The sequence below is a fragment of the Lacipirellula parvula genome (genome assembly GCF_009177095.1).
Lineage (GTDB): Bacteria > Planctomycetota > Planctomycetia > Pirellulales > Lacipirellulaceae > Lacipirellula > Lacipirellula parvula.
Map to the genome: position 1 here is coordinate 4550469 of NZ_AP021861.1, position 112963 is coordinate 4663431.

A 112963-nucleotide genomic window follows, 5' to 3' on the forward strand; every position below is an offset into this window, starting at 1 on the left:
TTGTGAATCGCAATACTTACGAGAACGCCATCGATCTCGTCTACTGACCGCAGAAAAGGAACGACTGCCTTTTGTTTGCTTTGATCGTTGAGGTTCTTGAAAGCGAATCGGCGTCCATCCTTCAGAAACTGCTCGCGAATCGATCGACGAATAGGATTCCAAGTCTTAAAAATGCTCTCATTCGTTGCGAGCAAATATGTGATGACTTGGAAAGGCGATTCTGAATGTTCGCCTGAGTAATCAGATGCAAACACGAGTTCGGAAGCGGCACGCAGATTGGGCAGTAAGTCAGGGTGTCGCTGCTCGTGAGGAACGATGAGGTTAGTCATCGCCCTCATGAGCGGATCGGAAAAGCTCTCTTCACACGGACGCCAGTTCATTCAATTCCCTTACGACACATTCCCACGCCGTAAAACGCCAGTCCTACTAAATATCTAGACAAATTGGCATGCAGTACTGTCGATCGGCATCCCTCTGACGACGCTTCATTGACTGTTCCATTTCTGTCCGCGCCTCCTCAGACATGTAAAAGGCATCTCCTGGCAATCCAGGCAACACCAACTCGCGATTGTAATTCACTTCACTGTCGTGAATGCCTTCTACCGCCGGATACACAACGGTGTCGTCTTCCGCGAGCACTTCTTTCAAATCTTCGTATGCGAATATCTGCGTGCCAACTCTGGCCAAATCATCGTCGTTGATAATTGCGACTGCGACAACGCTTCCCCGAAAATTCCGTCGTGATGATACTCTACAGTTCCGAGTACCAAGTATGTCGGTGTTTCTACCCGTCGATTGTTTTATATTCAGCAGTCGCTGCACATCTAACGGGAAGTTCACATCGACGCGCGAGATTCTGAGGTCACGAAAATCGTTCCCAAATAGAAAACAGTAGGCATTTGTGAACGGATCGGACGGAACCAGGCCGCATACTTCGGAATGCCTTAGTTTCAAGCCAACAGCTCGCCCGTTGAGGATTTGACTCCGGGAACCAAACGTAAAAGGGTTACGTTGAAACTCTTCTGCAACAAGCATTGACCTGTAGTCGTCGCAAATCAAATGTGCCAGCTTTGCAAACTGATTATGAACGTCGGTATCGAAAGTCAGGATAGGGACTTCGCGACCAAGCATGATTGCCGTAAGGGTCGCAGTTACCACAAACTCCTCATCGACAAACCGATTGGGGCTTGCACGTTCGTCCCAGCCTTTGCGGGCCAGCTCAGCGCCGCGCGCTCCAAATCGACGTTGCAACTCGGCGTCGATTTGAGCGTCTGTAGGTTCCTTTTTTGATTTGTGTTCCAGTAACCGAACTGCTAACTCGCCGACTTGCTTACGATACTTGAGTAGGGCCAAATAGTGCTGGTAAGCGGGCAAAGACTGGACGTATGCGGGAGCAAGTAGCTCAACCATGCCCGGTGCGGACTCTCGCCGTACAGCAGCCCACAATAGCTCGCGGAATGGAGTGTCGGCGACCCATGGCTTCAGCTCCGCGAGCATTGACGGTGTGATGCAAATGCCAGAAGCCAAGCAGGCTTCAACTAAGTACCACGGTGGTTTGCGAGAAAAGAAGCAAGTATCTGGAAAGAACTTAGTCCCAGGCCAAGCGAAATCGAACTGCTGTTTCAACAACAGAGGATGGGTAAAGAGCTTGGGGGTGCTGGATATGACTAGAGGTCGAGTTGGTTTGCGGAAGCGTGGAATGTTCGAAGGAGCGTCATATAGAGTATCTCCAAGCAATGCTGCGCTCTGCAGCTTGCGGGCAGTGTTCGTGTATTTACGCTTCGGTGCAACCATCGTTCGAAAGGACACTCAGGCTAGTGCGTGGTTCGCTCATTGTAGCGTCAAAGGCGCCATCGGCGCCTCCACCCATACAAATAGGCGCCCGAAGTCTGCCTATTTTAACAAGCGTCACTTGGCGCCGACGCGGGCGCGTCCATGATTGCAATAGACATCCGCCCTCTGGAGTCCACACCATGAAATCACCAGTTCTCATTTTGTTCGCCCTGTTTACCATCCCGCTCGGCTCGTATCTGGCCGATTGTGCCAACCATGTCGTTCACGAACACCGCAATAAAGAACTGAGAGCGCTCGAAGCAAAAAACGCAGCACTGTATGCGTCGCGTTACACCCAACTACACACGCCTGAATAAACTACCATGATCCGCGCTCTTCTTATCCTCGTCGTTTTTGCCTCGACCGCCCACGCTCAGCGGCCAATGATGCGTCAGGTGCCGGCTGTCAAGCAGCATTACTGTGCCCCGACGACTGTCGTCGTGATCGTCGTAAAGCAACGTCGGCCAATCATCTACTACGGAGGCGGGTGGTACCCACCTAACTGACTTTCCTTGCCTTTTCGCTTCTCATCTAAGGAACAACATCATGAAGACCGCTCAACAAATCCTCGACTCGATTGACACTCTGTTCGGCAACGTCGCCACCGATCGCCAAGGCACCGTCGAAGCCATGAAGCTGATCGCTCGCCGTGCCAATGCCTACGCCTCGCTGGAGACGGAAGACTGGAGCGACGATCTCGAATCCCTTTCCGACAACCAGCTTGTCGCCGAATGGCGGTCTGGAACCGCTGCGGCGGAAACTGAGCTGAGCAATCGCCACCGTGCGGCGTTGGTGAAGTCGATCGCCACCCGCACTGGTGATGCGGAGGCGGCAGAACTGATTGCCGACGCCGCGTTCGCCAGCGCACGCGAGCGGTTCAATCCAGTGACTGAAAACTTCTTCTGCCATCTTTTGGCCGCCTCTGTCGCGGCATAAATAAAAAAGGGCCGGTAGCGAAATTCGCTACCGGCCCTTTGCGTTTACTGAATTCGATTGATGCCTTGACGTTGCGCCCGGTTGATTCGCCGAACGATTTCATTTCCGGTCAGCCCGGGATCGCCTGCGCCGTTCACATTGATCGACACGTTCGTGTCTCCGATGCTAGTCACGCTGCCGCCGTTTTCACGATAGGCTGGTGATTGTCCGGCGTTCATCGCGTGAAGTTGCGAGTAGAACTGACGGCTCGACCGCGCGTTCATCACAAACTCACCGGGCGACAGCATCGCCGGAATGGTATCGATGCCGCGTGCCGCGCCACCCGATGCAAGGTGCATCATTCCGCCGAAGGCTTGATTAGTCACAGAGCCGCCACCACCAGCGGCAGCCGTCGCGGTGGCCCTCGCTGCTGCGGCAGCACGTTCCCAAGCGGCTGCGATCGCTTGCGCGGGCGAGACGGCGGCATTCATCGCTTGTGTTGCACCGCCGAACTGGCCGGCGGGGTTCTGTGCTAGAACCTGTTCCAACTTCGTGAGCTGAGCTTGTAGACCGGGGTCCACCGTCGAAGTCGCCTGTAGCTGCTTGAGTTGCTGAAGCTTCACGAGCGCCTGGTCGAGCTGGATGATATCCTGCGCGAATCCAAGCTTGCCGACGATCGGGTTCTCACCATTCAATGCGGCTTCGCCGAATTCGTTACGTTTAGCTATCACCGCCGAGAGTTCTTGCTCAGTGATGTTGCTCGATTGGGCGAGTGCCGAAAGATCGGCCTTCAACGTCGCGAGCTGTGCCCGCAAGCCATCCGCAAATTCACCCGTCGTGCCGTTACCGGTGCCGCGAACGGATGCCAGAGCCGTATCCACTTCGGTGCTGATCGTGTTGAGTTGCTGGCTTGCCGTCGCGGCGTTCGCAATCGCCTGATTCAGCTCGCCGATTTTATTGACAACGCTTTCGGTCGCCGCCGCAAGCTTGCCCATTGTGTCAATCTCGCGACCGCCGACGACGCTTTCGAGCGCTGACACGCCGCTACTGCTGTTGAGGGCGTTGGCAATCTGATCTGCCGAGAACGCTCGATTCATCGCGTCGGCAACTTGGCGGGTGTTCGCCAGAATCTTCTGGTTAGCCAAGTTTGCCGCTTCGACTTTCTGCTGCTGAGCGTCGCGATACGATTGCACTTCCTTGGCGTTCGACTCTTCAAGGGCCCGTAGCCCCTGGTTGCGATTCGCGTCGATGGTTTTGCTCAGCTTGTCGCCGAGCAACTCGCCGGCACCTTGAGCGATTGGCACTAGTGCCAACGCCCCGAGCGCCTTGCTGAGTCCAGCCGCACCTAGCTTGGCTGCTGCCAACTGGCTAATCAGGAGGCCAATCACCGCGACGATGTTATCGACAGCGGGCACGCTGGCATTGATCGCAGCCGTGAGATGCTGCGTCGCGTTCGTCGTCTCAAGGAAACGCTTAGTCGCGACAATCAACGCGCCGCCGACTTCCGTCACGAATACGTTTTTGATCTCGTTGAATTCCTTGCGAACGCGCTCGCCGTCATTGGCCGTCGCTTCAAGGAATTTGTTGTGCGCAAAGTCCCGGCCGGCGGCGTCCATCTCGCGGATGTTCGCCGAGAGGGACGCAAGGTTGTCGCTCGTCAACGATGCAGCACCAGCCAGACCGCGGACGTTCGGAAACAGCGCGACCATTGCCGACGCACTTCCGCCGGTGGACTGACGTAACTTTTCGAGCACGCCGACGAACCCGAGACTCTTCAAGGCCGCTTCGCCACTCTCGAATCCCATGTCGGCGAGCGCCTTCGCCATCGCCTCGCTGGGCTTCAGCAAGGCAGAGACGATCGCGCGGAGCTGAGTGATTGACTCGGAAGTTCCCGAGCCGCGGACGCTGATCGCTGACAAACCGCCGAGAACTTCCTCAAGACGGAGGCCAGTTTCTTTGCTGATCGTGCCGAGCCGACCGAAGGCGTTCGACAATTCGTTCGCTTCGATGCGGCCCAAGTCGATCGTCTTGAACATCAACGACGCGATTCTGTCGGTATCACTAGCATTCAGATTGAACGACTTCAACGCACCGGACAGAAGATCAACAGACGACTTGGCATCGCTATTGGTCGCCTTTGCGAACTCAAGCGCCTGTGATAGGAACTGAGTGGACTCCGCTGCGTTGCCAATCTGGTTGCTGATCGTCTGATAGAGGGCAGCGCTAGTCTCAAGCAACGGGACGTTGAACTGGTTGCTGAGGTCCAGCACTGACTTGGATAGCGCGTCGGTCGATTGTTTGGAATCGTCGATCGTTCTGATGAGACTAATGCTTGCGGAGAAGTCAGCCGCCTCGTTCGCAGTCGCCTTGAAGCTGTTCCGCAACGTGCTGAGCGCGCGGACGATGGCTTGCGTGTAGACGACCCGCGACAGCAGCGCGATCGACGTGGTCATTCGCTGGCTACTTGCCGCAACTTGCGCCGCCGTCGTGTTCGACTGCTTACCGAGCCGCACCATCGCGTTACCGATCTTCACGCTTGCCGACTGTCCCGTGACGCCGGCTTGCTGAAGACTCACCGCCAATTGCGCGGCAGCGGAAGACGCTGCGTTGAGATTAGCGGCGGGGTTGTTCTGGTTTGCAGAGACAGCGGCGAGAGCCGAAGCGGCCGCGTTACCGTGCTTGCCGAGTTGGATGAAGGCGCTGATGGTTTTACCAGCGCTTTTGTTGAAAACACTCAGCGTCGATGCCGTGGAACCGAGTCGGTTCTGGAAAGTGACCAGCGCCCCGTCGAGCTTGGTAAGTTCTGCGAAGCATTGCGAGGCATCGAATCCGAGTACCTGCTTAATTTCTGTAGTCATTGGTTCCTAAAACGTTGTGATGACGACGCAGATGCCCGGGGCACCTGAACCGCCTTCATTGAAATTGGATTGGCCGTTCAGCTTCGCTGCGCCACCGCCACCGCCGCCGCCATAGAGGCCGCCGTTCCGTCCCTCAGTGTTAGCGATGCCGCCGGTACTTCCCGTGGTGGTAGGACCGCCGTTCGCTCCCGCGCCACCGAACTCGGCGAGCGTGGTTCCAGCGATGAAAGCTGGCCCGTTGCCGCCGGGTTCCGCGCGGACAGTAAGGATGCCGGTGCCGGCAATGCTCGACGACGCACCGCGATTGCCTTTAAGACCGCCAGAGTTGCCCCCAAGACCACCAAACGTATCTTCTACATTGCTCGCGTTCGCGCCGGCACCACCACCGCCACCGCCGCCAGCCATGTGGTTTGAGTTGTTGGAGGCGTCGCCACTAACTGGGATCGTCGAACCACCAACACCGCCGATGCCGCCGGCAGTGCCGTTGGCTGTCGAGCCTGTACCAGTGGCAACTGATCCAGTGCCAGCCGCTCCGGCCGTGCCCGCCGACGTTGTTCCGCCGCCGCCCGCGCCGCCGCCACCGGCGGTGACGTGGCTACCAAAAGTAGTCGCGCCACCATTCCCGCCTGCGTTGCCATTGGAGTTGGACGTGTGAACGGATGCGGCGGCAGTACCACCAGCGCCTACCGAGACGGAAACGGTGCTAGCGAGACTACTCGCAGAGATGACCGACGTTGCGTAGCAGCCACCACCGCCGCCGCCACCAGCGCCACGAACAGTTGCCGAACCGGAAATCCGGCCCGAACCGCCGCCCCCACCACCGCCGATGCAGTGAACAGTGACGGTGACCGCGCCAGATGGCTTAGTCCATGTTGCACCTGCCGTGAATATTTCGATCTTCGGCAAAGTCGCAGCGGAGCCAGGCGCACCGTCCGCACCCGGCGGCCCTGGATCGCCTTGAAGTCCGGGCGCACCCGTCAAACCTTGGGGGCCCTGTTCACCTTGAATACCCTGCTCGCCTTGCGGTCCGGTTTCGCCGGGCTCACCTTGCGGGCCAGTCTCGCCGGGTTCACCTTGTGGACCTTGCTCACCATCAGCACCGGGTTCGCCTTGCGGGCCGGTGTCACCGGGCGGACCTTGCTCACCCTGTTCGCCTTGCGGCCCGGGCTCACCTTGTGGCCCCTGTTCGCCGGGCGGCCCCTGCGGTCCGGGTTCTCCGCTACCACCGCCTTCGCCGCTATGGAAGACGCGCGAAGATGAAAAGCCGTCGCGGCCATCCTTGCCCGCAGCAACCAAGAGGGACCAACCGTCACCGTCCGGTGGTTCCATCATCGTGGGCGCGGTGCAGACGTATGCGCTGCCGTCGTACTCGACAACACTGTTGACTTCATATTGCCGACCGGGCGTCCACTCGCCAGCGAAGTTGAATCCTTTGCCGGACTCACCATCTTTGCCATCGCTGCCGTCACGGCCGTCTTTTCCATCGGCACCGTCGCGGCCGTCTTCGGGAATGTCTGCCGGATCGACGGGAGCGGCGGTGGGGCGCGCTGATCCTGATCGATCGACGATGTAAAACTTGCCCGATTTTGTTGAGTAGATGTCGCCGGGTTTGTATTCGTGGTACGGATCGAATGGACCCGTGAAATTGAAACGCTTCATTTCAGCATGGCCGCCACTTCCGGCGGCAGAACCTCATTTGCTTTGTATCGCGCAACCAAACGACGAACCTTTATTACCTGAGTGCCAGTTTTGGCGAAATCTGCTTCTGTCAGGTCAACCGTACCATCAGAGTTGCGGACGGCGCGAAGGTCGCGTCGCTTGCGCTGCTCTTCAGCGGCGCGAGCTTGCTGTTGCTCGGCAAGCAATCGTTGCTTCGACGCGATGGCTTCGCGTTCCTTCGCCTGTCGCTGATCGGCGGCGAGCTTGTCGGCTGCGAGCTTATTGGCTTCGGCGGCGAGGCGATTGGCTTCGGTCTGCTGAGCGTGAATCTCGGCGAGCATTTCACCTAACGTCGTGATTCTCGCCGCGAGCTTTTCGGCACGCTCACGATCGGCGAGCGTTTCGACTTCATCGCTGAGCGATTCGAGATCGGCGGCGACGGCTGCGGAGAATGTAGCTCGCCACTCTGCCGGCGATGCCGGGTTGTCGAGCAATCGATTCGCTTCAGTCAGGTTGACGCCAAGCGCATCGCAGATCGCGGCGGCCGCGGCGGCTCGCGGTAGCTGATAACAAACGACACCGCCGCCAGCGACGGCGGCGGAGTATCGATTGTCTTGTTGATAGGTGACTATCACCGGCTGTTGCCCCGCTGGTACAATTGCTTTCGCTCAGCAATGCTGAGCGACTCTTCCGCGCCCTGCGACTGGTAGATCGCGAGCGTGTGGTGATATTGATCACGTTCGCACGTCTCGCCCCAAAATGATTGCCCACTGAGGGGACAGCGCATTCCTGTTAAGTCGCCGTTTTGGTTGCGGATAACATATCCGGGGATCGTGTATCGGTTCATTCGTCTTCTTGCTCTGATGGTTTGGGAAAGTGAACCGGGTTAGGACCCGGCACGGATACGGGACCGTGAATAGGTCCGGGAACGCTGTAGCTGCTCATTAGGTCATGTACTGCCCAAACAAGTGGACAAAACGCTTGGCGACGAGATGGTCTGCGCCGAACTTCGTATTGAGGGCTCGGCTGACATACGAATGCTCGCTATTCCCGGGTCCACGACTGAAGCCGCTGGAATAGGCGTCGGCCATGAGGGTCAAAATGCAGACGAGCGCCGCGCCCTCAAAATTCTGGTGCGCGGGAATGTTCGATAGAACGTAGGCGTAGGGGTTCATTGGTTGCCTTTCTTAAGCAAGTAGTACTGACGACGAAAGTCGGTTTCGTCGTAGTTCGAGAAGAGGGTTTCGAGTTGTTCGGGCGTGAGATGCTGTGAGAGCTTCTCGCGCGCTTCAGACTCGACGACGCCGGTGAAGAGAATCATGGTGTCGCTGACACCGGAGAAGAGATCGCCGTCACGGGCGATGCGAAATGGATGGTCAAACATCAGTTGCCTTGTGAAAAGAAAACTGCGACCGGCAACGTTGCCGATCGCAGCGAGGCTAGCTCCCTCAGATAGCGGCCGGAGTCGGCACGCTGTACTTAGTGCGGCGCTCACTCAGAGTGAGGTCTGCGCCTTGTTGTTCAATAAGTGCGGCTGTAAATTCCGCTTGCTCCCGTTCGGTCGCAAAGATGCGGAGGCTGATAGGGCAGCGCCAAGAACTGCTGCCGTCATGCCGTGTGAGTTTGTCGCCGGTCATTGCGGGCACCTCTCCATCATCGCCTCAGCCTTTGCGATTAAGGCGTCTGCTCGACTGGGCAGTAAACAGCGTGCGCTAACGACTGCCCACGCGGTGCGAATTGCCTCAGATGTACGAAGATTCTGCTTCTGCCTCGCGGCCTCCTGTGATTCTTCATTGCCCGGCTCAAATGCGAATCTTTCCGAGGTGATAGGGCAGTAAAAGAAATCATCCGCCTCAAAACTTAGATCGGCTTTCATTGAGCGGCCTCGACGATCTCAGCAGGGGCATCGGCTTCGGCCCATTGTTGTTTGACTTCGTTGCCGTTCACCACTCGATAGCTGACGTTACCGTCAAGGTCACGCATCCGCAGAATGCGGTCGCCGACATCGGGGTCCGCAGCGTGCGCCTTCGCAGCGCTGAACGGGGCGATAGTTGGTAGAGTGCTAAGACGTTGTTCGACGCGCTGGCGTTCGGCGGCGACGCCGAGTTGAACTTCAGCGTTTCGGATTTGGGTGAGAGCGGAGAACTGTTCCGACATTTCGCGGAAGACAGTCAAGTCACCAGCGGCCTGTTCTCGGATGCGATTGGCGAACGCCAAATGACTCTGCGGTGCATCGCTGAACGCAATACGCTCCCACAGGTCGAGTGCATAGGTCTGTGCGGCTTCACGCTCGGCGTCGGGTGCTGCTGGGTTCTCCCGCGACATGCGCGCGTCGTAGTCGGCTTTGGCTCGACGCTCCAAGTCCTTCGGCGTTTCGCGTCTCTCACCGCGCAGAGCGGTGAGATAACTGCGATCATCCATTGTGTGCGGTGGCTTCTGATTCGACGGCGTCGGCGTCATTCGCCAAGCGTTCTCATCGATGCGCGTGAGCAAGTCACGATCATCTTTAGAACGCTTCAGTCCGTGGACCAATTCGTAGTCGCTCAGCTCGCGGCCGGCGTACGCTTCACGCCGCGCGATGGTGGCGTCGCGCCACTTTTCTGCCGCTTCGTAGGTGCTGAAGATTTGTCCGAGCACCGAGTAGTGAGTGCCTTTGTGATTGTTCGTTTGACTGATGGCAGCGCTAGCCATAGTGACCTTTCAAAATTATGATTGCCGCGCGAATCTCGTTGCGATCAAGGCTGGCGCGGCGTGGAATGAATGCGGTTCGGTCCCCATAGCGGAGAACGAATTCGTCGGCGTATGTCTCGACCACGACGGAGTTAGGAAGCGGTGGGCAGCCGAGGTGCCAGAGCATTTGGCGTGGGGTGAGCATCGCGTAGAAGAATCTCGCACACGGTTCGTAAATAGAATTCGCTGTAGTTTTCAAGACTCAACGCGAAGCTGAGCTTGCCGTGCGCGAGGGTGAGCTTGCCGCCGTCCATACTCGCTTTAACGCGGCTGTCGTACCTAAGCCCGAACTTCGCGCAGAGCTTGACGAGATGTCGATTGGCGTCGTCATCGAAGCCGCGACGCTTACCATCTTCGGCCTTAAGTCGCTGCCGCTCTTGCCCACTTTTGTGTGACCACCAGGGTCTTGGAGGTTTCATTTGATGCCTCTGAGTAAACGGATTCGGCGAGCTAGACAACGAGTCGCCCGCCGATCGTCCGCGCCATCTTTGCGCGGTCGCCGCGGAACCCCGCGGTATCAGCGGCGGGCTACTTGTGGGCCTGCCGCTGTTAAGGAATTGAAGAGCGGCGGGCGTCGTCGTTGTGGGTCGACGCCCGCCGGTGCTACGACGCGATCGAAGGCAATCGCGGAGCAACGAAGAGTGGCGAGCGCGAGGATGCCTTCGCGCTCGCCGAACCCGACGACGTGCAACCGCCGTCGAGCAATGATAATGGCCGCCGTCGCGCGCTGGCGACGTTTACGACGGCGGCCCGCTGCACCCCGGCCGTTCGAGTGGGGTGCTTGCGTTTACTGATGAACGAGAACTCTTGCTCGCCCGTGTGACTTCTTACCTGGGACGGCGATGAGTGGCGGGCCGGGCGTCATCGGTTCCCAACTCAGGTTGGCGACGAACTTCTGATTAGCCGTGCCGCAACCGCTTGGATGCTTAGGCGGCAACGCATGAGAGACTCGATAACGTGACCAGAAGTAGCGGTCGTCTTTGGGGAGGGAAGCCAAGAATCGGCCGTAGAATTCGCGGAACGGAATCATCGCGCCGTCAACAACGTGGCAGTTGGCGTCGATGAACTGCTTCAGCGCCGCCGCTCTGGCCACCGCGACCGCAATGCCTTCCGACTTCGCGAGCTTGATCGCTTCGCGAATTTTCTTGTGCCGGAATCCGCGGCCCCGAAGATACTCGACGACCTTTTCGCGCGAGAGATGTTGCACGAGAGCGCCGTCGAGTTCGATGCCGAAACGTAAGCGCGCAGAGGGATCGTAAGTGATCCTCATGAGCTGACCCTTTCAGATGCTGACCCTTGAAGATGAAGACAGCCGCCGCGTGACCGCCGGCCGGGTCAGTGGCGGGCGGACAGGAAGGCGCGACGGCGTGTTCGAGCTAAGCAGCCGGCGCGGCGGCGAGCTTGGTGGCTGCGATCTCGATCGCAGATTGGCGGATTGATCGCCCGCTGCCCATTAAAATGGCGGCGACGGTCGCCTGCGCGACATTCCGCAGAACGCTGCCATCGTCTTTAACAACGGTCCATTGCTGGCCGCGCGGAGCGGCGCTATCGTAACTAATCGTCATGGGAATCCTGAAGTGGGCCAGCGTGGCCAAGAGTGCGCAGCAGGGCGCTTACCTATGTAGTTCTCTACATAGATAGAATACGGGCATTTCCTGAAATTTTTCAGGATCGCTCAGGATTTTCACGAAAAAGACGCCCGACTCCTAGATGACTCCAGGAGGGGCGATTGCAAATCGGCGTCTCAGAAGACGCATTAGCAAAGAGATGCTGCGTACGGGCCTCGTAGCGGCTCAGGCGGGGCGTTTGGCCAAGTCTTTGACCACGCGGACGTTTCGATTGCCAGCGACGCTTGGATGGTCGGTTACGTTCAGCGCTTGAGCCACTCGCTTACGCGACCAGTTCGGTCGGAGTGCCGGCGACAGCCAGGCGAGAAACGCTTCGTAGAACGCGGCGAACAGCGTCGAGCAGTCGCGCCGCGGGATGTAGTGCTCGGCAATGAAGGCGGTGATGATTTCGCGGTCGGTCTCGACCGTGGTGGTTTGAGGGCGAGGGACGCGAATGACTGGGCTAACACCGGCCGAGCCAGCTTCAGCCCAACCACGGTCGATAATCTTTTCGGCGTCGACCTCGCTGTAGCCATCGCGGAGCAAGGCGGCAAGCAGATGATTGCGGCCACAGGTGACCGTGTACTGCTTTCCGAGCGATTCGTAGCGGCGATATTGGAACGAAATACCCAAAATAGTTACTAACTTAAACAGGACTAGGAGCAATGGTTATTCATTTGCAGCCTTACGCTGCAACGACTTAGTGACGAAAGTTATCCAGTGATTCGGGTTTTGGCCCGCATCACTATATAGAGCGCAGCAATATCACTTCCCTATACAGTGAAGTGGGCAAATACCGAGTCACTAGATAACTAATAATGATTCTTCTTGTCTTCTTCTTCTTCTTCTCTTCAAATTTATAGGGTTTTATGCCTGCGCGTTAAAGTGACCGACGTGATACTGGTCGCTCGCGGTTCTGTTTAAGTTTTTTAACGATCGCTTCCGCTTTCTGGTATCCACCACCCGACTGAGACGGTTCCGCAGGCGACCGGCTGGTCAGCCACCCGCCACCGAAGGCCATGATGCCTCGCTCTGCGGCCGCGTACGCACTCAGAGATGCATCGCTGATTGAACCCAGCTCGTGCGGCCAGCGCTTGACTCTCGAACTGGTGAATAACGGTGCCGGCGTCGTCGATCGCTACAATTGCTGTGCTCACACACCTAATACGCTCGACCATGCCCCGTGGCGGCGCTATTCACGATACTTTCGGCGCATTTCTGCGCCGAGTCGCGCCGCGGTGGCCATTCCCTTCGGAGTAATCGCCTAGCAAAGAGCACCACGGTTGTCGTAGAAAGTCGAGCTTGGTTTGAGCGCCACCGCCGATCCGATTATGCCGGCGCTACAATCGTTAGAATCCTCAAAACCCGCATAATCGTTACAATCGGCTCGCATTGGCCAGCGGCCGTCGATGAGCTACGGCCAATCAGTCCGTTGCTCATTCGTTGAAAACACCGAGAAAACAAGAGATCAAGCGCGGTTGTGCGCGGCTGTTGTCCGCGATTGTCCGTGATCCACGCCGCCGAGCGGGGCGAGCGGGCAGGCCGACCCCACCCACCGGTCAAATTCGCAGATTACGACGGGCCGGAATAACCGGGCCAACCCGCTGCCCTTTCTCGGCGCTGCGCGCAAGCTCGCGGAGGCCTGCCGCGTCAAACGCCAAGGGGTGCGGTGAATCGGGCACCTAATCGCCGCTCCGCCAAAGATTCGCGCCGCCAGCGACTGCCGTCGAGCGTATTAACGGGCGACAGCCGCTGCGTCCGCCCGCTCGTGCTCAGTGTCCAAGCGTGCCGGGCGACGCAGCACTTCTATCTGACGAAGTCACCAGATGATCGAAGATCGCTTCCACCACTTCCTGAAGGTCACCGGCGAGCCCACCGCGGCCGCCGTCCTGGTCCTCGCCGAAGCCAACCAAGCTGCCGCCCTCAACGAGATGCTGACGGTCGAGCAAGCCGCCGCACGGCTCGGCGTCCATGTCAGCACGATCCGCAAGCGAGTTCGCGAGCGGAGCCTTCCTCATCAAAGGGTAGGGCGGTCAATCAGGATCAAGGCTGCTGACCTTGATCGGCCGGAGGCTCCGAAGCGGGCTTATCGGTGTCTGAAGCTGACGGGGTAGTCTCGTCTCGCGGCGGACAATAGCGGCGGGTCAATTGCTCGTGAACTTCGGTGAGGCTCCATTCCTGAAGCTTGGTGGAATCGGAGCTGACGCCATCTCTGCGAAGGTGGACGTTGAATAGTTGAACGCAAAGGCGATTGTTCAGCACCTGGATTTGAGGAATGACGCTCGCGAGCCGCTCTGCGTCGTTGTCTTTCTTATTTCGCGTCGACCACGCTGCGTGCGCTCCGACCTTATTACGGAACGTCACCACTTCTGGAATGATAGCTTCCGTGTACTTCTGCGGAAGCGGTCGCGTCTCATCCTGTTCGTAGGCAATCGCTCCGACTGTCCAAGCAAATTTGCAGGCTGAAACTGCGTACCAGTCGAATGAACACGACAGCAAGCCGTACGGTAGGCCGGGGATCAAGTTTCCGCCACCGATGAACACTGCGTTGACTTCAGCCTCTTCCCCTCCAAAGTTCACCTTGTTGAACTGCGGGAGAGCTGTTTGCTCGCATCGGAGCACCTGCCGGTACAAATATTCCATACCTTGCCACAGGGCAGTGAGAGTCCAATACTCGTTGGCCGGCTCGTGGTAGACGTTTCCCGGAACGACGATGTTGTCGATGTAGTCGAGCGTTGTCGTTTCTTCTTCGGACATAAAAAATCCTCCCACTGGTCAAAGCCTAGTGAGAGGACAAAGAAATTGCCAGGATGTTCGCGCTAGCCGACCGCCCGGCGCATCTCCGCCCGCAGGTGGTCGTTGTCCTGGTACAGGTGGCTGTAGACGCGGGAGATCATCTCCACGCTGCTGCCGACCAGCGTTGCGACAGTGGACGGGTTCACGCCCCGCTTCAGGGCGTCAGTGATGAATGAATGGCGAAAAGCGTAGGCAAACACCGGGAACTGGTCTTTCTTGTCTAGCTTCTTGGCGAGCTTCTTTCGAAGCTGAGTGAACCGGCAATTCAGGGCGTAGGAAGTCCACTGGTTGCCATCGTGGTTCGTGAAGATGAAGCCGTTGCCCGCGCGGCGCTTCACTATCTCTAGCGCCTTGCCTTCCAGCAGAATCACACGCCGCTTGCGTTTGCTCTTGCTGTTCACCCGCTCCAGGACGAGCGAGTCGCCATCGAAGTGGGCGTCGGTCACGATCCGCGCCTCGTGCGGCCGACAGCCCGTCAGCCTCAAAAAGTTCATGAGGTCAATGAAGGGGCCGTCTGCCTTCAGGACGCTCAAGACGGTCTTCCACTGAGCTTCACTCAGGTAGCATTCGCGTGGCGTGTATGACGGTCGCTTGAAGTGGGCGATTGGATTCGCAGTAATCAGCTCGTTCTCAATCGACCAATTGAACAACCGTGAGACGGTCCGAACGGCCCCGTTCAGGTAGTTGTTGCCCGCGTCTGGGTAGTCAGTTTCCAGCCACTTCTTCAGGTGCGTCTTCTTGAACGCGCTGAGCTTTGTCTCGCCAAGGTACGCCGCGAACTTGGACAGATGGTAGTAGTACCAATCGTAGGTCCGCGGCGCGAGCTTCTCGCGCTTCACGTCTTGCTGAACTGAGAACAGGAAGTCGTCAATCAGAGTGGCGACAATCGGATCGTCGCCTGCAACGACTGGGTCCGCGGGTTTCTCGTCAGGGCTGGCGGCGAGAATCTGGTGGTAGAGGCGCTTCGCCTCATCATCCATCACCGGCCCGAGCCGATGTTGCTTGCCGTCCTTCTGGACGTACCAAGCCTTGTGACTGGCCTTGTAGAATGGTTTGGGTTCGCGTGGTTGTCGTTTCATCGTGTTCTCCCGGTAATACGCCCGAGGGGGCGTGGTGGCGGAAGGAAAACACGAAACTCGGACAAAACTCACGGACAAAGCCAAAAATAGGGTTTTGGCAGTTGACGCAAACCCTTGCCAGATAAGAAGTACCCGCGACTGGATTCGAACCAGTAACCTTCGGCTTCGGAGGCCGACGCGCTATCCAATTGCGCCACGCGGGCTGAGTTCTATCGCTCACTCTTCAGCCGCTGCGCATCGCCGCGAGCGACGAACGCATGGCGTCCAGGCAAGGGCAATAGCTCTGGGACGCCAGCGGCTTAAGAATCCACTAGCGTACCGCTTCCCGCCCCAGCTGACAACGCCCGCTGGCGCCAGCCGAATCGCATTCGCAGGCGCAGCCCAAAACTCATCTGCTGCCGTCTTTAACCGCTACTGCAGAATGCCTACTGCCCGCTCGCCGTTACCCCGGGGGCCAATCAAGCTGCCGGCCGCCGAGCAGGTGGAAATGAAGATGGTCGACCGACTGCCCGCCGAGTTTGCCGCAGTTGGTCACCACGCGGTACCCACCGTCGGCAACGCCAAGCTCGCGGGCCAACTTGCCGATCACCAACCAAATATGTCCCAACAGCGCGGCGTCTTCATCGCCGATCGCATCGACCGACGCGATCTCCTTCTTGGGAATCACCAGCACATGCACCGGCGCCTGGGGCGAGACGTCGCGAAAGGCGAGGCATTGGTCGTCTTCGTAGACGACGTCGGCGGGAATCTCGCGATCGATGATCCGCTTGAAGATCGTACTCATATGGGCCGGGAGCCTTTTTCCACTAGCCGCGTTACTTCAGTAGAGAGCCCCCAGTGGCAACAGGCTCTCGCCCCCTTCACGCACAACTTAAGCAAACGCCCGCAAATCCACCGCCTCGTCGGGCAGCATCACCGGGATCTCGTCGATGATCGGGTAGAGCAAGTCCCCCGCCTCGCGAATCAGCCCGCCGTCGAGCGGCTTCTCGAACGCTTCGCCCGCCGTGTTCTTCAACTGGCCGGCCGCCACCGCGCGGTTCAGCCGCATCACCAAATCGGCGTCGGCCAGATGCAGTCGTGAGCGGTCTTGGGGGCAGCGAAGAATTTCAATCAGGTGGTCGGCGATCATGCGGCACTCGCTAGCGGGGCAGGGAGCCGCGCGGAACCACATCCTGGCGGCCGCTCCTCAGCAACAAAACGACGTACTTCTCAGGCGAACGGAGGAAAAGCCGGCGGCTCAACCTCGCCCGCATTCTAAACTTCGCGCCCCGTCGCTGCTAGCGTCGCCCTCCGGCCTCTCCTACTGAAGCCTGACAAGCTTCCCGACCGATACCATTAGATAACTGCGCGGCGATGGACCGCTGCGCACCGAGCAGCCCGCCAAAAAACGGGCTCGCCAGCGACTTGGCCAAGGATGGCCGAGGGGGGATTCCGTGATTCGTTTGCGCCGTCGCTTTATCGCTGCTGCCGCTCTCGCCGCCACGGCGAGCTTCTCGCCGCTGCACGCCCAGCAGACGACCACAACGTACGAAGTTCGAGACGGCGTGCAATACGCCGTCACGAAGCAGCAAGTCGCCGTCCAAGTGCCGGTCTACGAAAACCGGTCTCAGGAACAAACGACTTACCGGCAGCAAATCACGACGGAGAACGTCCAGCATCAGCAGGTTTACCACGTCCCTGTAACGCAGTACCAAGTGGTAACGACGATCCACAATCGTTGGAACCCGTTCGCCGAAGCCTACGCCACGCATCACTACGAACCGGTGACGACTTGGCAGCAGCAGGTGGGCACGGTGCAGATCCCCGTGCAACGCGTTTCGGTCGTTCCGGAGACGCGGACCGTGCAGCAACAGGTCCCCACCTCGTACAAGACGGTTTACAACACTGTCACTTCTGAGCGAGTTGTCGGCATGGCTCCGACCGGAACGGGCCAGAATACGATGATGGCTGCGTCGCAACCAACTTCGTCGTCGTGGACCGCGGCTTCACCGCAAGCGACTGCCGCCACGAACCCGAGCGCGTCGCTGCAACAAGTGACGTCGCCCGCCGTCCAACAACCGGCGGCCCGCGTCGCCGCCAACCCCTACGGCGGCCAACAGCTTACCAGCGACCCGCCGCGTTCTGGATACACGCAGCCTGCGGCGGCGTCGCCCTACCAGCCAGCCGCGACTGTACCGCCAACTCAAACGGCAACACAACCTTCGCCGGCTCCGGCGGCGTCGCAGCCCTACTCGCGATACTAGCCCCGGGCTCCGCCCGGGGGTGGCGCACCATTTAGTGGAACGTTGTCCCTACTCGATGCCGACCCCCGGGCGGAGCCCGGGGCTAAGAGCTACCTCCTCCCCACTCTTCCCCCATCGAGTAAACTGGTCGCTGGCACTCCAGTCAGTCCCCAGGCGCTCCGATGACCTCTCCCCTCGCGCACGCCGCCGCACGCACCGCCGTCGCGCTGCTGGCCACCCTCGCGCCGTTCATTCACTCGCGCGCCGCCGAACCGAAAGTCCCCGCCGTGGATATCCGCTACGAATACGGTCCCGACTCCGTCCGCAAAGAGGGCGTTCCCCAAGGGACGATCACCGAGCACGAATGGAGCGATAGCAAGATCTTCCCCGGCACCCTCCGCCGTTACTGGATCTACGTCCCTGCGCAATACGACCCCGCCAAACCGGCGGCCTTGATGGTGTTCCAAGACGGCCACGCCTACATCCGCGAGCGGGGCGAATTCCGCACGCCAATCGTTCTGGACAACCTCATCCACGAAGGATCGATGCCGGTCACGATCGGCGTCTTCGTCGATCCCGGCACGACGCAGCCGGAACTTCCCCCGAAGCCAGGATGGGAACCAAAACCCGAAAACCGCGCCATCGAATACGACACGATGAACTCCGACTACGCCGACTTCCTCCTCACCGAGATCCTGCCGGAGGTGAAGAAAGAGTACAACATCACCGACGATCCCGAAGGGCACGCGATCGGCGGCATCAGCAGCGGCGGCATCGCGGCGTTCACCGCCGCGTGGGAACGCCCCGACGCCTTCCGCAAAGTCCTGAGCCACGTCGGCAGCTTCACGAACATCCGCGGCGGCGATCGCTACCCCGGCATGATCCGCAAAGGCCACGGCAAGCGCCCGCTTCGCATCTTCCTGCAAGACAGCAGCCACGACCTCGACAACGAGCATGGCAGCTGGTGGCTCGGCAACCTGCAGATGGACGCCGCGCTGAAGTTCGCGGAGTACGACTACAAGTTCGTCGCCGGCGAAGGCGCGCACAACGGTAACCATGGGGGCGCGATCATGCCTGATTCGCTCCGCTGGCTATGGCGCGACTACAAGCTGCCGGAGTAGAGGTCAAACTTTCAGCCTGACGCGTGCCACTGCTGAACGAGCCCGCAGTGGCACGCAGTCATCGTCGACGCCGCTCACTCCACCGCGCCGCCTCCGCCTGCTCCGCGCATGGCAGGCACTGGCGAGAGCCCCCAAATGCTCCCGCCCGCCGCCGCCACCTTTGGCATCAGGCTCATCGCCACGACGAAGAACCCAAGCGCCAGCGCCGTCAGCAAGATTCCTTGCATCTGCGGCCAAATCGCCGCGGCAAGCGCCACCGCCATGATCGCCGCCCCTGGCGCCACGATGCCGACCATCGCCCGCCAGAATCCCATCAGCGTCACCGTACGCACGCCGATAATCACCAACGCCGCCACGCCGGAAGCGAAGATCGCCTGCTGCAGCGTGACATACTCCTGAGCGAAGTACATCAGCGGATACGCTCCGGCGAACGTGCCGATCGTCAGCAGCAATATCCAACGATCAAACCGCGGCACCGGCGACGATTGCACGACGAGCCCAACGAGCAGCCCAAACGCCACGACGCTCACCGGACCAAGCCACGTCAGTTCGCCCAAGCGATCGATCGGCGCGATTCCCAGCACGTCGATGCGCACCGGCCGACCGAACAACAGGCGTGCGTAGTCCCAACGATACATACTGCTGCCGCCAGAACGCTCGAGGCTCGTCGGCTGCAACGAGAGTTCCAACAGCCGCACGTCCGAGCCCTTCGCAGTCAGGGCGACTTCGTACTTGTCGAGCAAACCGCCGGGCGCCGACGACAACTCATACAACCCTTTGCCGACGGCCGTGTAAGTCACGTCAAGTTGCGTCGGTTCCGCCGGCAACTCGCCGCGCCAGACGAGCTTGCCCTCCTGTAACGTGACCTTCTCATTCGCTTGTTCGCCAATCTTGATCGACAAATCGGCAAGCGAAATGATCTGCGGCGGCAGCGGCAACACGATTTCACAGGCTCCCTCGCGATCCGTCGGGCGCGCCGCCTCGATCGTGCCGACAAATTTTGCCTCGTAGATTGATTCAGGCGTGGACGTCCCCACGCTCAACTTCGGCGTTAGCGTCACATCGGCGACGAACGACGCTAGCCGCGCCTGCGGCAAGGCTTCCGCAACGGTCGGCGATTCGACTAACGATTCGGCGGCAGCCGCCTCTGCGTAATAGTCCTCCGACATGCCCCCTTTGAGCGACGAGCGCCTGGCCGCACTTCGCGCCGACTGCACGGCTGGCAGCAACAACCCGATGAGAGTCGCGATGATCACGATCACCACCAGCAACTCGACCAGCGTGAACGCATGACCTGACCGACCGCGACCAACAAGCGACGAGTGAGCAGACATGGCAGCGCTCCGCAGCTAGAGAAGAGAGGAGAATACCGCAAGAAGAGTTCCGCCTGCGGATTCATTCTACGCATGTCCGGAAACGATCCAAGCAAATTGTGGACGCTGAATGCTCAATTTTTCTCGCCAATTTTTGGCAAGTGCTTGAGCCGTTCGGGCGCAGCGCCAACCAACTTCCGCTCATTCTGCAAGACGCCGCTCGCTTCGTTTCTTGTGCAAAATTCTCCGCTGTTTCACGACTCCAAGCTACGACGCTCGCGGTACGCCGCGAGTTCCCGAATATTCTCTGCATTTTCTGCCCGGCGGATGAACCGCGCCCAGCCCGCGCGCGACTATCCTACCGAATCAGCAGGAGGAACTTCCCATCGAACGCTCAGCCCAACAAATTCACGACGAATTGCTCGCTCTGCGCTGCCGGCGTCGCGACTTGGCCGCGTGGGACGAGCTCGTCGCCAGCTGGAACGATCGGCTTCACTATTTCCTCCACCGACTAATCGACCACGAACACGACGTCGCCAACGTCCTGCAGGAGGTCTGGCTAAACGCCTTCCGCAACATCGGCGGCCTGCAGCAAGGCGCCCGGCTCGCCCCCTGGCTCTACACGATCGCCCGCCGCTCGGCGATGAATCACTACCGCGGCGCCTACGCCCGGCGAGCAATCGACGCCGATGCTCCTGCCCCTAACGCAAACCTCGAACCAATCGAACCAACCGACGACGCATTTCATTTAGAGAATGCCGAACTCGTCCACTTCGGCCTCGGTCGACTGGAAGTCCCGCAGCGAGAGTTGCTCACCCTCTACTTTCTCGATGATCTCTCCATCGCCGAGATCGCGACCGTCCTCGAAATTCCTCCAGGAACCGTGAAATCACGACTCTCCGCCGCTCGCCGCGAGCTACGCCGCATTCTCGACGAGGAGGCGTCACGCCATGAATAGCACAAACAGCAACAACAACGACCGCCCATTCAGCCAGCGTTTGCTGGCAGTCGAACCGCTGCCGCCCGCCTCACGCCAACAACTCGAACAGGAGCTCTCCGCCATGTTCCAACGCGAACTCTCCACTCCCCGCCGCCTGTTCTTCGGCGCCGTCGCTATCGGCGGCGTCATCAGCGGCCTCGTCTGTGCAGCGCTCGCCCTCACGGAGCCCGACCTGCCGCCGCTCCCGCGCACCGCGCTCGCCGTTGGTTCGCTGTTCGGCGTCGCCTGGGCCGTCGTCGCCGCCCGCATCGGTTGGCGCGGCGCCCTCGATCTCAAGGCCGACGCCCGCCGCATCGCCGTGATGGCCTGGACCTTCACGGTGTTGATGATGACGTTCTTTCTCATCGCCGGCATGTCGGCCCGTGATCCCGCTCAAGGCATGCGAATGATCGTCGGCGGCCTGCCGCTGCTCATCGGCGCCGGCGTCTACTGGCTCAACTACCGCATCGAAAACGCAGAGCTGAACGCTCAAGAAAAACTGCTGGAAGTGGAACTCCGCCTTGCGACGCTCAGCGAGCAAACGAAGTAGCCAGCGCTGCAAAACGCTACGGCCGCAACGCGCTCCACGCATACACGATGGTAAAAAGCGTGAACAACACCGTGAGCGTCCGCTCGCCCCACCGCAGCCACCATGCGGTGAGGTGCTCCTCGACGTCGAACACCCACTGCAGCGACAGCCGAATTCCCCAGAACACGGCGACATAACCGCAAAAGGCCCGCGCCAAGCCGCCGCCGGCGGCAAGCTCCGCGGCGTTGAACGTGCTGATGAGCCCGAAGGCGATGATCGACAGCACCACATAGCCGCCGTAGACCCAATACATTTGCCGCTGTAGTCGCGGCAACGCCTGCAGTTCCTGCCGCCAGTTCAAGCGAATCGGCACGAGCGCCGATGCCGTCAAGATTCCAAATTGAGCGATGCCCGCCACGAAGATCGCCAGCGTGAGAGTTTCAGTGTTCATTAGAGTGCTCCTACGGCATGCATGAAGGGCAAGATCACGCGCAACACGAACGGCGGATGAAAGAGCAGGGGCGCCGTCACGAGCAGCAACGTCGCCGCAAACAACCAGCCGCGCCATCCGCGGCCCAGCCCCCATCGCCGCCCCGCGCGACTGCGCTCAACAAGCATCCCCGCCGCTTGAATGAGAAAGAACAACGTCGGCCCGCCGTAGCCTCCGCGCGCCGGCCACGAGATCACGACGTCGTGCACCACGCCGCTGAATGCGAATCCAGCGAGCATTGCCCAAGCGGCACCGAGTCGCAACGTCAGCGGTCGAAACAGAAACCGATGGGCCAGATCGCGAAACGCGCGGTTCCAACGCCGCCCCCAAAAATCGCTCACGCTGGTCGCCGCGATCGGCCAATCCATTAGCGGCTTCGCCGCGACGCCCGCTCGCCGCCACGCGCACGAGAGGATGTGAAACAGCCCGAAGTGCAGCATCAGCACGAGACCGATCATGCCGACCCATCCCGTGAGGTACGGTAGTTCATCGACCGGCGTCAGCCGAGCCAGACCTAAGAAGATCGTCGCGCCGAGCGCGAGCTTGAATGCTGCGAACAACCATTCGCCGCGCGACGGCGCCGCAACTTGCTCGCAACTCTCGGCGCCGTGCGGCTTAAGAAAAGCAACCGCATCTAGCCCCGGCCAAGCGACCAAATAGCCAAGCGAACGTGCCGCGCTTACCCGCGGCGTCAACGTCCGCCGCCACGTGAGCCATTTCGCACCGCCATAAATCGCTAGCGCGAGCCCCCACATCGCCGCCCACCGCGGCCACGCTTCCGGCGCTACCGCGACGAACGCGATGGGCGCCGCAACCAGCGGCGCCCATCCACGCCAAGATGCTGCCCCGCCGCGCGTGCGCGTACCGCACCGCGCGCCTTCACTTCCGCCAAAAACGCATTACCTGCCATTCTCATCGCGCCTCTCCCGCTAGCCGGACCGCCACGCGGTCCGGACGGCAGCACGTCAGGCTCGCCACGACCGTGCCGCCCGACGACAAACGCCGCAATCCGGAGGGCGTGGCCCTCCGGCTAAGCAGGTAACCGCAATTAACCCGCGGGATTAACGCGAACGAACAAGCGAAAACAGCGAAATATCTACGGCCCTACGACGCCCAACTGCATCATCAATCCCAGCATGTCCATGATGATGCGGGTCTCCTTGATCTTTCCCTCGTGCAGCCGATCGATCACCATCCCCCACACGCTTGCCGGGCGATCGGTCGCCGGAACCCCGAGAAATATCCCGCGATGGGTCCCCTTCCACACGAATCGCGTCAACACGCGATCGCCGTCGGCCAATTGTTCTTCGACGGTCCAGTGAATATCAGGGAACGCGACGCGCAGCTGCCGCAACACGTCCTGCAAACCCGCCAGCCCCGGCCCCTGGCCAGGAAAGGGCGCCAGTTCGACCATGTCTTCACAGAAGTAATCGCCCGCGGCATCGATTCGATTCTTGTTCAAGACTTCATCGATGAACTCGCGAACGATCTCGGCATTGTTTCGCATGCGTTATTTTCTTCGCTCTGAACCGTGTGAGACGGAGCGACTCTCGTCGCCCCCCGTACGGGTGATGATCGAGTCGCGTCGTTCTGCGATGGGTATGCAGTGGGCGCCAGATTGACCTACGCGGCTTCAGGCTCAGGCTCGACCGCCTCGGAATAGACCTTCCATTCCCACAGCGACAACAGAACCCCCGCGATAATGAACCCGCGCGCCACCCGTCGTACGGAGATCGGCTGATCGAACAACGAAATCGTAAACAGCACGGCGACGAGCACGAAAAAGGCAAACATGATCCATCTCGCCCACGACTGTTTGAGCCATAGCCCGATGCTGATCGGCAGAAAGAAGGGGCAAACGTAGTGGGTGTAAACCGAGTCGCCGCCGCGGATCATGTAATACAGCGATCCAATGAAGAACAGCACCGCAATCCACGCCACGCCTCCGCGCGGCGGACGCCAGTCGAATGGCTTATCCATAGAAATTCCTCAACGCAAGGATGCGACGTAGGACAACAAGAAGGCGATCTGCCTCGCCCAGCCCTTGACTGCTCGAATACTCCAGCCACCATCCACACGGCGCACAACACAAAGACGACGTCGAACGTGACGCCCACCGCCGCGTCCACCGTCCGCTCCAGCCCTAGCCATGGAAATCTTCGAAGTTCGACATCCGCACAAGATAGATGCCACATCGGCGGAATAGAAGATCAGCTGATGGCTGCAGTGCGCATGGCTAAAGCTTACTCGGTCGAGGGTTGCTTAGGTTGTCGGTTCGCCACTCGCTGCACCCAAAACAGCGTCGCAGTGAATTGCACCGCATTGAGTACCCAAACAAAGAATATCGCGCCAATAAAACTAGACTCAGGCCAGTCAACTGCGGCGATCAGGCAAACGCCGACCCAATAAGCGGTGATTGCTAACATATCAAAGGTTCGCAGCCGCCACTCTTGCCGCCATAGCATGTAAATGAATCCGGCTAACGCGATCGCCGCGTAGATCCCAGTCGACAGTGCTCGCTCCATCGTCGTCAGCGTTAGGTCGCTGAACGGCCGCGCCGGCACAGCGTGGAAAAAGGAGGCAAGGCCGAACGCGACGAACACGGAGCAGGTCAACGTCACCCAAGCAACCGCAAAATCGACGATCGCTCGTCGCAGCGACCTCCCACTCCGATCGGTAATCGCTCTCGTCGGCATCAGTACTCCCCAGTCGTGAACAGCAGGCTGCCGCTCGGAAAAATACGCCACAATCGACTAGCCCCTAAATCTCGTGCTCCAGCCCGCGCCACGACTTCACGGGAACAAGCTCGCCAGTTCCTCAGCAGCGCCGCCAATTTCTGCCGCCATCGTCAACTTCGCGAGCCAAGTTTCGGGAATCCCTTCCTCTCCGTAAAACGCTCCCGCCAGTTGCCCGCACACGGCGGCCGTCGTGTCAGCGTCGTCGCCGAGATTGGCCGCCGCGAGAATCGCCTCTCGATAGGTCGTCGTGTTTCCCAAGCACCAAGCCGCTGCTTCGAGGCTCGCGATCACGTACCCTGATCCTACAATCTCCTCGCTCGGTTTTGTGCGATACTCGCCGCGAGCAATGGCGCGAACCTTTGGCGACCCAAACTCCCAATCCGCCCCGGCGAGCAGAACCGCTTCCTTTGATTGGCCTGCAAACGCCGCCAGAATCATTTGCGTCAGCAGCTGGCATGCCTCGACGCACTCCGCGGCGCTGTGCGTCGTACGCGAGCTCTCGCCGGCGATTCGCACCGCCTCCTCCGACTGGCGCTGGTACGCGATGGGGATCGGCGCCAACCGCATGATGCTGCCATTGCCCGCGGTCGTTAGCGACGTACTGCCGCTGAACGGATCGCCGGTCCGTCGAAATCGGTCGAGCGCCGCTCGAACCGTCAATCCAATATCAAAGCAACGTCCCGTGCTGCTGAGATATCCCTCATCCTGCCAACGACAGTAACGTTTCATTTGATCGACGGGATCGAACGCACCGGTCTCGATCAAACTCTTCGCCAAGCAAAGCGCCATCGACGTGTCGTCGGTCCACGCGCCAACCGGCAAAGCAAACGGGCCGCCGCCCGTCATGTCCGTGACCGGCGCAAACGTGCCGGGAGCGCTGAACTCGACGGTAGTTCCCACCGCATCGCCGCACGCTAATCCCAACAAACACCCGCGCTGTCGAGTCAGTAGTTCCATGCTCAGTTCCGTACGTCAGGCTAGAAAGCCTAAGCTACGTTGACTCCGCCTCGTGGCGCCAGTCGCCCGCCGATTACCGCTCCCACGATGCTTCCGATCGCGATCGTCGCCCACCACGCAGCGAGGCCCCAACCTTCCGTTAGCCAGAATTCGATATCCAGCCCACGCGCCTGCCGCGCGGCCTGCCAACCGATCTCCGCGAGCGCGAACGCCAGCACTGCCGCATACGCGCCATACAGCGCAGCCACGGCGCCGATGAACGTTCCCCAGCGATTCGCCGTCACTCGGGCGCCAATCGCTCCGCCGACAGCACCAATCCCCAAGCAAACGGCGAATGCGTCGCTAGACATCGTCTGCTGTTTCACCGCCACGAGGCACGTCGCTACGAGCGCCATCGCCCCCAGCAATTCGCGAATGGTAAATCCCCATCCTCGCCGCGACGACGCCGCCAGCCTCTGCGATCTCCCGCGTCCCCAGAGCACCGCGCCCCAAGTCAACAGTGGAACCGCCACGAGCGGCGTTCCCAAATAGATTGGCCACGGCGACCAGTGCGACGTCATGCCCCCCGTCGCGATGTCAAACTGAAACCACTCGCCGGAATCAGTCGTTAGTTCAAACCGCCCGTTCGCGTCATCCAGCCCCGCGCGAGCGTGCGGAAAACCAAACCCCAAACAACGGGCGGCGATCATCTTGGAAAAGATACCGCTAATCAGCGTCTCTTCGTTGTAGATCGCTAGCGATTGCCCGCGTGAAAAGAATTCAAGCGCATCGCCACGGCTCGAAATGTTCATCAAATCCCAATCGAGAAATGCGACCACTACCTGCTCGCCGTCGTTGGATAGATAGATGTCCTTGCAGATCGTGAGATACGGCATCGGCCAAAGCAACTCCGTCGACCCGTCGTTCCGATAGATGCCGCTCTGCGAATAGATCGCCTCCAACCGTTCCTGCCTGTCGATGCTTTCGTTCCAAATTCGAATCTCTTCCTCATCTCGCGGGCCGTCTTGCTTAGGATCGTAGCGATAGCGATTGACTCGTTCCGTCATCGGAGTGAGCAGCACCAACACATATTCCTGATTTGCAGAAACAACAGTCCGCGTCTTAAAACCATCCAAGTAGGCAAGCGCCGTCGAAGGTGCGCTCAAAATCGCCAGTGCGACGGTCGCCACGAACAGAATCGGATGCCGCGAGCAGTCATTCATGATTGCACCGAATGCGTAGGTCAGGCTTTCAGCCTGACAGCCCCGTCAAACGATTTTCCATCGCGCGCGTCCTGCAAGTCACGCCAGAAACCCTAACCTACGCCGTCACTCCATCGAATTGCAATCTCCCGCGCGTTTGCTACCTTAACAATCATCCCGCCCGTGCGAGCGTTCCTGCGCTTGCCAATCTGCACCTCCACGGAGAGTCATCATGTCGGTCGTCGATGCCTGGGTGGTTCCGCGTGCGAAGCAACCGATCGTTCGCCAGCAAATCGATCTCGGCCCAATCGGCCCCGAAGAAGTCGAAGTTCAGGTCGAATATTGCGGCCTGTGTCACTCCGATCTTTCGATGCTCCACAACGAATGGGGCGTCGCCACTTACCCCGCGGTTCTCGGCCACGAAGCGATCGGCACGGTCGTCGCCGTCGGCGAGTTTGCGAAGGGCGTGCAAGTCGGCGAGCGCGTCGGCGTCGGCTGGACGGCTAGCTCGTGCATGCACTGCCGGCCCTGTTTGTCGGGCGATCAACATCTTTGCGCGCAAGCCCTCCCCACGATCGTGAAACATCGCGGCGGCTTCGCCAGTCGCGTCCGCTCGCACTGGGCCTGGGCGATTCCGCTGCCGGAAGGTCTTCCCGCCGGCGAAGCAGGTCCGCTCCTCTGCGGCGGCATCACGGTCTTCAATCCGCTCGCCATGCACGCGAAGCCGACTCACCGCGTCGGCATCGTCGGCATCGGCGGCCTCGGCCACATGGGCGTCAAGTTCGCCGCCGCCTACGGTTGCGAAGTCACCGCGTTCACCTCGAGCGAAAGCAAGTTCGAAGAAGCCCGCAGCTTCGGCGCTCACCACGTCGTCGCCACGCGCGATCCGGCCGGGCTTCGCAAAATCGCCGGCTCGCTCGACATGCTGATCACCACGACCAACGTGCCGCTCGACTGGAACCTGATGATCGGCACGCTCGCCCCGAAGGGCCGCTTGCACGTCCTCGGCGCCGTACTCGAACCGATCCCCGTCGTCGCGATGTCGCTCATCATGCAGCAGCGCAGCATCTCGGCCTCGCCAACCGGTTCGCCCGTCGACATCGCAACGATGCTAGATTTCGCCGCCCGCCACAACGTGACGCCGACGACCGAGCACATGCCGATGAGCCAGATTAACGAGGCGTTCGAACGCCTCGAAGCCGGCAAAGCCCGCTACCGCATCGTGCTCGACGCCGATTTCTAATCGTAGGGTGGATGCTCGCACCCACCTTGCCCGTCGAGAATCGCGACGCTTCGTGCCACCCCGGCAAGCTCCGCACAATCGACAACCGCCGACGGCGCGCCGCCTGTAGACATCTATGCGTCACAGGTGGGTGCAAGCACCGCACCCTACGAGGAACTCCCATGCCCGCCATCGAAGAGGTCGATCTGCTTGTTCTCGGCAGCGGCGAAGCCGGCAAGTACCTCGCCTGGACGCTCGGGTCGCAAGGACAGCGGTGCGCCGTCATCGAACGCCGCTACATCGGCGGCTCGTGCCCGACGATCGCCTGCCTCCCCAGCAAGAACGTCATCCACAGCGCCAAGGTCGCCTCGCTCCTTCGCCGCGGCGCCGAGTTCGGCCTGCCGACTAGCGCACAACCCGTCGACATGGCGGCGGTCCGCGACCGCAAGCGGCGGATGGTCGACGGCCTGATCGACATGCACCAGCAAAAGTTCGCCGCCAGCGGCGCGGAACTCGTCATGGGGAGCGGCAAGTTCATCACTCCGCGCACCATCGAGGTCGAACTCAACGCCGGCGGCATGCGCACATTTCATGGGAAGCGCGTCGTTATTTGCACCGGCTCGCGCGCTCGCCTCGACGAGACGCCCGGCCTGCGCGAATCGCACCCGCTCACCCACATCGAAGCGCTCGAACTCGACCAGGTCCCGCCGCAGCTCATCATCCTCGGCGGCGGCTACATCGGCCTCGAATTCGCCCAAGCCTTCCGTCGCCTCGGCAGCGAGGTGACGATCATCGAACGCAACGCGACCGTCATCCATCGCGAAGACGAGGACGTAACGGCCGCCGTCACCGAGCTACTCCACGACGAAGGCATCGAGGTTCTGACGAACGCCAGCGTCGAGCGCATTTCAGGAACATCCGGCGCACAAGTTTCGATCGAGACAAGCGGCAACGGCGCCCCCCGCACTATCGTCGGCACGCACCTCCTCGTTGCCGGCGGTCGCACGCCCAATACCGACGGCATCGGCCTCGAGCTAGCCGGCGTCAAACTCGAACCACACGGCCACGTCCGCGTCGACGAGCGCCTGCAAACCACGGCCGAGAGCGTCTACGCAGTCGGCGATTGCGCCGGCAGTCCCCACTTCACGCACGTCGCGTTCGACGACTTCCGCATCCTGCGCGACAACTTCGCTGGCGGCAGCCGCGTCACCACCGGCCGGCAAGTTCCCTTCTGCCTCTTCCTCGATCCCGAACTCGCCCGCGTTGGCCTCAGCGAACGCGAGGCCCGCGAGCAAGGCATCGCCTACCGCCTCGCCAAGCTCCCAATGGTCGCGGTGCTGCGCACGCGCACGCTCTCCGAAACGCGCGGCTTCATGAAGGCGCTCATCGAGCCGCAAGGGCAGGGCGACAAGATTCTCGGCTTCACCGCCTTCGGTCCCGACGCCGGCGAACTTCTCCCCGCCGTGCAAGTCGCCATGTCAGCCGGCTTACCCTACACCGCGCTCCGCGAGGCGATCTTCACGCACCCCACAATGGGCGAAGGCTTCGGCCCGCTCTTCTCCTCAATCAAGTAGGGTAGGCGCTCGCCAGCTCTACCTCTGCCGCGACGATTGCTCCGCCAGCATGTTGCAAAACAACGCTCCCTGCCCAATCGCATCGTCGAGCGCCACATGCGTGTGCGGCAGATTGTCGAACCATCGCTTCGGCATATTTCGCTTCGTCGACTGGCGATACTCAGTCCCCAACGCCGCCATCGCGTAGCTCTTGATGTCGAGCGCAGAATGTGAAAAGGGGCTCTCGCCGGCAAATCGGATCAAGTACCAGTAGACGAACATAAAATCGTACGCCGCGGGATACGCGACGAAGACCGGTTTCCCCGGCAGCAATTTAAGCCACGCCACGTACGCCGACATCGCCTCCGTCGGATCGCGGAGGTTGGTTCGACAAGCCGCCCAAGCCTCCGGCTGAGTCGCCCACCACGCCATCGTTTGCGGATTTCCCTCGGCGCCAGGCAGCAATGTCAGATTTGCTTCGAACGAACCGAGCAGCGTCTTGTCTGCGCGAAACGCCGCCGAAGCGAAACTCAACATCGAGTGCGGCCCCGGGATCGGCCCGTCGGCTTCGATGTCCGTGCTGACGTAAATTTCCTCAGCCATCCCAGCTTGCTCCTTACACAATCTTCACCGCCGCACCACGCCTCGCCGCCTCGTAAATCGCGGTGATAATCTTCACATCCTGCAGCCCCTCGGCGCCCGGCGTCTTCGGCGTTTTATCGTCCAGCACGCATTGGGCCATGTGATCCATCTCCAGCGCGAAGTGGTTTCCCGGCGTGATCTCCAGCCCATTCCCTTCGCGGTCGTTCCCCTGCCACAGCCGATTCCCTTGGTACGACAGGTACGGCTCCGACTGAATCTGCCCCTTCGTCCCGTAGACGCGGAAGCGATTACACCCATAACCATACGACGAGACGCACGAGCCGATGGCGCCCGACTTGAATTTGAGATCAAACGCCACGGTCTCTTCGACTTCCTTGAATCGCGGATCGTTCGGCGTCGAGTAGCTAATCGCCGTCACTTCTACTGGCTCCTCGCCCGAGAGGTACCGCGCCGCCTGCAGCGCGTAGATGCCGATGTCCATCATCGACCCGCCGCCCGCCAGCTTGCGGTTGAGCCGCCACTGCGTCGGATCGCCAATATTGAAACCGCCCTCGGCCGTCACCTGCTTGATGACGCCCACCGCTTCCGGCGAGCGGGCTAGTTCAATCGCCTTTTGCGTCACCGGCTCGTACTGCAGCCGGTAGGCAATCATCAGCTTCCGGGCCGCCTTCTCGCAGGCGTCAATCATCGCCGCGCATTCGGCCGGCGTGTTCGCCATCGGCTTCTCGCACAGCACATGCTTGCCAGCCTGGGCGCCGCGGATCGTGTACTCGGCATGCATGCCGTTGGGCAGCACGATGTACACGACGTCGATCGCCGGATTGTCCTTGATCGTGTCGTAATTCTCGTAGTTGTAAATGTTCTTCGGATCAATGCCGTACTTCGCCGCCTGCTCCTTCGCCTTCTCGGGGTGACCGCTCACCAGGGCGACCGGCCGCGCGTATTCGCACTTGGCAAACGCGGGGAGCAGCTGCTCCATCGACAGCTTCCCAATGCCCACCAGTGCGAAGCCGACTGTCTTCTTCGGCTCCGCCGCGAACGCCTGAGCTCGAATGGCGGTGCTCCCAAGCGCGATGGCCGAACTGGCCAGAAACGTCCGCCGCGATACCGATCCAAATTCAAATGCCATGGGAGTGCTCCTGCGTGGTGAATGAGAAGGCTCTATTAAACCAACCGTAGTCACGCGTGACCACGACTCTCTCTAGCCCCGGGCTCCGCCCAGGGGTCGCCCTCCATTCCGGTAGACGCCGCGGCGCACAACGTCACCCCCGAGCGAAGCCCAGGGCTAAACGTGCAACGACGATCGGTGTCCATTCAATGACGGACGCCGCCGCAGCAGCGGCACGGAGCGAACCTAAAGAACGAGCGCCACCGCAGATTGGTGGTCACTACTCAACCAACTCAATCCATGCAGATTCGGCTTCCGGCAGCGTTTATATCCGGTAAACTCATGCACTGCAGAATCGGCGCAGGAATTGCTCTGCCAATCGCACATCCGCTGCGAACTCTTCGGATCAGACATGACGACACCAGATCTCGACCCGCCCCCGCTCACCACCGGCATCGCCGGCTTGAACGACATCCTACGCGGCGGCTTTCCCGCCGATTGCGTTTACATGGTCGCCGGTACTCCTGGCACCGGCAAAACGACGCTCGCGCTTCAGTTTCTGCTCGAAGGTGTGAAGGAGGGCGAATCGTGCCTCTATATCACCCTCTCCGAAACGCGCCGCGAGATTGAAAAAGTCGCCCGTAGCCACGGATGGGATCTCAGCGGTCTCAATATCTGCGAGTTGATCCCCACCGAGGGCAATCTCTCCGCCGACGCGCAGCTCACCGTCTTCAACCCCTCTGAATTCGAGCTTGGCGAAACGACCGAGGCGATGATCGCTGAAGTCAAGCGCTGCTCCCCCAAGCGGGTCGTCCTCGACTCGCTTTCGGAGCTCCGTCTCGTCGCGCAAAATTCACTCCGCTATCGGCGGCAGATCCTCGCGCTCAAACAATACTTCGCCGGCCGCGACTGCACGGTGCTTATGCTCGACGACTGCACCGGCTCCGTCGCCGACGATCAGCTCGAGAGCATCGCGCACGGCGTCGTTAACCTTGAGCATCTGGCCAATCAGTATGGCGCTGAACGGCGCCGGCTGCGGGTCGTCAAGCTGCGCGGCGTCGCGTTCCGCGGCGGGTACCACGACTTCACGATTCGCAAGGGCGGCCTAGACGTCTTTCCGCGACTCGTCGCGGCGGAGCATCACAACGAATTCGCCGACCGCGACCTGCCGAGCGAAATTACCGCTCTCGATTCGCTCCTCTGCGGCGGCCTCCCCGCCGGCACCAGTACGCTGATGCTCGGCCCCGCCGGCACCGGCAAATCGACTATCGCCACCAAGTTCGCTATGGCGGCCGTGGAACGCAACGAGCGCGCGGTGATGTTCGTCTTCGACGAAAACATCGGCACCTTCCGTTCGCGCTCGCGCAAGCTTGGCATCGGCATCGAACCATACATGACGAACGGCATGCTCAGCGTGCAACAAGTCGACCCGGCGGAACTGTCGTCAGGCGAATTTTGCACGATCGTCCGCCGCGCCGTGGAAGGCCATGGCGGCAGCATCCCGGCGAAGGTCGTCATCATCGACAGCCTCAACGGCTACCTCAACGCGATGCCCGAGGAAAAGTTCCTCACGGCTCAGTTGCACGAGTTGCTCGCCTTCCTTGGCCAGAACGGCGTCGTCACAATTATGACCGTCACGCAAGCCGGCATGGTCGGGGCAATGCAGTCCCCCGTCGACACGACTTATCTGGCCGACAACGTCATTCTGTTTCGCTTCTTCGAGGCCCGCGGCGAAGTGCGACGCGCAATCTCGGTGGTTAAAAAACGAAGCGGCAAACACGAACTCACCATTCGAGAACTCGAAATCAACGACCGCGGCATTCAAATCGGTGAACCGCTCATCGACTTCCAAGGCGTCCTCACTGGCGTGCCGACATTCGTTGGCAAGCCTTCTGATCTGATCAAGCAGGACCGCCATGGAGTCTAGCCAACCTGCTTGCGAATCTCGGTTGCTTCTCCTCCCGCCAACGCGGCGCGACGCCGACGCGATTGGCAAACTGTTAACAAACGCCAACATCGAGTACGCAACGTGCACCTCGGTCGCTGAACTCTGTCACGAACTCTCGGCAGGCGCCGCCGCGATCGTCGTCTCCGAAGAATCGCTCATTAGCGACGACCGCGTCCTCGCCGACTGTTTAGCATCGCAGCCGGTGTGGAGCGACCTCCCGATCATCGTCCTCTCGCGCACCGGCGCCGAGTTGGCCTCGTTGGGCCGCATCGTCAAGTCCCTTGGCAACGTCAGCGTGCTCGAACGTCCCGTGCGCGTTTCAACGTTCCTCAGCGTCGTCAACTCGGCTCTTCGCGCCCGCGACCGTCAGTACCAGGTCCGCGACCACCTGATCAGCCTCGATCGCATTGCCGCCGAGCTCCGCGAAAGTCGCGTTCAGCACGAAATGATCGTCCGCGGCGCCAACATCGGCATTTGGAGTTGCCCCCTTCCGCTCGCGCGGCTCTTCTGGGACGACGCGGTGAAGGCCCACTTTCATCTCGCGCCCGACGCCGAAGTAACGATCGAGTTGTTTTTCGAACGGCTCCACCCCGACGATCGCGAACGCACGGAGAATGCGATCGCCGCCAGCATCGACGGGCAAACGGCGTACGACATCGACTTCCGCACCGTCTCGCCCGACCGCCGACGGACCAAGTGGATCCGCGCGATGGGCCGCGGCTTTTACGCCGAAGACGGCACGCCGACGCGGTTCGACGGCATCACGATTGACGTCACCGATCGCAAGCTCGTTGAACTCGATCGCGAACGACTGCTCGATTCCGAACGCGCCGCCCGCAGCGAGCTCGAACGCGCGAACCAGATGAAGGACGAGTTCCTCGCCACCCTCTCGCACGAACTCCGCAACCCGCTCAACGCGATCCTCGGCTGGGCGCAAATCCTTCGCAGCGGACAGCTCCCGCCCGCCGAAACCGCCGAGGGAATCGAAATCATCGAGCGCAACGCCCGCTCCCAAGCGCAGATCATCGAAGATCTGCTCGACATGAGCCGCATCATCTCGGGCAAGATTCGGCTCGACGTCCAGCGGGTCGATCTCGCCGCCGTCGTTCGCGCGGCAATTGAAACAATCAAACCCGCCGCAGACGCGAAGGGGATCCGCCTCCGCGCCGCCCTCGATCCGCTCGCCGGCCCCATCTCCGGCGATCCGAACCGCTTGCAGCAAGTCTTTTGGAACTTGCTCAGCAACGCCGTGAAATTCACGCCGCGCGAAGGCAACGTCCAGATTTTACTCGAGCGCGTCAATTCACACCTGGAAGTGAGCGTCATCGACAGCGGCGAAGGCATCGAGCCGCAGTTCCTGCCGCATGTCTTTGATCGCTTCCGCCAAGCCGACGCGACGACGACCCGCATGCACGGCGGCCTCGGCCTGGGACTCGCCATCGTCCGGCAACTCGTTGAACTTCACGGCGGCTCCGTCCGCGCGAAAAGCGCCGGCCACGGCGCTGGCGCGACGTTCATCGTCCACTTACCGCTCACCGCCATCGTTTCGCACCGCGAGACTCCGGTCGAGCGTCGCCATCCCGCAGCGAGCTCGTTGCCGACGCCGATCGAGGCGTGCGCCGAAATGGCCGGGGTCACCGTCGTGGTCGTCGACGACGAACCCGACGCCCGCGCGCTGTTGCGCCGTCTACTCGAAGATTGCGATGCGCTCGTCTTCGACGCCGCCAGCGCCGCCGATGCGCTGGTGCTCGTGCAAGAAAAGCGGCCGCACGTGCTAGTGAGCGACATCGGCATGCCGGCCGAAGATGGTTACTCGCTCATTCGCCGCTTGCGCGAACTCCCGGCAGAGCAGGGGGGCGCCACGCCCGCCGTCGCCCTCACCGCCTACGCCCGCGCCGACGACCGCGTGAACGTGGTGCTCGCGGGCTTCCAGCATCACCTCTCAAAGCCCGTCGAACCGGCGGAACTCATTGCGATCGTCGCCAGCTTAGCGCGGAGAATCTAACGCGTCGCGGCTCGCAATCACGATGAATGTTGTGACTCCCTCCCCCTTGAGGGGAGGGCAGGGGAGGGGGTGGAACGCTGGTACACGCTTCTTTCACCCCTCCCTAACCCTCCCCCTCAAGGGGAGGGAACCTCAGGATTTAGTTTTCTCTAAAAACCATCGCATCCTCAATCCAAAAACAACTCCGCAATCTCCGCCCAACCCTGCACGCGACGGAACCGCGTCTCTTTCCGATTGTGCGGCGCCGAAAACAAAATCCCCTCGCCGCCGAACCGCTCCAAGTTTCTCGGGATATCGTCGATCAAATAGTCGGCCGCGATGATGCTCTTATCGCCGCAGAAGACAACGTTCTCCCACGAGAAGAACGGAAAATACTCTCGCAGCCATTCGAACTTCGGCACGAACGACGTCGGAAATTCCATCGCCGCGCTCGCGATGAAGACGTCGTGCCGCTCGTACAGTCGAGCGAGCACGTCCTGCGAGTCGGGAATCACCGACAGGCTGCTGAAGAAGTCGAGCTCGTGGGCGTACTGCTTGACCGCCAATCGATGATCCTCGTGCACTGCTTCCGAAAATCGCCTCCCCAGCAGTTGCTCCTCCGCCAAGTGGACGCCAAAGTCGCGGCGATAAAGCTCCACGTGTCGACCATGCGAGTCGGCGATCACCTCGTCCATATCAACGGCAATGCGAACTCGCTCACCCGCTTTCACCAAGCGTCCCATCATGCTCCTCGATTGATTATTGCTGTCTTGCCGCCTCTCGGTTTGCACGAACCTATTCTATCCACGCCGCCTCCTGCAGTCGGCCCCCTGCTACAACCCGCGATGACTGCGTTCAATAGAAGCCACCGGCTCCGCCGGTGGACGAACTGCCTAATAGCGCAACTCCAACTGCGTCCACCGGCAAAGCCGATGACTTTCATGATTCCTTCACACAACACGCTAGCCGCAGCGCCATTGCGGCCAATCGCAGTCGATCAAACTTCCCGACTCTGCTAAGATCGACGGTCCCGCCGTTCTCTCTCCTGAGAACCCACCTCCCGCCAGAGAATCAGATGTCCACGGACCACGTGGCCGCCAAACCCGCTTCACGGTTCCAATTCGGCGCCGTGTCGGCCGTCTTCAGCGCCTTTCTGATCGATGGCGCCGGCTTCGGCGCCTGGGCCGCGCTGCTTCCCGTCTTCAAGTCGCAACTCAGCATCAGCGACGGCCAGCTCAGCGTCGCGCTGTTCTCGATGGTCATCGGCAGCGTCGCCGCGATGCCGATTGCCGGCCGCTTCATTGCTCACCTCGGCAGCCGCCGCGTCATCATCGCCGCCGCCGTCGCGTACTCGATTCTGCTGCCGCTCGTCGCGTTCGCCGCTTCGCCCGCCAGCACGCTCGCGATCTTCGCGATCGGCGCCCTCATCACCGGGGCCGCGAAAGGTTCGCTCGACGTTTCGGTGAACGCTCAAGCGATCGCCATTGAAAACCACGAAGGCCGCCCCATCGTCGCCCGCTGCCACGGCGGGTGGAGCATGGGCGCTCTCACCGGATCGCTCTTCGTCGCCGGCGGCTTGAAGCTCTCGCTCGGCGCACCGCTGATCATGACGCTGCTCGGCCTGCTCCTCCTCGGCCTCGCCGCATTCTCCGGCCGTCGCCTCACGGAGCACGACCGTCCCGACGAGCACGCGCATCACCGCCACTCGCTCTGGCCCCGCGGTCGACTCGCGCCGCTTGCCGCGCTCGCATTCATCGCCCTCTTCTGCGAAGGATCGATGGCCGACTGGAGCGCCGTCTTCCTCGCCGACGTCGTCGGCGCCGAGCCCGCCTCCGCCGCACTCGGCTTCGCCACCTACGCCACCGCGATGACGGCCAGCCGCTTCTGCGGCGATCAACTGAGTCACCGGCTCGGTCCCGTCGTGCTGATGCGGTTCAGCGGCGCCGTCGCAGCGCTCGGCCTCGCGCTGTCGCTCGCATCGCAAACCTACTGGCTTGGCCTGCTCGGCTTCGCAATGGCGGGCTTCGGGTTGGCGAACATCATTCCCGCACTCTTCCGCGCCGCTGCCCGCCATGGCCACGCCGGCCCCGCGATCGCGTCGGTCTCCACCGTCGGCTACGTCGGCCTGCTGATCGGCCCGCCCATCATCGGCGCCCTCAGCCGCACGCTTGGCCTGCCGCTCTCACTGGGCCTGCTCGTCCTCTTCAGCGGCGTGTTAGGCGCGAGCGCAAACCTCGCCAAACCACGCGGCACGCACTAGCGCTTCACATCGATGCGCGCTCTCCACTAGCCCCGGGCTCCGCCCGGGGGTTGGCATCCACACCGCCAAACGTCGCGGCACGCAGCTGTAGTGAATGCTCCTGCTCCCTCCCCCTTGAGGGGAGGGCCGGGGAGGGGGTGGAACTCTGGTACCCGCTGCGATCACCCCTCCCTAACCCTCCCCATCAAGGGTAGGGGACCTCAAGGTTGGGTTTTCTGGCCGCCTGCGCTGCTTCTCTGCAACTTTCTCGCCATTTCCTCACGCGCGGTAACAACCGCGCGACGCAAACGCTTTTGGTCATACCTCCGAACATCATCGGAGAGACGCCAACTCAAAGCGAATAGAGAAAGAAGTCCGATGTGCATTAACTTGAACCGTAAGTCCTGGAAGCTCGCCGCGGCCCTGTCCGCCGTTCTCGCCGCCGGCTCCGCTGTCCCAGCTCAAGCCGAAGTCGTCTCGCCAAACCTGCGTGACAACCTCACCTTCATGCCGCCGCACGTTGCCGGCGACGCCGAGTTCGACGGCAACGGTCCCGCCGTCACCGTCAAGGTGAAGTTCACCGTCAGCAACAACACGCTGCTCTACAGCGTCTACTACAAAGCGAAGGAAACGAAGAGCGACTGGACCGAAGCCTCAGGCTGGTCGCCCACGCGCACCGTCTACACCGCCCCTCCCGGCATGCGGATCGTCTCGATTCCGAAGTCGGAACACGAGCTCGTCATCGACACGATGAGCGGCCACAACTCGAAGACCTACCCCACCGCCCTCGGCCGCGTCACCCTCTACGGCGACACCAAAGGCAAAGACGCCGGCGTCTACACGCGGGTCGAACTCAACCTCGATGCAGCGATCCCGATCAACGTCGACATGAACGCCCCGCGCTCGGAGCAAGAAGCCTACCTCCCCCGCACCTACACCTACACGCCGCCTCACACCCGCGGCGATAAAGACTTCGATGGCAACGGCCCCCGCGTCGTCGTCGATGCTCGGGTCGAACATGACAGTCAACAGGTCTACTTCGTGATCAAGATGATCGCCGAGGAAACGAAGCCCGACAACACCACCGCCAGCGGCGAAACTCGCACGCTGATTTACTCGGCCCCCGCCGGCCAGCGTATCACCTCGCTCGGCGGTCAAACGAGCTGGCCGAACCTCGTGAGCTACTACGACTCGAACCACAACGTCGACAAGTTCGACACGCCGCTCGGCCCCGTGAGCGTCTTCGGCGACCACAAGGGCGACGACGCCGGAGACTACACGAGAGTCGTGTTCGGCAACGTCGACAAGTTCGTCGTGGTCCGCACCGCTCCCTCCGGTTCGCTAGCCGACGGCGGCGATGAAGGGGGCGGCGAGTCGGCCTCGTTCACCCGCAGCGGCGGCAAGAACGGAAACGCGAAAAACGGCAACTCCGGCAAGCAACGCAACTTCAAGCATCGCAAATAACGGGTGAACGGAATCGCCGCCAAAAGGCTTCTCACGCGGGTGGCATCCTCTCGGCCCCAAGCCGTGAGCATGCAGAACTGTACCGAAACGATCAGTCCAAATAAAACGCCGCCCCCGGCTTACCAGCTTGGGGCGGCGTTGCTGTTTGCATCGCGTAACGACGCGAAAGCATCGCAGCTGCAGGACGCCAAACTCATCAACGAGTCGCCGCCAGTTGCCGATCCAGCAACTCAATCACCTCGTAAACAAACCGCCGCTTCTCTGCGTTTAACATCACGCGCGTGCCGACCGTCTTGTCAGCCCAGCCCCGCGCACTGCCGCCATCCTGTCCAAACTCTTGCGCCATCGCTGTCCAATCGCAAACCATTTCGATGAGATCGACCTCCGTCATCTCATTCGGATCGGCGTGGAACTCCGGATGATGGCGGTTCACGCTCAGGTGATGCTGAACCGCCCGCTCAACTTGCTCGGCGACGCCCGGCGGATACTGCAGCGGATCCTCCGTACGACGTCGTCGATGATATTCAGTTAGCCAAATGTACGGGACGCGTTCCTCCGGCCCAAACTTTGACGCGTCATGGTTTCGCGCACGTTCGCACAGTTCATCGCCGTAGGCAGTCGCCGCAGCAAGCAGCGTCAGGCATCGACCAACGCGTTCGATATGCTCGCGCGTGCGACGCTCGTAAAACGCAACCATATTCGGCGTCGGCTCGTGGCTGACATTTTGCATAAGGCATCCAAGCATCGATTTGGAAGAGGCGAAACCAGCTCAATGGCTCATCCCAAGGGCGATGAAGCTCGGCGTAACGTTTCATTCGCGGCCACTGCCTCGCGAACGCGCTGGCCATACAGCGAGCGCAGCATCACGCCAATCGTCATGCCGGCAAACGCCAGTTGCATAACAACTGCAATGCACACAATGATCACGAACAAATTGAAACCATCGGGGTCTTCACGCACCTCTTGGAAGATCGTCCAGAGACAATAAGGTAGGCCGACGAAGGTCGCCGCCAGCATGAGCCACAAGCCGGCGGCAACAATCCGCCATCCCCAAACTCGCAGCCTCAACAGTCCCACGCCGCCGACAACCGCCACGGTCGAGAGCAGCGTGAAAACTAGAAACTCCAATGGGGAGCCGCCGATAAGAGCGCTGGCAGCGTCGAGCACGGCGTCAACAGCGGGGTCGTTCACTGCCTCCGGCCGCGCTGCAGCAAACTTTCGCGCCTTAAAGAAGTCCTGCCACGACGATAGGAAAGTCGCAACGCCGCCGACAATCCACAACCATCCGACCACGGTCGCGGACAAAGGGCGAGCAACGTGACCAGCTGAGTTTACCGATGCAGACAAAGTCCACGGCTCCTTGAAAATTTGGCTCGCATTTTACGAGTTCTGGCTCTGAACAAATATAGCCGCCACCTCAGAACTCCCAACCCTGCAAAAGTTTCATCTCGCAAGCGACCGAATTCTAGCCGCCTCGCCCACTGCTGTTCATCTAGCCTGCCAAGTAGAATCACGCCCAAACGCGACACGCTCGTCCTGCGCTGTTAAGTTAAGCGACTGGCCAGTGGAGAATGCCGAGCAAGCAATTCGCTGCCGGGGCAACCGTTGAACACGCAACGCTTTCAATTTCGAATCGCGGACCTATTGTTGGTCACCGTCGTCGTCGCACTCATCGTGTCGGTGTCCCAAGATGGTTTGCTCTACGGCTCGTCAAATTCCCCGATTCTGCTCGTCGCGCTCGCCTGTGCTCTCGGCGCCGCCACCGGCCATTACGTGTCAGGGGCATTTCGCTTGGGATTAGTCGGCGGCCTGTTATTCGGCGTGTTCGGCTTTCACCTGGCCATCTCCGCATCATCGCTAGGCGCCAAAGTTGCCGAAGAAACTCTCTGCTTCCTCTGCGTCAGTGCGGGCGGCGTCATCGGCGGCCTGACTCCCGCGATGCTGCAGCAATGGCGCCGTGCCTCCGCTCGAACTCGCCGCAGCCTCCTACTAGCGGGAGTCGCCTTGCTGCTCCTCGCGGCCTGGAGATGGCGCGCGGTCAGCATTCAAACCGAATTTATTATGGATCTACAGGCAGCGGGCGGCTTTGTTTATTACTCGGATATCAACCCACTACCACTGATTCTCGACGAAGACCGGATGGATTCGCGCACCGAGTGGCTGCGAACATTCCTGGGAATGAGAGTTGTCCAGCGAGTGGACTTGCAACCCAAGGTCGACCACCGTCGGTACATTCAACTCATGGTCGAAAACCTGCCTAACGTCGAGGACTTGCGCCTACGCGCGGAACACATCGACGACGACGTTTTTGTAGTTCTGAATTCCGGCAAACTGCCGAAGCTCAACTCGCTCCGTTTCACAAGCCGCGCATTCGACGACGCCGCGCTCGCACGCCTTCATTCGCTCCCCAACCTTCTACTACTCAGCTTGAATGAGACGTCGATCACCGACGTATCGATTGAGCACCTAGCAACGTTCCCTCGATTACGGATTTTGTCCGTCTACAAAACGAAGGTGACTGCAGACGGCGTCAAACGACTGAGACTAAAAATCCCACGCGTCGTGGACAAATATTAATTTGCCCGGCCGCCGCCCCCTGCAACTGCCGCTCCAACTGTTCCCGCGAAAAATCATTCAACCGCGGCAGCGTCAGCAACTCGTCGCGTCCCGCGTCGCTAGTCGACGTCCCATACGCCGACAGCCACTCCACGTCGTCGCGCTCAAAAATCGACGGCGCGTTCTCCCCACCTTGCGAACTCGTCACCCTCTCACACCTACTCGGTCCAGCACAACCGGGTTGGGGCGAACCACCCCGCCGCATACAATGACTCGACGACAGCGTCGTGAGCTACTCTCGCAAAATCGCCGCTTCCACCCTCGGAGAGCGATCAATGATCGGCAACTTGCTGCGTCCTGAGTTGGAAGAGTTGATCGCCGCCAAGGAATGGGACGTCCTTCGCGAGGCGTTCTCCCAATTCCATCCGGCCGAAATCGCGGAAATCCTCGAAGACATTCCCGACGCCGACGACGTGCCGATCTTTCGCGTGTTGCCCCGCACGCTCGCCGCCGAGGTCTTCGCGCATCTTCCGCAGCAGCATCAAGAGATGCTCATTCGCTCCGTCTCCAGCGATCAGATGCGCTCGCTGCTGAGCGACATGTCGCCCGACGATCAAACGCGACTCTTGGAAGAACTGCCGCCGGAAGTCACCAAGCGGCTACTCGCCTCGCTCTCACCCGAAGAGTTGCAAGCGGCTCGCGACCTGCTCGGCTATCCGCTCCACAGCGCCGGCCGCTACATGACGCCCGAGTACGTCGCAATCCACGCCGGCCTCACCGCTCGCGAAGCCCTCGACTACATTCGCACCCATGGCCGCGACAAGGAAACCGTCAACGTCGTCTTCATCCTCGACGAAAAAGGAAAACTGCTGGCGGACATCTCGCTCGGCGCCCTCGTGATGGCCAACCCCGACGACCGCGTCCACGACATCCACCGCGGCCTGACGATTTCGCTCACCGCCAATTCCGATCGCGAAGAGGCGCTCCGCACCTTCGAGAAGTACGGCCGCATCGCCCTCCCGGTGACCGACTGCGACGGCCACATGCTCGGCATCATCACGATCGACGACATCTTGGACGTCGCCTCGCGCGAAGCGACCGAAGACATGCAAAAGATCGGCGGCATGGAAGCCCTCGACGCCCCCTATCTCGACGTCTCGTACCTCAAGATGATCCGCAAACGGGGCGGCTGGCTGTCGGTGCTGTTCCTCGGCGAAATGCTCACCGCGACCGCGATGGGCTTCTTCGAAGAAGAAATCGCCCACGCCGTCGTGCTGGCGATGTTCGTGCCGCTGATCATCAGCAGCGGCGGCAATTCGGGCTCTCAAGCGGCGACGCTCATCGTCCGCGCCTTGGCCCTCGGCGAAGTGAAGCTAAAAGATTGGTGGAAGGTGCTGCGGCGCGAACTGCGCACCAGCGCCACGCTCGGCATGTGGCTCGGCATGGTCGGCTTCGCACGGATCATGCTCTGGCAAAAGCTCGGCTGGTTCGACTACGGCGACCACTATTACTTGGTCGCCGCCACCGTTTGGCTATCGCTGATCGGCGTCGTCTGCTTCGGCTCCGTCGCCGGCAGCATGCTCCCCTTCGCCCTCCGCAAAGCCGGCTTCGACCCCGCCACAAGCTCGGCCCCGTTCGTCGCGACGCTCGTCGACGTCACCGGGCTCGTCATTTACTTCACAGTAGCGCTCGCCGTACTGCAGGGCACGCTGCTGTAGCTAGATCATCCCGGCGTCGTCCGCTTCAGCGGTCGAGTCCACCTCGCAGGTTAGCCCCGATCCTACAAGGGCGGCGTAGCCGCAACAGCCACGCGACCGAACACAACTCCGTCGCCAACTCCTCAACGCCGATTCAGTTAGCCCTCACAAAACCTCGCCTTACTTCTCAAGAGGAGGATTAAGGAACCACCAATAAATCCCAGAAGCAGGTTTCTCATTAAGCATTAGAGTGCCTTTTCTTCCATCAATATCTAAGTAGTGCCCGCGAAATGGACTCTCGGCGAGATTCTGAATCACGTACGCCTTGTACCCGCGGTAGTTACCGACCGACCTAACGATCCAGTTCGCACCCGCCGCACGTTCCTTATTCAACATCAATGCGCCTGTCTTGCCATCAATGTCTAAGTAGTAGTTAAAGTAGTCGCTCTTCCCTCTATTACGTATTGTGTAAGCAGGGAACCCATTGTGCTTCCCATCTCGTCTAACTTCCCACCATGTGCCGCTGGCGTCCTTTCCGTCCTTGGCGTTAAGAATTAGAGTTCCGGTCTTGCCATCGATGTCGAGTGACCAGCCGAAGAATTTGCTCTTCCCTAAGTTCCGCAGTTTGGTCGTGGCTTGGACAGTCTCCGTATAACCGTGAAATCTCGTGTCGTTGTCGAGGGCATCTCCGATGCCCGGACCTGGGTCGATCTGTCGCAACCCCTCCCTGACTTCACTGTCCTTATCAAAAGGATTCCAATTCTCCCCAGATACAGGCCGAGCAGCCATCTGAGCACAGCCACACGCAATCACGAGCAGGAGGCATCTAATTTCAACAAACATTGAAACCTTCCCTAATACTACGAGAGGTTTGCGTTCAGCAACGCTAAGCGGTCCCAACTTCGACGACGCACCGGCAATATAGCTCTGATCAAACAATTTTAAAGTAGATTGCATTAATAATATTTTCCTTCATCGCGAATTATCAGCCCACACTCTACCCACTCCGCCTAAACCCCGAATTCACCAAAGCCTTGCCCGAAAACCTTCGTGACGCGTAATACAAGTTACTGCGAACTGTAGTCGCAAGAATGTGAGATCGTTGGCGACATTCTTTTCCCAGCAAACGAGCGATCAGCGTGCGCGATTGGTCCAAAAGTGCGTGCACCCAAAGACCAACCGTCGGACTTTGGCTCCCGACCGTCGAGCCGCAGGGTGGCGTGTTCTCAACCGCAAGCGCTGAGCATGCGCCCCACACCCCAGCCACTCGCCCCTGGCCGAAACTCGTAGCTAGAATTCCGCAGCCTAGCCTGCTATTGTGATCACATGTACACATACTACGAGTACGCTGTCGGCAACCGCCCCAAGGGAGCACTCTTCGCTCCCCGCGCAGCCTTCTCGCCCCCAGCCATAACGATCCCCCCGAGATCATCTGCAACACACGCCTGGGTGGCATACTCTCGACCCCAAGTCGTGAGCATGCGGAGCTGCCAACCAGGGCCCGCCCCACGCGTCGCCACTTCTGTCGCATTCCACTGGCCACACGACCCCTCAGCGATACGCTAACCCACTAACTCACAACAACTTACGAATTATGTCGCCAAAAACGCGTTTCGCGACAAGATGCCCCGGCGACACAATTCACCCGCCAGCCGCCGCCAGCGAGTGTCGCCAAAACCGACATTCACCGTGCTGGCCACTCAATATCCCTTGGTCAACACGGCCAAGACGGGCAACACGAGCGACATGCAAAACCAGCCTTTTCTCACTCCCAGTGCGCCGTATCCGTCATTTCGAGGGCGTCCGCGGAATCTGGCCGGCCCCTTCGGAATACCTCAGGATGACTGCTTCCGACCTCAGGGCACCTGGTTCAGATCTCAGCGCGACTGGTTCAGAGTCGACCGTTCCCGCGCCGCTCGCCAGCAAGCTCTTGTTCCGCCGCCCTCCGGCCGATAAAATCCTTGATTCGACCCATTTCAGGAATCATCGCTATGAAAGCCGACATCCATCCCGCCTACTACGAAACCCAGGTCACCTGCGGTTGCGGCAACGCCTTCACGACGCGCAGCACCCGCAAGGAGCTGAAGCTCGATATCTGCAGCGCTTGCCATCCCTTCTATACCGGCAAGTTGAAGTTCGTCGACGCGGCCGGCCGCATCGAGAAGTTCAAGACCAAGTTCGCTGGCGCTGGCTACGCAAGCCTCGGCAAGAAGACTGCCGACAAGAAGGTTGCGGCCGAGAAGTAGCGACCGGAACTCTATACGCCGCCTGCTCTTACGCAGCGGCGCACCCTGATTTCCTCTCCCTCGCAGGAAGAGGGCAGGGTGAGGGATTACCGCGGATTCACCCGCGCACGACTCCCTTTGCCAGTTCCTTTCGCCCGCTTCCTCCAGCCTGCCACCATCCCATGCGCGATCTCCTCGAAAAAACCCTTAGCCGTTTCGAGGAACTCGAAGGCCAGCTCGTCGACCCCGTCATCCTCGGCGACTCCGCCAAGCTGACCGCGGCGATCCGCGAGCATGGCTCGCTCAACCGTCTCGCCACCAAGTACCGGCGGTTCAAAGAGCTCAACGTCGAGATCGCTGAAGCCCGCGAAATGGTCGAGGGCGACGACCTCGACATGCGCGAACTGGCTGAGGGCGAATTGCCCGGCTTGGTCGAAGCTCGCGAAGAGCTCTGGAACGAGCTGCTCACCCTCACGCTCGGCGGCGCCGATGCGAACCGCACCCGCTGCGTGATGGAAATCCGCGGCGGCACCGGCGGCGACGAAGCGGCCCTCTTCGCTCGCGACCTGTACGAAATGTACAAGCGCCACGCGGAAGTGAAGCGTTGGAAGATCGAGATCCTCGATCACAGCGCCACGGAACTCGGCGGTTTCAAGGAAATCTCCCTGTCGATCGAAGGGGAAGGGGTCTACCGCGAGTTGCAGTACGAGTCGGGCGGCCATCGCGTGCAGCGCGTCCCCGCGACCGAAACGCAGGGCCGCATCCACACCTCCGCGGCCACCGTCGCCGTGATGCCCGAGCCGGAAGACGTTGAAGTGAACATCAAGCCGGACGATTACCGGCTCGACAAATTCTGCGCGAGCGGCCCGGGCGGTCAGCACGTCAACAAGACTGAATCGGCGGTGCGGCTCACCCACTACGAGACCGGCATCGTCGTCCAGTGCCAGGACGAAAAGAGCCAGCACAAAAACATCGCCAAGGCCCTCCGCGTGCTCAAGGCCCGCGTGTACGAGGTGAAGCGCGAAGCCGAAGAGAAAAAGCGTTCCGAAGAGCGGAAGACGCTCGTCGGCTCCGGCGATCGCAGTCAACGGATCCGCACGTACAATTTCCCCGACAACCGCGTGACCGACCACCGCATTGGGCTCACGCTCTACAAGCTCGACCAAATCATCGCCGGCAACCTGCAACCGGTGACCGACGCGCTCGTCGATTACGACCGCCAACAACTCCGCGACGCCTTCGCCGTGACCGAATAAGGGAGGGGCGATGTCTGCTAACGACCAGCCCTGGACCATCGGCCGGCTCCTTAACTGGACGACCGACTTCCTGAAGGAAAAGGGCGCCGAGTCGCCGCGGCTCGACGCCGAGGTGCTGCTCGCCCACGTCCGCGGTTGCAAGCGGATCGAGCTCTACACCTCGTTTGAGCAGCCGGCGAGCGACGAGCTGCGAGCCAAGTTCCGCGAGTTGGTGAAGGAACGCGCCGCCGGCAAGCCGGTCGCCTACCTCGTCGGCCACCGCGAGTTCTTCTCGCTGCCGTTCACCGTAACGCCCGACGTGCTGATCCCACGCCCGGAAACGGAACTCCTCATCGTCCGCGCGCTGGACATCGCCAAACCACAGCCGCGGGTCAACGACCCGCCGGAGCGAGATTCGAACGACGTCGCCCCTAATCCTCCGGCCCCTAATCCTCCGGCCCCCAAGCCAACGCCCCCACCAGCCAAACCAATCGCCGTCGCCGACGTCGGCACAGGCAGCGGCATCATCGCCGTCACGCTCGCGAAACATCTCCCGAGCGCCACGCTGACGATGATCGACGTCAGCCCCGCCGCGCTTGCCGTCGCGCAGAAAAACGCCGAACGCAACGGCGTCAGCGACCGCATCACCGCGGTCGAGAGCGACCTGTTTGCAGCCCTGCCCGCCGAGCAAAAGTTCGACCTCATCGCGAGCAACCCGCCGTACATCACCAGCGCCGAGATGCAGGAGCTGGCCGTCGACGTCCGCCGCTACGAGCCGACGCTCGCGCTCGACGGCGGCCCCGAAGGGACCACGGTGATCGAACGGTTGATCGGCCAAGCGGCCGAGCGACTCCGCCCCGGCGGTTGGTTGTTAATGGAAATCAGTCCCACGATCGTGGAGCGAGTTGAGCAACTCTTGGAAGCCGACTCCCGCTTGCAACGCGAACCGACGCAAAAGGATATCGCCGGTCTCGCCCGGGTCGTTCAGGCCCGACGAAAGGGAGAGTGATGAACCATCCACTCCGCTGGTTGGCGCTGGTCGCACTCGAACAGGCCGAGACGCCGACGTTCGAACACTTCGCCGCTTGGCATGCCGAGCAATTTCCCGACGCACCGCAGCCGGTCCTCGCTGCGTCGACCGACAAGCTGACGACGTTCACTGTCGGCGACCTCACCGCGGCGATCACGCTTATTCCGCGACCGATTCCGTGGTCGCAGCTCGAAGGCCCGTGCGCGACGGCGTGGTACTGGCCCGAGGCGACCGCCGAGATGCGCGACCATGCCGCCCACCTGCTGATCGCGGTAGTCGACGAAGGAGGCAAGGCGATCGAGAAGGCGATGACGCTCACGCGACTCACCGCGGCGACCGTCGCGTCGTCGAGCAGCGTCGGCGTCTTCTGGGGCCCCGGCCGCTTGATCCATTCGCCCGGGGCGTTCGTCGAGCAAGCGGTGCAAATGAAGCCCGACAACTTGCCGCTGTTCCTCTGGATCGACTTCCGCATCGAGCAAATCGACGACGGCGTCTACCGCCTCTACTCGACGGGTCTTGAAGCCCTCGGCGACAACGAGATCGAGGTCGAACGTTTCGACGGCGAACCGCAAGCGCTGCTCGACTTCGTCTACAACTTCGCCCACTATCTGATCGATCAGAAGAAACTTATTCGCGACGGCGATACGATCGGCCTCACCGACGAGGTACAAGTGACCGCTCACCGCGGCCCGTCGATGCTCGGCGGTGACATAGAAGTCATTCAACTCCAATTCGAGATCGGCCCCGGCGGCTAGTTGAGTAGGCTTAGCTGAACAGCGTCGGCGCTTCCCCCGCTAAGCGAGCCGGGGCGTCCCCGCCCCCGGCCGTTTCCGCAGAGTCTTCCCCAGCCGCTTCCGCCCCAATACCCCCGCCATCCTCCCCCGGCCCGCGTTCAGCAATCACCAGCGGCCCGCGATAAATCCGCTGCCGCAGCGGATTCTTGCTACTCGTCAGCGGCCCGCTATGAGGCTCCGTGGCAAGCGTGGCCATCATCATCTGCAGCTTCGCATCCATATCATCGGCATAGTGGACTAATAAGGCTTCTGGAGTCATCGGCGGCTTCGGCGCGCCCCACTCCGGCAATCGCTGGTGAGCGATGATGATGTGCTCCAGCCGCAGCAGCTTCTCGGGATCGATCGGATGCTTCTCCGCCATCTCGCGGAGAATATCCCGCCCCTGCAGCATGTGCCCGATGAGCACGCCAGCCGGCGAGTACTCGGCGCCCATCGGCGTCACTTGCAACTCGCGCAGCTTGCCGATGTCATGCAGCACCCCGCCGGCGATCACCTGATCCTTATCAAGCGGCGGCTGCATCTCAGGACACATCTCGGCGTACTTGTCGGCGATGTAGACGCAGGTCTTCGTCACGCTCAGCACATGTTCGAGGAACCCGCCCGCGTAGGCATGGTGATTGTGCGTCGCCGCCGGCAAGCGCAGCAACTCTTCCCGATACTCGTCGAGGATCGCCGCCACCAACGCCGACACCGCTTCGTCCTGGATGGTCTCGACCACAAGCTTCCGCAGCTCGTCGAACATGATGTCCGCATCAACGCGAGCCTTAGGCAGGCACATCGACGAATCGAACCCTGCCGCCACATCCTCGTCGGTTACTGCGCGAATGCGGCGGATATCGAGTTGCGGCCCAAAGTTCGTTTCACGATACGCGGCGCGCAGCTTGTAAAACTCGCCGACCTTCCACTCATCCTTGCATGCGGCAGCCAGCGGCGCATCGCCCCAAATTGGGAAGCTCACCTCGCGCTTCGCATCGCGGAACGTCACGCGGAAGTACGGCTTCCCGTCGCGGGTGGTCATCGTTTCCTTCGCAGCGAGCAGCGCGAAGAAATCAGCCTCTTGGCTGTTGGTGAGTTCGGAAAGCAAGAGCGTCGGAGCAGCGGCAGGAGCCATGGCAAGCAGCCCATGGGGCGAGAGGATTGGGGAAGGGTTGCTACACAATAGCAGGGGCGCTTCCCATTCGCCATCGCTCGGCACGCCCTAAGACGACCTCCATGGCCGCTTCACGCTACATTCGCGGCGATTCGTCGGAAAGCTTCTTCAGCATCCCGCCCAATTGCATGCGCAGCTCCTCCATCACCGGATCGACCGTCGCCTCGCGATCGCGCCGGCTGCCGACGGGGATTGGATCGCCCACCTGCACCACCGCATGGAGCGGCCGGTGGACGCGAATCTCATCGGTAAAATCTTCCTCGAACCGCTCGACCGTTTCGAGGATATGCTCGCGGATGTTTCGCTGCGATAGCCGCACGTAGTTCCGCGGGTAGTGCGACATTTGCTGGACGTAGTAGCAAGCGGCTAGTTGCTTGCGGTACTCTTGGCGATCAGTTTCGTTCGTCTCCTTAGCCAGCAGCGGCGGAATGATCGCCACCCGCAGGTTCTTCACGCGGGCGACGACTCCCTCGGCGCGATCCTTGATATTCCAGCGAGCCTCAAGCTTCGTCAGCACGTCTTCGATGAGATTGTCGACCCGCTCGTAGAAGTCCCCCGTGCGGGCGGCGCCAAAGTACTCGATCTCTTTGAGCGAGAGCAGTGCCTGGCCAATCTGCCGGATCCGCTGCACCAGCGGCTTGTCTTGCTGCGGGAACCAGGAAAAGTGCCCTTCGATTTCCTCAAGCACAGGGTTCACGGCCGCTTCCAGATCGCCCTGATAGAAGTAGCGAATCGCGACCGGGTGGATCACCACGCCGCCGGCGCCAGGAATCTTCTCGCGACGCTTCGCCGCGGTGCGGGCAATGAACGCCGTGCCATCCATCAGCGGCATCAGCTCGTCATTGTGCCGCGAGATGGCGCCCTCGGCGAAGATCACGAGCGGCCGTTTGCCGTCAACCAAAATATCAACCGCCGTGTTAATCGCCTGCCTATCGACCCCTTCGCGGTAAACGCTGAACGCCCCAACCCGCCGCAGCATGAAACGACTCAGCCGGCTTTCCATGAACAGATGCCACGACGCCATCGCGTGGAGATCGCATTTGGCGATCCGCGATAGCTGCACGAACGTCAGCGGGTCGGAAAGGCGGCAGTGGTTCGGCGCCAAGATCACGCTGTTGCCTGCGGCCAGCGAGGCCTTCAGCTTCTCTCCATCACGCGTTTCGACGGAATGAATGCCGTAGGTCTTCTTGATCCAATGAGGAATGTAGTAGCGCAGCAGTTCGGGCCAGATCTTGGAATAGATCGGGGGGATGAACTTGTACGGCTCTTCGATGACGACGTTTTGCATCCGTGACTGCTGTCGAGAATCGCTGTGCGAGTGTAATCCGGGGCGAGCAACCGAGTAGTTGTCGCTCCGCAAAGTTTACCTAATCCGTGCGTTCGCGGGAGCGATTGAAAAGATACCGCAGTTTCCGGCCTGCTGCCCAGTCCAGACGCGCCGTTGTCGATAGTTTCTACAGTCAGCTGCGGTGCCGAGGAGCAAGAACAGCCGTGAAGCCGCTGAAGAAGGTCATCAAACCGCGCCGCGAGGCCGCCCAGAACGACGCCGTCCGTTGGCAGGAGTCGTTTGAGCGTTACTTGCGCACCGAGTGCCATCTCTCGGAGAACACGGTGGCCGCGTATGGTCGCGACCTGAAGCGGATGTTCAAGTGGCTCGGCAACCGCCGGTTCGGGCAGCTGAAAGTCAGCGACCTCGCACGCTACCCCGCTTGGCTCGCTGAACAGCAACTAGCGCCCAAAAGCGTCGTGCGGCACGTCGCCTCGCTGAAAGTTTTCTTCCGCTACCTGCAGTTGGAGGGAGTGCTGGCGGAAAACGAGGCGGAGCTACTCGGCTCGCCCAAGCTGTGGCAGCGCGTGCCGCAAGTGATGTCGACCGCCCAGGTCGAAGAGCTGCTTAACGCTCCCCGCAAGTCGGACGGGTGGTGTCTCCGCGACCGGGCGCTGTTGGAACTCCTCTACGCAACCGGTTGCCGCGTGTCGGAACTTTCGAACCTTCCCATGCGCGACCTGCACCTCAACGAACGGTATTGCATCTGCCGCGGCAAGGGCGACAAGCAGCGGATCGTGCCGCTGGGACGCCGGGCGATTGAAGCGGTCGAACGCTACTTGCGCGACGAGCGCGGCCGATTGGCCGGCAAGCGGTCGCCGGCGCCGGAGTGGGTACTACTTTCGCCACGAGGAGATCGACTGCGACGTGAGCGGATTTGGGAATTGCTCAAACGATACGCAGCCCGCGTCGGCGCGTCGCCGGAAGTAAGCCCGCACTCAATGCGGCACAGCTTCGCCACGCATCTGCTGGCGGGCGGGGCCGACTTGCGGCAGGTGCAGGAGTTGCTCGGCCATGCGAGCATCGCAACGACGCAAATTTACACGCACGTCGATCACTCGCGCTTAAAGCGGGTGCATCAGAGCTTTCATCCGCGTGCGTAGCCGCTTTTAGCCCCGGGCTCCGCCCGGAGGTCGGCATGAAGTAAGGGCGGCGTTCCATCGACTTGGTGCGCGACCCCCGGGGCTGGGGGATAACGCTACTGCTTCGCCCAGCGGCTGCCTGGATACTCGGCCGCCAGCTTCTGCTGGGCCTCTTGGGCGCGGGCGTCGCGGCCAACGGTCTTCCAGAGCTTCGTCAGTTCGTGGAGTGCCTTGGCGTGCGCCTCCGCATCCTGGCTGTAGAGCAAGTCGACGTGCAGGAAAGCGAAGAGCGCCGCTCGCGGATCGTTGCTCTTGAGGTAGCAATCGCCCAGGGCGTTGTACGCGCGAGCGAGCAGCGTGGCGTCCTCGGGCTTGGCGCTGGCGATGATCTTGCCAATGGCGGCGGTCGCTTCCTTTACCTGCCCGGCAGCCGCCTGGCTGACCGATCGGTCGAGCGTCGCGGCCAGTTTCAGCGGGGCAATAAGCGCGCCGTCTTCCGGAGACGAGGCAACCTTGTCAAACTCGACCTGCGCCTGAGCATCTTGGCCTTCCGCTTGGTAGGTGCGGCCCACGAGCAAGGCGCTCTTCAATTCGAAGTAGGGCGACTTCGCCTTCGCAAGCTTGGCGTATTCGGCGCGGGCGTTAGACGTTTCACCGGCGGCCATCAGCAGATCGCCGAGCGTCTCGATCGCTTGCGGGACGTGGTAGCTCTTGTTTTGCTTCGCCATGAACGTCCGAATTTCGCCCGCGGCGGCCGAGGGTTCGCCTTTGCCGGCAAGCGCGAGCTTCGCGGCGGCGAGCGCCCGGTAGAACTCCACGTCAGCGAGGACTTCATCACGCTGGATCTCGGCAACGTCGATCTTTGCCAAGATGTCGAACGCCTCCTGCACCTTGCCGGCATTCAATGCGTTGCGGGCTGAGTTCAACTCGCTCGGCTCTCCGGCGAACGTGACGACTTCGATCTCCTCGGCGGGAATCGTTGATTCAACGCCCCCTTTGGAGATCGTCACGCCGAGCGGCGTTGTGGAGACAACCTTGCCGCTGTCGACGCCGTTCTGACGACGGACGCGATCGATCGTGCTTTGGGCGTTGGCGGCGACGGGCAGCGTGAGCAGTGCAACGGCCAGCAAGACCGCGCGAATCGCGAGGCGATGAGGCGGGCGACGGTTCATTGTTGGATATTGGTCGCTGGGCATAGTGGCAACCTTCGATTTCGCTCGATCTATTCTGTTCAGTGATTTGGCAGGTGCGCTGCAACGGCAATTCAAACCGCTCACGACTTCTCGGTGGGCTTTTCAGTTAATTCTTGATTGACTTGCTTCAGCAGTTCATCGAACAGCGGCTTCCACGCCGGACCGCCGAGCCCCGGATAGAGCTTGGCCATCTGTTCGATGTTCGTCTTCGCCGCTTCGAGTTGCTCGCGGCGTTTGGCTGGCTCGGCGATCTTGCCCGCTAGGTACCGTGACTTCGCGACGTTGTAGCGAGCTTCATAAAACAGGTTCTCGAAGCGAAGCGTCCGCTGCCGCGATTCTTCGGTGACCGGCGAAACCTTCGCTTGCTGCATGCGGGCGGCGTTCGCGACGCTACTGATCCGCTGCCAACCCCAGATGAGATTGCGGCCATCCTTCTGCGGCAGGTCGCCTTGGATCGAGCGATTGAAGGCTGCCAAATCTTGCTTCTGGACGCCGAGTTGCTGCAGCGCCACGGCGGCGCTCTTCTGGAGGTCCAGCACGTTTGGATTCTCTTTCAAGATCGCCCCAAACTGCTCGACGGCGGCCGTCTGTTCCCCCGCGGCGAGCAGGCACTGGGCCAACTGCATCCGCACGCTCAAGACCGCAGCGGGACTTGGAGCGTACTTGGGATCCTCGGCCGCCGCTTTTAGCATTGCTTCGAACGCCGAGCGAGCGCGATCGAGGTACGGCTTCGCCTCATCGCGCGTAAGCTCCTGGCCCAGTTGCAAGTTCGTTTGTGCGATCCAGCCTCGAACCCGCCAATCGTTGGCGTCGGGACGCGCGGAGATTCGTTGGAGCACGTCGCCGAACGCGGTGGCGATTTGCGCGGCCTTGTCGGGCTGGCCCATCGTGGTCAGCTCTTTCATCTGCCGTTGCAGTTGCACGCCGAGGCCCAGATAGACGTCGGTGAGCTTGCCAGCGTCGTCGGCGCCGACCGCTTTGTCGAGCGCCTCCATCATCTGCTTCGCCTTGTCGCGGTCAGGCTGATTGGCGGAGAGGTACGCGCGGAGGGCGGCCTTGTAAGTTTCCAGCACGAATTGGGGGTTCTTCGCTGCTTCGGCGCCTTTGCCGAGAAGCGTGAGCGGACCCACGTTCGCATCTTCCAGCACCGCGATCGCTTGCTCGGCGTCGCCGTTGGCGAGGAGGAACTGTGCCAAGTACAGGATGCCGGCGGCTGACGAAGCGCTCGGCGCCCCCTTGGTCTTCGCGGCCGCGTAGCCATCGCCGAGTAGCTTGCCGGCTTTCTCGCGGATGGCGAGAACTTCTGCGGCGGGGGCTTCGCGGTTGGCGGAGGTCGCGCGGAGATATTGGGTCCACAAGCCGGCGCCAAGGCTCAGCTGTGCGGGGCCGCGACTCTCCGCCGGCAGCCGTTCGAGCAACGCCTCGGCCTCGGCGAGTCGATTCTCACGCAGCGCCGTTTGAATGAGGGCGTTCGTCGCGGACGAGGCTTCGGTCGACTCGGGCCAGCGGGTGGCGACGACCTCGGCCAATTGAATGAGCTTCAGCGCTTCGTACGACACCGCGTCGGCCTGACTGCCGGCGGCCGATTTCGCTTCCATGGCGAGCGCTTCGTACGCGGCCAAGGCGACCTTCGCGGCGCTGGCGGCGTAGTCGCTCTCCGGATACCGCATCACCAGGAACTCCGCCAACACGGCGGCCTCCTGATACTGTTTTTCTTCCCAGTAGAGGACGCTGAGAAAGTAGCGGACCGTGTTGAGTTGATCGATCGGCGTTTCAGCGTCGGCGAGCGAGACTGCCTTCTCGAGCATCCGCCGCGCTTCGTTGCGATTGGTCGCGGCTTGTTCCAGCAGACCGCCGGCGGCGTCGGGGTTGCTCTCGCGGGCTTGCTTCGCGGCGAGGTTGGCGGAGTTCCAGAGATCGATCGCCGCCTTGCCGGCTGTGAACGCCTCTTCGAAGGTCTTCGCATCCCCGCCGCTCGCGCCGCCCGCCGATCCGGTCGCCATCGCGACTTGCGCCTGTTGGCGAAATTCGTTCGGTCGCAATGCCGCCTCGCGGACGAGGCTGCGGGCGTGGGCCTCCATCTTCTTCGCGTCGCCGTCGCTGAGCTTGCCTTCGGCAATCTTCGCCTGCAGGGCGTCGGCCAGACGGTAGCCGGCTTCGATCCACTCGGGCTGCTGGCGTTCCGCGGGAGGTGATTGGCGGAGCCACTCGTCGCTACGCTTGATCGCTTCGTCAGTCTTGCCGAGTTCAAGCAGCGTTTCGGTGCGGTAGCGGTGGGCGCGAGCAGTAAGTCGACGGGCCTCGGCGCTCGTTGCATCGCCGCGAGTGATGTCTTCGTAGCAGCTGAGTGCCTTCTCGTACTCGCCGAGTTCCTGTGCACAACGCCCCTGGAAGAAGCGGCTGGACATGCCGACAAGCGACTTGCGGTACTCCTCAATCAGCTCGCCGAACTGTTTCGAAGCGGCGTTGAGCTGCTTGGCAAAGTCGGCGGAATCGCGATCGAGCGTCGCGGCGCCCTCGAAGGCAAGCCGTGCCCGGAGGAAGCGGGCTTCAACTTGTCGGTCGCGAAGTTGGTCGCGTTTGGCTTTGGCCGCGGGGTCGGATTGAATCTCGGCCGCTTTCGGCAGCGCGGCGATCTCTTTCGTCGTGACGTCGACGACCTGCGTCACGTCGTCTGTAGCTTTGCCGAAAAGCGTGCCAGCCTTCGCCACCAGCGCGTCGCGTTCGGCATTGGCGTCGGGGCCGAGTTGCCGCGACTCGGCAATCGCGACGAGCGCTTGTTCGGCGTAAATATTGGCGGCTTGACGAAGGGCGTCAATCGCCAGCGGCGGGTCTTCCTGCTTAGCGGCGAACGCTTCGAAGTCAGCCGCGGCTTGGTTGAGTAGCCGTTCGCGCTCGCTGCGGTCGCGCGATTGCCGCGCCTGAGAGACGAGGCTCGACGCCCGTTGGAAGGCGAGGTTACCGGTAAATTCGGGAGTCGCCAGCGGCGAGGCTTCGACCCATTCGAGATACTCAACCGCCGTGTCATCCCAGCCGCGGTCGCGGAGCGCTTTCAAAAACGCCGCGTTCGAATCGGCCCCGTACGCCGCGCGATCCGCAGCATGCAGCGCCGCTACGCCGAGGCAGGTCCAGAGCGAGACGCGCATGAAACGACGCCTCAGCCTGACGGCAGGCGCTGCGTTGCTTCGTGTGAGTTGGCGGGATCGCTGTTGAGTCACAGACGTTGTCAGCCGAAAGGCGCCCAGGACGGCATCTCGAACGGTACGCATCCAGACAGCGACATTGCCGACCGGTTGCGATGGCGGCAGAGGAGTCGTCGCTGCAGTTCTAGCCAATGAGAAGGAACCGTCGTCAGGCCAACGCCTTGCGCCGATTCAGTCTCTGTTCCACCTCTCATCTTAACGGTCGACTTCGCAGGGACAAAGTTTTCTTGGAGCGAAATCGGAGCCGCCTTCCCCGCTGCGGGGAGGGTGGAGAGTTCCTGTAGGGATGGCGCGGCTGTAACGAATGCGCCGCGAATCGCCCGGCACGGTCGATCGGCTAGCGCAGGAGTCGCTTTTCCCAGCACTTTTGCGGGGCCGGGTTGCGGGCGACCGATTGGCCGGAGGGGAGTCGGCGCGTTACGATGAACAGCTCGAAAGCCTGCTCGAGCCATTATGGTGCCCTGCGTGGGGGCGACCGCAGACTGGATTTTCATGAGCGTCACTACCGAGCGTCCGAACGTCCCCCCGCCGGAGCGGACGGTCAAGCATCCCATGGCGTGGTACATGCCGCGCTTTTGGCATGGTATGCGGATATCGACATGGCTGCGGGAGCTAGCTCGCAATCGGCTCGCTGTCTCGCCCAGTCGCATTCCAATGACGTGCGCTATCACTGGGTTCACGGGGATCAATTCGGTGCTCGCCGGCGTTGATCGCCTCGTCTACGGTCGGCAGGTTGATGCGACCGAATTGAAACAGCCGCCGGTGTTCATCTTGGGGCACTGGCGATCGGGGACGACGTTCCTCCACGAGCTGATGATCCGCGATCCTCAGCACACTTACTTCACGACCTACCAATGCTTCACGCCGCACCATTTTGTGCTGACCGAGCGGAGGGTCGTGCCGTGGATTGGCATCTTCGTTCCTGAACGCCGACCGATGGACAATATGGCCGCCGGTTGGGATCGGCCAATGGAAGACGAGTTCGCGCTGCAAAGCTTGGGCGTGCCAACTCCGTACTTGTCGACGATGTTCCCGAATCGCGGCGAAGCGTATCCAGAGTACCTGACGCTCCGCGACCTGACGCCCGCCCAGCGCGAGTCGTGGAAGCACGAGTTGCTGCAGTTCTGCAAACGACTAACGCTACGCGACGACCGGCGCATCGTCATCAAGTCGCCAGCTCACACCGCCCGTGTGCGGACGCTGCTGGAGATGTTCCCCGACGCGAAGTTCATCCACATCTCGCGCGATCCGTACGCCCTGTTCCGCTCGACGCTCGGGCTGTGGCATTCGCTCAATTCCGAGGAAGGCCTGCAAGCGATTCGCGACGAAGGCTGGCTCGACGATTTTGTGATCGACTCGCTCCAACGGATGTACGACGCGTACTTCGAAGACCGCCAGTTGCTCGGACCGAACCAACTTGTCGAACTGAGTTACGAAGAGTTGGTCGAGGATCCGAAAACGCAGGTCCGCTCGATCTACGAACGGCTCGACCTCGGCGACTTCGCCCGCATTGAACCAGCGCTCGACGACCATCTGGCCGATGTGAAGAATTACCGCACGAATCGGCATGCGATCGACGATGAGTCGAGCGAGCGGATTCGGCGGGATTGGGCGCGTTACTTCAGCGAGTTCGGGTACGAGTAATTGTGGGAGGGGTCTCCGCCCCCGAAGCGGCGTGATGCGACTGCAGCGGCTCGTCGTGGTGACCGCCTTCGGCGTCGGAGACGCCTCCCACACGAGAAGTTGCGAGTCTCGCTTGGCGCTTTCGGGCTGAAAGCCCAACCTACGCAACCTTCGGCATCGGCATCTTCTTGCCCTTGAGCTGGTAAACGTAAGCGAGCACTTCCGCAACGGCGCCGTAGCTCTGGTCGGGAATGGGGTGGTTCACCTCGACCTCTTTGTAGAGCAGCTGAGCGAGCGGCTTCCGTTCGACGACCGGGATGTTGTTCTCGAGCGCGAGCTTGCGGATCCGCTGAGCGATGACGCCGGCGCCCTTGGCGAGCACGATTGGCGCCCGCATTGTTTCGGGATCGTACTGAATCGCGATCGCCAGTTCCGTCGGATTCGTCACCACGACGTCGGCCTTCGGCACCTTGTCGCCGACGCGACCCATCGCCATTTGCCGTTGGATCTGGCGGCGACGCGAGATGACCTGCGGGTCGCCCTGCATGTTTTTCATCTCTTCGCGCATTTCTTGGTGCGTCATCTTCAGGTCTTGCTCGTGCTTCCAGCGTTGGAAGCCGTAGTCGAGAATCGCGAGCGCGAAGAGCGTGGCGCCGACCCACAGGGCCGTGGCGAAGATGACGTCGATCAGCAGCCGGGCGAGGTCGGGTACGTCAAGTTCGCTCGCGTAGACGATTTCGTTCCAACGCCCTGAAATCACCGACCACGCGACCGCGCAGACGATGAGAATCTTGATCAGACCGAAGCCGAGCTTCACGACGCCTTGCAGCGAGAAAATCCGCTTCAAGCCGGCGAGCGGATCGAGCCGCGAGATATCGGGCTGGATTTTGTCGGGAACAAACAGCAGGCCAATTTGCAAAATCGTCGAGAGGGCGCCGGCGACCGCCATCACGCCCATGATCGGCAACATCGCAAGGCCGAAGGTCTTCATGACGGACTCGCCCTGCACCATGAGTTCGGTATCGTCGACCGTCAGCGAACCGCCGCCGGTGCTGAGTTGACGCTCCATGTAGAGCATCGCGTAGTCGATGACGCTCTTGCCCCAATAACTCAGGACGAGCACGCCGACGAGTAGAAGTGCAGCGGAACCGAGATCCTGGCTGTACGCAACCTGCCCCTGCTCGCGGGCCTGCTGCCGGCGATGGGGCGTTGCGTCGTGTGATTTTTCGCCGGATTCGTCGGCCATGCGAAGGCGTTAGGGTTCAGGGTTCGGGGTTCAGGATGGGGGAGTATGGAAGCTGGTTGGCTCAGGGTCCTTCTCTTCTGATTCTCCAGTGGCTGCCGCGTGGACGGCGTCGACCATCATTTCCACGGAAGCGACCGCTTGTTGCGGGAAGGCCCAGGCAATGGCGCCGATGGAGACGAGCACCGCGCCGGCGGTGAGGAGGGCGTTCACGCTGAAGCCGACGACGAGAATGTTGATTTGCGGGAGCGTGCGGCCGATGAGGCCGAGGATGAGCGTTGCTAGCAGCAAAGCGGCCATCGCCGGCGCCGCCGCGCGGACGCCGAGGCGGAAGCTCTGCCCCATGAGCGTCGTCATCGCGGAGACGTACGATTCGCCAATCATCGCCCGCCCTGGCGGGAGCCATTCGTAGGTATCGAGCGTCGCTTCAATTAGCAGCCGATGGCCGCCAAGTAAGACGAACATCGTCAGCGTCAGAAAGTAAAACAGCTGCGAGTAGACCGGCAGGCTTTCTTCCGACATGACGTCGTACCCTTCGGCAAGGGCCGTGCCGCCGAGTTGGCTGATGATTTGGCCGGTGAGTTGGATGCCGCTGAGCAAAATCATCAGCCCCAAGCCGAGCAACAAGCCGATCAGTGTCTCGTTGAGGACGAAATGGCTGAACGCCATGATGTTGCGCATGTCGACCGGCGCTTGGGAAGCGTGAAGCGGCGTGATGATGATTGCCATCGCGAAGGCGAGGAGCGCCCGAGCTTGGAGCGGGGCGGAGCGAGGGCCGAAGATCGGCGCCGTCATCATCAGGGCGCCGACGCGAGCAAGCACGAGCGTAAACGTGCCGAGTTGCTGAACGAGGAAAGGTTCGAGGAGGGCAGCGTTGATGTTCATCGGATCGTCACGCTGCGGAGGGATTCGAGGTTCTCGTTCCCACGCTCCGCGTGGGAACGAGGGGACCGGGGTCACAACTTGTTCGGGATGTCGGCGATCAGTTCGTCGGTGTACTCGATCAGCTGCGAGAGAATCCACGGCAGCGAGAAGACGAGCGCCAGCACCATCGCCAGCAGCTTCGGCACGAACGCCACCGTCTGTTCCTGAATTTGCGTGAGCGCCTGCAGTAAGCCGATCACCAAACCAACCACCATGCCGGCGATGAGAATCGGCGCCGACACGAGAGTGGCGATCAGCAGAGCCTCGCGGCCCAGGTCAACAGCGTCTTGCGGATCCATGTGTTCTTACTCGGCTCGTACAGCGCGCAGAGGGGCGGCGCTCGCTAAGAGACCACCTGAAAGCTTTCCATCAACATCTCGACCACCAGCCGCCAGCCATCGACTAGCACGAACAGCAGCAGCTTGAACGGCAGGGAAATGAGCACCGGCGGCAACATCAGCATGCCCATCGAGATCGTGACGCTCGCCACGATGATGTCGAGCACCACGAACGGCAGGTAAATCTGGAAGCCGATGAGAAACGCCGTCTTCAGTTCGCTCAGCATGAACGCCGGCAGCAGGGCCGTCAACGGCACGTTGCGTTCATCGGCTTTCGCATCGAAATAAACGTAGTTGGTCGGGAGTTCGCCCGTTTCAGGGTCGATTTCGCTCGGCAGATACTTCAAGAAGAGATACACATCATCGTCGTTGTCGGTACGGCGAATTTGCTCCGCCATGAACCGCCGCACCGGATCGGTGCCGCGCTCCCACGCTTCGTCGAGGCTGATCTTCTCTTCCGAGTAAGGCTTCAGCGAGTTTTCGTAAACTTTCGTCCACGTCGGCGCCATGAGGAGCGCCGTCATGAAGATGGCGATCGCGGTGATCACTTGGCTCGGCGGCAGTTGCGCTGTGCCGAGGGCTTGCCGCAACAAGCCCATGACGACGATGATCCGCACGAAGCTGGTCGTCATCAGCAGAATCGCCGGAGCGAGACTGACGACTGTCAGCAGCAGCATGACTTGGAGCGAGGAGCCGATTCCCTGCGGGCTGGTCCATTGCTGCGGACCGCCGAGGCCATTGAGACCATTCAGAGCGGGACCGAGAATCGACGGGCCGGCGGCTGTTTGGGCAACGGCTGACTGCGTACTCACGACGAGCAGCAATGCAACGCCAACGATTGCGGCGAAACCACGCAGAGCGCGATGGTGCAGCAGGCTACGCACGACGCCGCCCTCCGCCGTTGGCTGCTTCGGCGCCGAGGAAACCGCGGGCCGGTTCGCGAGCGAGTTGCGCGAGAACTTGTTGGAACTCCGCGGCAGGTCCGTGCCCGCGACCGCTGGCGCAGACGCCCGTGAGGCGGTCGACTTCGAGCGGATCGATCACTTCGGTGAGCGGCTGAATGCCATCGGCCGAGACGGCGACGAGCACCAGTTTGTTACCTACGCGGAGCAGTTGAGCAAAGCTTTGCGGCGTGAGGGGAGCACGGCCGAGCACAGCGAAGGCTTCGCTCGGCAACATCCCCGACGGCTTGGCGCCGCTGCTGCGTCGCAAGAGCCACATGCAGACGAAGAACAATCCGACGACGATCGCGAGTCCGGCGCCGGCTGTCGATAGCGAACCGAAACGCGAGAACGAGGTCGGCAAGCGATCGCGCAAACTGCCGCTCGCGCCCGGCGACTGTTCGGCCATGGCCGCGAAGCCGGGCGAGCGGGGCGCCAAGCGGCGTGATTCATCGGGAACGGGAGCGAACGATTCGCCGAGCGGCAACGGCTTCGCATCGGCAGAGGCGAGCGGCGCGGCGGGACCTGGTTCTTGCGGTGCAGCCTCGGCGGAAGCTGTAGGGGCAGCGGGCTCTTCGAGCTTTGCCTGCTGCAGTGCGGAGTCGTCGTGGACGAGCGGCGTGCCCGGCAGTTGATGGATCTGCGGAGCTGCCGGCGGCGTGTTCGGCGTCGCCAAGTCGGCGTAGGGCGACGGCGCCGCATCGGTTGCGTTCGGCGCGGGTGCGTTAGCAGCGACGTTCTCCGTTGGAGATGGCGTTGCGTCGCCGAATTGGTAGGCCGAGGGTTCTTGAATTGGCGGCGTCCCTGCAGGACGAAGCGGATTCTCCGCACCCGTTCCATTGCTAGCAACGGCTGGGGGCGCCGCATTCTCCGCGGCGCCAGCGGCGTTCGCGCCGTTGTCGCGTCGATAAGACAGGAGGAGGTCTTCGCCGCCGCTCGCGTAGGCCGCGATCGTTCCGCTCCCAGCCGCCAACATCACCGCCCAACGACAACTAAGCCGGGCGCAGGCAGCGACGAACTGTCGGAGGGAGTGGGGCATCGCAGGGTCTTGGGCGGGGGAAAATTGTTCCGCGAGCGAACGGGAATCGCTACGAAGCGGGCGACTTATAGAATTCCGCCACAATCTCGACCAGATCACTTAACGTTTTGGCCCGCTGGCAACCGACAGCGGCCCGTAGTGCCGAGGAGATTAAACCGCCAAGGACGCCAAGTGCGCCAAGGAATACGGGGAGGATTAACCACGAAACACACGAAAGGAAAGAAGCAGCAGGGGAGAATGGTTGGATTTTTTAGGTGCTGCGCGCTGCTTTTCCCCTTTCGTTGATTTCGTGTGTTTCGTGGTTAAATGCCTTTCCTCCTTGGCGCTCTTGGCGTCCTTGGCGGTTAGTTTTTGAACTTCGCCACTCTCCGGGCCGGCGCCAGCAGTGCTGTCGGCGGAGTACAATTCCGCTATCGTGAACTCATGATTTTCAACTGGTTGAAGAATCGACGTCGCCGTCGTTTGTTGGCTCAGCCCTTTCCGAAGGATTGGGAAGAGTTGCTGCAGCGTCGCGTGCGTCACTACCGCTACCTGCCGGCGTCGCATCAGGAGCGTGTGCGGCAAATCGTCGCGGTGATGGTGCCTGAGAAAGAATGGGCAGGCGCCGGCGAGTTCAAGGTGACGCCCGACATGGCGGTGACGATCGCCGGCCAGGCGGCCGTCATGGCGAGCGGATTCGACGAGCCCTATTTCTTCGATCGCCTTCACACGCTGGTGATCCACCCGCGGACGATTCGCTTCTCGCCCGAGCATACCTCGCGTAATCCAAACCTGCCCGCGGGAATGCTCAGCGGAATTGCATGGCATCGCGGGCCTGTCGTCCTTTCGTGGGGCGAGGTGCGAAACGAGCTCACCGGCCACTCGCCGGGGCGAAACGTCATTCTGCACGAGTTCGCGCATTACCTCGACGGACTCGACGGCAACACCGACGGCAAGCCGCCGCTCCCGAATGCCGCCCGCGAGCGACAGTGGTACGCCGTCACCGAAGCCGAGTATCTGCGGCTCGTCGGCAGCGCCCGCCGCGGCGAGGCGACGCTGCTGGACCATTACGGGGCGTCGAACCGGGCGGAGTTTTTCGCCGTCTCGACGGAGTACTTTTTCGAGCTACCGCATCAGCTGCGCGAGCGGCATGCGGAGCTCTACGCCGTGCTGCGTGAGTTTTATCACCTCGATCCATGCGCGTGGTTGCCCCGCAGCGAGGCGCCGCAGCAGGAGGGCGCAGACGAGGCGGACGACTATCAACGCTTTCGAGCGCGACAACGGCGACAGGATGTTTCGCAACTGCGCGCCGTGCAGTCGATGGCGGCCGGCGACGCGCTGTTCGCGCTGGCGATGGATCACCTGCGCCGCGATCGGCCGGAAGATGCGATTCGGTTGTTCGACCAGTTGCTCGAGGTCGACCCGCGAGATGAGGAGTCGCTCGCCCATCGTGCGCTGGCGAAGGTGCGGCTGCGGCGGTTCGACGAGGCCCGCGTCGATAGCAACGCCGCCCTTGCCATCGATCCCGGCGATCCCGACGCCCTGTGGGCTCGCGGCGAAGCGTACTTGCAGGAAGGGCGTGCTCAGGAAGCGATCGTCGATCTCACGGCAGCGCTCCATAGCGCTCCGCGAAACATCGAGATTCTGCGGGCACGTGCCCGTGGTTGGATGGCGGCAGGCCGGCCGCAAAAGGCAGTGGCCGATTTGACGAGCGCACTGGAGGTTGATCCGCACGATGCCGATTCGTTTGCGGATCGAGCGCGGGCGTATTTTGCGCTGAAGCAAACGGCGGAAGGGAATCGCGATTTGACGCGGGCTCGATTGCTGGAACCGGGGATGGCTTGGCCAGCGTAGCGAGTTGCGCCTGTGAATGTTCTGTCTCCCTCCCCCTCGAGGGGAGGGCGGGGGAGAGGGTGGATCGCTGGTACCCGCTACCGCCCCCCTCCCTAACCCTCCCCTCCAGGGGGAGGGAACCTCAGGATTTTAGTTTTTTTAGAATGCCGCTACCGCTTCGGCTTCTCCAGCACCCAGCGCGTCACCATTCCCCAGTTGTCGTTGAAGTACCGCCACGACGACGGGAAGAACGTCAGGTAGCGGTTATACGTCTGCACGTCGACCAGCCGCAGCGCCTCTTCCTTGTGCTCGACCATGCGATCGAACCATGCCCGCAACGTTTGGCGGTAGTCGTGGATCGAGCGATGGGTGATGCGGAAGCCGGCGTTCTCCCAAGCTTTCGCATGGTAGCGATACGACGAACCCATCGAGCCGGGGAAATAGATCTGCGAGCAAGCGACGGGGCCCATGTACGAATCGCTCGTCCGACAGAAGAAATGCTGCACGAGCCTTCCGCCTGGCTTCAGCGCGGCATAGAGCTTGTCGAGCAGTTGCGGAATCTCGTGCTGGCGCACGTGCTCCCAAGCGCCGATCGAGTAGATCTTGTCGAACGATTCGCGCGGGTATTCGCGGGTGATGAAGTTGTCGAAATCGACGTTGAAGTGATTATGCTCGTCGTTGTACGCCTTCTGCTCTTTCGAGAGCGTCAGACCGTAGAGATTTTCGCGCTCGCCGGTCGCTTCGTAGATTCGCTTGAGCATCGGCCCCCAGCCGCAGCCAAGTTCCATGATCTTTTCGCCCGGTTGCGGATCGATCAGCTTCAGGATGAAGTCGGCCTTATGTTGCTGCGCATCTTCAATCGTGTCGGTCGGCGAGTGGAAGTCGGCGCATGTGTAAAACATGTACTTTCGGTCGAGCCACAGCTTGTAGAAATCATTCGAGACGTCGTAGTGCTCGGAGATTCCCAGGACGTGGTCCTGCTTCATCTTGGCGTGGATCACGAGCTTCCGCAGCGGCTTGATCGGCCAGCTCGTGCGGATCCAGTCGGTGCCGCGCGGCATGTCGCGGGTGATCGCATGCCAGGTGTAGGCCGGGTCGAGCGGTTTTGGCGTCCGAATGAGATTCTGTAGGAAGGCGTAAGAGACGCCGTAGGCGGCGGCCTCGACGGGGAACAATGCGTGGCGGAGCATGGGGACTCGTCTGCAAGGAAGGGCAGGGGGGTGAGTTCGGCCAGCAAGCGGCTGTAGTGTGACGCCGAGTGCTAGCAATTGCAATCAGCCGCCTGACAGACGAAGTGGACTCTGGGGCGAAAAGCGGGCAAAAGCCGTCAACGTTACCGAGGAAGTGCAAAATTGCACCCCAATGCCGGCGAGGGCAGGTCGCGATGGACGCCGCAACGCCAATTCAGTAGCATCCCGCCGATTCTCGTCTTCCGCTCCCACGTTTGCAGGACGCCATGCCGCGTCGCTACGCCATCTACGGCCTCGTCGTCACCGCCATCATCGGCGACGTGACCGGCTGCGCGACGATCAAGGACTCCGGCGTCTCGGTGCTCGAAGATCGCATCGTGTACCAACCTTCAGACGATGCCGAGAGTTGGAACCCGCAAGGATTGGTGAAGGAAGACCTCACCTTTGAATCGGCCGATGGCGTGAAACTTCACGCTTGGTACTGCCCGGTGGCGAATCCGCGAGCCGTGGTGCTTTATGCCCACGGCAACGATGGCAACCTGGCGACTCGCGCTCCGTTCTACCGACTGCTTACCGAACGGCTCGGCGTGAGCGTGCTCGCGTTCGACTACCGCGGCTACGGGAAGAGCGAGGGCGAGCCGAGTAACGAAGGCTTGCTCGCCGATGCGCGGGCCGCGCGGCGCCTGCTCTCGCAGAAGGCGGGCGTTCCCGAAGACCAAATCATTCTCTATGGACAAGCGCTCGGCGGCGGCGTGATGGTCGACTTGGCCGCGAACGACGGGGCCCATGGTTTGATTCTAGAGAGCACGTTCACCTCGCTCTCGGCCGTGGCGAACCATAAGTACCCGCTCACTGGCGGGCTGCTGAGCGACAAGCTCGATTCTGCCGCGCTGATCGGCGGCTACGAGGGCCCAACGCTCATCGTGCACGGCGAGAACGATCGCGTCATCCCGGTGAAGCAAGCGAAGCAGCTCTACGCCGCCGCGAACGAGCCTAAGTGGCTCCTCACGATTCCCGACGCAGGGCACAACTGGAAGCCAACGTTCCAGTATGTGAGCGCGCTCGACGAATTCTTCAATCGGTAGCAGATTGAACCGCCAAGGACGCCAAGAGCGCCAAGGCATGCGGCGAGAGTGAAACCGCAGATGAACGCCGATGCACGCAAATCAACCTCATCTGCGTTTATTCGCGTCCATCGGCGGTTCCTAGTTTCTTGTATTTCCTTGGCGCTCTTGGCGTCCTTGGCGGTTACTTAATTACTTCACGACGCATCAGACGCGGAGCCCGGCGGTTCCCTAAGCGTGGTCAACGATGGTAAACTGAGGCGCACGTTTCCATCGTCCGACGCTCCCGCGAAGTCTCAGCCATGCGCATGCCCAAAAACGTCCTCGGCGGGGAACTCCAAACCTGCTGCACCGACCCGATGACCGGCTTCTACCGCGACGGTTGTTGCCGCACCGGACCGGACGACTTGGGGCTGCATCTCGTCTGCGTCGAGGTGAACGACGACTTCCTCGCGTTCTCGAAGTCGCGCGGCAACGACCTCAGTACGCCGAACCAGATGTACCAGTTTCCGGGCCTCGTCGCCGGCGATCGTTGGTGCCTGTGCGTCGAGCGTTGGAAGGAAGCGCTCGACGCCGACATGGCGCCGGCGATCGTGCTGGCGTCGACTCACATTTCGGCGCTGGAGTTCGTCGATCTTGAAGACCTGCGAGCGTATGCGATCGACGTCTCGGCAGGTTGAACTGTCGCAGCGTCAGCTTGAGCGTTTCGCTCCGCGGTGCACCAACACGGCAACTCCCGCAACAGCCAGCAGCAGTGCGCTCGGTTCGGGGATCGGCGTGACGCTGATGTCGTCGAAATTAATGACCTGCGGTTCGTCGAAACCGCCCAATCTTAATTCCGAGCCATCTGCCGTGGCGGTCACCGACGCCTTGTACAGAGTCCACTGGTTAACCGGAGCCAACACGGGCTTCTGCTCGAGTACGAGATTTCCTTCCCAAAAGACTTGGACCGCGTCGTTGCCGAGTCCAATGTTTCGGAGCCAGAACTCAATCTTGTAACTCTGGCCGTTGATGGTAGGAACGGTCTGATAGATCTGATCGTGATCGGCCTCATAGTCAGCGACAAACATCGCGTACTGGCCGGAATGGGGCTCGAAATCGAAAATGTTGAAAAGCGAGCTGGGCGTACCATTCAACGTCCAGCCCGAGAAATCGCTCGTTTCGAAGCCGCCGTTCGTCACGAGGTTGACGGCGTGCGCTGGATTGAGCAACGCGAGCCACGCAACGAGCGCGGCGAGTGCCAGAGGTACTGTGGTTCGCATTAGATCGAGTCCTATGACGAGCTGAGGGAAAAGGTCGGCCCCCCCGAACATGAAGGCATGGCAAACGATGGCGTACGCGCGGGCGTGAGGAATCAGATCTGATCGTAACCATCCGGGCTGACGATACGGCTGTGCTCAGCCGTCGATTTTGCGCGGCTTCCCTTGACATTCTAGGGGAGAGACGGCAAGATACCCATAGAACGACTAGGGGAAAGCGTCGATGGCCAAACAATCTGAAAAAGCCGAGTTGCTCCAAGGAACGCTCGACATGCTGATTCTCAAGTCGTTGCAGGGCGGTCCGCGACATGGGTACTCGATTGCCCAGTGGATTGGCGTGACGACGAACGACGCCTTGCGCGTCGAAGAGGGCTCGCTCTACCCGGCGCTCCACCGCATGGAGAAGCGGGGGTGGATCGGCGCTTCGTGGGGACAGTCAGAGTCGAATCGGCGGGCCAAATTTTACGAACTCACGCGCACCGGCAAATCGCAGCTGGGCGAGCAAGTGAATATGTGGGGCCGGCTGGTGTCGGCCATCTCGCTGGTGCTCGACGCCGATCCGGCGGAGGGGCAATCATGATCAAGCGCTGGTGGGGCGAGGTGCGCGATTACGTCGCGTCCCCGCAGGGCGTTCCCGATCGGGTGAGCGATTCGATTCGCGACGAGATCGCGTTTCATCTGACTGAAACCGCAGCGCGGCAAGCCGAGCTGGGCGTCTCCGCCGATGAGGCGCGGCGATCAGCTGTGGAGCGATTCGGCGACGTGACCGGCGTTATCCGTGAATGTGCAGCCGATTCCGCGGAGACTCACTCGCGCTGGCATCGGCGGCATTTGGCGCTGACGGCGCTGCTGATCGCCGGCGCCGCGGCGCTGGGCGCCTGGAGCTACAGAGCGCTCAACGCGCCGCCGTGGGTTGGCGACGGCGACCTCGTGGGGCAAGTCGTCGATGAAATGGGGAAACCGATCTCCGGCGCTCATGTGCTGGCGGTGGTCAAGACTTGGCCGCAGCAGGCGTTCCGCCAATTGGCGTATACGGCGATCACCGGCGCCGACGGCATGTATCACATCGAAAACGTCTACCCGCTCGACGAGAAGTACGCCGTGCAGATTGCCGTCATCGCGGACGAGCGACTGTTGAAATCGAACTACATCGACCCGCGAGACGGGCAGCTCGATCCGGTCGACTTTAAGCTCCAACGAACGACGCCGCTGGCGGTGCGATTTGAATCGTCCGCGGGCCAGCCGGCGGTCGGCGTCCACGTGTTTCCGTTCGCGCGGATCGACACGAGCGGCCAACGGCATGCCGTTTACTTTTGCAGCGCGGCGCCGATCGTTCGCGAATCTAATGCCGAGGGCCGCGTGGCCTTGCCCTACTTCGCACCGGGCGACCGGGCGGCCCTCTACATTCGCCAAGCCACCGGCGAATGGGAGACGCATAACGCATCGATCGACGATAGCGGCGAAGTGGTGGTGCGGTTGCCTGATTCGACGTAAGACGGGGCGCTATTGATGACGCCTCTGTACGAATATCCCCGAAGGGGCGACACCGCGCAGGCTGCGTACAGCCTAGCTCAACGATTGATTTCGCCCCTCGCGGGGCTTCGAACTGTTGGCGGCAATTTTCCAGGGGCTCGCGCCCCTGGCTACAACCTTTCGCTCCTCCGGAGCTTTCTAGCACGCTTGTCTCGCATGATTTGTGTTCTTCACAACATCTCCCAAAGTAATAGGGACTGAAATGACAAACCTCTTCACTTACAGCGCGCGCATACTTGTAATCTTCGGAGCGTTCTCTTCAACCCGTGCGTCTATCGCCGCAGAAGCCCCGGCAACGAAGGACGAATACCTCCTGAAAGAGAGCTTCGAGTCAGGAAAGAAAAGTCCCACCGGATGGCGCGAGGGGGCGAACGTCCCCGGCGTTGAATACATCTGGGCTGACGCGCAAGCGTCCCACGGCAAGCGTAGCCTCGGCTTGCGGAAGACCGAGAATCGCTACTTCCCCATCGCCCAATGGATTCGCACGGTACCGCATGTCGGCGGCGCCGCGAATCTGGAAGTCTGTCTGAAAGTCAAAGCGATGCAGGCTCAGAAGGCGATCGTCGACGTGCAGTTTTATGCCGACGGCGACGAGATGATTGGCAATCAGTGGCTGGCGTACCTCGGCGCGAAAGAGGAGGGCGACGGGCCCGCCGATCATGATTGGGCGCGCTACGGCGGCGTTGTTCCTGTACCGGCGGGGACGAAGAAGATTGGCGTCGCGCTGCAGATCTATGGGCCGGGCGAAGTTTGGTTTGATGAACTGACGGCCCGTTATGTCCCGAAGGCTGGACAAGCAGCGGCAAGTGATGCGACGTCAGCAACGACTCCGGCTGCACCATCGCAACCAGATGCGACGCCGGCGCCGACCGCAGAGGGAGCGATCGCACTCAACGTGAAGGACGACGAATCGGGCGAGTACTACTTCCTGCCGGCCAACGACAAACCGACCGGCCTGCTCGTCGTACTGCCGGGCGGCGATGGTTCCGCGGAGTTCCATCCTTTCGTGAAAAGCATCCACGCCCATGGGCTCGGCGGAAAGTACGCCGTCGCGCATCTTATCTCGAAGCGTTGGCGACCGAACCAACAGATCACCTGGCCGACGCACCGCACGCGGACGCCGGGGATGAAGTTCACCACCGAAGAGTTTATCGCCGCCGCCGTGGCCGATGCGGCGAAGCGTCAGGCGGTCGACCCGCAGCATGTGTACTTGCTCGGCTGGTCGTCGGGCGGGCCGCCGTGCTACGCCTCGCTGCTGCAGAAGGAGTCGCCCGCGAGCGGCGCATTCGTCGCGATGTCGATCTTCCGCAAGGACGACTATGCCGCTGCCGCCAACGCCGCGGGACGGAGTTTCTACATTTACCATTCGCCTGAGGACGAAGTTTGCCCGCCGCGGATGGCTCACGAGGCGAACGACGCGTTATCGGCGGCGGGAGCAAAGACGACGCTCGTTGAGTACGCCGGCGGGCATGGCTGGCACGGCGACATGCTCGGCAGCATCCGCGCAGGGGTGGAGTGGTTGGAAGCGTCGCGGGCTGATAGCAAGTAACTTTGATTGACGCTTTTGGCGAGACAAGCGATCCTGACTTGGGGCCGCTAGAAAGTGAAATGGCTAGCTCGTCGAAATACGCGATGATCTTTTCGCTGCTCGCGTTGAGCTGTGCGATGGGTGCGCTGAGCAGTCCGCTGATCGTCGCACCTTTGCTTGCTCTAACCGCGATCGCATTTTCGCTTGTCGCCATCGCTTACAGTTTGCGAAGGCCTGGATTGCTGGGCAAAGCGCACAACGGTCAGCTTCGAGTCGCATGGGGAGTTCCACTATCCCCCTTTCACTTTCTCAATCATCTGACGTTCGCAACCTTTTGCAGATTGGATCGAGCTTCACCATGGCACGAGATCGTGCCGGGCCTGTACCTGGGGAGGAGGCTTCGTCCCCGCGAGGCGGCGCTGATGCCCGCTCAACAGATATTAGATTTAGCATCTGAGTTTTCGGAAGCCGCCTCCTTAAGAGCGAGGACCTATGTAAATGTGCCGATGCTGGACGGCGTGGCCCCCACCAGCGCTCAGCTGAGCGAGGCTGTGCGCTTGCTCCGCAATTCGATGCGAGCGGGACCGACGTTCGTCCATTGCGCTCTCGGACACGGGCGGAGCGCTACCGTTGCAGCCGCTTTCCTGCTCACTGAGGGTTATGCCCGCACCGCAGATGATGCGTTGCTGCTGATCCGTCAGAAGCGACCGTCTGTTCGACTTAGTCGAGGTCAGCGCCGATTGCTAGAGGTTTGGAAGTAGCATCACTGCTAGATAATTAGATAATAGTGACTAAGAATAGATAATAGTGACTAAGAACCCTCGACTGGATGATGCAACGCCGTTGGCGTTGGGGGATCGCGCAAATGACGCTAATCTAGGATTCCCATTGCCTTCGTGTTGTGTGCAACAGCGATCTCACAGGACCATCTCGGTGGAGTACCTAACGCACCCGTACTTCGACAGTTCTGACCGTGCGGATTGGCACGTCTTTCCGCTAAGCAAAAATGGGATACCCGCAGAAGGCGGCGACAGGGACTTCCTGGCGGAAACTATTCGAGGCGACTTCGATCAAATCATTTCTATAGTCGTCTCACGATTCCGAACTTGCATGCCTCCGGATTGGTTGGTCGAGTGCCCACACGCGATGTTGAAACAATTGCTGTACCATCCGATCGACGTCACGGGGGTTCGCATCTACGTCGAGCACGCGTTTCGACCTAGCACTACCGAAAATAGCCATCACACCGATCATTGGTGGGCTATCGTGCATTGCCCTTACGTTCACGGATGTCCCCACACCCGGCGGATCGACTATATCATCGAGCACCTGGGGTGGGGCGTCGACTGGATGATGTGAAGGGCAGCGTCATGCGCCTAGCGCCACTGGCGCGTAGCGACTGAGAAGTTGACACGCGACTTCCATCCACCGCAGCCGACAAGCCAGTCTCTCCTCCAGGCTGCTTGCAAGCCAGACGACAGAAAATCTCTTCCCACACTTCTGCACTGGCAGGAAGCCAGTGGCGCCCGCCCAAAAAAAGCCACGACCTGGTTGGGTCGCAGCTATCTGATGGAATCTTAAACGACCCCCGGCTTGAAGAGCCGGGGGCTAAAAGGAGATGACTGCTGTTGGTTAGCGTTTCTGCCGGTCGCGTTGCAGGCGTTCGAACTCCTCCTGCAGCGTTTCCTTCGACGACGGCGCCGAGACGACGAATTTGCGGTCGTACTCGACGGCGTATTTGTAGGTGATCAGACGAGCTGCTTCGCCCGCGGCGTCGGCCGGGGCTTCGACGTCCCAGCGGAGGAGGCCCATCGGCCGTTCTTCGCGGACATAAAGCGCGTCCTCGCTCACCTTGTCGCTCGTTTCGCCGAGCGTGATGCGAATGTCGGCGCCATGCTCGGCGTGGGGCAAGCGGTCGATGACGCGAATCGGCGTCGGTTGATCGCTAAAGTTCTCGACGACGAGCCGGTACTCGAATCGCGTCTCGCGATTGCCGCCTTGGACGCTGTCGCTCTTGTCGACGAGTTCGCGGCGGGCACGCAGCTGCGGATTGGCGCCGAAGCCAACGACGAACTTTTGGCCCCGCGCCACCGTCGGAAGCTCGCCTTTGCCCACGAAGCGGCCATCGAGGTAGGCCGTCATCGGGCCCGCAAGCAGGTCTTCATCGCTCGTGTTCTTCAGTTCCGCCTCGCGATAGACGTACGAGGTGAGCACCGGCACGGCGACATGATAAAACTGGCTCTCCATGTTGGTCTGCATGATTCGCACCATCTGCTGATCGGTGCGGCTGGCGAGGCTCACGCCCGAACCGAGCCGGTAGCTAAGGCTTGGCCCGTCGCTGTCGCCGTTCGCTTCGCTGCGGAGGACGCTGAGAGTCGTCGCGTCGCCGTTGAGTTCCAGTTGCTGGTAGTTGCTAGCGACGTCGTTGAGGTTCCAACTGAAGCGATTCACGTCGACGAAGTTGCCGGCGTTGCCGACGGCGTTGCTGTACTCAAGCTTTTGCGATTGCAGGCCTTCGAGCTTGCCGAGGACTTGGCTCTTCGAGAGACCGCGGCCAAAGTAGACCTCCGTTTGCTGTGGCGCCTGCTGGGCGGCGTCTGACGGTCCGTTGGCTGCAACCTGCGCCCCGAATGGATCTTGATCGCGTGCATCACTCGCCAGCATCACATGCAGCGGCGCCAAACCGGGACCTGCCGCACTGAGCGCCGGCGAGGCCGTGGAAAGCGTGAGGTCGACGTCGTTCCAGTCTTCGCCCGAAAGCTGCTGAATGAGCGCGTTGTACTCGACGCGCACGTGCTTGCCGTCAGCCGCGGCACGCATCGCGTACGACGGCGACCAGCCGCAGTTGCTCACGAGGTAGCTGAGCCGAATTTCGGTCGGCGCCTCCGCTTGCTTTTGCACGAACAACACCGCTTCGCGGATCGTCTGCGAGGCGCCGGCGGTGATCTCGGCCCGTTTGCGGTTGAGAAGTTCCAGCCGTTCATTGATCGTGCGGGCCTGTTTGGCGAGTTCGACTTCTTCGGTGGCGATTGTTTCATGCTGAGCGAAGTCGAACGTCGTCAGCCGCTCGAGCGCCTCGGCGTCGAGCACGCCTTTCGTAAGATCAGACTGAGCGGTTGGCGCGATGAAACCCTCCAGCTTCGCGAGGTATTCGGTTCGTTTTACCAGGAGCGCTTGCCGTTTTGTCGTGAGATCGAGCTCTTGCTGCGCGGCAAGGATTTCGTCGTCGAGCTTGCGGACTTCTTCGCGCGGTTCTTCACCGACGGCACGAGTGCGGAAGCGGACAGCCCGTATCTCGACCGCGTCGCCCCCTTCGGCGAACAAGCTATTCGGCACGATTTGCTCGGGGAGGTTGCTGACCACGACTTCGCGCCGACCGGCGGCGCCGTCGATCGGCACTGTGCGGGTGATTTGCGCCTGTCCGCGGTAGAGCGTCACTTCGGTGACACGGCCTTCGACCGCGCTCGATGCGTGTGCGATTGGAGCCCACGACCAACAGATCGATGAGCATGCGAGGGCGAGCGCCAGGGTCAATCGGAACATCAAAGCCACCTCCTGCGTGATTTAGAGAAAATGCTGCGCACGGTGCGTTTCGGCACGCTCGGACCGTGAAATCTGCAGCATCGCTGATAGACACACTACGGCCCGGCGGGCGCCGATCGCAACGGTTTTCGCGTAACGCGTTTGTAACGGCATGGTCGCGAATTGACGCGCTAGCTGCTGCCAGTGATGATCAACAGCAGCGCGTCACAGTACGACGCTGGCATTTCGACGCGCTCGCTCCCGCCAAAGTTCCCGCCCAGGAGTTTTCATGATTCGCCGCTCTTTCCTCGCCTGTTGTTCGCTGTCGTTGCTAGCGCTCGGCGCCGCTGTTTCGCCGGCGATTGCCGATGACGTGAAGTTCGAAAAGATCGTCGTCGGCCAAACTCTCGGCGGGCTGCCGATTGAATGCAACGTCTACGGCGACGGCAAAGACGTCTTTTGGCTGATCGCGACGATTCACGGCAACGAAGCGGCCGGCACGCCGCTGGTGGCAAAGTTCGAAGAGTGGCTAAAGGCGAATCCGAAGGAAATTGAAGGCCGCAAGATCGTCATCATGCCGGTCGCGAATCCAGACGGCTTCGCCGACAACGTGCGATTCAACCGCAACGGCGTCGACCTCAACCGCAACTTCCCCGCCGGCAACTGGGGCGAGGCTGACGTGAAGCCGCACGGCGACACGCCGCTATCGGAACCGGAAAGCCGCGTGCTGATGCGGGTGCTATGCCAGTACTTTCCGAATCGCGTGGTGAGCATTCACCAACCGCTGAACTGCGTCGACTGGGACGGCCCCGCCGACAAGATGGCCGAGGCGATGGCCGCCAAGTGCAAGCTGCCGCTGAACAAGCTGGGCAGCCGGCCTGGTTCGCTCGGCTCGTTCGTCGGCACGACGCTGGGGCGCCCGATCATCACGCTCGAACTGCCTGTTGATGCGGGCATGGATGAAGAGGTGCTGTGGAAGGAATACGGCGACGCCCTCATCGCGGCGCTGCAGTACAAGCATGAGGAGCCGGCGAAGAAAAAGTAGTTCGGAGAGATCTCACGCAAAGGCGCGAAGGCGCAAAGAAAACATGGAGAGTTAAAGGCTTCGCCATGCACCTTTTTCCTTTTTCGTTCGAGAGAACTGCCGCGAGTAAGACTTCATTCTTACTTTGCGCCTTCGCGCCTTTGCGTGAGATACTCTTATTGGCAGCGATAGCCGCGTCGAGCTTATCGCTGTCGAGCCATGCAAGGGCAGGGGAGGAGGAAATGAGCGAGGCGGATCAGCAGATGCAAGCGCGGTTACAGGCGATCGCCGATGGCGTCGACGGGACGTTCGGCCTCGTCGTCGAGGATCTCGCCGGCGAGCATGCGTTTGCGGTGAACTCCGGCCGCCACTTCACGCAAGCGAGTTGCATCAAGACTCCCATTCTGATGGAAGTCCTCAAGCAAGCGCATGAGGGGAAATTCGCTCTCACCGATCGCGTGCGGGTCGAGCAGCAAGACAAAACGACCGGCAGCGGCGTGTTGTTTGAGCTTGGCAACGGCTCGGTCGAGCTGAGCATCGAAGATCTCTGCGTGCTGATGATTCTGCTCAGTGACAACACCGCGACGAATCTGCTGATCGACAGGGTCGGCATGGAGAACGTCACCGCGACGATGGAATCGATCGGCTGCGGACAGACGGTGCTGCGGCGGCGGATGATGGACATGGCCGCGGCGGCTCGCGGCGAGGAGAATCGCTCGACGCCCGCCGACGCCGCCCGCATCATGCGGCTGCTCAAAGAGGGAAAATTCGTCAACCAGGCAGTGAGCGACCACGCCCTCGCGATTCTCCGCAAATCGAAGTCGGGCGCCATTCGTTCGACGGTCCCGTTGAGCGTGCCGGTGCCGTTCAAACCGGGCGAACTGCCGGGGCTGCTCACCGAGTGGGCGCTCGTGGAACTTCCCGAACGGCCCTACATCGTCATCGCCATGGGAACGTACAACCCTAAAACGAGCACCGACGACGACCTCGACGCCGCCATGAAACTAGTCGGCAAAGAGGCATACAAATTCTTCAAGAGCGTCAAATAGCCGCGGGGCAACGCCCCGCCGGAGCGCCGCAAAATCGGCTCAGAACTCCGCCTCGCTGCTGTCAGTGCGGCAGCCCGGGCGTTGAGGGAATGGTACGGCGCGCGTAGAATAGACGTTCCGCGGGGGTAACCCCCGCGGCTCGCCGTCCTGCCTCGGAACAGAACACCCTCGGGTCCCGCCCTTCGCGCATGAGCGACGAACTCCACCACGAATGCGGCGTTGTCGCGGTCTATCACCTCCAGGGCGACGAGATCAGCCCGCTGTGCCCGTCGCAGGGGCCGGACGAGATTTCTCGGCTCATGCCGCGAATGCTGCTCGACGTGCAAAACCGCGGCCAGCTCTCGACCGGGATGACCTCGTACAATCCCAACCGCGACCAGTTGCTGAAGACCTATCGCAAGCTGGGAACGGTGAGCGAGGCGTTCCGCCTGAATCATAAGGCGAAGGCTGAAAGCATTCAGAAAAGCCTGACCGGCCGTGCGGCGATCGGCCACGTTCGTTACGCCACCTGCGGCGAAGACGACGTCAGCTACGCCCAGCCGTTCGAGCGTCACCACCTGCAAAAGCGGAAGTGGTTCAGCTTTGCGTTCAACGGGCAGCTGTCGAATTACGCCGCCTTGCGCGACAAGCTGCTGGCTGAAGATGATCACCATCTCACTCGCGAGAGTGACACCGAAATCATCATGCACGAGATCAGCCGCGAAATGTCGGGCGACCGCAAGCCGTCGTTGATCGAGATCATGCGGGCCGTTTCCGAGCGGTTCGACGGCGCCTACAGCCTGGCGTTGCTCAACGCCAAGGGCGAGATGCTGATCGCCCGCGATCCACTTGGCGTCAAACCGATGTGCTACGCCATCGAAGGCCCGCTGCTCGCCGCGGCGAGCGAGAGCGTCGCGCTGTTGAACCTCGGCTTTCAGCCCGAGTCGATCCGCTCGCTCGAAGCCGGCGAAGCGATCACGGTGATCGACAACAAGATTTCGATCGAGCGATTCGTTGAGAAGAAGCGGACGGCTCACTGCTTCTTCGAGTGGATCTACTTCGCCAACGTCGCCAGCACAATGGACGACCGCAGCGTTTACCTCTCGCGGACGGCGCTCGGCGAAGAGCTCGCACGGATGGAAACGATCCCGCCGGGCGACGATCTGGTCGTGGTGCCGGTTCCGGATACGAGCAAAGCCGCGGCAGACTCGATGGCCTATTCGCTGGGCGTGCCGAGCGTCGAGGGCCTTATTCGCAATCGTTACGCGGGCCGTACGTTCATCGAAGGTGGAGCGGGCCGCGTCGCTAAGGCGGCCGCGAAGTACACGCCGCTTCCCGAGGTTCTTTCCGGCAAGCGCGTCTTGCTGGTCGAAGATTCGATCGTCCGCAGCACGACGATGCGCGTGCTACTCGACCGCATTCGCGAGGTTGGCGGCGCTAAGGAAATCCACGTCCGCGTCGCTTGTCCGCCAATCATCGCCCCCTGCTTTTACGGCATCGACATGTCGCGGATCAGCGAGCTGTTCGCCCCGCGGTTCCTCGAAAAGAATCTCCCGAGCGAAGAGATGTTCGCCCTGATGGCAGCGGAACTGGGCGCCGATTCGCTCCGCTACCTGCCGGTTGAGTCGATTTCGCGAGCCGTCGGCAAACCGCCGGAGCAGCTCTGCCGGGCCTGCATCACCGGGGATTACCCGACGCCGTGGGGGCAGAAGCTATATCAGGTGGCGCTCGACAACTACCAAACGCACGCCGATCTGGCGGCGGAGCGGACCTACGAAGCGGCCGCGACGACGGCTGGCTAGCGCACTCTAGCCCCTGGCTCCGCCAGGGGGTCGCTGCCCATTCCGGCACGCTTCGCCCAACGCTACGCTACGTCACCCCTGGGCGGAGCCCGGGGCTAGAAGGGGACGTTACTGCTTCACGAACTCAGAGCGGTAAACCGGCTCGCCGTGCAGCCGCGTGCGGCGTTCGAAGTGCGTGCGGAAGTCGAGATCGTGCTCAGCCTCGCGCTCAGGGACGGCCAGCGGCCCCACGAGCGGCGTCACCTGGGCGATCAGTTCCAGGGCCGAGTCAAAGTAATCCTTCACGTCGGTCCAGAAGTGAAGCTTGCCGCCCGGCTGGAGCGTGCGAACGACGTCTTCGAGGAACGATTCGTTCATCACACGGCGTTTGTGATGCCGAGCCTTCCACCACGGATCGGGGAAGTAAACGTGAACGGCGGCGAGCGAGGCGTCCGGCACCTGCTCGCGGAACATCTTCAGCCCATCGCCATGAACCGCGATGGCGTTCGTGATGCCGCGCTTCGCGAGGCGATGGCCAATAAACTTGGCGTACTTGTAGGCGACTTCCACGCCGAGAAAATTCCGCTCGGGCGTTCCCATCGCCGCGTTCTGCAGGAAGAGCCCCTTGCCGCTGCCGAGTTCGATCTCCAGCGGCGCCTCGCGGCCGAAAATGGCCACCGGATCCCACGGCGCGGGCAGCGTCTCGACCTTGTAGAAATGCCGCGACAGGTCGAGCGTTTGATCGATTTTCGGAAGAGCACGGCGGCCCATGGTTCGAACCTCAAAAATTGAACCGCCAAGGACGCCAAGAGCGCCAAGCAGATACAAGCAAATAAAAAACTAACCACAACGGCACGACGGACACAACGAAGGGAAGAGAAAGGCTCTTTCCGTCGTGTTCGTCGTGCCGTTGTGGTTAGACTTCTCGGCGCGGCGGTCGCATGTTACTTCGCCGGCTTACCGTAGTCGAAGATATCCGGCGGCAGGGCGATGCCGGTCAGTTCGCCTTCGCAGACGAGCGTCGTGCCGACGAATTCCTGGAACTTGCAAACGACCATTCGCCCGCGGCGGAATTTGGTCACCTGGATCGCAACCATCAACCGGTCGCCGGGGCGAACCACGCCGCGGAACTTCACTTTGTCGAGTCCGCCGAAGCCGACCACCTCGACGCCCGACAGGTCGTTCTTCTGCACATGGAACGACAGCACCTGCGCCGCCGCTTCGCACATGATCACGCCCGGCAACAGCGGGTACGCCGGCATGTGGCCGCTCACCCAGAACTCTTGGTCCGTGAGGTCGCGGTAGCCGACGCAGACTTTGCGCTCGACGTCGTCGACGACGATCGCCGTGAGCTGCTCCATCGCGAAGCGCTGTGGAATGTATTGCCGAATCTCATCGAGGTCGGCAACGATTCGGCTGAAGTCGATCTCTGCCGGATCGACGATCAGTTCTTGAGCCGGCACGACGGTCGCTCCTCTTGCCAGTTCTTCAGAAACGTATTCTTGTGCGCCTAACAAGCCCGCGGTTCGTGCGGACGGCGGCGATTTCACCCCGAGCTAGAGGGCTCGAAATACAGCACTCAGCAGGCAGTCGCGAACTAGGTCTTCACCTGTTGGCGACGGTTCTTGCGGGGGCGGCTGCAAGCGGGACGCTTGCCGTGATTGGCTTTCTTCACCTTACGACCTGGCTTGGCCATCGAACTAACTCCCAAACATACGGTGTGAGCTTGCACGGACAGCCCACACGGCGCCGGCGAAAGCTCGCCATTCTAGCACTCAAGCGGCGAGCCGAAAAGGCAGTATCGTCCGCCGGGGCCAGGCTGCTTGAACGGACGGGGAAAGCCGCAGCGGAACAGCCTCGGGGCTTCCTTTACTGCCGTAAATCCCAGGCTTCGAGCCATTCGACGCTCACCGGAACCATGTCGAAGTCTTCTTCAAGCTGCTGATCCATCTCTGCGAGATGCCCAGCGCCGTAGAAAATGGCCAATTTCCGGTCTCCGGCATCGAGCCGTTCCTGCAGCACTTCCAGGGCCCGTTCATTCCGCGCGGTAATGAGCGTTGATCCCTCCGGGCCGGAAAAGCCTGTCATCAGTGCTTCCATCCCCTCAAATTGCTTGGCGAGGGCGATTTTCAGCTGCCGAGCTCTGTCCGTCGCGAACATCGCGGCCATGATGTCGACGTCGGCCGTCGCCCCCGCTGCCTGGCTCTGCTGGGCCATCGAGGCGCCCAGCAGCTTGAAGTACATCTCCAGGAACCCCTCTTCCTTGGCGGCCATCGACTCCATGAACTGGTCGGGCGAGAGGTCGGCGTGGACCATGTTGTCCTGGGTGTAGTCGACCTGTTCGAGCTGGTGCTCGACTTCGAGCATCGACTTCATCCCGTTCTGCAGGGCTCCCAGGGGATGGGCGTTCGAAGTGCCGCGGCCCCGTGGGACTTTCGTCCCCTCGGGTGCGACTAGCTCGTAAAGCACCGAGTCGTACCCCTTGAATCGCCGGTTAATGTTGCGGTAGTAGCGTTTGTCGCCAATGTGGACGGCGCCAACGAGGTCGACGTATTCCTTGTACTTATCCGGCGCTTTGCCCGCGACGAAATCGTCCTTCTTGACGTAGCGAACGATCGCCGTTTCCAGGGCAATCGGCTCGCCTTGCTCGTCTTCGAGCAGCCGGACCCATTTTTCCCCAGGTGCATCCGCCTTCTCGGCGGCGTCAGCAGCCGTGGCCGCGGCGGGTTCAGCCTGGCTGGGGGCGGCTCCGCAACCAAAGGCTGCTAGCGGGGCGAGAAGCCACGCCCAAGCCGTCTTCCGCCGCAACAGATCAAGGGGATGCATTGTCATATAAAGAGGTCTTCGCAGAGAGCAGCATCCCCTTGGCGGCAAAGCGCTCCAAGCGGGAGGCGTGTTGCGAAAGTATATCCCTGCGGAAATAGCCGTACAAACGAACGTCACGCTCGTCCCGCTGCGGTTCGCACATGCTCCATGGCCTGTTGCTCGTAAAAATGGGCAAGAGGGGAGCCTGCTCACCCCATGCTTAGCGCTCCATCCGCCATTCGCAGGAGCGAGTCGAACGAAGTCTGCACATTTTTTTTGGCTAACGGCGGCTGCCGCCGAGCCCCGCTTCAGGCCGGTAAACCGCTGTTTTGCCGAGGTTTTTGCACTGCGCAGGCTCGCGGCGGTTTCCGCGCCGCTAGCACCTCGGACCGGATGACCGTCATTTTCGTCAGACTTTACCAGTCTTACTCAACCGGAGAATCAAGCGAATCCGATACTACCGGCACAGAGACATCGCGCCGGCTGCACAATGGCAGCGCCGCCGCCAACCGGACAGCGTCGTTCACCGAGCGACGCTCCCACGAGGGGAAGTTCCAAACCATGACTGTACGAAAGCTAACTCGCTGGCTCGCTGCTTGTTTACTGGTCGCCGCTGGCGCTGACCGCGCCGCCGCTCAGGCCACGGACGCCTGGTGCGAAGATTGCTGCGAGCATGATATGCAGTGGTTCGCTCCGGTCGACTTCGACTTCGATTGCGAGCCGATCGAGCGTGGTTGCGGTTATGGTTTCAGCTATGACCGCCTGGTCTGGGCGATCACCGGCGAACGGAACCGCATCGGCACCGACGGAACGAGCAACGGGTCGCTGGCGCCATGGCGTCAGTTCCTCACCGGCCGCTTCCTTGCCGACGGCACCGCCACGCCAGTCATGATCGCACCGCCGAATCTGCTCGGCGGTCTCGACTCGGCTCCGCCGGACGCCGTGTTCGATTGGGGGCACCGCTATAACTTCAGCTACTACAACGGCGACGAGGCGTGGAATATCAACGTCCTCGACGGTCCGACCTTCGCCAACCAACAGCTTTACGGGTCGGCGACGGAAGACACGATCTATGGTTCGACGATGGTCGTGTTCGACGATCCTCAGAACTTGATGGTCGGCTGGATCGACACCGTCGGTCCGAGCGGCGGCGCCTACCAACCGGATGGCATCGCCGACGACATCGACGGCGACGGGCAGTTCGGTCCTGACGGCTACGATCTCGAAGATCCAGGTCGTCAGCCGGACAGCATCTTGGCCGACGATCAACGCGGCGACTTCGACGACTTGGTGACCTTGCCGGTGAGCTTCCGGTTCCTCGGCGTGCGTCAGGCCACTCAGACTCGCGGCCTCGAACTGATGCGGACCCATCGTCTGAGCAACCTGCACAAGATGACGAAAGATCAGAGCAACACGGTGGAAATTGGCGCCGGCGTTCGCTACTTCCGGATGCGGGACGACTTCGACGTCGCCGGCGTCGGCGGAACCTTGGGCACCAGCTTCTGGAACACCCGGGTGACGAATAACCTCATCGGTCCGCAGATCTCGGCTCAATGGAACCACCAACGCAAGCGGTGGAACTTGGGCGTCGGCGGCCGGTTCATGTTTGCTTACAACGTGCAAAACTTCCAGCAAGATACCGCCCTTGGCCAAGACTTGGTCCCTGGCCAATACAACCGACCGCTGTACATGGTCACGACGGTCACGGACCACGGCAAGCAGGAGAACGACTTCTCTCCGACCGCGGAATTGCGAGCCGACCTGAACTATCAACTTACTCGGGCAATCGCCTTGCGAATTGGCTACACGGCGCTGTTCATCGACAACGTCAGCCGGGCGTCAAGCCAAGTTCGCTACGAACTGCCGCGGATGGGTTTCATCGACGACCAAGCAGGCAAGCAGAATGTGTTCATGAACGGCGCCAACTTCGGCTTCGACGTGAACTTCTAAGCGACGCCTGATAAGAATCGAAACGTCAGCAGCCCCGACCTAGCTAGGTCGGGGCTGTTTTCGTTTACGGAAAGCGACCGCAAAAACAGGCGGTAACGGTCACAGCGCATGAAAAAAGCGATCGCAGCCTAGACTGCGATCGCCTGGTGTCTTGTCACTCGGCGACTCGACGCCGATCGTTCTACCGTCGAGAGCAGACTAGGCTTCGACGCGCTCGCCGTGGAGCTGGCGAAGCTCTTCGAGCTCCGACATCAGCCGGTGACGCAGCGGGCTCGTTGGCCGGAGTTCTTCCAGCAACGCCTCAGCCTTTTCAAAGCTCACCTCGGTGAAAATTCCGCTCTTAAACAGCTTGGTCCAGCTACGCGAGACTTCACTTTCGGTTAACAAGGGTTAGCTCCTTAAAAGGCGACTTCGGGGGCCGGCAACAGCATTCGACGCTCCTCGCCATTATGCTTCGAAGCGGCAAAAACGGCAAGTCGCGGGCGCCGTCATTCGCGTGAATTGTGCACGCTTCTTTCACCGAACGTTAAGGCGTAACGGCGCCACAAACCGTTCGAACGCGCTTCTCAAGGCCCCATCGAAAGCGCACCCCACGCCGCAACGCCCATTTAGCCGAGTGGCGCCAGCCCGCGCGGCAAGGCGAACAACGCGCGGGCTACCGCCCGCGGCTAAATGGGCGTTGTGAATTGGCCCCGCCGCCACCACTTCCCGCTGCGAGGCAGAGTTTACGGGCAGGGCGATTTTTGGGGGGCAATTTCTGACCAACTTCGGCGGTCCTGCCGGAGGCTCCGTCCAGCGAAACGGCGCCGATTCCCGAAACTTTCCCGACTCTGCTGGCAACACCCAGCGGAGAAACAAAGTCAAAGCAAATACGCTGGTTAGCAGGGTTGCCGCGATTTGCTCGGGGTTCCGGAGGGTGGTAGGCTCGATGGTTAGACCTTCCCTCGCGCCCACCTGACCCCAAAAATAGCTCTCCAAGGGGGTGAACGGTCGATGTCAGCCAAATACAATAACTCCCGACCACGTTGGGCCCCTGGAACGGGCTCACGACTGTACCGAGCGCTGCAGGATGTGACCGCTCGGTTGTTTGGCCCCGCCTCTCCTCGTTTGGTTTTGGCCCCGGCTCCCGCCGGTCGCCGAGTGCCAGCGGAGCGAGGTCGCGGCTAGTACCAGAATATCTTGAGCGGGGCTGCTACCTCCCCGATCGCGGCGACGAAGGGTTCTGCAAACCCCGCCCCGATTGCCCGCCTACGAGCCCTGCGTTTCCGCGGTTTTCGCGCTGATGGTTGGCGCCACCCGCTAGGAGTTAGTTAGAAGTGCACACGGATCAACTTCCTGGATCGTTCTTCGGCCCGTCGACGCTTGTCGAGCTGCTGCGGCATCGCGCCATGCACCAAGGCGACGACCTCGGCTACCGCTTCCTGCTCGACGGCGAAAAGTCGACGCTCGAGTGGACCTACGCCGACGTCGATCGCAAAGCCCGCGCCATCGCCGCCTCGCTACAGGCGATGGACATGCAGGGCGAACGGGCGCTGCTACTCTATCCGTCCGGCCTCGACTTCGTCGCTGCGTTCTTCGGTTGCTTGTACGCGGGCGTGATCGCCGTCCCGGCCTACCCGCCGCGCCGCAACCGGAACATGGCCCGCATCGACGCCATCGCGAACGACGCGGAAGCGAAGATCGCGCTCACGACGTTCGAAGTTCTCGAACGCGTGCAAACGATGATCGCCGACACCCCCGCGCTGCAGCGGATCCGTTGGCGCGCCACCGATCAATGGGATGACGAACTCGCCGACCAATGGCGCCGCCCCGACGTCCATGGCGATACGCTCGCCTTCCTCCAATACACGTCTGGTTCAACCGGCACGCCGAAGGGGGTGATGCTCACCCACTCGAACCTGATGCACAACTCGGCCATGATCACCTACGCCTTCGAGCACTCGCGCTCAGGCAGCGGCTGCTTCTGGCTACCTCTTTACCACGATATGGGCCTCATCGGCGGCATTTTGCAGCCGCTCTACATGGGCCGCCTCAATACGCTGCTCTCGCCGACGCACTTCCTACAACGGCCGGTTCGCTGGCTGCAAGCGATTTCGCAGTCGGGGTCGACGATCAGCGGCGGGCCGAACTTTGCCTACGATCTGTGCGCCGAGAAAGTGACCGCCGAACAGAAGCGGACCCTCGATCTCAGCCGCTGGTCGCTCGCCTTCAACGGCGCCGAGCCGGTACGGGCCGAAACGATCGAGCGGTTCAGCAACGCCTTCGCCGAATGCGGCTTCCGTCGCGAGGCGTTCTACCCCTGCTACGGGTTGGCCGAAGCAACGCTGATCGTCGCGGGCGGGTATAAGCAGTCGGAACCGGTGGTCCAGTCGTTCGACCTGCATGCCCTTGAGAAGCATGAAGTCGTCCCGGCCCCGACGGGCGCCGAGCATGCCCGCGAACTCGTCGGCAGCGGCGGCAACCTGCTCGACCAAAACATCGTCATCGCCGATCCCGACACCTTCGAACCTTGCACGGCCAATCAGGTCGGCGAGATCTGGGTCTCAGGCCCCAGCGTCGCCCAAGGCTACTGGCGCCGTGAAGACGCCACTCACGAAACATTCCAAGCCCGCTTGCGCGATGGCCGCGGCCCGTTCCTCCGCACGGGCGACCTCGGCTTCCTGCACAAGGGCGAGCTGTTCGTCACCGGGCGTTTGAAGGACCTGATCATCATCCACGGGGTGAACTACTACCCACAGGACATTGAGCAGTCGATCGGCGTCGCGCACGAGAAAGTGAAGCTCGGCGTTGCCGCGGCGTTTGCCGTGGGCGATCAAGGCGCCGAGCGGTTGGTCGTCGTGCAAGAGACCGAGCGCGGTCGCAACCTCGACTTCGAAGAAATCATCACCGCCATCCGCAAGCGCATCGCCGGGGACTTCGAGCTTCCCGTGTCGGCGGTCGTGCTGCTGAAGACCGGCAGCATTCCGAAGACCTCCAGCGGTAAGATCCAGCGCCACGCCTGCCAGGCGGGTTACCTCGCCGGCACCCTGGCCGCGGTCGCCACCTGGTCGGCCGAGACGGGCCAAGTGGAAGTCATTAAGTCGGTCCGCCGTCGCGATAGCGAAGACGGCGACGACGAGTCAGACGGCCTGGAAGTCGCCGCCGATCTGCCGCAGAAGCCAGCCGCGATCAACGGTTTCGCTGCTCACAAGCCGGTTCCCGTTAACGCTGCAGCCCCCAAGGGCGCCGACCCGCGCCTCACCGGCAACCGCCCGCAGATCATTGAAGTCGTCTACGCGAAGGTCCGCGAAATCGGCCGCGAACGCGTCGGCGAACTCGACTGGGACACGAACATCGTCGAACTCGGTCTCGATTCGCTCGAGCGGATGGAAATCGTCGCCTCGCTGGAAGAAGCGTTCGGCGGCCGTTTCCCCGACTCTGTGCTGCCGTCGATGGAAACCTGCGGCGAAGTCGTCGAAGCGATCGAACAGTTTATGGGCGGCGAACTAAAGGTTCGCACCGGCGCCCCAGCGGCTTACGAAGTTGCCGAGGAAGACTACCAGTTCGCCAAGTCGGCCGAGTATCTCCGCCTGCAGGAGAACTTTAAGCTCACCACGCAGCACGGCATGACGAATCCCTTCTTCACGGTGCATGAAGGGATCATGAATGATCGCACGATCATCAACGGGCAGGAGTACATCAACTTCTGCAGCTACAACTACATTGGCATGTCGGGCGACCCCGTGGTCGTCAACGCGACGCGCGACGCGGTGGCACGCTACGGCACGAGCGTCTCGGCCAGCCGGTTGGTCTCGGGCGAGAAGCCGCTCCACGGCGCGCTCGAACGGGGTATTGCCGACTTCATCGGAACCGAAGCGGCCATCGTGCTAGTCGGCGGTCACTCGACGAACGAGACGGTGATCGGCCACCTGTTTGGCCCAGGCGATCTCATTCTGCACGATTCGCTGTCGCACAACAGCATCATGCAAGGCGCTATTTTGTCGGGCGCCCGTCGTCGGCCGTTCCCGCACAACGACTGGCGTGCTCTGGAAAAAATCCTCGGTGAGATTCGCCACGAGTATCGCCGCGTGCTGATCGTCGTCGAAGGCGTCTACAGCATGGACGGCGACTACCCAGATCTGCCGCAGTTCGTTGAAATCAAGAAACGCCATAAGGCCTACTTGATGGTCGACGAGGCCCACTCGCTCGGCACGATGGGTCTGCACGGCCGCGGTATGTCGGAGCATTTCGGCATCAACCCGCGTGAAGTCGACCTCTGGATGGGCACGCTCAGCAAGTCGCTCGGCAGCTGCGGCGGGTACATTGCCGCTCAAAAGGAAATCGTCGAGTACCTTAAGTACACGGCGCCGGGCTTCGTTTACAGCGTCGGCCTGTCCCCGGCGAATGCGGCTGCGGCGCTCGCTTCACTGAACCTCCTGCAAGAGGAACCGGAACGGGTAGCTCGCTTGGCCGAGAACTCACGGCTGTTCCTCCGCCTGTCGAAAGACGCCGGCCTAAACACCGGCGGCAGCAACAACACGGCGGTCGTGCCAGTGATCACGGGCAACTCGGAACACGCGCTCGTGCTCTCGCAACTGCTGCGGAGCCGCGGGATCAATGTGCAGCCGATTCTGTACCCGGCCGTGGAAGAACGGGCCGCCCGGCTGCGGTTCTTCATCACGAGCAACCACACGCCGGAGCAAATCCACTACACCGTGCGGGCCGTCGCCGAGGAACTCGACTCGATCGATCCTTCCTACCGCGGCGCTGATCGCCCGTTGCCGGAACTGTTGGAAACGCCGTTCGATTCCCGGACGGCCGCCTTGCCGCCGCGGTAACGCAGCCCTTGGCTGAACCATTAATCTGACGTCGCCTTAGCCCCCGGTCATTCAACCGGGGGCTAAGCGTTTCGGGACGCTACAACCGAAATAACCGCCTCGACCATGCCTAGCGGCCCGAGCGGCCCGCCGAACTGGCCGTTGCGCCGACGTTTTCTTTACCCTCTAATTGAAGGGGGTTAGAATCAAACTTACGGGCGGTGCGACGTTCGTTTTCTTGCCTCCAGCCGTCGCCGCGGAACACGCCCGGAGAAAGAGGCCTCATCATGTCGCAGGCAGTCGTCGATCCGGCGGAGCTTCGCCGCTTCGCCCATCAGCTCAAGCTCTTCAACGCGGAACTCGAAGAGCGGATGACCACGCTCGCCGGCCAGCTCCACGCTCTGAACGTTACCTGGCGCGACCAGGAGCAGAAAAAGTTCAGCGAGGAGTTCGAGCAGCATATGAAGCTGATCAGCCGCTCGATCGAAGCCACCAACGAGTATGCGCCGTTCTTGCTGCGTAAGGCGGAGCGGATTGAAGAGTATCTGACGCAACGATAGTCGGCAGGGGGCAGTAGGCAGTGGGCAGGAATTTCTGCCTCACAACCGCCCACTGCTCACTGCTCACTGCTCACTACTATGTCCACCCCCGCGCAAGTCCGTTCGACCGCAGCCATCGAGGCCTTCCGCCTCGCGTTGGTCAAATTTCAGGAGCGGGTGCAGAATGCGATCGATTCGCTCGACGGCGAGCTGCACCGCGCGTCGAACTGGGTCGAACATGACCGTCCATCTCACTGGAAAAACCAAACGCACCTCGCGGAGGACGCCGTCCACCAAGCAAAGCTTGATCTGGAACGCTGCTTGTTAATGACCGTCGCCGGCGAGCGGCCGACCTGCCGCGAGCAGAAGGCCGCGCTTGTCGCCGCGAAGGCGCGCCGCGCTTACTGCCAAGAGAAGTGCGAGGCGGTCAAACGCTGGCAACGTAGCTTTCGGCACGAGCAGTTTGAATACGACGGCCGCATTGGGCAGCTTCGCCGAACGATGGAACTGGACGTTCCCAAAGCGCAAGCCTTGCTGAAGACGATTGTTCGGCGGCTTGAGGAGTATCAGATTGAACGTCCGCCGGAAGCGCAGACGCCGGCTGAGCCGGTAGCGGCGCCGGTTTCGAATGCGACGCCGGTTAGCGCTGCACCGCGACCGCCGGTCGCGGCTTTGCCGGCGCAAGACACACCACTGACCACGGACAATGAAACGTAATGCGCCCCGCCGACCTGCATACCAATGCCGCTTACATTCGCGACGCCTTTGAAGACCTGCAAAAGGCGTGGCTGGAGGTCTCGGAGCAGTGGAACGACGGCGTCAGTCGCGCTTTTTGTGAAAATCACTTGGAACCATTGGGCCCGACCGTCAAACTAGCCCTCGACTCGATGCAGCGGATGGGGGTAATGGTCGCCCACATGCACAATGAGTGTGAGCAGTAGTAGAGGGTTCAGAAGGCAGGGTTCGGGGTTCAGGGATCGCTGAAGCGTCTGGGCTCATTGGAGATCGTTTACCACACTTCATTTCCACGTTCGACTTTCTTATTTCCACGTTTAAGCCTTTGACGACGCCCCGCCTTTCCACCCGCCGCGAACTTGAGCTGATGCAGCAACTGCAGCAGGTCGCTGACAAACGCGCCGGCGAGGAGCGAATCCTGGCGGCCGCAATCAGCGCGGAACTGGAAACCGCCGAGAAGGAGTTCGAGCAAACGGCGCGGAAGCTGAACGAAGCGTACTCGGCAAAGTCGCGCGTCCTCGAAGAGGAGTATGCGACCGTTAGCCAAGCGGCGATAGTTGCTCACGACGAAGCGATCCGGCAGGCGGAGACTCGGCACAAAACGGCGCTCAAGGGCAATGACGACCGCCGCAACGCGAGCCTCGCCGCCGCGGAGCACCATGCCCAAGAGCTGGAGTGGCAAGCGAACACGGTGTTCGAAGCCCACAAAGGGCAACCGCAGCAGCTAGTTGAAGAGACGACGAAGCGTCTGCAATCGCGGCGGCGCATTGCCGAAGGCTTGCAACGCGATGCCAACACGCTGCTTGAATTGCGTGAGCAAACGCAAGCGGCGGCCGCGTTCGACTGGCGCGCCGATCCCGCGACGGAGTTGTTGACGGCCGAGATTCCCGCAGCGGCAACGGCCGACGATCGGTTGCAGCAGACGCTCAACTTACTCAAACAAGCGGTCCTCGACCTACAGGATCAGAAGCTACCTTCGCTGTTTCTCGAAGGAAAACGCTGGCTCGGTTGGCTCGGCGGAGCGGCCGCGTTCGGAGCCCTCTTCGGCGTCGTTGTCGGCGCCATCTCTGGGCTCGGGTGGATTATCGGCCTCATTGCCGGGTTGGTGCTGGGCTCGATCGGCGGCGGCGCCCTCGTCGCGGTCGCCGTGCCGCGCGGACGACGACGTTCGCTGCAGCAGTTCGGCCGCATCCAACGTCTGCTTGAGCAATACCAGCAGTTGGAGCAGACCACGCTCGTCGAGGCGAAGGCCCACAGCGAGCGTCTCACGCAAGAAAACATCCGCCGCCGCGAACGTGACGTCGCCCACGCTCACGACGAACTCGCAGCAAAGCGGGCAGAACTTCAGACGGCGCATGCGGCGGAACTCTCGCGAGTTGAAGTCGAAGCCGCCGCAGCAATCGCCGAGATCTCGGCGAAGCGCGATGCCGCGCTCTCGGCCGCCGAAGCCAAGTACCCGCCGCTCATCGAGCAGGCCGTTGCCGGTCGCTCGCGCGAGGAACGCGAGAACGCTGAGCGTTTCGATGCTCGTCGCGCTGCGGCGCATGAAAAACAAGCGACCGCTTGGCAGCAAATGGCCGATGCCTGGCAAAGCGGCTTCCGCGCGGTCTCCGACGAACTCGCCGCGATGCAGAATCGCTGCCGCGAATTGTTCCCCGATTGGTCGACGACCGACCTCGCCGCGTGGCAACGCCCCACAGAGCCGCCGGAAGCGATTCCCTTCGGCCTGTGTCCGCTGCCGCTGCAGGCGGTGAAGCATGGCGTGCCGGACGATCCGCGACTCGATCCAGGCGTGCGACGGCTCGTGCTGCCGGCGACGATGCCGCTCAAAGAACAACCGCGGATGGTGATCACCGCCGACGGGGCAGGGCGCCGCGCGGCCGCCGAGGTGCTGCAGCTGATGATGCTGCGGTTCCTCACGTCCATGCCTGCCGGCAAGCTGCGGTTCACGATCATCGATCCCGCCGGCCTCGGCGAGAACTTCGCCGCGTTCATGCACCTGGCCGACTACGACGAGCAACTCGTCGCCGCGCGAATCCTCACCGACTACAAGCAGATCGACGAACGGCTCGGGATCATCAGTCAGCACATGGAAAAAGTGCTGCAGAAGTACCTCCGCAACGAGTTCGCCACGATCCACGAATACAACGAAAGCGCCGGCGAAGTTGCCGAGCCGTACCATGTAATCGTCGCTGCCAACTTCCCGCACGGGTTCTCCGACTCGGCGGCGCGCAAGCTCGTTTCGATCTCGCAGAGCGGTCCGCGGTGCGGGGTCTTCACGCTGCTGAGCATCGACACGGATGTGAAACTGCCGCATGAGTTCCGGCTGCAGCCGCTCCTCGACGACGCGGTCCACCTGCAGTGGCTCGATAACCGGCTCGTCTGGAAATACCCGCTGTTCGAGAAGCTGCCGCTCGAACTTGACCGGATGCCGCAGGCCGAGGAGCTGAACCACCTGCTGCGAATTGCCGGCGAGCAGTCGCGCAAGGCGAGTCGCGTCGAGGTGCCGTTCTCGATGGTGGCGCCGCCGCCCGACCGGCTGTGGGAGGAAGACAGCTCGCGGGAGCTGGTCGTCCCCATGGGTCGAGCCGGCGCGAAGGAATTGCAGTCGCTCCGCTTCGGCGTCGGCACGTCGCAGCACGCTCTCATCTCCGGCAAAACCGGTTCGGGTAAGTCGACGCTGCTGCACGCCCTCATCACAAACGTCGCGCTCCATTACGCTCCCGATCAGGTCGAGCTGTACCTTGTCGACTTTAAGAAGGGCGTGGAATTCAAGGCGTACGCCAACGGACGCTTGCCGCATGCCCGCGTGATCGCCATCGAGAGCGAGCGGGAGTTCGGCGTGAGCGTACTGGAACGGCTCGACGCCGAACTGCGGCGCCGCGGCGAACTGTTCCGCTCGTACGCCGTGCAAGACCTTGGCGGCTTCCGGCGTGCGGCGCCCGAGATCCCGATGCCGCGGACGATGCTCATCGTCGACGAGTTCCAGGAACTGTTCGTCGCCGACGACAAACTGGCCCAAGATGCGGCGCTGTTGCTCGATCGTCTCGTGCGGCAAGGTCGTGCGTTCGGTATCCATGTAATGCTCGGTTCGCAGACGCTCGCCGGCGCCTACTCGCTGGCCCGCAGTACGCTGGGGCAGATGGCCGTTCGCATCGCGCTCGAATGCAGCGAAGCTGATGCGCACCTCATCCTCAGCGATGAAAACACCGCCGCCCGCCTGCTCAATCGCCCGGGCGAGGCGATCTACAACGATCAAAACGGCCTCGTCGCCGGGAACCATCCGTTCCAAGTGGTGTGGCTCCCCGATCCGCAGCGGCAGGCCTACCTCGCCGCGCTGTTGGCGCAGCCGACGCCGCGGATGCCAACCGACGAGCCGACCATCGTGTTCGAAGGAAACATTCCCGCGAACCCGTTCGACAATCCCGACATGGTCGCGGCGATCAGCCACCCCGAGCGAACGACGCACCTTGAGCCAACGCTGTGGCTTGGTTCGGCGGTTCGCATCGAGCCCTCAACGCATCTCGTTCTACGCCGGCAAGGAGGTCACAATCTGATCGTCATCGGCCAAGACGAAGAGATGGCCGCCGGCGTGTTGGCGAACATCGTCATCGCTCTCGCCGCGCAACATGGCGAGGCTGGCGCCCGGTTCACGATCCTCGACGGCACGCGGCCCGAGTCGCACGTCCCCGGCATGTGGAATAACGTCGCTGCCGCGGTCGGCGACGCGGTGGAAGTTGTGCCGCCGCGCGGCGCGGCCGCCGCGATCCACGCGCTCGCCGACGAAGTGAAACGTCGCGGCGAATCGCCCGAAGAACGCTATCCTTCGCTCTACCTGATCATTTACGACCTCGCGCAGATCCGCGACCTGCGGCAGACCGAGGACGATTTTAGTTTCTCGTTCAGCAAAGACAAAAACGCCCCGCCAGCGCCCGATCGACGATTCCGCGAGATCCTCAAAGAGGGGCCCGTCGTCGGCGTGCATGTGCTCCTCTGGTGCGAATCGTACAACTCGCTCACCCGCGCGGTCGATCGGCTGTCGCTCCGCGAAGTGGAGTTCCGTGTTGCGATGCAAATGAGCGGCGCCGACTCGACCAGCCTCATCGACTCGCCAGCGGCGACGCTGCTGGGCGCGAATCGCGCGCTGCTCTATCGCGACGACATCGGCACGCAAACCAAGTTCCGCCCCTACGGCCCGCCGACCGAGGAATGGCTGGCGTGGGTCGCCGAAAAAACAAAACCGCGATCGGCGCTCGCGGAATAGTCTTTGCCAAGTAGCCGCGGGTCAACGACCCGCCGGAGCAAGTTCGCCTGAGGGCTCGCCTCAACTTAACTCCGCATGGCCACGACTGAGTACAGCCGAGGCCATGCCACCATTGATGACCACACTACTCGCTAGCGAACTTCAACAACCGCAACGTCTTCTCATCCTTCTCCCCTCGATAGTACTTCTCTAATAGTCGCTCAAAAACCGATCCCGGCGGCGACGCCTCGGCGAACAGCGTCGCGCACGATCGGAGTTTGAGGTCATCGGGCGTCCCAAACACGGCACGGGCAGATGAACTGTTCACGCTGAGCGCTGCTTCGGCGACTTCGATCAGCCGCGTGTTGAGCGTCGGATGCGCGAGGTAAGCCCGCGCTTCGTCGAGATTCGTGATCGCGTAGCGCTCGGCCATTGGGCTGAACCCGAGGCCGTCGAGTTGGGGGAAGATGAACCACATCCAATGCGTCTCCTTACGACCGGCGCGGATCTCGGCCAAGGCCCGCGCGTAGACGTGCTCTTGGGCGTCGAGGAAACGCTGCAGGTTGAAGGAGTCGGCGGAGTGCATGTTTGGTCGGAGGTTAGGAAACGCTTAATCCGTCTGCTGACGTCGTTCTCTTTGCTTCACACTGAATTGCCAACGACGCCTAGAGAATGCGGCAATGCTTAACAGCGAATTGCCTTGGATTGCTCGCGCTAATTCGCGAGATTCGCAGCCTGTCCTTACTTCCATCTTTCCTTCGCGCTCTTGGTTCCTTATCGGTTAGTCTTTTAATCTCTGTGCCAGAGCGACTCGGGCGTCGTGGCGCCTTCGAGCGCGCGGGCGATGAGGGCGGTGCGTTCGAGGGCTTCGCGGAGGGGGGCGGACCAGGGGCCCGTTTGGGCGCGCTGCCAGGCGGTGCGGGCCATGTCGATTGCCGGGTCGTCGCCATCGGCGAGCGGGTCGGCAGGCAGGCGATCATAGTACGCGCGGAACATCGTCGTCGATGCAAAAAACTCGCGGAGGCCATGCTGGTCGGCGAGCGCCGCCTGCAACCGCAGGCAGGCGTGTTCGTGGACCCGTTTGGCTGGATTGAAATTGTCGAGTCCCCAGTCGGGCAAGCTCAAACAGTCAGGCCCTTCGCAGAGGGCGTGGCAGGTCTCGTGCAAAATCATCTGGGCGAGCGAATCGTCGGGATCGAGCGTCTCGGGGGTGCCGATCGCGAGCACGCCGGCGCCATTCCACGACGCGTTCACCTCGGCGCTGCGGACGACTTGGATTCCCATCTGAGCGGCGGCGTAGGTCCAGACGAGGTCGAGCGGATCGGCGTAGCTTTTGGTGATCTTTCGCACTGGATTGCGTTCGTTCCCTGGAGTGGCTGCAGCAGTATGAAGTGTAAATGCTGAGGCCGGGCCACGACAGCCGGCCCCGCTGTAACCGTTACCACCCCTCCCGTCGGCAAAAGCTGCAAAACGCTCATCCGGCCGGCGGTTCGCGACGATCGAGCCTGTTGGAGAAATCGTCTTCGATCCACTGGAGTACGGGCGGTGTCGATCTTTCACAAGCGTGCCGTGGGAGGATGGTGTGCGGCGCTGAGCCTGGCGATCGGCCCGGCCGGGCGCGCGGACGAAGTCGCGACCACCTCCGCCGCTGCCGAGGTGTCGGCAATCAGCCGTTCGTGGGCGAGCGAGAACGCCAGCGTCGTCGACTATCGCGAAGCTGCGCCCTCTCCGTACGCGCTCTGCGCGCAGGGCGGCGGCTCGTCTCTCATGGAAGAGATGGAAGCCGTCATGAAGCGGATGGCGGATTCGGGCGTCGTCTACCACATCATCACGCCGCAGTTCTACCAGGGCGTCGCCGGCGGCGGGCGCGATCGCGGCTTCGAATATGGCGGCAAGGTCGATCAGTACCTCATCCTCGACGGCGGCAAGTTGCTCGGCGTCGAGGGGTTCGGCGTGACGACGCACGTCGAAACGCGTTACGGGCAAGACGTCAACGCCGAAGCGGTCGGCATGGCGCCGGTGAACGTCGCGATGCTCTACCCAAACGCCGGCGAGCATGACACGGCGATCACGGGTCTCACGCTCACGCAATACCTCTCGGAAGATTGGCAAGTCTCCGCGGGCAAAGTAAATGCGCTCGACATGTTCTACGCCCTCTACCCGCAGACGGGCCGCGGCGTGAACGGGTTCATGAACGCGAGCGCGATCATCCCGCTGGGCGTCGGGCGCGTCGTGCCGCTGTCGTTCATGGGGGCCGGCATCACGAAGTTCGTCGACGGCCGGCCGACGTTCGCGGTGATGGCGTTCGACAATCAAGACGTCACCACCACCAGCGGCTTCGACGACATGTTCGACAACGGCGCCAACATCATGGCGACGTACCGTTACTACACCATGTTTGGCGGGCTGCCTGGTTCGCACATGGCGGGCGGCATTTGGGCCACGGGCGAATACGTCTCGTACGATCCGCTCAGCTTCGTCATCATCCCAGGGCAGGGGGTCGGGGCCGTGAAGCAGCACGGCGCCTACTCGCTCATCTACATCGGCGAGCAGACGTTGTGGACCGACGGAGCAAAGGATGGCCGCAACGTCGGCTTCTTGACGCAGTGGTGCCTCGCGGAGGAAGAGACGAGCCCGTTCGCGTGGACGTGCAACGCAGCGATTCAAACGAAGGGGCTGAGTCGGTCGCGGCCGAACGACGCGATCGGCGTCGGCTATTTTCATTCGGGGCTGAGCAACGATTTTGTGAACAGTCTCAGCCCGGTGTTTGATTTGCGCGACGTGAACGGCGTCGAACTCTACTACAACATGTCGCTGGCGCCTTGCTTTAACGTGACGACTGATTTGCAAGTCATCGAACCGGCGGAAACGCAGTACGACACGGCGGTTGTTGCGGGCTTGCGGGCGGTGCTGCAGCTCTAATTGTGGCTTCTGATGTTGCGCGGCGGCGATGTTTGTTGGTCGCGGCGAGCGCTGTCGCAAATCGAGATTTTGTCGCGAGTGGCATTTTGTCGCGGATGCGATTTTTGGCGACAGAATTCGTAAGTTGCTTTGGCTCTTGTGGTTGTGAATTGTTGGTTGGCGACAGAATGCTTTTTGTCGCGTCATGATTGGTGCTCGTGAGGCGGTGATTCTCGTTTTGAGCCGAGTCGGTTGCTGGCCGGCGGACTTCTGCGACCTAGTTACGGTTCCTCTGGGTGGCATGTCGTCTCGCGAGCGTCGACATGCTGAATCCTCGTGGCGACCAACAACTGGGCGCAACATGCCGACGCGTGGTGACGGCATGGGGCCCGCTCGAACCTCTAGTCGGCGCGGCGTCTCCCTCGACAATTTCACCATAGCAAAGATGCGAGGGGGCTTCAGCGCCCTATTTTCTGCCACCCCTGGATGGTCGGCTTATTCGCTATTCTTAATCTCAAGAGCGATATTTGAGCGAGTAGCATCTTCTCCCGGAGGGAGATTCGAAAAAAGCCCAGCAGTTCACTGCTGGGTGGTGGCTCCCTCGCCGGGAGCGGTGCCCCGGACGGACAATTGCACGCTCCGCGGTTCAGCCGTCCCTACGGGACTTTGATGGTTGATTTGGCCATTCTCCAACAGGCAACGAGATGATGCATTGACTGGCGGCCTGGATTGCTGGCTGTGTTGGCCCTGGAGGGGCCGAGTGATGTAGCCAGGGGCGCGAGCCCCTGGTCTCTGGGCCGAACAGATGGCTTAGCCCCGTGAGGGGCGACACTATTCGTCATCGCGGTGGGGAATTGTGCCGCCCCTCACGGGGCTTTAGATTCCCTGGGTGCTTCGAACCAGGGGCTGACGCCCCTGGCTACAACATGCCGCCCCCGTTGGGGGCTGGAAACCAATGCGTCGTCCTGTGAACTGCTGGGCTATCGTCGGCCGTCCTGCTGGGACGCATTCTTGCGATCGATTGCTTATGTGCGTCGCTCACCCTGAGCAAATCGTTTCGGGGTGGAGCGTGGTTTAGCATTCCGCCGCTATCTCAAAAGAAAGACCGCTCCTAAATGCAAGCACAGTTCTTGGACAAGAGCGTAGTCTTCGTCGTTGATTGCATCGCTGGCCCACGCGACGACTGCCAGAAAGGGGCGATTGCAGAAATGGCGTATCTCATCAAAGGCGTCGACTGAGTGACTTCCTAATAACGACATACTACTGCGTCTTACCGATGCAATGAACGTATCCATAACGCTGTTGTCAGCGACGACATCCACTCCTAGGAGGAGCAGTGCCGAGGCGGCCAAGCTTTCATTGACGTAGAAGGAGGCAATGGCCGCGCTGCTCGCTGACGTAAATTGCAGCGACACATGCCGCAATCCGCCTTCCAGCGGAGAGCTGAACGCTTCTCCCTGCTTGCATAGAAAATCAGAGAGAATCGAAACTAAGTCGGGCGAAAACCGCGATTCATCCCAAAAGCCGCTCCCCTCGCAACCGCCGTCCATTGCGAATGCCGCAACTTCAAAGCTCCGTTGTTTAATGTTCATGTCCCACTCGATGCGCACAGGACTTCGCTCATTATTCAAGAACGGGAACTAAACAAGACTCTCTGCTTGGCTGAATTTGATTCACGCGATGCGAAGCCACCCGAAGTGCGACTGAATCGAGGATCTATGCGCTGCGAACTCGCATGAATGCGCTGCAACGGAGTCTAGTTCACGAGCCGCCTCCATGCCAGCAGCATCGCCAGGCAAGAGTTTTCTAGACAAGCAGAGGGGCGCCAAATCTGCAACTCAACGTTACATCGGTGAACAAAACACGCCCGTAATTCACCCTAGCAAAGCAGCGACGATCGATAAGGCGACACATTCTCTCAATGGCACGGGCATGCTTCACGCTACGCACTTGCCAGCGACCGCTTCTGCATGCGGACGCTGAGAGACGACATGCCACCCGTCGTGGCCGCCTTGGCATTTCGAATCCCAGCGGGATTCAATCATCCAGCCCTGGGTTAATTGCGGAGGCAATCTACCCAGGGTTTGGCCATCGCGGTTCGCCCCAACCCTGCAGGGGTTGAATCGTTCGGTTGCCGTTGAGGCGCTGCAACCCCTGCAGGGTTGGCAATGATGGTCGCCGTGTTCCCGGGGTAGATCGCTGGCGCGATCAACCCCGGGCTGGATGATGGAACGCCGGTGGCGTTCCTTGTGATTCGCAGTTCGACGTGGCTGAGCGGCCTGATTTCACGCTGGCTTAGGCCGCCACACACTCGTTTCCGGCCACTTCAGGCCATGCGTCTGCGTGCCGCTCGACGCTGATCCGTGACCTACATTTGAGCACACTCGATGTGACTCATAGTCCGTGGACTCATGGGCTACCTCTATTAGGTTATCTGTGTGAAGAAAGTACCCGACATTCTGAGCGTCTTTGGCGACCGCGTTCGCGAGTTGCGACAGGCAAAGGGCCTTTCCCAAGAAGGCTTTGCCACTGCCTGCGGTTTAGATCGCACCTATATCAGCGGTATCGAGCGTGGCAAGCGAAACGTGTCTCTGCGGAACATGAAGCTGATCGCTCACAGCCTGGGCGTGAAGCTATCAACTCTCGTCGAAGGCCTTTGAACATGAAGCCGGCAGAGCTCGTCGATGACATGAAGACGGAGTTTACGTCGAACCGGCGTCGCTTTGCTCCAGGCGTCCTCGTCGCCTTCATTCGCTTTTTCAAAGAGCTAGACGTTCTGGGAAAGAAATATGCGAACTTCGAAGCTTTTAAGAAAGATTTTCCCGTACAAACAACGAGTCAGCGAGGTGGACGAGCTAACACGCTAATTGTTTTGCGAGGCACAGCAGGCGAACGCGCTTCGACGCTCAGCATTCGACCGTTCTACAACGACGTCGAAACGCTTTTCCGCGTTACACACAAGCGGTTTGACTACCCCAACGCCGCGCCGCACGCCACGCAATCTTGGCAAGATTACGTGCGATGGCTGGACGCTTTACTGCAGCTAAAACCGAAAGACGTTGAACGCGTCGAACAACAAGCCATTGACTTCGTGCTGGACTCGTTGCCGAGCCACGAAATCGACGCGGCGACTCTGACGCCGATACGGCGGCGATTTTCTCGACTCCTGCAAGAGTTCGATATGACTTCCCAACGCGGCGAACCGCGCGGCGCAGCTTTCCAAGGAATCGTTTACGCGCTGATGCGCCGCACTTGCACCTAGACATTGCTAAAGCCGGTGCAGGAAGCAAGCGGCTACAACGAGTCGGAGATGTTGACGGGTGGCAGGGCGAACGACTTATTCTTTCCGCCGAGGTAAAGCATTACCGCATGGATGACCAAGCGGACGTTGCGAACTTCGCCAGCCAGATTGCGCATCGCAACGCGTTGGGACTTGTCGTCGCCGAATCTTTTGAAGAAGAAGCACGCCTGCATATCGAAGACCTTGGATTGCGGACGCTTGACCGCGAGACGCTGATTGAGCGAGTCGATATTTGGGACCCGCTCAAACAGGACGCTGCCGTCGACGCATTCTCTTATTACGTATGCCACATCGAGAAGTGTATGCCGCTGATCACGCGCGTTCGAGACTTCTTGAACTCGATTGATCTGCCGCAGTGAGAAGCGCCAGACGCTACGCCAGTTCCAACGTCAGCTGACGCTGAACGGCGACTTTTATCTCGACCGCTGGTCGCGATCGTGCTGCTCTCAGCGCGCGTTGGCTGTTGGCATGATACGCTTCTAATAGTTGGCGGCCGATAACTTCTCCCAGCAAAGGCGGGACGGCATTTCCCACTTGCAAATATTGCGAAGTCCGCGAACCGAGGACTTCAAACGAATCATCAAAGGTTTGCAAACGCAAGCCTTCGCGTACGGTGAGGCCTCGCGGTTGAGTCGGGTGCGTGGCACGCGCGGAAGACGGCTTTCGCATGTTCGAGGTGACTGCCACTGCCGGCTTATTGCTCGCCAGTCGCGCGTAGCTGTTGTGAAAACCGCTTTTTGGTTGCAGATGGTCGGGTATGCTCTTCCGATTCCCACCGTCTGGGATGTGATTTAGCACTTCAACGAGGTGTGATGGATGATTGGCAGCCTGATGGTTTCGCAGGATGCGCACCTTCCCGCGTCGAGCCTTCTGATAACGCGTCGAAGGAGATTTGTCGTATTGCACTGCGCTTTCGCCGGACGCCAAAGCAGGCAGATCAAAGATGGCGTCGGCTACTGAGACATGCTCAGGGACAGTGCGCGCTGGAAAGCTCGGTTCTGCAAGCCCATCAAGGGTAGCGATGAAGATGACGCGCTTACGAAGCTGCGGAACGCCGTAGTCTGCTGATCTCAGAAGCTTCCAGTTCACGCGGTAACCGATCTTGGCGAAGTTCGCGACGATTCGTTCGCAAACGCCTCCACGATCCATCACCACCAAACCTTCGACGTTTTCGATGAGGACGTACGCCGGTCGAATCTCGGTAACCAGCTTGAGATAGTGCTCCCAAAGCTTGTTCCGCGGATCTTTCGAATCGCGTTTACCGACTGTGCTGAATCCTTGGCACGGAGGCCCACCTGCCATGACGTCAATTTGTTCGCGGCCGATGCCAAAGAACTCTTCGATGTCGGATGCCCGGAGCTTCGAAACGTCCCCAAGCAAGCACTGCCGAGGCGCGTGGTTGTGCTCGAAGGTCTTTGCGGCATCCTCCCAACAATCGACGCCGCCAAGCGGATCGAACCCTGCGCGCTCCAACCCTAAGGAGAGCCCGCCAATGCCGCAGAACAAATCAAGAAGTTTTGGGCGTTGCTCCATCGATCCCAGCTCCACTTCCTACCAAGGCAACTCTTAGCTGTAGACTATAAGTAACGCCGCCTTGCCGCACCAGCTAGCAGTGAACCTGTGTATACATCCGCTCGCAAAAACAATCAAGGGATTTGCGGTTCCTGAGCCGCACAGCGATCTAAGGCGATCGATCCTACGAGCGTCCCACCCGCACAATCTTCTTCCCAAAGTTCTCCCCGCGCAGCACGCCGATGAGTTCGCGTGGGGCGTTTTCCAAGCCCTCGGTGACGTCTTCCTTGTACTTCACCTTCCCTTCGCGCAGCCAGCCGCCGACTTCTTCTAAAAACTGCGGGTACTGCGACGCGAAGTCGCTGACGATGTAGCCGCGGAACGTGAGGCGCTTCACGAGGACTTGGTGCATCAACTGCGGCAGGCGGTCGGGGCCGGCGGGGGCTTCGGTGGCGTTGTAGTGGGCGATCAGGCCGCAGACGGGGATGCGGGCGAAGTTGTTGAGTAGCGGGAAGACAGCGGTGAAGACTTCGCCGCCGACGTTTTCAAAATAGATGTCGATGCCGTCGGGGCAGGCCGTGCGAAGGCGGTCGGCGAGGTTCGGTGCGCGGTGGTCGAGGCAGTCGTCGAAGCCGAGCTCCTCCTTCACGTAGCGGCACTTCTCGGCGCCGCCGGCGATGCCGATGACGCGGCAGCCTTTCAGTTTGGCGATTTGGCCGACGACCGAACCGACGGCGCCCGACGCGGCGGCGACGACGAGCGTTTCACCCGGCTTCGGTTGGCCGATGTTGAGCAGGCCGGTGTACGCGGTGAGGCCGGGCATGCCGAGGACGCCGAGGGCGTAGGAGACGGGTCCGAGGGCGGGGTCGATTTCTTGGAGGCCGTCGCCGTCGCTGAGGGCGTACTCTTGCCAGCCGATGGGGGCGAGGACGATTTCGCCGACGCGGTGGTCGGGGTGATTTGATTCGACGACTACAGCAATCGCCTGGCCGCCCATGACGCCGCCGACTTCGACGGGCGAGGCGTATGATTTCTCCTCGCTCATCCGGCCGCGCATGTAGGGGTCGAGCGAGAGGTAGAGGCTGCGGAGGAGGAGTTGGCCCGGGGCAGGGGAGGGGAGTTGCGTTTCGACGAGCTGGAAGTTGTCGAGGGTTGGCTCGCCGTGGGGGCGGGAGGCGAGAAGGATTTGGCGGTTGGTGGTGGGCATTGGAACTCCGGTCCGTGGTCAGTTGTCCGTGGTCAGTTGCGAGCGGCGAGTTGCGGGTTGCGAGTGAGGGAGGGTAGGGGCGTTAGAGCTTCCACATACTGCGAGCTTAGCCCTCTGCGTTATCTTCTGGCTCCCTCCCCCTTGAGGGGAGGGCTGGGGAGGGGGTTGAACGCTAGTGCACGCTGCTGCCCCCCTCCCTAACCCTCCCCTCAAGGGGGAGGGAACCTCAAGGTCTAATTTTTGGGAAGGGTGTGCATTGATGCCGAGCGTGCGGCCAATAAAAAACGCCGCTCGGGGCGTTCCCGAGACGGCGTTCGCGTCATCCACTTGTCGTGAGGGACCACCCAGTCCCGTCAGCGTCGTCGATTGTCACCCGGTTCGCTAAGTGGATTGGTTCGCTGCTCGTCCGGCTCGATGCTTCGCGTTGCTCAGCATCACTTGAGGCTGCTCAGCATGAGTGATAGGTCCCGCCGCCCTTCCTCAGCTGAGCATTGCCGGCGTCACCCGCTGACGCGGCGACGCGACTTGCGACCGCTGCTCGTGGCACCCCATTCTTTCGTGAGGGTTTCGAACACCTCGGGCGTCTCGTAGCGAACGACTCCCTTGCCTTCAGGCATCGGGCCGATCAGGCCGCGGAAGACCGGCATGCCGCGTAGCGTGAGGTCGGTGCTGCAGTCGTCGATGCCGATCTGAGTGTGCATCCGCAGGACAGCGTCCTGGTGCTCGTAGTCACGAGCGCGGAGTTCGCCGTTCTTACCGCGCGTGACGATTCGGTAAGTTTTTTCCTTCGCCATGGAGCTGCCGGGGGAGGTGAGAGGGGGTGCTTCAGGATATTGCAGCTATCGGCGTGCCGTGGCGGGGCGGGCGAAGGTTTTGCTGCTGCAGCGCGTACCAGGCATACTGCGCGAAACCGCTAGAACTGGGCGTAGCCGGCGCTGCCGGCGCAATGCGACGCAGGGCGCGGAAGGGGGAGCGCCTCGGGGGAGTTTGCGGGGGCGAGACGAGCAACTTCGCCGTGGGAAACGCCTCGCCCCAGTCCGTCGTGAGAGGCTGGCGAGTCGCAGAATTGACGGGAAAATCGGGTTGCAATGACACGGCAACGCGGGCGGACGGGGCAGGGGGGCGAGTCGTCATTGCCCGTTTGCGGCGGCGCGGCTAAATTATCTGGTCTACGCTGGAGGGTAAGCGAATTGGCCAGCAGCCTGACTCGAAATCAGGTGCCCCGAAAGGGGTTGGGGGTTCGAATCCCCTGCCCTCCGCTTCTAAACCCTTAATTCTCCAAGGGTTAGTTGTGTCTCCGCTTGTGACACGCGATGCCGCCAAATGACTCCAAATGCCGGGTCGCGTTTGCGCATTTGGTGCGCAGGCTACACCGCCTTCGGTAAAGCAGAGGCGACTTCCGCGAGATTCAGGTGCGTGTAGACCTGCATCGTGAGTTCGACAGTCGAATGACGGGCGAGAATCTGAGCCGTGCGAGGGTGAACGCCAGCCCGCGCAAGGCCGGTAATGAACGTGGCTCGCAGGGCATGAAAATCCAAGGCCCGGCCATCGGCTCGATAAGGAACTCCAGCGGCCAGCAAGTCAGCCCGCAGCATTTCAGCTGCCTTGCGATACCATTTCCCCGGCCAGATAGGTTCATTCTTAGACTTACCCCGCAGCCACTTGCCCAGTTCGGTGGCAAGTGCAGGGCAGATGGGCTGCTCAGCGAGTTCACCGTTTTTCGTCTCGTCGCAGACGATATACGGAATGGCGCCGCGAAGCTTGAATGAGGACGGAGTGAGCGAACTAAGCTCTCGCGCGCGGAAGCCGGTAGCTGCTGCGACTCTATACAACCAATACCGATCTTCACCCGAAAGACGCTCAAGCGTCGTACCCTTCCGTGCGGCAGTCAGGATGCGGCCTAGCTCGGCATCAGTTGCGGCGCGACGGATCGGCTTGTCCGCTTGCTCGACCTTGTGCAGATTCTTGCCAAGTTTGCAGTAAGGCAGGCGGTCGCTGTCGACAAGCCATTTGCAAAAGTGGCGAATTGAAGTGACGTAGGCATTTCGCGTTCGCGCCGAGATAGTCGTGAGCTTTTCCGGCTCTTTATGCTTAACCTTGCCCTTGCGTTTAGCGGCACACTTCTTGTTTGCAAGGTGGTGGTTAATCTTGGTAGCAGCTTCCGGCCGCATCATGTCACGCAAAGCCTTGATGCCGCAGGCGGCGAACGTCGACTTGATCTGGCCAACGGTCAGCTCAATGTGCGACGCGACGCAGCCACTCGCCCGCAAGTCGGATTCAAAATCTGTGAACGGAAGTTCCGCAGACAAGTCAACTTCGTCAACGCCGTTTTGGCGGAGCGTGGCGTCCGATTCGAGCTTACGAGCAAGCTTCCGCGTCGATTCAAGATCAGGGCAGCCGACTACAGTTCGCCATCGACCGCGACTGTCCTTATAGCGAATGCTGTACTTGTCAGCTTGCTTCCCGTCCTTGCCCGTCCGTCGAAAGATGCTTGCCATCGTAGTTGCCTTGGTAGTTTTCGATGTCGAGAAGACGCCAGCGCACGGAGCGGCCAATCTTGATGGGCGGCGGGAGTTCGCCGCTGTACCACGCTCGCCGAATCGTTCGCGTGGAGAGCGATAGAAGCTCGGCGACTTGCTTGATCGAAATGAGTACGGGCGTCATTGCTAGTATGCGGTGGCCAAAATGGGCGCCAAGTTTTGGGAAGAGGGATTCTCAAAATGAGGCGCCGGCGCGTCTTCTACTCGGCTAACCCGACACCTCCTGTCAGCGCCCGACAGAATCTTTTCGCGGCGTTTCGCCGCACAATCCCACCTAGGAATTCCACATGGAAGAAATCAAACAGGTTCTCGGCTTCGATGCCGGGCAGGCTATTGCCGAGCTAACGAAGCTGGACAATGCACTCGTTCAGCTTCAGCAGCGTTTGCAGCGCGCGTCGAGCAACTTCGGCCAGTTCAACGCTTCAGCCGGTAAGACTGTCGCAGCGTTCATTCAGCTAACTAAGCATGGCTCATCGGCAGCCGGAGCTATCGCTGCTGTTGCTGCCGCGCAGGGAAACATGAACCCCGGCGCAAATATGCAAGCTGCCGCTTCGGCTGCTGCACAGTTGGCGACCAGCATGAATCAAGCCGGCATCACCGGCCAGTCGGCTAGCGTGAAGATCGGCAATGCGATGGTGCGTATTGGTAAGCAGTCGCAGCAAACAGCTAACGTCGTGCAGAACTCGTCAGTCCGCATGACGACCTCGCTGGCGCTCCTCTCGCGCGTCGTTTACACGCAAGCCATCGTCCGCGCTCTCAGTACGGTCCGCAACAGCTTCAGAGCAACTGCTAACGAGGCGGCAGACTTTCAAAAATCGATCTCACTCATCCAGACAATCGACGACTCCAAGCAATCGACAGATTCGCTAGCGAAGTCAGTTCGCGACCTGAGCAACGAGTTTAACGTACCGTTGCTTGAGACGAGCGCTGCACTCTATCAGACGATCAGCAACCAGGTGGGCGACGCCGCTGAGTCGCAAGAGTTCCTGGTTAAGGCTTTAGAGTTCTCCAAAGCAACGAACAGTCAGGCGTCGGCTTCTGTCGACTTGCTTTCTGGTGCACTCAAGAGCTTCAACTTGAACGCCAGCGATACTGACAAAATCGCGTCGCTGATGTTCAAGACGATCGACTTAGGTCGCATCGAAGCCAGCGAGTTGTCGAACGCCTTCGGTCGGCTCGGCACTATCAGCAAAGAAACCGGTCTCCGCCTTGAAGAAGTGCTCGGCGGCCTGTCGGCGATCAGCGTGCGCGGTAGCGGAACGAGTGAGTCAATTACTCAGCTCCGTGCGATCGTATCCGCCTTGCTGAAACCAAGCGAGGCGATGGCAAAGACTCTCACCGACATGGGATACGAGAGCGGCGAAGCGGCATTGAAGAGCCTTGGCTTCGTCGGCGTGCTCGAAAAGCTGCGTGAATCAACCGGGGGCAGCACTTCCCAATTGGCGAAGCTCTTCCCAAACGTTCGCGGTTTAGCTGGTGCTGCGTCGTTGACCAGCGACAACCTAGCGTCCCTCTCTGCGAACATCCGCGAGATGGACGCCGCCGGCCGGGACTTCGCACACAACAAGTTCCTTGAAGCGACCGCCAACGATGGCGAACGGGTCCGCAAGGAATTCAACGAGATTAAGAACACGTTTGTAACCGAAGTCGGAGGCGCTCTGCTGAAAGCTACTAAACAGTTCTTAGATACCACGGAGGCGACTGAGAATCTGACGAAAGCAATCAGTTTCAGCGTTCCCGTTGTAGATAACTTGGCTGCGTACATCGGCCTCTTGGTCACTCAGTTGGCAGCAGCCAAGCTGGGGGCCGTAGGATTGAGCAAAGCGTTAGGCGTTCTCGCCCTGGTCCCCGTCGCTCAAGGCGCGGGCGAGATCATCGGCGACAAGCTCAACCAGATAGCGACCGCGAGACGGAACGTGGGACTGAACGCGCTCGAAGATGCCAACGCAAAGGAACTTAAGGCATTCACCGACCTTCAGCAAAGCAAGATTGCAGCGGCAAACGCTGCGGATCAACAAATCGTAGCGAACACCCGCAAGGCCGCCGATCTTTTGAACAAAACGTTCTCGGCCGGTCAGATTGCCAATTTGCTCGATAGTGATGTAGGCGTGACCGCATTGGAAGGTCTCGTTGGTGGTAAGCAGATTGACACAATGGGAAAACTCACCGCCGCAACCGAGTCAGCTGTTTTGAAGGCAGCCGAATTGCGTCAAAAGCTCGCGGCAGCCGCAACCGCCGGGCAGCAGCTCGAACCCGTTCGCAATGAAGTGAACGAGGCGTTGAACTCGGTTCGAGGTACAGGTAACGGTGTCACGGGAGATTTCGCCGGCGGCCTGAAAACGCAACTGGAAGCTTTGAAGACTCAACTTCAGGATTTGGCGAAGTCGTCGAACATCACCGACGAGCAATTAAATGAAGTAATCGCCAAGCGGAATGAATTCGGTAAGACGGCCCTTGCGGGGGAGAATCCTTTAATTGGCAAACTCGGATTTGGTCAGGACATCAAGCAGCTTGATGCTGCTCTCACCAAACTGAGGGAGTTGAAGACACTCCAATCACAGGCGGTTGTCGATCCGAAGTTGCAAAATAGCCTGTCCCTGCTTAATGCCGTGCTGGCTGCCAACCCGACCGGTCAATTCGGCGGTGCTACTCAAGCGATGAATGGTGCAGTGTCTCCGGCGCAGGCGATTGCGACTGCTTGGGAACGCGCAGCTGCTGCCGCGAAGGCGACGGCACAAGCCGCTGCTGGCGGTGCTGCTGCACCGACGAACCAGGCATTCGGCGGCATGATGCACTTGGCGTCTGGCGGTGCTGCTCGCGGCATCGACACGATCCCCGCGATGCTTTCGCCGGGTGAGTTCGTGATGAACGCCAAGTCGTCGCGGAAGTTCTACAGCCAGTTGGTTGCGATGAATGCCGGTCAGACGCCTACATACCGTGAAAGTGGCGGCAGTGTGACCAACTACAACATCGGCGACGTAAACGTGAACGGCGTCAGCGACGGGGTAACGAACGCCCGCGAAATGATTCGCGCCATCAATCGGGAATCCCGCAGGGGCACTGAACGGCTACGATAACAACGAAGGCCCGGCAGCAAGTGCTGCCGGGCCAATTTGCTGCGCTGTGCGAAAAATGTACACATCGGATAAGATCAGTGCTGGCAGTGCAGCAATACCGATTCGTTTCAAAATGGGTCGTGTATATTGCGTTTCCGAAACGCTCCCCTACAATCCAGACCGGAGGCTCGAATGGTACGAATACTATTGGCTGCGATTATCGGACTTGTCGCAGTGCCATGCGTGGCGGAGGAGATTCCGCTGAAATCGGTCTGGGCGTACCAGATGCCCGGCACTAGGGGATTCTGCAATGGCGAGCCCAATAAGTCTCCTACAGCTGTGGACGATATTTTAGCAGCTCTCTCCGAAGGCACCCCTGCCACAAGCAAGTCAAGTCGCGGGTTCATTCTCAATGGCGCGGGGGTTGATGAGTTGAGGACAGCCAGAAGTGTCTTGGATGGCTCTGAAAAACCTCGCTATCGATTCTCCTCCAACGATGAGATTAACGTCGTGTTCTTCTCGCGCGAGTGTGGCCAAGACTTTCATATTAAGGGCGCGACTCGAAAAGGGACCCGGCTGACCGTTCATTACATCGGCATTCCGCACAAATCAGGCAATACGTCACCACAGTTTGCGATCATTCCATTTGGGAAATTGTCGCCGGAAAAGTATCACGTGGCTTTTATTCCAGCCACCGCCAGCGGCCAGAATGCCACTAGCAAAGTTCCTCCCAATGTCGTGAGTGGGTCATTCAACTTTGTCGTTGAATGACAAACGAAATGACATCGCCAAAAGGAGTATCGAAGCGATGTATAAATTCCATTTGTCCTTCGCATTAACTGCGAGTGTCATACTTGCGCAAGTCGCGAGTGCCAGCACTGACTCGACCGGTCCGAACGGAATCAACTCCACGGGGTTGCTGGGTGCCAACAACCAACCACTCACAGGCGCGGGTGTGAAGATCGGCCAAGTTGAGGATTCAAGGCCGGCTAAATCAGGCGTGGATAGTGCAGGCTACATAAACTCATCTGTCAGTCCAGCTGCCGTTTTCAAGCTAGACGGTTCCCCTGTCCCTGATGAGGACATTCTCGGTCAGAATGGTCACGCGACGCAGGTGGCGAGCGTGATGATCTCAACTGACAACACTGACCCTGACATGGATGGAGATACGCCGATCGGCGTCTCCCCTGGTGCTCAGTTGTACGCTTCTGCAACTAGTGAGCCTGTAAATCCAGCGCAGACCGAGGCGGCCGTAAGCGCCCAACACATTGCAGACATAGGAGAAATTCGAGCGGTCAACATCAGCTTCGGCGAACAAGTAGTGGATGGAAACATATTCGATGGAAACTCGTTGTTTACGCAGTTTATCGATTGGTCCGCATCAGAACACGACATTCTGTACGTTGTGTTAGGAAATCAAGGACAGAGTCTTCCGATTCCTAAGGATAATTTTAATGGCATGACGATCGGCCGATCATCAAGGGTCGGAAATGTATTTCGCCGAGTTTCCAGCGTTAATACTTACGACGAGGATGCTGCCGGGTTTCGAACGTCAATTTCGTTGATCGCTCCCGGAGAAATGATACAAGTTACTGGACTTGGCAACGTTCATGCTCGGCCCAGCGGGACTAGCTTCGCCGCGCCACATGTCACTGGCACTGTGGCACTTTTGCAAGAGTATGCAAACGAACGGATTGCCAACGCCCCATCGGCGCAATGGAACGTGAGCGGAAATGCGCGTCGCCACGAAGTGATGAAGGCCGTGCTAATGAATTCCGCAGACAAGATAGAAGATGGAAGCATTGACGAAATTAATGGCGTTGATATTCCCGTGGGCGGTTTGCTCGGCATGGAACGCACGGTGGTGAAGCAAGATGGCGTCTCCACTTGGTTTGACTCAGACGCTTACGGCGACGGAGACCTTGGGTCAGGTCAATTTGTTCCACTTGACGAGCAAATGGGAACTGGGCATTTGAACGCCAGCCGAGCACTCACGCAGTTTCGAAGCGGGGAGCAGAACTACGAAGATGGCGACGTACCCCTAATCGGGTGGGACTACGGAACAACAACCGGCGAGGGCGACAATAACCGGTATCGTTTCAGCGAGGAATTACTTGGCGGCAGTTTTGTATCAATCACTGTCGCTTGGGACCGTCACGTTGAGTTGAACGATACGAATAGCAATAATCGATTCGATAGCGGTGAGACATTCGAGAGATACGATAGTGATGGCGATCCTCCAGACGACTCTGTGATCAACGACCTTGACTTGTATTTCCTCCCGGCGTCCGCGACATCCGCTGGCTTAGCCGAAGCGGCGTCGATTTCAACCGAAGGGACCGTAGACCACATTTTTTTCCAAGTGCCATACACCGGCTTTTGGCAGTTTTGGGTTGACCAGCACGATGAGGAAGCGGCACTGGGCAGTAGCCAAAACTATGCTGTAGCATGGTGGGCTAAGTCAGCAGCCGGACCCTCGATAACAGCAGATTTCACTGGCGACGGAACAGTCGACGGCGACGACCTCGCGCAATGGAAGGGTGACTTTGGCATCAACGACGACTCCGATGCCAACGGTGACGGCGTGACAGACGGTGCAGATTTCCTCGCATGGCAGCGAGAGTTTGGAAATAGCTCGGCGACGCCAACCTCCAGTAACGTCCCAGAGCCATCCGCCCTGATGCTCAGCATGCTAGGCTTGCCGTTTCTGATGCGACGACAGCGGTAGAAATGTAACTTCGCCTGCCGCTCCTGGCCCTCGGCGGGTTTCTGCCGTGGGCCTCTTCATTATCTGGCGTTGCGGCGAGGCTTAATGCGTATGGGCGCTCACGACGTTTTTCGTATCCTCGCAGTAATCCTCGCGATTGCGACAGTTGGAATTGCTGTCCTCACAGGACGAGTCAAGAACGGGTGGCTCCCGTGGCTGGCGATCCCGATTCCCGCCTTCGTGTGGTACTGGGCAATAGTGTGCCTTTACATGGGTTACTACATGTGGCAGTCTCGCGGCGTCCGGTAGTCCTACGGCTTGACAAGTCACCTTGCCCAAGCACAATGCGATATCGCGGTAGAAATGTATCTTCGCCTATCGTGAAAGACCCTCGGCAGTTTCCTGCCGAGGGTCGTTTTATTGTTGGTGGCTTGTGACTTCATGACCCAAGTCGCCACCCAGATTGCATTTCCACTCCCGACAGAAACAGCTCAAGGTCTGCCGGCTTCAGCCTGATGATACGACCAGTGCGGACGTGATTCAGTCGACCAGTGCGACACGCCGACTGGATCGTCCGCTTCGGGATGTTAAACATCTTCGACGCCTCCGCAACCGTGATGCGGGCTTGCGGTTGCAGGTGGGGCTCCGGTTTCGGGGCGTGGCCCAACATCGCCTCTGCGAGGACGAGCGAGGCGGCGGCACTAGGGTCACCGGTGAGTTTCAGGTCGCGGCGATAAGTTGATTCAATGTCCACTGCTCGAAATCTTCCTCCGTTTGCGCGTACCGCGCCGCTCAGATTTTGCGCACGTCAACATGGTCGAAAGGGCAGCGAACGGCGCGCCCGCAACGGCCGGTTGCAAGATCGAACTTTGACCCCTCCCGCCTAGCACGCGAGCAAACGCATCACCGCTGTAGCACTCCACGCCTTGCCGGTGCGGGTGAGGATGCCGCCATCGGTTAACCGATCGGCAATCACAGCCAACGATTCCCCAGCAGCACGCAACTTGCAAGCAAGGGGCAGGGCACGGCTTGCGTACAGGTGAGCAGCTTCCACGTTGGCGGCGGTGCCTTTGCGCCGTGCTGCCTTAGTGAGATTGGCAGCGCTGCCGAGCGCAGTTCCACGTGCCTTTGCGGCGGCAAGGGCGGCTTTCGTTCGCTCACTGATTCGCTTTGCCTCATCTTCAGCGACAGCGGCGAGAATATGAATCGTAAGGGGCGTGGCATTGGGATTGTCGCAGCAAACGAAGGGTATGCGCGCCTCCATGAGCCCGGAAACGAAGTGGACATTGCGAGCGAGCCGGTCAAGCTTGGCAATCACTAACGTCGCACCGTGACGGCGGCATGCAGCCATAGCGCGAGCAAGCTCTGGCCGATCGCAGCGTTTGCCAGTTTCCACCTCAGTGAAGTTGGCGACGATCTTGCCAGTGATGGCGAACGCCTCCACGGCGGCCTGCTGAGCTTCCAGGCCAAGGCCGGAAGTGCCTTGTCGTTTCGTGCTGACGCGATAGTAGGCGACGAGTTTCATCCGAAGTTCCCCTTTTCTACTCAATTTTACATCGCATAAACGTCGGTTTAAGCGATGTAACGCCAAGAAATACCAGATTCACAGGTCTAGTTATGTCGAATTTCAGGGGGCCGCTCGCTGGCTACCGCTGCTACGAACTGGTAGACCCGCGAGATGAGCAAGTGCGATATGTTGGCTGCGGCAGTGGACCGACTCCGTGGCTAATGCCGCGTGTTCACGCTCAGTCCGACGTGGTGCGATGGCTCGGCGAGCTTGCAGCGACAGGGCTGACGCCGTCGCTCAGCTGGGATGGCCTGCCATCGTGCTGGATGCGAGCTGACGCGGCCCGTTGGTTGGCGCGATCGCGGCGGCAGGCGCTGATTGCAGCGGGTTTTCGCGTCGTGAGCCACGGCGGGCCGACCGGCCGGCCGCGCAAAAGGCCATCTGAACTTTAGCATCAACCGTAGGGCAGAGAGCGTGTAGATTTGCTTTGTGGGGCTCTGTGAGGCCCGTAGGCGAGCGCCGAGCGACGATAGGTGTCTGGAGAGGCCGGTTTTACTACGGGCCGGATGTAAGTGTCCGATATGCCGCGTTAGTGAAATACCATGCGTCGGATGTTAGTTAAGGCGCGCCGTGCCTTAACTCGCCTAAAAGGAAAACTGCGCGCGAAATAGCCTGCAAATCACGGGGTCTCGCGG

The 112963-nt window shown here is 60.9% G+C and carries 104 protein-coding genes and 2 tRNA genes (1 of these 106 running past the window's edge); 45 read left to right on the forward strand and 61 right to left on the reverse strand.

What is annotated here, in order from left to right; all coding sequences use genetic code 11:
- Window positions 1–380 carry the 5' portion of a hypothetical protein gene (locus PLANPX_RS17775; RefSeq protein WP_152100030.1) on the reverse strand. 640 nt of this gene lie to the left of the window's left edge, so 380 of the gene's 1020 nt are visible here — the first part of the coding sequence; its start codon is at window positions 378–380; the stop codon falls past the left edge of the window.
- Window positions 381–426: 46 nt separating this feature from the next.
- On the reverse strand, window positions 427–1794 hold the full coding sequence (locus tag PLANPX_RS17780; protein ID WP_152100031.1) for a hypothetical protein: 1368 nt from the start codon (window positions 1792–1794) through the stop codon (window positions 427–429).
- 179 nt (window positions 1795–1973) lie between these two features.
- On the opposite strand from PLANPX_RS17780, the gene PLANPX_RS27460 reads away from it, so the two are divergent.
- Both PLANPX_RS27460 and PLANPX_RS17785 read left to right on the forward strand, forming a co-directional pair.
- Window positions 1974–2150 (forward strand): hypothetical protein, encoded by a 177-nt coding sequence (locus tag PLANPX_RS27460; protein ID WP_172992149.1) that lies wholly within the window; start codon window positions 1974–1976, stop codon window positions 2148–2150.
- 229 nt (window positions 2151–2379) lie between these two features.
- A complete protein-coding gene (locus PLANPX_RS17785) occupies window positions 2380–2769 on the forward strand; it encodes a hypothetical protein (protein WP_152100032.1) in 390 nt (129 codons plus the stop codon).
- Between the two features lie 44 nt (window positions 2770–2813).
- Here PLANPX_RS17785 and PLANPX_RS17790 read toward each other — a convergent pair whose 3' ends face one another.
- The 12 genes from PLANPX_RS17790 to PLANPX_RS28090 all read right to left on the reverse strand — a co-directional run bounded on the left by PLANPX_RS17790 (window position 2814) and on the right by PLANPX_RS28090 (window position 13575).
- Window positions 2814–5606, reverse strand: coding sequence for a phage tail tape measure protein (locus PLANPX_RS17790; protein ID WP_152100033.1), 2793 nt, complete (start codon window positions 5604–5606; stop codon window positions 2814–2816).
- A gap of 6 nt (window positions 5607–5612) precedes the next feature.
- Complete coding sequence (locus tag PLANPX_RS17795) at window positions 5613–7265, reverse strand: glycine-rich domain-containing protein (RefSeq protein WP_152100034.1); 1653 nt, start codon at window positions 7263–7265, stop codon at window positions 5613–5615.
- A complete protein-coding gene (locus PLANPX_RS17800) occupies window positions 7262–7900 on the reverse strand; it encodes a hypothetical protein (protein WP_152100035.1) in 639 nt (212 codons plus the stop codon). The genes PLANPX_RS17795 and PLANPX_RS17800 overlap by 4 nt, the downstream gene beginning before the upstream one ends.
- Window positions 7901–8209: 309 nt before the next feature.
- Complete coding sequence (locus PLANPX_RS17805) at window positions 8210–8440, reverse strand: hypothetical protein (protein ID WP_152100036.1); 231 nt, start codon at window positions 8438–8440, stop codon at window positions 8210–8212.
- A complete protein-coding gene (locus tag PLANPX_RS17810) occupies window positions 8437–8649 on the reverse strand; it encodes a hypothetical protein (protein ID WP_152100037.1) in 213 nt (70 codons plus the stop codon). The genes PLANPX_RS17805 and PLANPX_RS17810 overlap by 4 nt, the downstream gene beginning before the upstream one ends.
- A gap of 488 nt (window positions 8650–9137) precedes the next feature.
- A complete protein-coding gene (locus tag PLANPX_RS17815) occupies window positions 9138–9956 on the reverse strand; it encodes a hypothetical protein (RefSeq protein WP_152100038.1) in 819 nt (272 codons plus the stop codon).
- 131 nt (window positions 9957–10087) lie between these two features.
- A complete protein-coding gene (locus PLANPX_RS17820; protein ID WP_152100039.1) occupies window positions 10088–10414 on the reverse strand; it encodes a hypothetical protein in 327 nt (108 codons plus the stop codon).
- Between the two features lie 368 nt (window positions 10415–10782).
- A complete protein-coding gene (locus tag PLANPX_RS17825) occupies window positions 10783–11265 on the reverse strand; it encodes a hypothetical protein (RefSeq protein WP_152100040.1) in 483 nt (160 codons plus the stop codon).
- A gap of 106 nt (window positions 11266–11371) precedes the next feature.
- Complete coding sequence (locus PLANPX_RS17830) at window positions 11372–11560, reverse strand: hypothetical protein (RefSeq protein WP_152100041.1); 189 nt, start codon at window positions 11558–11560, stop codon at window positions 11372–11374.
- Between the two features lie 228 nt (window positions 11561–11788).
- Entirely contained in the window at window positions 11789–12235 is a 447-nt protein-coding gene (locus PLANPX_RS17835; protein WP_152100042.1) for a hypothetical protein, read from the reverse strand.
- A 528-nt stretch (window positions 12236–12763) separates the two neighbouring features.
- Entirely contained in the window at window positions 12764–12883 is a 120-nt protein-coding gene (locus PLANPX_RS28490) for a DUF982 domain-containing protein (protein ID WP_420844050.1), read from the reverse strand.
- A 491-nt stretch (window positions 12884–13374) separates the two neighbouring features.
- Entirely contained in the window at window positions 13375–13575 is a 201-nt protein-coding gene (locus tag PLANPX_RS28090) for a hypothetical protein (protein ID WP_232536162.1), read from the reverse strand.
- On the opposite strand from PLANPX_RS28090, the gene PLANPX_RS28495 reads away from it, so the two are divergent.
- Window positions 13534–13716, forward strand: coding sequence for a helix-turn-helix domain-containing protein (locus tag PLANPX_RS28495; RefSeq protein ID WP_420844085.1), 183 nt, complete (start codon window positions 13534–13536; stop codon window positions 13714–13716). The genes PLANPX_RS28090 and PLANPX_RS28495 overlap by 42 nt on opposite strands.
- Here the strand turns inward: PLANPX_RS28495 and PLANPX_RS17845 are convergent.
- The 5 genes from PLANPX_RS17845 to PLANPX_RS17865 all read right to left on the reverse strand — a co-directional run bounded on the left by PLANPX_RS17845 (window position 13646) and on the right by PLANPX_RS17865 (window position 16606).
- Window positions 13646–14359 (reverse strand): hypothetical protein, encoded by a 714-nt coding sequence (locus tag PLANPX_RS17845; protein WP_152100044.1) that lies wholly within the window; start codon window positions 14357–14359, stop codon window positions 13646–13648. The genes PLANPX_RS28495 and PLANPX_RS17845 overlap by 71 nt on opposite strands.
- A gap of 62 nt (window positions 14360–14421) precedes the next feature.
- A complete protein-coding gene (locus tag PLANPX_RS17850) occupies window positions 14422–15477 on the reverse strand; it encodes a tyrosine-type recombinase/integrase (protein WP_152100045.1) in 1056 nt (351 codons plus the stop codon).
- A 129-nt stretch (window positions 15478–15606) separates the two neighbouring features.
- A tRNA-Arg gene (locus tag PLANPX_RS17855) sits at window positions 15607–15680 on the reverse strand.
- Window positions 15681–15919: 239 nt separating this feature from the next.
- Entirely contained in the window at window positions 15920–16261 is a 342-nt protein-coding gene (locus PLANPX_RS17860; RefSeq protein WP_152100046.1) for a histidine triad nucleotide-binding protein, read from the reverse strand.
- 87 nt (window positions 16262–16348) lie between these two features.
- Window positions 16349–16606 (reverse strand): Trm112 family protein, encoded by a 258-nt coding sequence (locus PLANPX_RS17865; protein ID WP_152100047.1) that lies wholly within the window; start codon window positions 16604–16606, stop codon window positions 16349–16351.
- Window positions 16607–16910: 304 nt separating this feature from the next.
- Here PLANPX_RS17865 and PLANPX_RS17870 point away from each other — a divergent pair, with 304 nt between their 5' ends.
- Together PLANPX_RS17870 and PLANPX_RS17875 are read left to right on the forward strand one after the other, a co-directional pair.
- Window positions 16911–17720 carry a hypothetical protein gene (locus PLANPX_RS17870; protein WP_152100048.1) on the forward strand — a complete coding sequence of 270 codons (810 nt, stop codon included), beginning with the start codon at window positions 16911–16913 and terminating at the stop codon, window positions 17718–17720.
- 161 nt (window positions 17721–17881) lie between these two features.
- A complete protein-coding gene (locus PLANPX_RS17875; RefSeq protein WP_152100049.1) occupies window positions 17882–18820 on the forward strand; it encodes an alpha/beta hydrolase in 939 nt (312 codons plus the stop codon).
- Window positions 18821–18894: 74 nt separating this feature from the next.
- On the opposite strand, the gene PLANPX_RS28095 is transcribed toward PLANPX_RS17875, so the two are convergent.
- Window positions 18895–20154 (reverse strand): type II secretion system protein, encoded by a 1260-nt coding sequence (locus PLANPX_RS28095; RefSeq protein ID WP_232536164.1) that lies wholly within the window; start codon window positions 20152–20154, stop codon window positions 18895–18897.
- 397 nt (window positions 20155–20551) lie between these two features.
- Here PLANPX_RS28095 and PLANPX_RS17885 point away from each other — a divergent pair, with 397 nt between their 5' ends.
- Window positions 20552–21091 carry an RNA polymerase sigma factor gene (locus PLANPX_RS17885; protein WP_172992150.1) on the forward strand — a complete coding sequence of 180 codons (540 nt, stop codon included), beginning with the start codon at window positions 20552–20554 and terminating at the stop codon, window positions 21089–21091.
- Complete coding sequence (locus PLANPX_RS17890) at window positions 21084–21662, forward strand: hypothetical protein (protein WP_152100051.1); 579 nt, start codon at window positions 21084–21086, stop codon at window positions 21660–21662. Before PLANPX_RS17885 ends, PLANPX_RS17890 begins: the two co-directional genes overlap by 8 nt.
- Before the next feature lie 16 nt (window positions 21663–21678).
- On the opposite strand, the gene PLANPX_RS17895 is transcribed toward PLANPX_RS17890, so the two are convergent.
- The 7 genes from PLANPX_RS17895 to PLANPX_RS17925 all read right to left on the reverse strand — a co-directional run bounded on the left by PLANPX_RS17895 (window position 21679) and on the right by PLANPX_RS17925 (window position 27028).
- A complete protein-coding gene (locus PLANPX_RS17895) occupies window positions 21679–22092 on the reverse strand; it encodes a hypothetical protein (protein WP_152100052.1) in 414 nt (137 codons plus the stop codon).
- Window positions 22092–22886: an MBOAT family protein gene (locus PLANPX_RS17900; protein ID WP_152100053.1), complete on the reverse strand. Its 795-nt coding sequence runs from the start codon at window positions 22884–22886 to the stop codon at window positions 22092–22094. Before PLANPX_RS17900 ends, PLANPX_RS17895 begins: the two co-directional genes overlap by 1 nt.
- Window positions 22887–23227: 341 nt before the next feature.
- Window positions 23228–23638 (reverse strand): ester cyclase, encoded by a 411-nt coding sequence (locus PLANPX_RS17905; RefSeq protein WP_152100054.1) that lies wholly within the window; start codon window positions 23636–23638, stop codon window positions 23228–23230.
- A gap of 116 nt (window positions 23639–23754) precedes the next feature.
- A complete protein-coding gene (locus PLANPX_RS17910; protein ID WP_152100055.1) occupies window positions 23755–24111 on the reverse strand; it encodes a hypothetical protein in 357 nt (118 codons plus the stop codon).
- Window positions 24112–24374: 263 nt separating this feature from the next.
- A complete protein-coding gene (locus tag PLANPX_RS17915; protein ID WP_152100056.1) occupies window positions 24375–24827 on the reverse strand; it encodes a hypothetical protein in 453 nt (150 codons plus the stop codon).
- Window positions 24828–24923: 96 nt separating this feature from the next.
- On the reverse strand, window positions 24924–25826 hold the full coding sequence (locus PLANPX_RS17920) for an ADP-ribosylglycohydrolase family protein (protein WP_152100057.1): 903 nt from the start codon (window positions 25824–25826) through the stop codon (window positions 24924–24926).
- 29 nt (window positions 25827–25855) lie between these two features.
- Window positions 25856–27028, reverse strand: coding sequence for a hypothetical protein (locus PLANPX_RS17925; protein ID WP_152100058.1), 1173 nt, complete (start codon window positions 27026–27028; stop codon window positions 25856–25858).
- 211 nt (window positions 27029–27239) lie between these two features.
- Between PLANPX_RS17925 and ahr the strand changes: the two genes are divergently transcribed.
- Window positions 27240–28250: an NADPH-dependent aldehyde reductase Ahr gene (gene ahr, locus PLANPX_RS17930; protein ID WP_152100059.1), complete on the forward strand. Its 1011-nt coding sequence runs from the start codon at window positions 27240–27242 to the stop codon at window positions 28248–28250.
- A 161-nt stretch (window positions 28251–28411) separates the two neighbouring features.
- Complete coding sequence (locus PLANPX_RS17935) at window positions 28412–29803, forward strand: dihydrolipoyl dehydrogenase family protein (RefSeq protein WP_152100060.1); 1392 nt, start codon at window positions 28412–28414, stop codon at window positions 29801–29803.
- An 18-nt stretch (window positions 29804–29821) separates the two neighbouring features.
- Here the strand turns inward: PLANPX_RS17935 and PLANPX_RS17940 are convergent, their stop codons facing one another.
- Window positions 29822–30385: an exonuclease gene (locus tag PLANPX_RS17940; protein ID WP_152100061.1), complete on the reverse strand. Its 564-nt coding sequence runs from the start codon at window positions 30383–30385 to the stop codon at window positions 29822–29824.
- Window positions 30386–30398: 13 nt separating this feature from the next.
- Complete coding sequence (locus PLANPX_RS17945) at window positions 30399–31514, reverse strand: Gfo/Idh/MocA family protein (RefSeq protein WP_152100062.1); 1116 nt, start codon at window positions 31512–31514, stop codon at window positions 30399–30401.
- Between the two features lie 391 nt (window positions 31515–31905).
- On the opposite strand from PLANPX_RS17945, the gene PLANPX_RS17950 reads away from it, so the two are divergent.
- Together PLANPX_RS17950 and PLANPX_RS27800 are read left to right on the forward strand one after the other, a co-directional pair.
- The gene (locus tag PLANPX_RS17950; RefSeq protein ID WP_152100063.1) at window positions 31906–33420 is read left to right on the forward strand and encodes an ATPase domain-containing protein; all 1515 of its coding nucleotides are present in this window, start codon (window positions 31906–31908) and stop codon (window positions 33418–33420) included.
- Window positions 33410–35446, forward strand: coding sequence for a hybrid sensor histidine kinase/response regulator (locus PLANPX_RS27800; RefSeq protein WP_152100064.1), 2037 nt, complete (start codon window positions 33410–33412; stop codon window positions 35444–35446). The genes PLANPX_RS17950 and PLANPX_RS27800 overlap by 11 nt, the downstream gene beginning before the upstream one ends.
- A 167-nt stretch (window positions 35447–35613) precedes the next feature.
- Here PLANPX_RS27800 and PLANPX_RS17960 read toward each other — a convergent pair whose 3' ends face one another.
- The gene (locus PLANPX_RS17960; RefSeq protein WP_198421759.1) at window positions 35614–36171 is read right to left on the reverse strand and encodes a 5' nucleotidase, NT5C type; all 558 of its coding nucleotides are present in this window, start codon (window positions 36169–36171) and stop codon (window positions 35614–35616) included.
- Window positions 36172–36500: 329 nt separating this feature from the next.
- Here PLANPX_RS17960 and PLANPX_RS17965 point away from each other — a divergent pair, with 329 nt between their 5' ends.
- Window positions 36501–37685 (forward strand): MFS transporter, encoded by a 1185-nt coding sequence (locus tag PLANPX_RS17965; RefSeq protein ID WP_152100065.1) that lies wholly within the window; start codon window positions 36501–36503, stop codon window positions 37683–37685.
- Window positions 37686–38054: 369 nt separating this feature from the next.
- Window positions 38055–39128: a hypothetical protein gene (locus PLANPX_RS17970; RefSeq protein ID WP_232536165.1), complete on the forward strand. Its 1074-nt coding sequence runs from the start codon at window positions 38055–38057 to the stop codon at window positions 39126–39128.
- 196 nt (window positions 39129–39324) lie between these two features.
- Here PLANPX_RS17970 and PLANPX_RS17975 read toward each other — a convergent pair whose 3' ends face one another.
- Both PLANPX_RS17975 and PLANPX_RS17980 read right to left on the reverse strand, forming a co-directional pair.
- Window positions 39325–39858 (reverse strand): DUF5662 family protein, encoded by a 534-nt coding sequence (locus PLANPX_RS17975; RefSeq protein WP_198421760.1) that lies wholly within the window; start codon window positions 39856–39858, stop codon window positions 39325–39327.
- Between the two features lie 47 nt (window positions 39859–39905).
- Window positions 39906–40295 (reverse strand): hypothetical protein, encoded by a 390-nt coding sequence (locus PLANPX_RS17980; protein WP_152100067.1) that lies wholly within the window; start codon window positions 40293–40295, stop codon window positions 39906–39908.
- Between the two features lie 480 nt (window positions 40296–40775).
- Here PLANPX_RS17980 and PLANPX_RS17985 point away from each other — a divergent pair, with 480 nt between their 5' ends.
- Window positions 40776–41705: a hypothetical protein gene (locus PLANPX_RS17985; protein ID WP_152100068.1), complete on the forward strand. Its 930-nt coding sequence runs from the start codon at window positions 40776–40778 to the stop codon at window positions 41703–41705.
- 314 nt (window positions 41706–42019) lie between these two features.
- Window positions 42020–43402 carry a magnesium transporter gene (mgtE, locus tag PLANPX_RS17990; RefSeq protein ID WP_152100069.1) on the forward strand — a complete coding sequence of 461 codons (1383 nt, stop codon included), beginning with the start codon at window positions 42020–42022 and terminating at the stop codon, window positions 43400–43402.
- A gap of 159 nt (window positions 43403–43561) precedes the next feature.
- Here the strand turns inward: mgtE and PLANPX_RS17995 are convergent, their stop codons facing one another.
- Entirely contained in the window at window positions 43562–44338 is a 777-nt protein-coding gene (locus PLANPX_RS17995; RefSeq protein ID WP_172992151.1) for a hypothetical protein, read from the reverse strand.
- Between the two features lie 1034 nt (window positions 44339–45372).
- On the opposite strand from PLANPX_RS17995, the gene rpmE reads away from it, so the two are divergent.
- The 4 genes from rpmE (at window position 45373) to PLANPX_RS18015 (ending at window position 48626) form a co-directional block, all read left to right on the forward strand.
- On the forward strand, window positions 45373–45627 hold the full coding sequence (gene rpmE / locus PLANPX_RS18000; RefSeq protein ID WP_152100071.1) for a 50S ribosomal protein L31: 255 nt from the start codon (window positions 45373–45375) through the stop codon (window positions 45625–45627).
- Window positions 45628–45788: 161 nt separating this feature from the next.
- Window positions 45789–46862, forward strand: coding sequence for a peptide chain release factor 1 (gene prfA / locus PLANPX_RS18005; RefSeq protein ID WP_152100072.1), 1074 nt, complete (start codon window positions 45789–45791; stop codon window positions 46860–46862).
- 10 nt (window positions 46863–46872) lie between these two features.
- On the forward strand, window positions 46873–47850 hold the full coding sequence (prmC, locus tag PLANPX_RS18010; protein ID WP_152100073.1) for a peptide chain release factor N(5)-glutamine methyltransferase: 978 nt from the start codon (window positions 46873–46875) through the stop codon (window positions 47848–47850).
- Entirely contained in the window at window positions 47850–48626 is a 777-nt protein-coding gene (locus PLANPX_RS18015; RefSeq protein ID WP_152100074.1) for a DUF4261 domain-containing protein, read from the forward strand. Before prmC ends, PLANPX_RS18015 begins: the two co-directional genes overlap by 1 nt.
- A 10-nt stretch (window positions 48627–48636) precedes the next feature.
- Here PLANPX_RS18015 and PLANPX_RS18020 read toward each other — a convergent pair whose 3' ends face one another.
- Window positions 48637–49776 carry a 3'-5' exoribonuclease YhaM family protein gene (locus tag PLANPX_RS18020; RefSeq protein ID WP_152100075.1) on the reverse strand — a complete coding sequence of 380 codons (1140 nt, stop codon included), beginning with the start codon at window positions 49774–49776 and terminating at the stop codon, window positions 48637–48639.
- Window positions 49777–49891: 115 nt separating this feature from the next.
- Complete coding sequence (locus PLANPX_RS18025; protein WP_152100076.1) at window positions 49892–51103, reverse strand: 1-acyl-sn-glycerol-3-phosphate acyltransferase; 1212 nt, start codon at window positions 51101–51103, stop codon at window positions 49892–49894.
- A gap of 203 nt (window positions 51104–51306) precedes the next feature.
- On the opposite strand from PLANPX_RS18025, the gene xerD reads away from it, so the two are divergent.
- Window positions 51307–52245, forward strand: coding sequence for a site-specific tyrosine recombinase XerD (gene xerD / locus PLANPX_RS18030; protein WP_152100077.1), 939 nt, complete (start codon window positions 51307–51309; stop codon window positions 52243–52245).
- A 95-nt stretch (window positions 52246–52340) separates the two neighbouring features.
- Here the strand turns inward: xerD and PLANPX_RS18035 are convergent, their stop codons facing one another.
- Both PLANPX_RS18035 and PLANPX_RS18040 read right to left on the reverse strand, forming a co-directional pair.
- On the reverse strand, window positions 52341–53420 hold the full coding sequence (locus PLANPX_RS18035) for a tetratricopeptide repeat protein (RefSeq protein ID WP_152100078.1): 1080 nt from the start codon (window positions 53418–53420) through the stop codon (window positions 52341–52343).
- A 77-nt stretch (window positions 53421–53497) separates the two neighbouring features.
- Window positions 53498–56563: a hypothetical protein gene (locus tag PLANPX_RS18040; RefSeq protein ID WP_152100079.1), complete on the reverse strand. Its 3066-nt coding sequence runs from the start codon at window positions 56561–56563 to the stop codon at window positions 53498–53500.
- A 549-nt stretch (window positions 56564–57112) separates the two neighbouring features.
- Here PLANPX_RS18040 and PLANPX_RS18045 point away from each other — a divergent pair.
- A complete protein-coding gene (locus PLANPX_RS18045) occupies window positions 57113–58264 on the forward strand; it encodes a sulfotransferase family protein (RefSeq protein WP_172992152.1) in 1152 nt (383 codons plus the stop codon).
- Window positions 58265–58403: 139 nt separating this feature from the next.
- On the opposite strand, the gene flhB is transcribed toward PLANPX_RS18045, so the two are convergent.
- The 6 genes from flhB to PLANPX_RS18075 all read right to left on the reverse strand — a co-directional run bounded on the left by flhB (window position 58404) and on the right by PLANPX_RS18075 (window position 63133).
- Entirely contained in the window at window positions 58404–59489 is a 1086-nt protein-coding gene (flhB, locus tag PLANPX_RS18050; RefSeq protein ID WP_152100081.1) for a flagellar biosynthesis protein FlhB, read from the reverse strand.
- Between the two features lie 30 nt (window positions 59490–59519).
- On the reverse strand, window positions 59520–60371 hold the full coding sequence (locus PLANPX_RS18055) for a flagellar biosynthetic protein FliR (protein ID WP_152100082.1): 852 nt from the start codon (window positions 60369–60371) through the stop codon (window positions 59520–59522).
- Between the two features lie 71 nt (window positions 60372–60442).
- Window positions 60443–60709: a flagellar biosynthesis protein FliQ gene (fliQ, locus tag PLANPX_RS18060; protein WP_152100083.1), complete on the reverse strand. Its 267-nt coding sequence runs from the start codon at window positions 60707–60709 to the stop codon at window positions 60443–60445.
- A 44-nt stretch (window positions 60710–60753) separates the two neighbouring features.
- Window positions 60754–61515, reverse strand: a complete 762-nt coding sequence (fliP, locus tag PLANPX_RS18065; protein WP_232536430.1) for a flagellar type III secretion system pore protein FliP — start codon at window positions 61513–61515, stop codon at window positions 60754–60756.
- A 109-nt stretch (window positions 61516–61624) separates the two neighbouring features.
- Window positions 61625–62728, reverse strand: coding sequence for a FliO/MopB family protein (locus PLANPX_RS18070; RefSeq protein WP_152100084.1), 1104 nt, complete (start codon window positions 62726–62728; stop codon window positions 61625–61627).
- 195 nt (window positions 62729–62923) lie between these two features.
- A complete protein-coding gene (locus PLANPX_RS18075; RefSeq protein WP_152100085.1) occupies window positions 62924–63133 on the reverse strand; it encodes a hypothetical protein in 210 nt (69 codons plus the stop codon).
- An 18-nt stretch (window positions 63134–63151) separates the two neighbouring features.
- Here PLANPX_RS18075 and PLANPX_RS18080 point away from each other — a divergent pair, with 18 nt between their 5' ends.
- Window positions 63152–64561 (forward strand): M90 family metallopeptidase, encoded by a 1410-nt coding sequence (locus tag PLANPX_RS18080; protein WP_152100086.1) that lies wholly within the window; start codon window positions 63152–63154, stop codon window positions 64559–64561.
- A gap of 149 nt (window positions 64562–64710) precedes the next feature.
- On the opposite strand, the gene PLANPX_RS18085 is transcribed toward PLANPX_RS18080, so the two are convergent.
- Window positions 64711–65730 (reverse strand): class I SAM-dependent methyltransferase, encoded by a 1020-nt coding sequence (locus PLANPX_RS18085; protein WP_152100087.1) that lies wholly within the window; start codon window positions 65728–65730, stop codon window positions 64711–64713.
- A gap of 266 nt (window positions 65731–65996) precedes the next feature.
- Between PLANPX_RS18085 and PLANPX_RS18090 the strand changes: the two genes are divergently transcribed.
- Both PLANPX_RS18090 and PLANPX_RS18095 read left to right on the forward strand, forming a co-directional pair.
- Window positions 65997–66815: an alpha/beta hydrolase gene (locus PLANPX_RS18090; RefSeq protein ID WP_152100088.1), complete on the forward strand. Its 819-nt coding sequence runs from the start codon at window positions 65997–65999 to the stop codon at window positions 66813–66815.
- Between the two features lie 281 nt (window positions 66816–67096).
- Entirely contained in the window at window positions 67097–67474 is a 378-nt protein-coding gene (locus PLANPX_RS18095; protein WP_232536167.1) for a DUF2237 family protein, read from the forward strand.
- 12 nt (window positions 67475–67486) lie between these two features.
- Here the strand turns inward: PLANPX_RS18095 and PLANPX_RS18100 are convergent, their stop codons facing one another.
- Window positions 67487–68056 carry a carbohydrate binding domain-containing protein gene (locus tag PLANPX_RS18100; protein WP_152100089.1) on the reverse strand — a complete coding sequence of 190 codons (570 nt, stop codon included), beginning with the start codon at window positions 68054–68056 and terminating at the stop codon, window positions 67487–67489.
- A gap of 220 nt (window positions 68057–68276) precedes the next feature.
- Between PLANPX_RS18100 and PLANPX_RS18105 the strand changes: the two genes are divergently transcribed.
- The 4 genes from PLANPX_RS18105 (at window position 68277) to PLANPX_RS18120 (ending at window position 71875) form a co-directional block, all read left to right on the forward strand.
- Window positions 68277–68633, forward strand: coding sequence for a PadR family transcriptional regulator (locus PLANPX_RS18105; RefSeq protein ID WP_152100090.1), 357 nt, complete (start codon window positions 68277–68279; stop codon window positions 68631–68633).
- Window positions 68630–69547, forward strand: a complete 918-nt coding sequence (locus PLANPX_RS18110) for a carboxypeptidase-like regulatory domain-containing protein (protein ID WP_152100091.1) — start codon at window positions 68630–68632, stop codon at window positions 69545–69547. The genes PLANPX_RS18105 and PLANPX_RS18110 overlap by 4 nt, the downstream gene beginning before the upstream one ends.
- A gap of 241 nt (window positions 69548–69788) precedes the next feature.
- Window positions 69789–71135, forward strand: coding sequence for an alpha/beta hydrolase (locus PLANPX_RS18115; protein WP_152100092.1), 1347 nt, complete (start codon window positions 69789–69791; stop codon window positions 71133–71135).
- A 2-nt stretch (window positions 71136–71137) separates the two neighbouring features.
- Window positions 71138–71875 carry a dual specificity protein phosphatase family protein gene (locus tag PLANPX_RS18120; RefSeq protein ID WP_152100093.1) on the forward strand — a complete coding sequence of 246 codons (738 nt, stop codon included), beginning with the start codon at window positions 71138–71140 and terminating at the stop codon, window positions 71873–71875.
- Between the two features lie 871 nt (window positions 71876–72746).
- Here PLANPX_RS18120 and PLANPX_RS18125 read toward each other — a convergent pair.
- Window positions 72747–74657, reverse strand: a complete 1911-nt coding sequence (locus PLANPX_RS18125) for a mucoidy inhibitor MuiA family protein (RefSeq protein ID WP_152100094.1) — start codon at window positions 74655–74657, stop codon at window positions 72747–72749.
- A 268-nt stretch (window positions 74658–74925) separates the two neighbouring features.
- Here PLANPX_RS18125 and PLANPX_RS18130 point away from each other — a divergent pair, with 268 nt between their 5' ends.
- The 3 genes from PLANPX_RS18130 to PLANPX_RS18140 all read left to right on the forward strand — a co-directional run bounded on the left by PLANPX_RS18130 (window position 74926) and on the right by PLANPX_RS18140 (window position 78490).
- Window positions 74926–75681: a DUF2817 domain-containing protein gene (locus tag PLANPX_RS18130; protein ID WP_152100095.1), complete on the forward strand. Its 756-nt coding sequence runs from the start codon at window positions 74926–74928 to the stop codon at window positions 75679–75681.
- Window positions 75682–75902: 221 nt separating this feature from the next.
- Window positions 75903–76709 carry a serine hydrolase gene (locus tag PLANPX_RS18135; RefSeq protein ID WP_172992153.1) on the forward strand — a complete coding sequence of 269 codons (807 nt, stop codon included), beginning with the start codon at window positions 75903–75905 and terminating at the stop codon, window positions 76707–76709.
- Between the two features lie 188 nt (window positions 76710–76897).
- Window positions 76898–78490, forward strand: a complete 1593-nt coding sequence (locus tag PLANPX_RS18140; protein ID WP_152100097.1) for an amidophosphoribosyltransferase — start codon at window positions 76898–76900, stop codon at window positions 78488–78490.
- 108 nt (window positions 78491–78598) lie between these two features.
- On the opposite strand, the gene trmB is transcribed toward PLANPX_RS18140, so the two are convergent.
- From trmB to PLANPX_RS18155, 4 genes are all read right to left on the reverse strand, one after another.
- On the reverse strand, window positions 78599–79240 hold the full coding sequence (gene trmB, locus PLANPX_RS18145; RefSeq protein ID WP_152100098.1) for a tRNA (guanosine(46)-N7)-methyltransferase TrmB: 642 nt from the start codon (window positions 79238–79240) through the stop codon (window positions 78599–78601).
- 173 nt (window positions 79241–79413) lie between these two features.
- Window positions 79414–79932, reverse strand: a complete 519-nt coding sequence (locus PLANPX_RS18150) for a 3-hydroxyacyl-ACP dehydratase FabZ family protein (protein WP_152100099.1) — start codon at window positions 79930–79932, stop codon at window positions 79414–79416.
- Between the two features lie 134 nt (window positions 79933–80066).
- Entirely contained in the window at window positions 80067–80165 is a 99-nt protein-coding gene (locus PLANPX_RS28500; protein WP_369299135.1) for a 50S ribosomal protein bL37, read from the reverse strand.
- A 173-nt stretch (window positions 80166–80338) separates the two neighbouring features.
- Window positions 80339–81301: a hypothetical protein gene (locus tag PLANPX_RS18155; RefSeq protein WP_152100100.1), complete on the reverse strand. Its 963-nt coding sequence runs from the start codon at window positions 81299–81301 to the stop codon at window positions 80339–80341.
- Between the two features lie 534 nt (window positions 81302–81835).
- On the opposite strand from PLANPX_RS18155, the gene PLANPX_RS18160 reads away from it, so the two are divergent.
- Entirely contained in the window at window positions 81836–83224 is a 1389-nt protein-coding gene (locus tag PLANPX_RS18160) for a BBP7 family outer membrane beta-barrel protein (protein WP_172992154.1), read from the forward strand.
- A 198-nt stretch (window positions 83225–83422) separates the two neighbouring features.
- Here PLANPX_RS18160 and PLANPX_RS18165 read toward each other — a convergent pair whose 3' ends face one another.
- On the reverse strand, window positions 83423–83611 hold the full coding sequence (locus PLANPX_RS18165; protein ID WP_152100102.1) for a hypothetical protein: 189 nt from the start codon (window positions 83609–83611) through the stop codon (window positions 83423–83425).
- A gap of 929 nt (window positions 83612–84540) precedes the next feature.
- Between PLANPX_RS18165 and PLANPX_RS18170 the strand changes: the two genes are divergently transcribed.
- The 5 genes from PLANPX_RS18170 (at window position 84541) to PLANPX_RS18190 (ending at window position 93558) form a co-directional block, all read left to right on the forward strand.
- Complete coding sequence (locus PLANPX_RS18170; protein ID WP_232536169.1) at window positions 84541–88041, forward strand: aminotransferase class I/II-fold pyridoxal phosphate-dependent enzyme; 3501 nt, start codon at window positions 84541–84543, stop codon at window positions 88039–88041.
- 266 nt (window positions 88042–88307) lie between these two features.
- Entirely contained in the window at window positions 88308–88580 is a 273-nt protein-coding gene (locus PLANPX_RS18175) for a WXG100 family type VII secretion target (protein WP_152100103.1), read from the forward strand.
- A gap of 78 nt (window positions 88581–88658) precedes the next feature.
- On the forward strand, window positions 88659–89276 hold the full coding sequence (locus PLANPX_RS18180) for a hypothetical protein (RefSeq protein ID WP_152100104.1): 618 nt from the start codon (window positions 88659–88661) through the stop codon (window positions 89274–89276).
- Window positions 89276–89500 carry a hypothetical protein gene (locus PLANPX_RS18185; RefSeq protein ID WP_152100105.1) on the forward strand — a complete coding sequence of 75 codons (225 nt, stop codon included), beginning with the start codon at window positions 89276–89278 and terminating at the stop codon, window positions 89498–89500. Before PLANPX_RS18180 ends, PLANPX_RS18185 begins: the two co-directional genes overlap by 1 nt.
- Before the next feature lie 119 nt (window positions 89501–89619).
- Window positions 89620–93558, forward strand: coding sequence for an FtsK/SpoIIIE domain-containing protein (locus PLANPX_RS18190; RefSeq protein WP_152100106.1), 3939 nt, complete (start codon window positions 89620–89622; stop codon window positions 93556–93558).
- A gap of 124 nt (window positions 93559–93682) precedes the next feature.
- Here the strand turns inward: PLANPX_RS18190 and PLANPX_RS18195 are convergent, their stop codons facing one another.
- Entirely contained in the window at window positions 93683–94123 is a 441-nt protein-coding gene (locus PLANPX_RS18195) for a DUF1810 domain-containing protein (RefSeq protein ID WP_152100107.1), read from the reverse strand.
- Window positions 94124–94326: 203 nt separating this feature from the next.
- Window positions 94327–94887 (reverse strand): hypothetical protein, encoded by a 561-nt coding sequence (locus PLANPX_RS18200; RefSeq protein WP_152100108.1) that lies wholly within the window; start codon window positions 94885–94887, stop codon window positions 94327–94329.
- Window positions 94888–95082: 195 nt separating this feature from the next.
- On the opposite strand from PLANPX_RS18200, the gene PLANPX_RS18205 reads away from it, so the two are divergent.
- Window positions 95083–96459, forward strand: coding sequence for a carbohydrate porin (locus tag PLANPX_RS18205; protein WP_152100109.1), 1377 nt, complete (start codon window positions 95083–95085; stop codon window positions 96457–96459).
- A 1067-nt stretch (window positions 96460–97526) separates the two neighbouring features.
- Here the strand turns inward: PLANPX_RS18205 and PLANPX_RS18210 are convergent.
- The gene (locus PLANPX_RS18210) at window positions 97527–98030 is read right to left on the reverse strand and encodes a hypothetical protein (RefSeq protein WP_152100110.1); all 504 of its coding nucleotides are present in this window, start codon (window positions 98028–98030) and stop codon (window positions 97527–97529) included.
- Between the two features lie 846 nt (window positions 98031–98876).
- Between PLANPX_RS18210 and PLANPX_RS18215 the strand changes: the two genes are divergently transcribed.
- From PLANPX_RS18215 to PLANPX_RS18225, 3 genes are read left to right on the forward strand one after another with little or no spacing between them, the layout of a single operon-like run.
- On the forward strand, window positions 98877–99098 hold the full coding sequence (locus tag PLANPX_RS18215) for a helix-turn-helix domain-containing protein (RefSeq protein WP_152100111.1): 222 nt from the start codon (window positions 98877–98879) through the stop codon (window positions 99096–99098).
- Between the two features lie 2 nt (window positions 99099–99100).
- Complete coding sequence (locus tag PLANPX_RS18220) at window positions 99101–99700, forward strand: hypothetical protein (protein WP_152100112.1); 600 nt, start codon at window positions 99101–99103, stop codon at window positions 99698–99700.
- Complete coding sequence (locus PLANPX_RS18225; RefSeq protein ID WP_152100113.1) at window positions 99691–100098, forward strand: hypothetical protein; 408 nt, start codon at window positions 99691–99693, stop codon at window positions 100096–100098. The genes PLANPX_RS18220 and PLANPX_RS18225 overlap by 10 nt, the downstream gene beginning before the upstream one ends.
- A gap of 13 nt (window positions 100099–100111) precedes the next feature.
- Here the strand turns inward: PLANPX_RS18225 and PLANPX_RS18230 are convergent, their stop codons facing one another.
- The 3 genes from PLANPX_RS18230 to PLANPX_RS18240 form a co-directional block, all read right to left on the reverse strand.
- Window positions 100112–101245 (reverse strand): DNA cytosine methyltransferase, encoded by a 1134-nt coding sequence (locus tag PLANPX_RS18230; protein WP_198421761.1) that lies wholly within the window; start codon window positions 101243–101245, stop codon window positions 100112–100114.
- Between the two features lie 190 nt (window positions 101246–101435).
- On the reverse strand, window positions 101436–102458 hold the full coding sequence (locus PLANPX_RS18235; protein WP_152100115.1) for an NADP-dependent oxidoreductase: 1023 nt from the start codon (window positions 102456–102458) through the stop codon (window positions 101436–101438).
- A gap of 500 nt (window positions 102459–102958) precedes the next feature.
- On the reverse strand, window positions 102959–103252 hold the full coding sequence (locus PLANPX_RS18240; RefSeq protein WP_152100116.1) for a hypothetical protein: 294 nt from the start codon (window positions 103250–103252) through the stop codon (window positions 102959–102961).
- Between the two features lie 382 nt (window positions 103253–103634).
- Here PLANPX_RS18240 and PLANPX_RS18245 point away from each other — a divergent pair.
- A tRNA-Ser gene (locus PLANPX_RS18245) sits at window positions 103635–103717 on the forward strand.
- A gap of 108 nt (window positions 103718–103825) precedes the next feature.
- On the opposite strand, the gene PLANPX_RS18250 is transcribed toward PLANPX_RS18245, so the two are convergent.
- Both PLANPX_RS18250 and PLANPX_RS18255 read right to left on the reverse strand, forming a co-directional pair.
- On the reverse strand, window positions 103826–104956 hold the full coding sequence (locus PLANPX_RS18250) for a tyrosine-type recombinase/integrase (protein ID WP_152100117.1): 1131 nt from the start codon (window positions 104954–104956) through the stop codon (window positions 103826–103828).
- Window positions 104910–105122 carry a helix-turn-helix transcriptional regulator gene (locus tag PLANPX_RS18255; RefSeq protein ID WP_152100118.1) on the reverse strand — a complete coding sequence of 71 codons (213 nt, stop codon included), beginning with the start codon at window positions 105120–105122 and terminating at the stop codon, window positions 104910–104912. The genes PLANPX_RS18250 and PLANPX_RS18255 overlap by 47 nt, the downstream gene beginning before the upstream one ends.
- Before the next feature lie 163 nt (window positions 105123–105285).
- Here PLANPX_RS18255 and PLANPX_RS18260 point away from each other — a divergent pair, with 163 nt between their 5' ends.
- The 3 genes from PLANPX_RS18260 to PLANPX_RS18270 all read left to right on the forward strand — a co-directional run bounded on the left by PLANPX_RS18260 (window position 105286) and on the right by PLANPX_RS18270 (window position 110782).
- Complete coding sequence (locus PLANPX_RS18260; protein WP_152100119.1) at window positions 105286–108075, forward strand: phage tail tape measure protein; 2790 nt, start codon at window positions 105286–105288, stop codon at window positions 108073–108075.
- Between the two features lie 171 nt (window positions 108076–108246).
- Window positions 108247–108825, forward strand: coding sequence for a hypothetical protein (locus PLANPX_RS18265; RefSeq protein ID WP_152100120.1), 579 nt, complete (start codon window positions 108247–108249; stop codon window positions 108823–108825).
- Window positions 108826–108862: 37 nt separating this feature from the next.
- Window positions 108863–110782: a S8 family serine peptidase gene (locus tag PLANPX_RS18270; RefSeq protein ID WP_172992155.1), complete on the forward strand. Its 1920-nt coding sequence runs from the start codon at window positions 108863–108865 to the stop codon at window positions 110780–110782.
- A gap of 418 nt (window positions 110783–111200) precedes the next feature.
- Here PLANPX_RS18270 and PLANPX_RS18275 read toward each other — a convergent pair whose 3' ends face one another.
- Both PLANPX_RS18275 and PLANPX_RS18280 read right to left on the reverse strand, forming a co-directional pair.
- Window positions 111201–111515, reverse strand: coding sequence for a helix-turn-helix domain-containing protein (locus tag PLANPX_RS18275; RefSeq protein WP_152100122.1), 315 nt, complete (start codon window positions 111513–111515; stop codon window positions 111201–111203).
- Between the two features lie 129 nt (window positions 111516–111644).
- Window positions 111645–112286, reverse strand: a complete 642-nt coding sequence (locus PLANPX_RS18280) for a recombinase family protein (protein WP_152100123.1) — start codon at window positions 112284–112286, stop codon at window positions 111645–111647.
- Between the last annotated feature and the right edge of the window lie 677 nt (window positions 112287–112963).

What these genes read in the sequence shown, in the direction of transcription:
- PLANPX_RS18020 (WP_152100075.1), bottom strand. Translation starts at nt 49,776, where the DNA reads ATGGCTCCTGCCGCTGCTCCGACGCTCTTGCTTTCCGAACTCACCAAC.
- PLANPX_RS18240 (WP_152100116.1), bottom strand. Translation starts at nt 103,252, where the DNA reads ATGGCGAAGGAAAAAACTTACCGAATCGTCACGCGCGGTAAGAACGGC.
- PLANPX_RS18135 (WP_172992153.1), top strand. Translation starts at nt 75,903, where the DNA reads ATGAGCGAGGCGGATCAGCAGATGCAAGCGCGGTTACAGGCGATCGCC.
- PLANPX_RS17940 (WP_152100061.1), bottom strand. Translation starts at nt 30,385, where the DNA reads ATGGCTGAGGAAATTTACGTCAGCACGGACATCGAAGCCGACGGGCCG.
- PLANPX_RS17995 (WP_172992151.1), bottom strand. Translation starts at nt 44,338, where the DNA reads ATGCAATCTACTTTAAAATTGTTTGATCAGAGCTATATTGCCGGTGCG.
- PLANPX_RS18185 (WP_152100105.1), top strand. Translation starts at nt 89,276, where the DNA reads ATGCGCCCCGCCGACCTGCATACCAATGCCGCTTACATTCGCGACGCC.
- PLANPX_RS27800 (WP_152100064.1), top strand. Translation starts at nt 33,410, where the DNA reads ATGGAGTCTAGCCAACCTGCTTGCGAATCTCGGTTGCTTCTCCTCCCG.
- PLANPX_RS18130 (WP_152100095.1), top strand. Translation starts at nt 74,926, where the DNA reads ATGATTCGCCGCTCTTTCCTCGCCTGTTGTTCGCTGTCGTTGCTAGCG.
- PLANPX_RS18070 (WP_152100084.1), bottom strand. Translation starts at nt 62,728, where the DNA reads ATGCCCCACTCCCTCCGACAGTTCGTCGCTGCCTGCGCCCGGCTTAGT.
- PLANPX_RS17920 (WP_152100057.1), bottom strand. Translation starts at nt 25,826, where the DNA reads ATGGAACTACTGACTCGACAGCGCGGGTGTTTGTTGGGATTAGCGTGC.
- PLANPX_RS18175 (WP_152100103.1), top strand. Translation starts at nt 88,308, where the DNA reads ATGTCGCAGGCAGTCGTCGATCCGGCGGAGCTTCGCCGCTTCGCCCAT.
- PLANPX_RS17905 (WP_152100054.1), bottom strand. Translation starts at nt 23,638, where the DNA reads ATGCGAAACAATGCCGAGATCGTTCGCGAGTTCATCGATGAAGTCTTG.
- PLANPX_RS17780 (WP_152100031.1), bottom strand. Translation starts at nt 1,794, where the DNA reads ATGGTTGCACCGAAGCGTAAATACACGAACACTGCCCGCAAGCTGCAG.
- PLANPX_RS17785 (WP_152100032.1), top strand. Translation starts at nt 2,380, where the DNA reads ATGAAGACCGCTCAACAAATCCTCGACTCGATTGACACTCTGTTCGGC.
- PLANPX_RS17965 (WP_152100065.1), top strand. Translation starts at nt 36,501, where the DNA reads ATGTCCACGGACCACGTGGCCGCCAAACCCGCTTCACGGTTCCAATTC.
- PLANPX_RS17810 (WP_152100037.1), bottom strand. Translation starts at nt 8,649, where the DNA reads ATGTTTGACCATCCATTTCGCATCGCCCGTGACGGCGATCTCTTCTCC.
- PLANPX_RS17850 (WP_152100045.1), bottom strand. Translation starts at nt 15,477, where the DNA reads ATGAAACGACAACCACGCGAACCCAAACCATTCTACAAGGCCAGTCAC.
- PLANPX_RS18025 (WP_152100076.1), bottom strand. Translation starts at nt 51,103, where the DNA reads ATGCAAAACGTCGTCATCGAAGAGCCGTACAAGTTCATCCCCCCGATC.
- flhB (WP_152100081.1), bottom strand. Translation starts at nt 59,489, where the DNA reads ATGGCCGACGAATCCGGCGAAAAATCACACGACGCAACGCCCCATCGC.
- PLANPX_RS17815 (WP_152100038.1), bottom strand. Translation starts at nt 9,956, where the DNA reads ATGGCTAGCGCTGCCATCAGTCAAACGAACAATCACAAAGGCACTCAC.
- fliQ (WP_152100083.1), bottom strand. Translation starts at nt 60,709, where the DNA reads ATGGATCCGCAAGACGCTGTTGACCTGGGCCGCGAGGCTCTGCTGATC.
- PLANPX_RS17925 (WP_152100058.1), bottom strand. Translation starts at nt 27,028, where the DNA reads ATGAATGACTGCTCGCGGCATCCGATTCTGTTCGTGGCGACCGTCGCA.
- prfA (WP_152100072.1), top strand. Translation starts at nt 45,789, where the DNA reads ATGCGCGATCTCCTCGAAAAAACCCTTAGCCGTTTCGAGGAACTCGAA.
- PLANPX_RS18125 (WP_152100094.1), bottom strand. Translation starts at nt 74,657, where the DNA reads ATGTTCCGATTGACCCTGGCGCTCGCCCTCGCATGCTCATCGATCTGT.
- PLANPX_RS18105 (WP_152100090.1), top strand. Translation starts at nt 68,277, where the DNA reads ATGGCCAAACAATCTGAAAAAGCCGAGTTGCTCCAAGGAACGCTCGAC.
- PLANPX_RS28495 (WP_420844085.1), top strand. Translation starts at nt 13,534, where the DNA reads ATGCTGACGGTCGAGCAAGCCGCCGCACGGCTCGGCGTCCATGTCAGC.
- PLANPX_RS18250 (WP_152100117.1), bottom strand. Translation starts at nt 104,956, where the DNA reads ATGGCAAGCATCTTTCGACGGACGGGCAAGGACGGGAAGCAAGCTGAC.
- PLANPX_RS18035 (WP_152100078.1), bottom strand. Translation starts at nt 53,420, where the DNA reads ATGCCCAGCGACCAATATCCAACAATGAACCGTCGCCCGCCTCATCGC.
- PLANPX_RS17830 (WP_152100041.1), bottom strand. Translation starts at nt 11,560, where the DNA reads ATGACGATTAGTTACGATAGCGCCGCTCCGCGCGGCCAGCAATGGACC.
- PLANPX_RS17935 (WP_152100060.1), top strand. Translation starts at nt 28,412, where the DNA reads ATGCCCGCCATCGAAGAGGTCGATCTGCTTGTTCTCGGCAGCGGCGAA.
- PLANPX_RS18255 (WP_152100118.1), bottom strand. Translation starts at nt 105,122, where the DNA reads ATGACGCCCGTACTCATTTCGATCAAGCAAGTCGCCGAGCTTCTATCG.
- PLANPX_RS17865 (WP_152100047.1), bottom strand. Translation starts at nt 16,606, where the DNA reads ATGATCGCCGACCACCTGATTGAAATTCTTCGCTGCCCCCAAGACCGC.
- PLANPX_RS17890 (WP_152100051.1), top strand. Translation starts at nt 21,084, where the DNA reads ATGAATAGCACAAACAGCAACAACAACGACCGCCCATTCAGCCAGCGT.
- PLANPX_RS18080 (WP_152100086.1), top strand. Translation starts at nt 63,152, where the DNA reads ATGATTTTCAACTGGTTGAAGAATCGACGTCGCCGTCGTTTGTTGGCT.
- PLANPX_RS18220 (WP_152100112.1), top strand. Translation starts at nt 99,101, where the DNA reads ATGAAGCCGGCAGAGCTCGTCGATGACATGAAGACGGAGTTTACGTCG.
- PLANPX_RS27460 (WP_172992149.1), top strand. Translation starts at nt 1,974, where the DNA reads ATGAAATCACCAGTTCTCATTTTGTTCGCCCTGTTTACCATCCCGCTC.
- PLANPX_RS18040 (WP_152100079.1), bottom strand. Translation starts at nt 56,563, where the DNA reads ATGCGCGTCTCGCTCTGGACCTGCCTCGGCGTAGCGGCGCTGCATGCT.
- PLANPX_RS17945 (WP_152100062.1), bottom strand. Translation starts at nt 31,514, where the DNA reads ATGGCATTTGAATTTGGATCGGTATCGCGGCGGACGTTTCTGGCCAGT.
- PLANPX_RS17915 (WP_152100056.1), bottom strand. Translation starts at nt 24,827, where the DNA reads ATGCCGACGAGAGCGATTACCGATCGGAGTGGGAGGTCGCTGCGACGA.
- PLANPX_RS18195 (WP_152100107.1), bottom strand. Translation starts at nt 94,123, where the DNA reads ATGCACTCCGCCGACTCCTTCAACCTGCAGCGTTTCCTCGACGCCCAA.
- PLANPX_RS17820 (WP_152100039.1), bottom strand. Translation starts at nt 10,414, where the DNA reads ATGAAACCTCCAAGACCCTGGTGGTCACACAAAAGTGGGCAAGAGCGG.
- PLANPX_RS17895 (WP_152100052.1), bottom strand. Translation starts at nt 22,092, where the DNA reads ATGAACACTGAAACTCTCACGCTGGCGATCTTCGTGGCGGGCATCGCT.
- PLANPX_RS28095 (WP_232536164.1), bottom strand. Translation starts at nt 20,154, where the DNA reads ATGTCTGCTCACTCGTCGCTTGTTGGTCGCGGTCGGTCAGGTCATGCG.
- PLANPX_RS17860 (WP_152100046.1), bottom strand. Translation starts at nt 16,261, where the DNA reads ATGAGTACGATCTTCAAGCGGATCATCGATCGCGAGATTCCCGCCGAC.
- PLANPX_RS17805 (WP_152100036.1), bottom strand. Translation starts at nt 8,440, where the DNA reads ATGAACCCCTACGCCTACGTTCTATCGAACATTCCCGCGCACCAGAAT.
- PLANPX_RS18055 (WP_152100082.1), bottom strand. Translation starts at nt 60,371, where the DNA reads ATGAACATCAACGCTGCCCTCCTCGAACCTTTCCTCGTTCAGCAACTC.
- prmC (WP_152100073.1), top strand. Translation starts at nt 46,873, where the DNA reads ATGTCTGCTAACGACCAGCCCTGGACCATCGGCCGGCTCCTTAACTGG.
- rpmE (WP_152100071.1), top strand. Translation starts at nt 45,373, where the DNA reads ATGAAAGCCGACATCCATCCCGCCTACTACGAAACCCAGGTCACCTGC.
- PLANPX_RS18235 (WP_152100115.1), bottom strand. Translation starts at nt 102,458, where the DNA reads ATGCCCACCACCAACCGCCAAATCCTTCTCGCCTCCCGCCCCCACGGC.
- PLANPX_RS17950 (WP_152100063.1), top strand. Translation starts at nt 31,906, where the DNA reads ATGACGACACCAGATCTCGACCCGCCCCCGCTCACCACCGGCATCGCC.
- PLANPX_RS28500 (WP_369299135.1), bottom strand. Translation starts at nt 80,165, where the DNA reads ATGGCCAAGCCAGGTCGTAAGGTGAAGAAAGCCAATCACGGCAAGCGT.
- PLANPX_RS17795 (WP_152100034.1), bottom strand. Translation starts at nt 7,265, where the DNA reads ATGAAGCGTTTCAATTTCACGGGTCCATTCGATCCGTACCACGAATAC.
- PLANPX_RS17975 (WP_198421760.1), bottom strand. Translation starts at nt 39,858, where the DNA reads ATGCAAAATGTCAGCCACGAGCCGACGCCGAATATGGTTGCGTTTTAC.
- mgtE (WP_152100069.1), top strand. Translation starts at nt 42,020, where the DNA reads ATGATCGGCAACTTGCTGCGTCCTGAGTTGGAAGAGTTGATCGCCGCC.
- PLANPX_RS18100 (WP_152100089.1), bottom strand. Translation starts at nt 68,056, where the DNA reads ATGCGAACCACAGTACCTCTGGCACTCGCCGCGCTCGTTGCGTGGCTC.
- PLANPX_RS18015 (WP_152100074.1), top strand. Translation starts at nt 47,850, where the DNA reads ATGAACCATCCACTCCGCTGGTTGGCGCTGGTCGCACTCGAACAGGCC.
- PLANPX_RS17960 (WP_198421759.1), bottom strand. Translation starts at nt 36,171, where the DNA reads ATGATGGGACGCTTGGTGAAAGCGGGTGAGCGAGTTCGCATTGCCGTT.
- PLANPX_RS18210 (WP_152100110.1), bottom strand. Translation starts at nt 98,030, where the DNA reads ATGAACATTAAACAACGGAGCTTTGAAGTTGCGGCATTCGCAATGGAC.
- trmB (WP_152100098.1), bottom strand. Translation starts at nt 79,240, where the DNA reads ATGGGCCGCCGTGCTCTTCCGAAAATCGATCAAACGCTCGACCTGTCG.
- PLANPX_RS18090 (WP_152100088.1), top strand. Translation starts at nt 65,997, where the DNA reads ATGCCGCGTCGCTACGCCATCTACGGCCTCGTCGTCACCGCCATCATC.
- PLANPX_RS18280 (WP_152100123.1), bottom strand. Translation starts at nt 112,286, where the DNA reads ATGAAACTCGTCGCCTACTATCGCGTCAGCACGAAACGACAAGGCACT.
- ahr (WP_152100059.1), top strand. Translation starts at nt 27,240, where the DNA reads ATGTCGGTCGTCGATGCCTGGGTGGTTCCGCGTGCGAAGCAACCGATC.
- PLANPX_RS18140 (WP_152100097.1), top strand. Translation starts at nt 76,898, where the DNA reads ATGAGCGACGAACTCCACCACGAATGCGGCGTTGTCGCGGTCTATCAC.
- PLANPX_RS17790 (WP_152100033.1), bottom strand. Translation starts at nt 5,606, where the DNA reads ATGACTACAGAAATTAAGCAGGTACTCGGATTCGATGCCTCGCAATGC.
- PLANPX_RS17910 (WP_152100055.1), bottom strand. Translation starts at nt 24,111, where the DNA reads ATGGATAAGCCATTCGACTGGCGTCCGCCGCGCGGAGGCGTGGCGTGG.
- PLANPX_RS18115 (WP_152100092.1), top strand. Translation starts at nt 69,789, where the DNA reads ATGACAAACCTCTTCACTTACAGCGCGCGCATACTTGTAATCTTCGGA.
- PLANPX_RS18260 (WP_152100119.1), top strand. Translation starts at nt 105,286, where the DNA reads ATGGAAGAAATCAAACAGGTTCTCGGCTTCGATGCCGGGCAGGCTATT.
- PLANPX_RS18265 (WP_152100120.1), top strand. Translation starts at nt 108,247, where the DNA reads ATGGTACGAATACTATTGGCTGCGATTATCGGACTTGTCGCAGTGCCA.
- PLANPX_RS18155 (WP_152100100.1), bottom strand. Translation starts at nt 81,301, where the DNA reads ATGACAATGCATCCCCTTGATCTGTTGCGGCGGAAGACGGCTTGGGCG.
- PLANPX_RS17900 (WP_152100053.1), bottom strand. Translation starts at nt 22,886, where the DNA reads ATGTGGGGGCTCGCGCTAGCGATTTATGGCGGTGCGAAATGGCTCACG.
- PLANPX_RS17825 (WP_152100040.1), bottom strand. Translation starts at nt 11,265, where the DNA reads ATGAGGATCACTTACGATCCCTCTGCGCGCTTACGTTTCGGCATCGAA.
- PLANPX_RS18110 (WP_152100091.1), top strand. Translation starts at nt 68,630, where the DNA reads ATGATCAAGCGCTGGTGGGGCGAGGTGCGCGATTACGTCGCGTCCCCG.
- PLANPX_RS18085 (WP_152100087.1), bottom strand. Translation starts at nt 65,730, where the DNA reads ATGCTCCGCCACGCATTGTTCCCCGTCGAGGCCGCCGCCTACGGCGTC.
- PLANPX_RS18160 (WP_172992154.1), top strand. Translation starts at nt 81,836, where the DNA reads ATGACTGTACGAAAGCTAACTCGCTGGCTCGCTGCTTGTTTACTGGTC.
- PLANPX_RS18270 (WP_172992155.1), top strand. Translation starts at nt 108,863, where the DNA reads ATGTATAAATTCCATTTGTCCTTCGCATTAACTGCGAGTGTCATACTT.
- PLANPX_RS18045 (WP_172992152.1), top strand. Translation starts at nt 57,113, where the DNA reads ATGAGCGTCACTACCGAGCGTCCGAACGTCCCCCCGCCGGAGCGGACG.
- PLANPX_RS28090 (WP_232536162.1), bottom strand. Translation starts at nt 13,575, where the DNA reads ATGGACGCCGAGCCGTGCGGCGGCTTGCTCGACCGTCAGCATCTCGTT.
- PLANPX_RS18095 (WP_232536167.1), top strand. Translation starts at nt 67,097, where the DNA reads ATGCGCATGCCCAAAAACGTCCTCGGCGGGGAACTCCAAACCTGCTGC.
- PLANPX_RS18180 (WP_152100104.1), top strand. Translation starts at nt 88,659, where the DNA reads ATGTCCACCCCCGCGCAAGTCCGTTCGACCGCAGCCATCGAGGCCTTC.
- PLANPX_RS17845 (WP_152100044.1), bottom strand. Translation starts at nt 14,359, where the DNA reads ATGTCCGAAGAAGAAACGACAACGCTCGACTACATCGACAACATCGTC.
- PLANPX_RS17875 (WP_152100049.1), top strand. Translation starts at nt 17,882, where the DNA reads ATGACCTCTCCCCTCGCGCACGCCGCCGCACGCACCGCCGTCGCGCTG.